A 96057-nucleotide genomic window follows, 5' to 3' on the forward strand; every position below is an offset into this window, starting at 1 on the left:
CCCCCCCGACGCCCCGAACGACCCCAAGCCCGGCGAGAAGCCGGAGAGCTCCACCAAACCCGAAGGCAAGCCAGAAGCGGACGGCAAGCCGGACGCGGGTGATAAGCCCGGTGGGAAGCCGGAGGCGGATGGCAAGCCGGAGGCGGGTGATAAGCCCGGTGGGAAGCCGGAGGCGGATGGCAAGCCGGAGGCCGGTGACAAGCCCAGCGGCAAGCCCGAGGCGGGGGACAAGCCTGAAGGGGACACCAAGCCCGAAGGTAAGCCGGAGGCGGACACCAAGCCGGACGCCGGTGACAAGCCCACTGGGAAGCCGGAGGCGGACGGCAAGCCGGAGGCCGGTGACAAGCCCGGTGGGAAGCCTGAGGCGGACGGCAAGCCGGACGGCAAGCCCGAAGGGGACACCAAGCCCGAAGGAAAGCCGGAGGCGGACGGCAAGCCGGACGCCGGTGACAAGCCGGACGGAAAGCCTGAGGGCGACGGGAAGCCTGAGGCTGAGGCGAAGGAAGAGCCGAAGGACGAGGACCGGGGCAGCAGGCGGGATCACGGCGCCGAACCCGACCGGGGAAGCGAGCGGGATCAGGACATCGCCGATACTCCGGGCAAGGACCATCCGGACGACCCCGATCCGAGCAGGCCGCAGGTCGTCGAGGTCGAAGGCGTCAAAGTGCTCCAGATCCCCCTCGACCCGCCGACGGCCACGGAGCTCGAAGGCATCCTGGACAATCTCGACCGCGCGCAGCCCGCGGAGATGCCCTCGGCGACCGACGACTCTCCCTCCACACAACCACCGCCCACCCAGGGCGCCTGCGACAACCAGCCGGGCGGCAACCCGTCAGGTGACGGTCAGCCGCGTGACGGGTCGTCCGGTGAGGCGGCCGTTCGTGACGCGGGGCAGAACGGCGTCGGGGACGCGCCCCAGGACGGTGGCCAAGGGTTCGTGGTGCCGCCGACTCCGCCGCCGGACAGTGCCGCCGGAGCCGACGCCCAGAGCGTCGCGGGCACCGGCGTGAACGGCGACGGCGGCGACGTGGTCTCGGCCGAGGCCCGCCCCATCGACCCCGAAGCGCTCAGGACGGTGATCGACAACGCCCGCGAGATCCGGCCCCACACCCTGCCCGGCATCGAGGGCGGCTACGGCGGCCCCGGCGCGCAGGGCGGCAGCGCTCCAGTGGCCGGCGCAAGCGTCCCCGACGGCGCCACGGGCGGCGTGGACGGCGGCCTCTCCAGCGGTGCCACCGGCACGTACACCGGCCCTGAGGCGCAGGCTGGAAGCCCTCCGATGGGGGCTGCCGGTGCCACCGGTGCCACCGGCGCCGTCGAGGGCGCGTACGGCGACTCGGGTGCACAGGGGGACGGGCAGGGTGAGGGACGGGGTGACGGACAAGGTGCCGGGCAGGGTGACGGCACGCCGCAGGAGCGCGCTGATGGAGAACGCGCGGGAGATCCAGCCGATGGACCTGCCCTCGGTCGAGGTGCCGCCGGGGGAGTGGGGGAGGGGCGCGTGGGCGCCTGAGCACATCGAGCCCGACGGGCCGGCCGGGTCGGTCGACCCGGGGGCGCCGGAGAGGAGTGCGTGATGTACGTCGATCCGCCCGCGCCCAGGCCGCGGCAGCCGGGGGAGATGCCGCCCAAGGCAGGCGGCGGGGGGCCGCTGGACGGCCAGCCGAGGGCGTGGGAGTTCAATCCCGAATACCAGCGCCTGGTCACCGCGTGGCAGAACGTGATGCCGCTGCTGGAGGGCATGTCGACGGCCCTGGACAAGGCCTACCAGCTCGCCAGGAGCCCCCAGACGTGGGACGCGCCCGTGGGCGGCCGGTACGTGGAGGACATGGGCCAGTGGCGTTCGAGGCTGGCCCTCTACCGGCAGGCGGTGCTGACGTCGATCAGTGACGAGGCGGCCGACACGCCGCGCTGGATCCCCAGCCCGATCGGCGCGCCACACGCCTTCTCCTGAGAAGTGGGAAAACCGGACACTCGGTCGTACAGTGGGAACGTGGGTGCATCACCCGACTACGGCCCCGACTTCGAGCGGCTCCGGGAGCAGGATCCCGAAGTCGCGCAGGTGCTGCTCGACGAGGTGGCGCGGGTGCGCGGCGGCCTGCAGCTGATCGCGAGCGAGAACTTCACCTCGCCCGCCGTCCTCGCCGCCCTCGGTTCGACGCTGAGCAACAAGTACGCCGAGGGATACCCGGGACGGCGCTACTACGGCGGCTGCGAGGTCGTGGACCGGGCCGAGCGGCTGGCGATCGACCGGGCGCGGGAGCTGTTCGGCGCGGAGCACGCCAACGTCCAGCCGCACTCCGGCGCGTCGGCGAACCTGGCGGCGTACGCGGCGCTGATGCAGCCGGGCGACACGATGCTGGCGATGGCGTTGCCGCACGGCGGCCACCTGACGCACGGTTCGCGGGTGAACTTCTCGGGCCGGTGGTTCGACGTGGCCTCGTACGGGGTGCGGCGCGACACCGAGCTCATCGACTACGACGAGGTGCGGGATCTGGCGCTGCGGCACCAGCCCAAGCTGATCGTGTGCGGGGCGACGGCGTACCCGAGGCTGATCGACTACGGGGTGTTCCGCGGCATCGCGGACGAGGTGGGCGCGTGGCTGCTGGCGGACGTGGCGCACCCGATCGGGCTGATGGCGGGCCGGGCGATCCCGTCGGCGGTGCCGTACGCGGACGTCGTCACCTTCACCACGCACAAGGCGCTGCGCGGGCCGCGCGGCGGCGGCATCCTGTGCACGGCGGAGCTGGCGGCGCGGATCGACCGGGCGGTGTTCCCGTTCATCCAGGGCGGGCCGCTGATGCACGCGGTGGCGGCCAAGGCGGTGGCGTTCGGGGAGGCGCTGCGGCCGGAGTTCGCCGACTACGCGCGGCGGGTGGTGGCCAACGCGCGGACGCTGTGCGACACGCTGGCGGCCGAGGGGATGCGGCCCGTGTCGGGCGGCACGGACACGCATCTGGCCCTGATCGACCTGCGTGAGCTGGGCGTTTCCGGCGCCGAGGCCGAACGCAGGTGCGCGGCCGCCGGCATCACGCTCAACCGCAACGCGATCCCGTACGATCCGGAGCCGGCCGCGGTGACGTCGGGGATCAGGGTCGGCACCCCGTGCGTGACCACGCAGGGGATGGGGCTCCAGGAATTGAAGGAGATCGGGTCGCTGGTCGCGCGTGTGGTGAGAGATCCTGGTGCGGTGGCGGACGTCCGGGAAAGGGTGTCTGCTCTGGCTGCCATACATCGGCCATATCTCAGCGAATATTAAGCTGGTCTGTGTCGTTTTCCGGTCACAGTCGGCCGGAGCATCCGGGAAACTAGGTCCGTGCGCGAATATCTGTTCATGGCACTCGTCGCGGCCGCGGTGACGTATCTGCTCGTCCCGCTGGTGCGGCGCTTCGCCGTCCGCATCGGTGCGGCGCCCGAGATTCGCGAACGTGACGTGCACACCACGCCGACGCCCAGGCTGGGCGGCCTGGCGATGTTCGGCGGGCTGGTCGCGGGCCTGCTGATCGCCAGTCAGCTGGACAACACCGGCGGGGCGCTGGCCGACGCCGACGGGGAGCCGGTGCTGGCCCTCATCGTGGCCGGCGGCCTCATCACCCTGACCGGCTTCCTGGACGACTGGTGGGGCATGGACCCCTTCATCAAGCTGGCCGGCCAGATCGCGGCGGCCGGCGTGCTGGTCCATTTCGAGCTCCGGCTGACCTACATCCCGCTGCCGAAGGACTGGGGCGGCTCCACCAGCCTCGACTACACGCTGAGCATGATCATCACCATCCTCGTGGTGGTGGTGGCGATCAACGCGGTCAACTTCGTCGACGGCCTCGACGGGCTGGCGGCCGGGATCGTGTGCATCGCGGGCATGGCCACCTGGGCCTATTCGATCTTCCTGGCGCAGAGCATCACCGGTGACCGGATCACCACGACCGCGGCCATCGCCGCCGTTCTCATCGGCACCTGCCTGGGGTTCCTGCCGCACAACTTCCATCCGGCCAAGATCTTCATGGGCGACACCGGGGCGATGCTCATCGGGCTGGTGCTCGCGTCCTCCATCGTCACCATCACGCCGGTCGACCCGTCGGTCATCGAGGGCATCTCGGTCAACCGGTTCGGCGTGCTGCTGCCGCTGCTGGTCCCGGCCGCGGTGCTGGTCCTGCCGCTGATCGACCTGATCACCGCCGTCGTGCGGCGCACCTCCCACGGCATGTCGCCGTTCGCGCCCGACCGCGGCCACCTGCACCACCGGCTGATGGACATCGGCCACTCGCACCGGCGCGCGGTCCTGATCATGTACGCGTGGGCGTTCGTCTTCGCGTTCGGCATCGTGGCGATGGCCACGATGGGTGTGCCGCTGCTGCTGTTCCCGGTCGTGATCGTGATCGCGCTGGCCGTGCTGGTGCTGCTGATGGTGGCGCCCCGGTGGCGCGGCCGGGGCGGCGCGCACGCGGCCGACGGCAAGCAGTCGGACGACGACGGCCCGCCCACCGGGCCGATGCCGCCGATCGTGCCCGAGACCGAGGTCAGGCGCCGGATGCCGCCGGACGTCGGCCCGCCGCAGCAGGATCGGGCGAGCGCGGAGCGTAACCCGGTCATTCCGGTCTATCCGGGCCGTCCATGATCCTGAACTAGAAACGGCAGGTAAAAGCGGTCTTCCGTGAGCTTGTGATATCTTTCACGAGCAGGAACCCCCAAACGCACATGTTCTGGGGGTAGCAAACGCTCGCTTGATAACTCGCTGATGGAGCACCGATGCAGGCCAACGACGTGCGCGTACTCAAAAGCGCCGCGATTCCCACCCTCGGGGTCGGGGCGGTCGCCGTGGTCGTCAGCCTTCTGGTGGCGGGTGGCGGAGGCGCCCTCGGCGCGGCGCTCGGCGTCCTTCTCGTCGCCGTCTTCTTCAGCATCAGCGTGGTGGCCGTCTCCTACGCCGCCCGTGTCTCCCCGCAGATGATGGCCATCGCCGCGATGGTCAGCTACCTCGTCAAGGTCGTCGTCATCATGGCGATGCTGGTCGCCTTCCGTGACACCACCCTGTGGAACACCCAGGCGTTCGCCTGGAGCGTGGTGGCCGGCACCCTCGTCTGGACGGCCTTCGAAGTCCGCGCCTTCATGAAGACGAAGATGCTGTACGTCGACCCCGACGCCAAGGTCCCCGGACAGGGCGACTGATGAGCCTGGTAAAAGACGGGGTCCGATATGACTAGTCCTCTGCTCGCCTGCTATCGTCAGGGCCGCGATGAGCCAACAGGAACGCCGACCGGAAACAGACGGTCGGGACTTCTCCGACGCCATGTGGTCGGTCCCCAGCTACCTCCTCGCCGGGATGGCAGTCTACGGCGGACTCGGGTGGCTGCTGGACCGCTGGCTCGACATGTCCGCGTTCTTCCCCATAGGCATCGTCCTGGGGGTCATGCTCGCCGGCTACGCGGTCTACCGGAGACACGGTCGCTGACCCCTCGTCTCGACCGCTTCACCGAGGAAACTTCTGTGATCCACTACGACGTTGAAGGGAACGCCGCGTGAGTGCGCTGACGGTCCTAGCACCACCGGGTGAGTTCGGGGCGCCTACGCCTGACGAGCTGTTCAATCTCCCGCCGATCATTGCCGGGGTCGAATGGTTCACCAAGCCGGTGCTGGTCGCCCTCCTGAGCTCTGTCCTGGTCATCGGCGTCTGCTGGGCGGCTTTCGCCAGCCCTAAGCTGGTGCCCCGGGGTGTGCAGAACGTGGTCGAGCTCGGCTACATGTTCGTCCGCGACCAGGTCGCCCGGCCCTTCCTGGGCAAGGACGCCGACCGGTGGATGGGCCTGCTGGTCTCGATCTTCTTCCTGGTGCTGGTCTGGAACGTCATGGGTGTCATCCCGGTGATCCAGTTCCCGGTCGCCTCGCACATCGCCTTCCCGATCGTGCTGGCGGTGACGATCTACATCCTGAAGATCTACCTCGGCATCAAGCACCAGGGTGGCCTCGGCTACTTCAAGAACATGATGTTCCCCCCGGGGCTGCCGAAGCCGATCTACTTCCTGCTCGCCCCCATCGAGTTCCTCTCGAACATGATCATCGCGCCGTTCACGCACGCGGTGCGACTGTTCGCCAACATGTTCGCGGGCCACATGCTGCTGGCCTTCTTCAGCATGGTGGGCTTCTGGTTCCTGTTCGAGAAGCTGACCCCGCTCGGCGCGCCCATCGGCATCGTCGGCGTGGTGATGACCATCCTGCTCACGGGCCTGGAGATGTTCATCCAGTACCTGCAGGCGTTCCTCTTCGCGATGCTGGCCGCGATGTACATCGGCGGCTCGCTGCACCCGGATCACTGAGAACCAAGACCGGAATTGTCCAGACCGGTGATACTCCGCTTCACCGGCCGTCCAGTAAAGGAAAACAGCAATGAGCGTTCTCGCTGAGGTCTCCGGCAACGTCACCGCCATCGGTTACGGTCTCGCCGCCATCGGCCCCGGCATCGGCGTCGGCATCATCTTCGGTCAGGGCGTGCAGGCCATCGCGCGTCAGCCCGAGGCCTACGGCCTGATCCGCCAGAACATGCTCCTCGGCTTCGTCCTCACCGAGGCCCTCGCCCTGATCGGTCTGGTCGCCCCGTTCATCTTCCAGGGCATCGCCTGATCATCCCCTCTGACGAAAGGCTGCACCCATGATCACAGCAGCTAAGCTCCTCGCGGAGGAGGGGGCCGCCAACCCTCTCTTCCCGCACACTTACGAGCTCGTCGTCGGTATCTTCTCGTTCTTCGTCGTCGTCCTGGTCGTCGGCCGCATCCTCGTCCCGCGTATCCAGAAGACGCTGGCCGAGCGCACCGACGCGATCGAAGGCGGCATCAAGAGGGCGGAAGAGGCCCAGGAGCAGGCCAAGGTCCTCCAGAAGCAGTATGCCGAGCAGCTCGAAGAGGCCAGGCGTGACGCGGCCCGGCTGCGCGAGGAAGCTCGCGAGCAGGCCGCGCAGATCAAGGCGGAGCTCCGCGAGGAGGCGCAGGCCGAGGCCCGTCGTCTCGTCGAGGCTGCGCACACCCAGATCGAGGCGGACCGCCAGGCGGCGTTCGCCCAGCTCCGCAACGAGGTCGGTCGCCTGTCGACCGAGCTCGCCGGCCGCATCGTCGGCGAGTCCCTGGAGGACGAGACGCGGCAGAGCCGCATCGTCGACCGGTTCCTCGACGAGCTGGAGAGCTCCAACGCGCAGGCGGTGCGTTAATGAGGGGCCTGAGCAGGACTTCGCTGGCAGAGGTCGAGGAGCGCTTCAACGCGGTCGCCGGTAGCGCCGACCTCGGCACGCTCTCCGACGAGCTGTTCGCTGTCGCGGATCTGCTCGACCGCGAGCACGGCCTGCGCCGCGCCCTGTCCGACCAGGCCCGGGCCGGCGAGCAGAAGGCCCGCACGGCCCGCGCGCTGCTCGAAGGCAAGGTCAGCGAGGCCGCGGTCGCCACGACCGAGGCCGCCGTCTCGGCCAGGTGGTCGCGCGCCGGCGACCTGGCCGACGCGCTGGAGCGCCTGGGCGTGATCGCCGCCGCCGCCGAGGCGGAGGGTCAGCGCAAGCTGGACGAGGTGGAGGACGAGCTCTTCCGCTTCGGCCGCATCGTCGCCGCCAACCCGGACCTGCGCCGGGCACTCGCCGACACGGCCGCCCCCGAGGCGGGCAAGCGCGAGCTGCTCACGGGTCTGCTCGGCGGCAAGGCAGCATCGACCACCCAGCGCCTGGTCGCGCAGGTGGCAGTGCATCCGCGAGGACGTAGCCTGGAGACGGGGCTGGAGGAGTTCGGCCGCTTGGTGGCCGAGCAGCGCCAGCGTCTCGTGGCGGTCGTGCGCAGTGCCGTCGAGCTGACCGAGGCGCAGAAGCAGCGGCTCGCCGCCTGGCTTCGCTCCTCCTACGGCCGAGACGTGCACCTGAATGTCGAGGTGGACAAGCGAGTGCTCGGTGGGTTCTCGGTCCGCATCGGCGACGAGATCATCGACACCACAATCGTGGGACGAATCGAAGAAGTCCGCCGCCGGTTGGCCGGCTAGGCGAAGAGGGAGACAGAGTAGAGATGGCGGAGCTTACGATCCGGCCGGACGAGATCCGGGACGCGCTTGAGCGCTTCGTCCAGGCGTACGAACCGGAAGGCGCCGCGCGCGAGGAGATCGGGACCGTCGTCGACGCCGGCGACGGCATCGCCCATGTCTCCGGCCTTCCCTCGGCGATGGCGAACGAGCTGCTCGAGTTCGAGAACGGCACGCGCGGCCTGGCACTTAACCTCGACACCCGCGAGATCGGTGCCGTGGTCCTGGGCGAGTTCAGCGGCATCGAAGAGGGCCAGACGGTCCGCCGGACGGGCGAGGTCCTGTCCGTGCCCGTCGGCGACGCCTTCCTCGGCCGCGTGGTCGACCCCCTGGGCAACCCCCTGGACGGCAAGGGCGCCATCGAGTCCGAGGGCCTGCGCGCCCTTGAGCTCCAGGCCCCGTCGGTCGTCCAGCGGCAGCCGGTGAAGCAGCCGCTGCAGACCGGCATCAAGGCGATCGACGCCATGACGCCGATCGGCCGCGGCCAGCGCCAGCTGATCATCGGTGACCGTGGCACCGGCAAGACCGCGATCGCCGTGGACACCATCCTCAACCAGCGCGAGGGCTGGCTGTCGGGCGACCCGGAGAAGCAGGTCCGCTGCGTCTACGTCGCCGTCGGCCAGAAGGGCTCGACGATCGCGCAGGTCAAGGCGCGTCTGGAGGAGGCCGGCGCACTCGAGTACACGACCATCGTCGCCGCGCCCGCCTCCGACCCGGCCGGCTACAAGTACCTTGCCCCCTACACCGGCTCGGCCATCGGCCAGCACTGGATGTACCAGGGCAAGCACGTTCTCATCGTCTTCGACGACCTCACCAAGCAGGCCGACGCCTACCGCGCCGTGTCCCTGCTGCTGCGTCGCCCGCCGGGCCGTGAGGCCTTCCCCGGCGACGTGTTCTACCTCCACTCCCGGCTGCTGGAGCGCTGCGCGAAGCTCTCCAGCGACATGGGCGGCGGTTCGATGACCGGTCTGCCGATCATCGAGACGAAGGGCAACGACGTCTCGGCGTTCATCCCGACCAACGTCATCTCCATCACCGACGGCCAGTGCTTCCTGGAGACCGACCTGTTCAACGCGGGTGTCCGGCCCGCGATCAACGTCGGTATCTCCGTCTCCCGAGTCGGCGGTTCGGCCCAGGTCAAGGCCATGCGCAAGGTGGCCGGCACGCTCAAGCTCTCCCTGTCGCAGTACCGCGACCTGGAGGCCTTCGCGGCCTTCGCCTCCGACCTGGACGCGGCTTCCCGCGCCCAGCTCGACCGAGGCCAGCGCCTGGTCGAGCTGCTCAAGCAGCCCCAGTACTCGCCGTTCCCCGTCGAGAAGCAGGTCGTGTCGGTGTGGGCCGGCACCACCGGTGAGCTCGACGAGGTGCCGGTCGAGGACGTGCGCCGCTTCGAGACGGAGTTCCTCGACTACCTCAGCTCCTCGCAGAAGGGTGTCTTCGACGGCATCCGCGAGACCAACGAGCTGCCGGACGACGCGGTGACGGTTCTGAAGGACGCCATCACGGAGTTCAAGAAGGGCTTCACCACCTCCTCGGGTGAGCTGCTGGTCAAGGACGAACCGGTGGCGCCGCTCGGTGCCGACGAGGTCGGCCAGGAGAAGATCAAGAAGGTCGTCCGTCCGGCGGCGGAGAAGTAGGACATGGGTGCCCAGCTAAGGCTGCTGCGGCGGCGGATCAACTCGGTCAAGTCGACCGCGAAGATCACGCGCGCCCAGGAGCTCATCGCCTCTTCGCGGATCGTGAAGGCGCAGATGCGGATGCAGGCGGCGCTGCCGTACGAGCGTGAGATCACTCGCGCCGTCACCGGCGTCGTCAGCAACGCGGCGAGCGTCGACCATCCGCTGACCGTGGCGAAGGAGAACCCCGCCAAGGCGGGCGTCCTCATCGTCACCAGCGACAGCGGGTTCTGTGGCGGCTTCAACGCGAACGTCCTGCGCGAGGCCGAGGCCCTGCGCGGGCTGCTGGAGAGCCGCGGCCTGAGCGTCGTCCCGTTCGTCACCGGGCGCAAGGGTGTCACCTGGCACTCCTTCCGCCAGCGGGAGATGGGCGGGCAGTGGGTCGGTTTCTCCAGGAACCCGTCCTACGCCGACGCCAAGGAGATCGCGAACACGCTGATCGACTCCTTCAAGGACGACAACGGGATCGACGAGATCCACATCGTCTCGACCGAGTTCGTCTCGATGCTGACGCAGAACGTCGTGGTCAGGCGGGTGCTGCCGCTGGAGGTCGAGGAGACCGAGGCGACGGAGTCCACCACGATCCCGCCGTACTTCGAGTTCGAGCCCACGGCGGGCGACGTGCTGGAGACGCTGCTTCCGCGTTACGTGGAGTCGCGCATCTTCACCGCGCTGCTGCAGTCCGCGGCCTCCGAGGAGGCCGCGCGACGGCGCGCGATGAAGTCCGCGACCGACAACGCCAACGAGCTGATGCGGATGCTGACCCAGCAGATGAACCAGGCTCGCCAGGCCGAGATCACCCAGGAAATCAGCGAGATCGTCGGTGGCGCCAACGCGCTCGCTGACGCCGCAGCGGGGAAAGAGTGAAATGACTGCAGAGGCTGTTGAAACTGTAGAAACCCCCGCGGCCGGCACTGGCCGCGTGGCCCGCGTCACCGGCGCCGTCGTTGACGTGGAGTTCCCCGTCGAGGGGATGCCCGAGATCTACAACGCGCTCAAGGTCGAGGTCACCCTCGGCGGCGAGACCAAGACCCTGACCCTCGAGGTCGCCCAGCACCTGGGTGACAACCTCGTCCGGGCCATCTCGATGCAGCCCACCGACGGCATGGTCCGCGGCCAGGCGGTGCTCGACACGGGCAACCCGATCTCGGTGCCGGTCGGCGACGTCGTCAAGGGCCACGTGTGGAACGCGCTGGGCGAGACGCTCGACGTGCCGACCTCGTCGCTCAAGATCGAGGAGCGGTGGGGAATCCACCGTCCGTCGCCTGCCTTCGACCAGCTCGAGTCCCGCACGGAGCTGCTGGTCACCGGCATCAAGGTCATCGACCTGCTCACCCCGTACGTGCAGGGTGGGAAGATCGGTCTGTTCGGCGGCGCGGGCGTCGGCAAGACCGTTCTGATCCAGGAGATGATCCGCCGCGTCGCCCGTAACTTCGGTGGCACCTCGTGCTTCGCCGGTGTGGGCGAGCGCACCCGTGAGGGCAACGACCTCTGGCTGGAGATGGAGGAGGCGGACGTCCTCAAGGACACCGCGCTCGTCTTCGGCCAGATGGACGAGCCCCCGGGCACCCGTCTGCGGGTCGCGCTGTCGGCGCTGACGATGGCGGAGTACTTCCGCGACGTGCAGGGGCAGGACGTGCTCCTGTTCATCGACAACATCTTCCGCTTCACGCAGGCCGGTTCCGAGGTCTCCACCCTGCTCGGCCGTATGCCGTCCGCGGTGGGTTACCAGCCGACGCTGGCCGACGAGATGGGTGTGCTCCAGGAGCGCATCACCTCGACGCGTGGTCACTCGATCACCTCCATGCAGGCGATCTACGTGCCGGCGGACGACATCACCGACCCGGCCCCGCACAACGCGTTCGCGCACCTCGACGCGCAGACCGTGCTTTCGCGGCCGATCTCGGAGAAGGGCATCTACCCCGCGGTGGACCCGCTCGACTCCTCCTCCCGGATCCTCGACCCGCAGATCGTCGGCGAGGAGCACTACCGGGTGGCCCAGGAGACCAAGCGGATCCTGCAGAAGTACCGCGAGCTCCAGGACATCATCGCCATCCTCGGTATCGACGAGCTCTCCGAGGAGGACAAGGTCACCGTCCAGCGGGCCCGCCGCATCGAGCGCTTCCTGTCGCACCCGATGTACGCGGCCGAGGCCTTCACCGGCCAGCCGGGCGAGACCGTTCCGCTGGACGAGACCATCGCCTCCTTCAAGGGCCTCTGCGCGGGTGAGTACGACCACCTGCCCGAGCAGGCGTTCTTCATGGTCGGCGGCATCGAGCAGGCCGTTGCCAAGGCCAAGGAACTCGAGCGTCGCTAAGCCGCCCTACCGGTGGTGGCGCGGTTTCCGCCGGGCCACCACCTGATCGGAAAGGAACCTACACAAGTGGCGAAGCTACGCGTAGGGGTTGTCTCACCCGAGCGTGAGATCTGGTCGGGCGAGGCCGACATGGTGATTGCCAAGACCGTGGACGGCGAGATCGGTATTATGCCGCAACACGCACCGGTGCTCGGCGTCCTCGTCGAGGGCGGCGTGCTGAAGGTGAAGCGGGAGGGCCAGGACGACCTGGTCGCCGCGGTCCACGGCGGTTTCATCTCCGTGGCCGACGACGAGGTGTCCGTGCTCGCCGAGGTGGCCGAGCTCGGTTCCGAGGTCGACGTCGCGGCTGCCCGTGACGCTCTCGACCGGGCTCAGGCCTCGATCGAGGCCAACCAGGAGGACGCTGACGCGGCCATCGAGGCGAAGCGGGCCAGGGCCCGGCTGCGCGCGGCGGGCGAAGAGGTCTGATATCACGAGTGCTAGGGGGCGGCAGGCATGGTCGAGACTTTGGTGATCTGTGCGCTGCTTGCCGCCGCTCTGGCGGTCGTACGTTACTTCATGCTCGCCCGCCGGGGGAGCGTACCCTGCCGGCTGCGTGTCGGGCAGGAGCCCTGGCGCAGCGGCGTAGCCCGCTACGCCGACGGGGAGCTCCACTGGATTCCGCTCATGGGTGTGCGACTGAGGCCGCGCCACGCGATCGCGAGGCGCGGCCTCGTCGTTTCCCAGCGCAGGGAGGTCGACGGCGGGCTGTACGCGGTCGACTGCTCCGGTTCGACGCGTGACCTGTCGCTGGCCATGAGCGCCGACGCGCTGACCGGCTTTCTCGCCTGGCTGGAGTCGGCGCCGCCCAGCGCCTATCTCGACGTCGCCTAGCGGGTGCCGCCGGGCTTCCACAGGATCTCGCTGCCCGCATGGGCGATCCGGCACAGGATGAACAGCAGGTCCGACAGCCGGTTGAGGTAGGTGGCGCTCAGCGGGTTCATGTCGTCGTGGGCGTGCAGGGCCGCCCACGTGGTCCGCTCGGCCCGCCGTACGGTGACCCGGGCCACGTGCAGGGTCGCGGTGGCGGGGTCGCCGCCGGGCAGGATGAAGCTGCGCAGCGGCTTGAGCCTGGCGTTGAAGTGGTCGCACTGCTCTTCCAGCCGGTCGATGTAGGACTGCTCGACGCGCAGCGGCGGGAACTCGGGATTCGCCGTGACCGGGGTGGCGAGGTCGGCGCCGAGGTCGAACAGCTCGTTCTGGACGCGTATCAGCACCTCCACGAGGTCGGCGGGCAGCGTGCCGTGCGCCAGGGCCAGCCCGAGGTGGGCGTTGGCCTCCTCCACGTCCGCGTAGGCGGCCAGCCGCGGATCGGTCTTCGACGTGCGGCTCATGTCGCTCAGCGCCGTCGTGCCGTCGTCTCCGGTGCGGGTGTAGATGCGGGAGAGGACGACCGGCTTGTCCTTGTCTGCACGCGTCATGGGCCCAGCGTAATGACAAATGTCATCCGGATCGGACGCGCAGCGCATGCCAGGTCCCTGATTTCAGCAACTACCAGGGCGAACGCCGGATACGGGACCATCTACTCATGACGAAGGAGAGGACCTGATGCTCGAGATCAGCGAACTGCGCAAGCGCTTCGCCGCCGCCCCCGGCTCGCCTGAGGGCAAGCTCGCCCTGGACGGCATCGGCTTTGCCGTCCGGCCGGGCGAGATGTTCGGGTTCGTCGGCGCGAACGGCGCCGGCAAGACGACGACGATGCGGATCGTCATGGGGGTTCTCAAGGCCGACGCCGGCTCGGTGAACTGGCAGGGCAAGCCGCTGGGCTACGCCGAGCGGCAGCGGTTCGGCTACATGCCGGAGGAGCGCGGGCTCTACCAGAAGATGCGCGCGGGCGAGCAGATCGAGTACTTCGGCCAGTTGCACGGCCTGAGCGCGGCGGCGGCCAAGAAGGCCACCGACGAGCTGCTGGAGCGGCTCGGCCTGACCGAGCGCAGGAACGACTCGGTGGAGTCGCTGTCGCTGGGCAACCAGCAGCGTGTGCAGCTCGCCGTCGCCCTGGTGCACGAGCCCGAGGTGCTGATCCTGGACGAGCCGTTCTCCGGGCTCGACCCGATCGCGGTCGAGGCGCTGGCCACCGCGCTGCAGGAGCGCTGCCGCGGCGGCGTCCCGGTCATTTTCTCCAGCCACCAGCTCGAACTGGTGGAGCGGCTGTGCGACTCGGTCGGCATCGTGTCGGCGGGCCGGATGGTGGCCAGCGGCACGGTCGGCGACCTGCGCGCCGCCGAGGGCCGCACGCTGCGGGTCGTGGTCCGCGGCGCGACGCCCGGCTGGGCCGACGGCCTGCCGGGCGAGCTCAGCCTGGCCGGCGACCGGCAGGTCCTGCTCGTCACCGGCGGCGACGACCAGGAGATCCTGCGCCGCGCCATCAAGGCCGGGCACGTGGAGCACTTCGGCGTCGAGCAGCCGTCCCTCACCGAGATCTTCAAGGAGGCCGTGGCGTGAACGGCATGATGCTGGTGGCCAGGCGCGAGATCGGCACCCAGATCAGGACGCGGGCGTTCAAGATCGGCCTGCTGATCACGGCGGTGCTGGTCGGTGCGCTGGCCTTCGCCCCCAAGCTGCTCGACCGCCCCGACACGTACACGGTCGGCACCGTCAACTCCCAGCAGCTCCCGCTGGCGCAGGCGGCCCCCGACGCGAAGTTCGAGTGGCGCTCGTTCCCCGACGAGGCGAAGGCCAAGGAGGCGGTGCTCGCCGGCGACGTGGACGCGGTGCTCGTCGACGGCGTCAAGGTCATCACCGACGGGGAGATCGAATCCGAGCTCGGCGTGCTCATGCAGAGCACCAACCGCGAGGTCAAGCTGGGCGCGGCCGGGGTGTCGATCCCGCCGCTGCAGATGGAGTCGGTCGGCGCCGACACCCGCTACGAGGCCGCGCGCACCGGCATCGCCGTGGTGCTCGTGCTGGTGCTGTTCATGCTCATCATCGGGCAGACCATGATGGTCGCCATGGGCGTGGTCGAGGAGAAGGGCAGCCGGATCGTGGAGATCCTGCTCAGCTCGATCCGGCCGTGGCAGCTGCTCGGCGGCAAGATCATCGGGTTGGGCGTGCTCGGTCTGATCAACCTGGGCACGATCCTGGTGGTCGGCCTCGGCGCCTCGATGGCCTCCGGCTTCGCCGCCGAATTCCCGCCGGGCATGGCGGGCATCGTGGCGGGAGTGCTGATCTGGTTCATGCTCGGCTACGCCTTCTTCGCCACGCTCGCGGCCGCGCTGGCCTCGCTGGTCTCCCGGCAGGAGGAGGTCGGCAACGTGATGTCGCCGCTGACCATGCTCATCATGGCGGCCTACTTCGTGGCCTTCTACGCCACCAGCGACCCGACCGGCACCGTGGCCACGATCGTGTCGTTCGTGCCGCCGTTCTCCTCCATGGTGATGCCGGTGCGGATGGCCGCCACCGAGGTGCCGCTGTGGGAGGTCGCGGCGTCCGGCGCGCTGATGATCCTGGCCGTGCTCGCCACGCTGTCCTTCGGGGCCAAGGTGTACGAGCGGGCCGTGCTGCGGACCGGCGCCCGGGTCAAGCTCGGTGAAGTACTGCGCGCCAAGTGATGGATCCGATCGGGCGGGCACGACGCCACACGCGCCACATGATGGCCTCCATCGTGGTGATGCTGTGGCTGTTCCTCCTTACGCGGCTGGCCCTGCACGACGGGGGCGAGCAGGTGTGGCGTGTCGTGCCCGGGCTGATCGCGGCGGCGGCGTTCACCTGGTTCTACCAGCGCTCCGCCGCCGCCGTGCTGCGGAGCCACTACGCCCGGCGGGACGTGACGATCGCCGCCGCGCTGGCGGTGGTCGCCGCGGCCCTGGGCGGCGGCGATCCGATGAGCTGGGGGTTCTCGCTGGCGGCCTGGCTGTCGGTGGCGGCGCTTGGCGTACGGGCACGCACCGCCATGGTGATGGCGGCGGGCACGATGGTCACCGGACTGCTCCTGGGCTTCGGCAACTTCCTCGTGGACCCGGACATGCTGCTCGTCCGCGACGTCACACCGGGCTCGGCGGCGCTCTACCTGATCGGCGTCTACGGGTTGTTCTGCGTGGCGTTCCCGTGGACCAACCGTGTGTGGATGTGGATCTGGCAGCTCGCCGTGCAGGCTGAGGAGGGCAAGCAGGCGCACACGCGGCTGGCGCTCGCCGAGGAGCGGCTGCGTTTCTCCCGGGACCTGCACGACCTCGTCGGCCACCAGCTCTCGGCCATCGCCGTCAAGACCGAGCTCGCGGTGCGCCTGGCGGACGCCGACACCGGGGCGGCCAAGGCCGAGATGGCCGAGGTCAACGCGCTCACCAGGAAGGCGCTGAAGGAGCTGCGGCAGGCCGTGCGCGGCTACCGCGAGCTTGACTTGGGCGCGGAGCTGAATAGCGTGAAAGGGGTCCTGGAAGCGGCCGGGGTGCGCTGTGAGACGCGCCTGCCCCACCGCGAGCTGCCCGAGGGCGTGGCGGCGGTGTTCGCCTATGTGGTCCGCGAGGCGGTGACGAACGTGCTCAAGCACAGCACGGCCACCTCCTGCGACATCCTCATCCGGTTCACCGACGAGGAGGCGGAGCTGCGGGTGCGCAACGACGGCGTCGGCGGCCGGAGCGGCGACGAGCTGGGCAGCGGCCTGTCGGGGCTGGCCGAGCGCGTGGCGGCCGTGGGTGGCACGCTGTCGGCGGGGCCGGCGGGCGACGGACAGTTTCTGCTGCGAGCGGTCGTGTCGCTGCCGATTGCTGGGTAGTGGGGGAGTGTCGGGGTTCGCCCCCGGCTGATGTTTTCTGAGGAGGTGGCATGCGCGTCCGGGGCAATCCGAAGGCACAGGTGGTGCGGACCGGTCAGCGGCTCGACGCGGGGACCTCGGCGGGCGTGCGGTCGATGCTGCACGAGGCCGTCGAGTCCGGCGAGGGCGACCTGATCCTCGACCTCTCCAAGCTGGAGATGATCGACGCCACCGGTCTCGGAGTGCTCGTGGGCACGCATCGGCTCGCGCTGAGCGCGCAACGCCGCCTCGTCCTTCGGGGGGTGCCCCCGCGGATCATGCGGATCCTTGCGGTGACCCGGCTGAATCGGGTGCTCCACGTCGAGGTGACGCACGCCGCGGTGGCCTGAGCGTCACATATCGGAACGGGTGGCGATCAGCCGTCACCCGTTCTCTCAGGTCCGGGCACGCAGCCGGGCCAGCGTCCGCGGCGTCTGGGCGTCGAGCCAGTCGGCGAGCTGCTCGAACGACACGCAGCGCACCTCCGGCCGGGTGCAGACCCGATCCATGAGCCCGAGCAGCGCCCGCTGGTAGATGCCGCCGTTCCAGCTCGCGAAGTGGTGGCCGATGAACACCGGGGCCCGGTCGGTGCGCAGCGAGCGCTCGACGGCCCGTAGGTAGGCGTCGCCGGCCTGCCGCTCCCAGCGCGGCCGCAGCCGCCGGGGGCCGGGCCTGGCGCCGCTCTGGACCGCGTAGAGGTTGTAGTCCATGGCGAGCACCTGACGGCCGCCCACGCCGATGCCGGGCAGCGGGAACTGCCACAGGCCCGCCCGCTTGCGCGGCCACGCCACCGCCCCGGTGCCCGACGCGTCATAGCGCCACCCGTACGACCGGAAGGCCCGGAACATCGCCTGCCGGTCGCCTTCCAGGCAGGGGGTACGGCCGCCGCGCACCGCGTCGCGGACGCGGAAGGGCAGGTCGGGCAGGTGTGTCAGGCCGGAGTTGCGCCGCCAGTCGCGGACGAAGCGGTGGAACTGGCGGATCTCGCTGCGCCAGTCGGCGGCCGACCAGGAGCCGACGCCGCCGCTGCCGCAGAAGTGGCCGTTGAAGTGGGTGCCGATCTCGTGGCCGGCGTTCCAGGCCGCGGTCAGCTCGCGGGCCTGCAGCCGCATCCGCGACGGGCGCTGGAAGCCGATGTCGGAGCTGCCGCGCCGGTGGCCGGGCGGGCGGTAGAGGCGGCGGTGGTCGGACGGCAGCAGGTAGACGCCCGACAGGAAGAAGGTCAGGGTGGCCCGGTTGCGGGCCGCGGCCTCGCGAAAGGCGCGGAACCAGCCGTGGCCCACCCCGGCGCCGTCGAAGGAGATGACGACGAACTGGGGTGGCCGTTCGTCTTCGGCGAGAGGGCACCGCACGCTTTCGCACCAATCGCGCCGGATGACCGTCTCGGCCTTTTCCTGGGGCGGCTTGCTGGGTGTACTGATATGCCGGACCTGTCCCGCGCAGGAGGTGGTCGCCGCAATAACGAAAATGCCGATAATCCCGCGTATCACTCGGCCATGAAACCACGGTGCGTAATCAAATCATCACGACGCTCCGAGTGATCGGCTGAAGATGTGCACGGCCACGCCCACCAGTTCGTCGATCTGGGGCGGATCGTCTGCCAGCAGCCATTCGATGAGCAGCTCCTGCAGCGCGCCAATTACGCCGAGCGCCACCAGGCGCCGATTCGCTCCGGTGGACACCGGGAATTCGGCCGAGGCGTCCTCCACGAGACGGGCGAAGGAGTCGATGGCGCGCTGGCGTGACGCCGACAGGATGTCGCCCGTTCTGCGCACCTCCAGGTGCATGATGCGGGCCCGGCGCCAGTCGGCAGTAGCGAACTCGATATATGCCCGTATCCCCGCTTTGATCCGTCCATCGAGTGTGTTAGGGGCTTCCTGTAACGCTTTGGCCACGACCGCCAGGCTTTCCTCCACGCAACGCTCGTGGAGGACCTGAAGGAGTTCCTCCTGGCTGCTGAAACATTCATAGAAGGCGCGGTTGGAGATCCGCGCCTCCGAGCACAGCCTTTCGATCGTCGTGACCGTGAAACCTGGTTTCGCGTATAGCGTGTAGGCGGCTGTCATCAGCCGCTCGCGTCTGTCCGCCAGCCTTTGCTCAGCCGACATTCCCCGGTAAGACCGGTTCACATTCCACCCGTTCGCATGATCGTGGCCCCCGAGCACACAATTATGGATGGATGATCGCATTAGGGAAAGAGTATGAAGATTATCTCTTACGTCGGCCATGCAAGAACGTGACAAGTCTGATCAGCCGCTCAAGCTCTTGCTCGCCCCTGGTGAACGAGGTCAGGTTCATCCCGGGCAGCGCGAACCGCTGGCGGGAGACCGCCTTGGGCCGGGCGAACTCGCGCAGCCCGTCGGCGCCGTGGATGCGGCCGAACCCCGAGTCGCCCACCCCGCCGAACGGCAGCGCGGGCACGCCGGCGAAGGAGATGACCGAGTTGATCGCCGTCATCCCGGTCCGCATCGCGCGGGCCAGCTCCGTCGCCCTGCGCCTGTTGCGCGAGAACACCGTGCCCGCCAGCCCGTAGGCCGAGGCGTTGGCCAGCTCCAGCGCCTCCTGCGCGTCGCGGGTGCGCCGTACGGTGATCGTCGGCCCGAACGTCTCCTCGCGGACGGCGGGGGAGTCCTCCGGCACGTCCGCCACGATCACCGGGTCGACGAACGGCGCCCGCACCGAGTCGGGCCCGCCGGTGACGACCGTGCCCGACTTGGCGGCGTCGTCGATGTGCCGCCTGATGATGTCGAGCTGGCCCGGCATGGTGATCGGCCCGTAATGCTCGCCCGCCTTGACCGAGGCGGCCCGCTCCGACAGCTCGCGCATGAACGGCTCGTAGACCGCGTCGACCACGTACACCCGCTCGACGCCCACGCACGTCTGGCCGGCGTTGGACATCGCCCCCCACAGGCACGCGTCCGCGGCGGCCTTCAGGTCGGCGTCGGCGTCGACGATGAACGCGTCCTTGCCCCCGCACTCGGCCACCATCGGCGTCAGGTTCTCGGCGCAGGCGGCCATGACGCGCTTGGCCGTCGCCGTCGAGCCGGTGAACGCCACCTTCTTGACCCGGGGGTCGCGGGCCAGCGCCGCACCGGTCTCGCCCAGCCCGGTGACCGTCTGGAAGATCGGGTGCTCGGGCACCGACTCGGCGAACAGCCCGGCCATCCGCACGCCGACGCCCGGCGTGAGCTCGCTCGGCTTGAACACGACGGTGTTGCCGGCCGCCAGCGCGTAGGCGATCGAGCCCATCGGCGTGAAGACCGGGTAGTTCCACGGCCCGATCACGCCGACGACGCCGAGCGGCAGGTACTCCAGGCTGGCCGCCAGGTTGACGCCCAGCATCCCGGCCCCCACGCGCCGCCGGCGCAGCACCTTCTCGGCGTTGCGGGCCGCCCAGTCGAGGTGGGTGATGGCCAGCACGATCTCCAGCGTGGCGTCGCCGACCGGCTTGCCCGTCTCGTCGTGCACCAGCGCGGCCAGCTCCCGCAGATGGCGGGTGAGGACCGCCTTGCAGTCGAGCAGCCGCCGCCTGCGCTGGGCGTGGTCCAGCCCGCCCCACCACGCGGCGGCCGCCTCCGCCCGCCCCACGGCCGCGCTCACCGCCTCGGCGCTCTGGTTGGGGTGGCTGCCGACGACCGCGCCGGTGGCCGGGTTCAGGGAGTCGAACGTGAGCGTCGTCATGGCGTCACGATAGACCGGTAAATCAGTACTTACTAGAATCGGCACTCGCTAGAAGAGCGTCGGGTTCTCCGGCTCGATGCCGCGCAGGGCTTGGTAGTCGAGGGTGACGCAGTCGATGCCGCGGTCGGCCGCCAGCACCCGCGCCTGCGGCTTGATCTCCTGGGCGGCGAAGACGCCGCGCACCGGGGCCAGCAGCGGATCACGGTTGAGCAGCTCAAGGTAGCGGGTGAGCTGCTCGACCCCGTCGATCTCGCCGCGGCGCTTGATCTCGACCGCCACCGTGGCGCCGCCGCCGTCGCGGCACAGGATGTCGACCGGGCCGATGGCCGTCATGTACTCGCGCCGGATCAGCGAGTAGCCGTCGCCCAGCGTGGTGATGTGCTCGGCCAGCAGCTCCTGCAGGTGCGCCTCGACGCCGTCCTTGATGAGCCCGGGGTCGACGCCCAGCTCGTGGCTGGAGTCGTGCAGGATCTCCGCCATCGTCAGGACCAGCTTCTCGCCGGTCTTGCCGTGGGTGACGGTCCAGGTGCCGTCGTCCTCCTTGAGCTTGCACGGCGGATTCATCCAGTTGAGCGGCTTGAAGGCGCGGTCGTCGGCGTGGATGGACACGCTGCCGTCCGCCTTGATGAGAACGAGCCTCGGCGCCATCGGCAGATGTGCCGTGAGCCGTCCGATGTAATCCACGCTGCACCGCGCGATGACCAGCCGCATGACGGTCAACCCTATCGGCTCTGGAAAACTACAGGTATGGCGTTCGAAATGGTGGGAGTGGTCGGGCTCGGCACGATGGGGGCCGGGATCGCGGAGGTGTTCGCGCGGGCCGGGCTCCGGGTGATCGGCGTCGAGGCCGACGCCGACGCCCTGGCCAGGGGTCGCGGCCACCTGGAGAGATCGACGCAGCGGGCGGTCGACAGAGGCAGGCTGGACGGCGCGGGCCGGGACCGGATCCTGGGCCTGATCACGCTGACCACCTCGCGCGAGGACCTGCGCGACGCCGACCTGGTGGTGGAGGCGATCCCGGAGATCCTCGACCACAAGATCTCGCTCTTGCGGGACCTGGACCGGATCTGCAAGCCCGAGACCGTGCTGGCGACCAACACCTCCTCGCTGCCGGTCACCGCGCTGGCCGCCGCCACCGGCAGGCGGGGGCGGGTCGTGGGCATGCACTTCTTCAACCCGGCGCCGGTCATGAAGCTGGTCGAGGTCGTGGGCACGGTCGTGACCGACCCGGACGTCGTCCCCGCGATCGCCGAGCTGGCGGCGCGGCTGGGCAAGACCGCGGTGACCGTCGGCGACCGCGCCGGGTTCGTGGTCAACCGGCTGCTGCTGCCCTATCTCAACCATGCCGCGGTGCTGATGGAGCAGTGCGTGGCGGCGCGCGACGACATCGACGCGGCGATGACCCGGGGCGCGGGGCTGCCGATGGGGCCCTTCGAGCTGCTCGACCTGATCGGCCTCGACACCGCGTACGAGGTGATGGGGGTGCTGTTCGACGAGACCCGCGACCGGCGGCACGCGCCCGCGCCGCTGCTGCGCGAGCTGGTCGCCGCCCGGCTGCTCGGCCGCAAGACCGGGCGCGGCTTCCACGGCGAGGAGCCGATGCGCCGCGAGCCGGAGAAGTCGTCGGTGATCACCTTCGCCGTCGACGGGCCGGACCCGGGCGGGCTGGGCGAGCGGTTGCGCTCCGCCGGCTTCAAGTCCTCCGACGACCCCGAGGTGATCCTGCGGCACGCCGACCGGCCGGTGATCGAGCACGCGGTCCGGCTCCGGAACCCGGCCCGGCTGGTCGGCGTGCGCGTGGTCGGCGACCGGGTCGCCGAGCTGGCCGCGACGATCCTCACCTCGCCGGAGGCCGCCAGGTGCGCGCGCGACCTGATGAAGGTGATCGGGCTGACGCCCGTCGCGTGCCGCGACCGGGCCGGGTTCGTCACCGACGCGCTGCTCTACCCCTATCTCAACGACGCCGTGCGCATGTACGAGTCGGGCTACGCCTCGATCGCCGACATCGACACGGCCATGAAGCTGGGCTGCGGCTACCCGGCGGGGCCGTTCGAGACGCTGGAGTCGATCGGCCTGGCCGTGGTGCGCGACGGGCTGCGGGCTCTCTACGCTGAATACCGCGAGCCCGCCTACGCGCCCGCGCCGCTGCTCGACCAGCTCGTCACCGCCGGCGTGCGGTCCTTCCCGCGGCCATGAGCCCGCGCCGAGCCCGCCGCAAGGAGTCCACCCGGCCTGTCGCCTTCCCGAGCGCCACCGACCGGGTGGAGGAGTGGCCCGACGGGGAGTGGAAGGTACGCGCCCTCACCGGCGCCTCCTCCGGAAAGAACTACCGCTGTCCCGGCTGCGACCAGGAGATCCGCAGCGGCCAGCCGCACCTGGTGACCTGGCCCAACTGGACGGGCGGCGACGAGGAGCGCCGCCACTGGCATTCCGTGTGCTGGCGCAAGAGACGTGACCGCGGCCCCGGCCGCAGCCGCTACTGAGAGGAGCGACGTGGAGATTCGCGCGGCGAGCGTGCTGCCCGCCCGGCGGGAGCCGATCGAGTTGCACACCGGCGACGGCCTGACCCTGGTCGGCGAGCTGGCCCAGCCCGAGGACCGGCCACCCGTGGCCACGCTGGTGACCTTGCATCCGCTGCCCACGCACGGCGGCTTCATGGACAGCCACGTGTACAAGAAGGCGGCCAACCGGCTGCCCGCCCTGATCGGGCTGGCGGTGCTGCGCTTCAACACGCGCGGCACGTCCTCCGAGCGCGGCACCTCGCAGGGCGCCTTCGACGGCGGCGAGGGCGAGCGGTTCGACGTGGCCGCGGCGCTGGAGTACGCCGAGTATCACGACCTGCCCCGCGTGTGGGTGGTCGGCTGGTCGTTCGGCAGCGAGCTGGCGCTCAAGTGGGCGCACGACCCGCTCGTGGAGGGCGCGATCCTGCTCTCCCCGCCGCTGCACCGGGCCACCGACGCCGACCTGGACGCATGGGCGGCGTTCGGCCGTCCGCTGGTGGCGCTGGTGCCCGAGTTCGACGACTACCTGCGTCCGGAGGAGGCCAGGCGGCGCTTCGCCCGGGTGCCGCAGGCGGAGGTCGTCGGCGTCGACGGGGCCAAGCACCTGTGGGTGGGCGAGCCGTACGTGCGCATCGTCCTGGACGAGATCGTCCGGCGGGTCGCGCCCGAGGCCCACCCCCTGCCGACGGAGGTCTGATCGCGCTAGAATCTTGTTCGGTTCCGAGCGAGGAGGCACGATGGGCGCGTTTGCTCTCGATGGGAAGAAGGCCCTGGTAACCGGGGCGTCCAAGGGGATCGGCAAGGCCATCGCCCTCGCCTACGCCGAGGCCGGCGCGGACCTGGCACTGGTGTCCCGCAACGCCGAGTCGCTGGCCGAGGTGGCCAAGGAGGTCGAGGCGCTCGGCCGGCAGGCCGTCGTCATCCCCGCCGACCTGACCAGCAGGGAGGCGGCGAGCGCCGCCGTCGCCGGGGCCGTCGACGGGCTCGGCCACCTCGACGTCGTGGTCAACAACGCCGGCGGCTCCAACTTCCTCGTCGAGTTCAAGGATCTGCGGCTGTCCGGCTGGGACAAGATCATGCGGCTCAACCTCGACTCGGCCATGGCCGTCTGCCACGCCGTCGCGCCCCACCTGCTCGCGCGTGGCAGCGGGTCCGTCATCAACGTCGCCTCCGTCGCCGCGCTCGGCGCGCCGTTCCTGGCCCCGTACGCCGCCGCCAAGGCCGGGCTGGTCGCGCTGACCAAGACGCTCGCGCTCGAATGGGCGCAGGCCGGAGTGCGGGTCAACGCGCTGTGCCCGGGCTGGACCGCCACCGACCTCAACCGCAACCTGTGGGAGAACGAGGCCAGCAGCCAGGCGACGGTGGCGAGCGTGCCGATGCGGCGCTGGGGGAGCGTCGAGGAGATGGCCCAGCCTGCCGTGTTCCTGGCCGCTCCGGCCTCCGCCTACGTGACCGGACAGGTGCTGTTCGTGGACGGTGGCGCCACCGCCGTGTAAACCGGTCAGGTATATCCGGTATATCGGCCCATTGGGTGGAGTGATTGTCGCGGGGAACGAGGCTACCTTGTGTGAGTGCAGCTCTACACGAGATCAGCCGGGACCGGGCTCCCGGTCGTCCTGCTCCACGCGTTCCCGCTCTCGTCGGCCATGTGGCTGGCACAGCGGGAGGGGCTGGCGAGGTCGTGCCGGATCATCACGCCCGACCTGCGCGGCTTCGGCGGATCGAGGCTGGGCGACGACGAGCCGTCGGTCGAGGTGATGGCCGACGACGTCGCCCGGGTGCTCGACGCCGAGGGCATCGACCGGGCCGTGGTCGGCGGCCTCTCGATGGGCGGCTACGTGACGATGGCGTTCTGCCGCCGCCACCCCGACCGGCTGCTGGGCGTGATCCTGGCCAGCACCAAGGCCGGCCCCGACGCCGATCCGGCCCGCGACAACCGCGAGCGCATCGCCCGGGCGGTGCTGGAGACGGGCAGCGACGTGCTCGTCAGCGACGTGCTGCCCACGCTGATCGGCCCCACCACCCGGCAGCGCCGGGCGATGGTGTTCGGGCGGGTCAAGGGCCTGGTGCAGTCGGCGCCGCCCGCCGCCGTGGCCTGGGCTCAGCGGGCGATGGCCGCCCGGCCCGACTCCTTCGACACGCTCGGCGCGCTCAAGGTGCCGGCGCTGGTGCTGGTCGGCGAGGAGGACGAGCTCGCGCCGCTGCCCGAAGGCGAGGCCATGGCCAGGGCGGTGGCCGAAAGCAGGGTCGAGGTCATCCCCAAGGCCGGGCACCTGACCGCCGTCGAGCAGCCCGAGGCGTTCAACGCGGCGGTCGAGCGCTTCCTCAGCTCCGAGCTTGCCTCGGTATCACGACCTCGCGGATGATCAGCGCGATCGCCGCGGCCACCGGGATCGCCAGCAGCGCGCCCACGATACCCAGCAGCGCGCCGCCGAACAGCGCGGCGATCACCGTCACGGCCGGTGTCACGTTCACCGACTGCTTCATGATGCGCGGGTAGATCAGGTAGTTCTCCACCTGCTGGTAGATCAGGAAGAAGATCGCGCACGCGAGCCCGGCGGGCACCGAGCCGAGCAGCGCGACACCGGTCACCACGACGGCCCCGATCGTGGCGCCCACCAGCGGGATCAGGTCCGTCAGCGCGACGATCAGAGCGAGCGCGAGCGCGTACTCCACTCCTGCGATCGACAGGAAGACCCAGGTGATCACGCCCGCGATCACCGAGATGAGCACGTTGCCGGCCACGTAGCCGCCGATGCCGGCGAGGATCTGCTCGCTGATCGCGCCGGTGCGCTCGCGCCGGGAGGAGGGGACCAGCTGGAGCAGATACGCCTTGATCGTGTGCAGCGAGCCGAGGAAGTAGAGCATCAGCACCAGCAGCGTCACCGTGGTGAAGAGACCGTCGAGCACCACCAGCCCCGCGCCCACGACCCCGCTGGCCAGCGCCGGGCCCAGCGTGCTCGTGACGAACGAGGCGAGCTGCTGAAGGATCTGGTAGTCGGCCTCCAGCGCCCGCACCGTGGGATGCGCCCGCAGCTCGGCGACATAACCCGGCACCGCCTGGACGAAGTCGGCGAGCTGCTGGGTGACCGGCGGCACCACGGCCAGGCCGAACAGCGTGAACGCCACGATCACCGCGGCGAACACGATCGAGATCGCCCACCGCCTGGCCATCCCGCGCCCCTGCAGCGCCTCCACGGCCGGGTTGAGCCCCACCGCCAGGAACATCGCCACGACCACCAGGATGATCGTGCTCAGCGAGCTGACGATCATCTGGGCGAGGCCGATGGCGGTCAGCACCCCCAGCCCGCCCACCAGCCCGAACAGGAACGGCCCCCGGGCCAGCGGCTTGCCGGGCAGGCCGTACGGCGGCTGTGGTGGCGGTGGCGGGCCGTCGTCGGCGGCGGCCTTCGGGGACTCGACCTCGGTGGTCACAGGGCGGGCTCCTGCGGTGGCGGGGGTGTGAACAGAAAGAGAGCCTAGCGACCTTCGCGGTCACCAGGCTCTCTCCGGCTGCCAGATCAGCCCCCGTGCATGTCGCCCATGTCAGGCCGTCGCGGCTACTCCTGCCACCACTCCGAGTCGTCCTCGGACTTGGTCTCCGGCTTGGCCGCGGCCGCGGTGACCGGGCGGTCGTTGACCGGGGCGGGGGCCGGAGCTGCGATCGCGGGCTTCGGCGGGGCCGCGGTGACCGCGGGCTCCGGCTCCAGGCCCGGCAGGGCGGCGCCGCCGAGCAGCTGGCGCAGCTGGGCCAGGTGGCTCGTGATGCTGTCGCGCTGCCGGGTCAGCTCGTCGACCTGGCGCTGCATCGAGGTGCGGGTGCGCTCGGCCTCGTTCTTGGCCTCGGTGACGATCGTGTCGGCGCTGCTCTTGGCCTCGGCGACGATCTGCTCGGAGTTCTTGCGGGCGTTGGCGACGAGCTGCTTGGCGTGCAGATCGGCCTCGCGGCGGGTCTGGTCGGCCTGCTGGGTCGCCTTGGTGGCCCGGGACTCGGCGGTGGCCGCGCGCTGCTCGGCCTCGGCGACCAGCTTCTGGGTCGCGGCCTGCGTGCTGGCGTGGCGCTCCGCCTCCTGGCGCTCCGCCTCCTCACGCCGGGACGCCAGCTGGATCTCGAACTCCGCCTCGTCCTGCGCCCGCTTGGCCTCCGACTCCTCCAGCACGCGCTGTGCCTGCGCGCGCATCTCGTCGGCCTGACGCTTGGCGGTGGTCAGCACCTCGTCGCGCTCGCGCTTGGTCGAGGCGCGCAGCTGGGCGACCTCCCGCTCCGTGGTCGTGCGCAGCTTGGCGATCTCGCGCTCGGCGTCGGCCCGCTTCTCGGCCACCTCGTGGTCGGCGGTGGCGCGCAGCTTGGCGACCTCCCGCTCGGTGGTGGCGGTCAGCTCGTCGGCCTCCCGGCGGGCCGTCGAACGGATCTCCTCGGCGTCCCGCTCCGCGCTGGTGCGCATCTCCTCGCTCTCGCGAGTGGCCTGCGCGCGCTTGTCGGCGGCCTCCGCCTCGGCGGCGGCCCGCAGATCGGCGGCCTCGACCTTGGCCGCGGCCTTGATCTCGTTGGCCTCGGACCTGGCCGCCTGGACGAGCTCGGTGGCCTGCTCCTCGGCCAGCCGCAGGAGCTGCTCGATGCGGGCGCCCAGACCGGAGTAGGTGGGGCGCTCCTGCTCCTGGAGCTGGCGCTGGGAATCGGACAGGTCGCGCTGCAGGCCCGTGACCTGCTCGCGAGACTGGCGCAATTCGGCGTCTAGCTGCTTCAGGTGATCGTGCACCTGGTGCCGGTCGTAACCGCGGAGCACGACGTCGAACTCGCGGGCAGGGGCATCCTCGAAGAAGTTGTTGAGCTGGGCGTCGATGTCGGACTGCATGGAGGCTCGATCCTGGGTTGTCGAGACGGCTACACGGGCCGGACGGGGGGTTCGGGGCACCCGAGCCAGGAGCCTGTGCCTCGCGGCAGGCTCCTCGTCCGGTGGAAAGCCAGCGTACTCCGCACTTGCCGCGTGCGAAGCCCCGTCCAGGTTTCTGCGTGACTAGTTACAAATGAACGATTTTTGCGTTAGCTAGGGCCTAGCCGCCTGGACCAGCTCCGTGAGCATTCCTCCAACATCCTTGGGATGCAGAAACGCGATCTGCGAACCCATCGTGCCGTGCCGGGGACGCTCGTCGAGCAACCGGACGCCCTTGGCGCCGATCTTATCCATCGCGTCCGCGACGTCGGGGACCCCGAACGCCACGTGGTGCACTCCCTCACCCCGCTTGGCCAGGAATTTCCCGACCGGCGAGTCGGGCGAGAGCGGCTCCAGCAGCTGGATGTAGGAGCCGCCGCCGGCGCCGTCGGCCACCAGCAGCATGGCCTCCTTGACGCCCTGCTCCTCGTTGACCTCCCGCGCCACGACGGTCAGCTCGAACGTCTCGGCGAACAGCTTGATCTTCGCCTCCAGGTCATGACAGGCGATCCCGATGTGGTCGATACGCATGAACATGTGTGGCCAACCTCCATGGCGGTCATCGTGCTACCCGTGGGTATGGTGTCAAAGAACCGTTCCCCGTCAGTGGTCAGGAGGGGTCTTTGGGCCCGCGTCCCGATACTGCGCGCATCCCGGACGGTGGTGGGTGCGCCGGTAGCCCGCGCTCTCCGGGCGTGCCCCACCCGCCTGTTCCTGCCCCCGGCTTCTCGCCGCAAGCCATGGGGACGATTGTGGCGCGCCCGCTACGCCACCGCATCAGCCCTCGGGCTGACATCCCCTGGTCCGATCGACGCACCGGCAGCACCCCGACGGTGACCACCCGCGCACCGGTCGGCGACCCACGCGCCCTCACCCGCCGAACACCCATGTCGGCGGCGCGCGTCGTGCCCCCTGCCGCACACTCCCGTGCGGCGGAGCCACGACGCCGGACGGGCACCCATGGACACTCGAACCACCGCAGTTTCCAACCCTTGTGCGCCTAGGAGGCCCGCCATGTCTGGTTCCGTCATCGTCGCCGGAGCTCGTACCCCGATCGGCAAACTGCTGGGCGCCCTGTCCGGGCTGTCGGCCGTGGAGCTCGGCGGGATCGCCATCAAGGCCGCCCTGGACCGCGCCGGGGTGTCGCCCCAGGACGTGCAGTACGTGATCATGGGCCAGGTGCTCCAGGCCGGCGCCGGGCAGATCCCGTCCCGCCAGGCGGCGGTCAAGGCCGGCATCCCGATGACCGTGCCGTCCCTCACGATCAACAAGGTCTGCCTGTCCGGGCTCGACGCCATCGCGCTGGCCGACCAGCTCATCCGCGCGGGCGAGTTCGACATCGTCGTGGCCGGCGGCATGGAGTCGATGACCAACGCGCCGCACCTGCTGCCGGGCCTGCGCAAGGGCGTCAAGTACGGCGGCTCCGACGTCGTCGACTCGATGGCCCACGACGGCCTGTTCTGCGCCTTCGACCAGTGCGCCATGGGCGAGTCGACCGAGCGCTACAACGCCGGGCTCGGCATCGGCCGCGAGGAGCAGGACGCGGTCTCGGCCCGCTCCCACCAGCTCGCCGCCGCGGCGGCCAAGAACGGCGCCTTCGAGGCCGAGATCGTGCCCGTGGAGATCCCGCAGCGGCGCGGCGAGCCGATCGTGGTCAAGGACGACGAGGGCGTGCGCGGCGACACCACCGCCGAGACGCTCGCCCGGCTGCGGCCCGCGTTCGCCGCGGACGGCACCATCACCGCCGGGTCGGCGTCCCAGATCTCCGACGGGGCGTGCGCGGTGGTGGTCATGTCCAGGGCCAAGGCCGAGGAGCTCGGGCTGCCGTGGCTGGCGGAGATCGGCAGGCACGGCAACGTCGCCGGGCCCGACGCCTCGCTGCAGTCGCAGCCGGCCAACGCCATCAAGCAGGCACTCGCCAAGCAGGGCCGCACTCCCGGCGACCTGTCGCTCGTGGAGATCAACGAGGCGTTCGCCAGCGTGGTGATCCAGTCGGCCAAGGAGCTCGGCGTGCCGATGGACATCGTCAACGTCAACGGCGGCGGCATCGCGCTCGGCCACCCCATCGGCGCGTCGGGCGCCCGCATCGTCCTGACGCTGGCCCACGAGCTCAAGCGCCGCGGCGGCGGCCTCGGCGCGGCCGGCCTGTGCGGGGGCGGCGGCCAGGGCGACGCACTGATCATCAACGTGCCGGCATGAGGCTGATCGTCAACGGGCCCCGCATGAAAGTGCGCCCCGCTCTCCAACCCAGGAGAGCGGGGCGCGGGCTAAGGGGGATGATGCGCCCGGCCGCGAGGGAGGTTGCGGCCGGGCGTTCTTGCGATGGTCATGACGAGAGCAGCCTGGCGAAGACCGAGCGGTGGCGGCGCCCGCCCCGCTGCTCCTTCACCGCCTGGCGTACGCGCCGCTGCTCGGCGGCGGCCTCGCGCAGCTCTCGCGCGTGGTTCTGCATGACGACGTACTCGAACTCGGCGTTCATGGAGAGTGCTCCTTGGTTCTCGTTTCCCTGCACTCTCGAGAATGGTCCTAAGGCCCCGGGTGACACATCGGGCGGATGCCCTATCTGTGCCGGGTCCGGGCGCCAGGGGGTACCTAGACCGGGGCGGAGCACGTCCTAAGGCTCCCCGGTGTACTTGACGCTCACCTTGGTGAAGCCGAGGGACTTGAGCATCCCCTCCAGCATCGTGCGGGTGTTGGCGTCGGCGCGGTTGCGCAGGTCGCTCGCCACGGCCGCCTCGGCGATCTTCTTCTCCGCCAGCACGTACAGCTCCCGCTGGTCACCCGGGGAGGACGACAGGAAGTCCTGCACCCGGTCCAGCAGGCCGCGCTGCTGGGCGAAGACGTAGGAGCGGGAGTTGTCCAGGTTGGGCTTCTCCAACTGGGCGCGCGGCAGGCGGACGGTGGCCGTCTTGCGGTCCTCCGACACGATGATCGCGTCCTTGGCCAGGGCCGAGAAGTCGACGTAGGCGTCGACGCTGCCCGCGCCCACGAACAGCGTGCGGGTGCCCTTGACCGCGTCCGGCAGGAAGTTGGCGTCCTTCTCCAGGTCCACCACGACCTGGAAGGAGCCGGTCGCGGCCTCGTACCGGCTCATGTCCTTGATGGACTGCAGCAGGACCGGCCCGGTGCGGTCGACGGCACGCTCGCCGAGGGGGTTGAGCCAGGTCCAGGCCACGCGGCCGCCCACCACGAGCAGGACCGCCAGGACCAGGAGCCCGGCCAGATATCGCCACCTGCGGCGCCGCCGGGGGGTGAGCGCGGCGGGCGCCGTACGGGATGTCGTCATGCCTGCTTGACTACCCGAGGGACGATCATCAGTGCCACCCATGAGGTGACATCTTCGGTCCCCAGCCCGGCGAGGCGCTGGGGTCGGGGTAGACCGGGTAGACCTGAGGGCTGCTCTCGGAGTCGGGCTCGGTGGCGACCGGGGTGGCCACCTGGACCGACGTGCCCGCCGGGCCGCCGCCGAAGTGGGTGGTCGACAGCTTGCAGGTCTGGAAGTCGCTGAAGAACATCCGCAGCCACTCGCGGCGCTGGTGCTCGTTCAGCCCGGAGAACCAGGCGGCGGCGTACTCGTGCTCCAGCAGCGGGCCCCCGGGCAGCGGCTCGCCGCGCAGCCACGCCATCACGATCTCCCGGTAGCCGTCGGCGGGCCGGCCGTGGCAGCGCGCGGCCAGCGCGTCCAGGTATTCGCGGGCCGCCTCGTCGGCGAACCCCGCCGACAGGTCGGGCAGGTGGATCGGCGCCAGCCCCGACGACGGCGTGAGCGGGTCGTCCAGCGGCCGCTGCTCCACCCGGGTGAACGCGGCGGGCGTCTCGGCCAGGCGCGAGGCGATCTCGGTGAACGCGGCGCCGAGCTCGGTCAGCCCGGCGCGCATGCCGGGATGGACGCAGACGGTGATCGGCCACTCCTGGCAGCTGTAGGCGATCTCCTGCGCCGCGGCGGGCTTCGGCTCGGCCAGCACCCGGGCCACGCCGGTGCCCGCCAGCAGCACGGCCAGCAGGGCGAACGCCAGCACCAGCGCCTGCCGCGTGACCAGCGCCGCCCAGCCCAGCAGCAGCGCGCAGGTGACGCCCAGCAGCCAGATGATCTGGTTGAGGAAGATCGTCCCGCTCAACCCCTGGAACAGGTCGTACGGCTCGCCCGTGCCCGGCGCCAGCCGGTCGGCCCAGCCCTCGCCGTCGGCCAGCCAGGTGAACAGCCCGTAGCAGGCCAGGCCCGCCAGCGGCGGCGTCAGCGCGTACGGCAGCACCCAGCCGGCCACCCACCCGATCACCGAGTAGAGCGCCAGCCCGGCCATGCCCATGCCCAGGCCCGACAGGCTCAGCCGCCCCGACTGCTCGGTGAGCACCGTCTTGATGGCCAGCACCAGCACGGTCGCGGCGAACGAGCCCAGCACCACCACCACGATCGCCAGCGGCGCCCGCAGCGCCCGCCAGGTCGTCAGCTGCAGGCCGCGCGACGCCCGGCGCTTGCGCAGCGCCACCCAGGCGGCGAACGCGGCCGCCACGGGCCCGGTCAGCCGGAGTGAGCCGATGACCGCCGCCACGATGTTCTCCCAGGCGTCGACGCCAGGGATCAGGACGCTCCACGCCGCGACCAGGCCGAGAGCGAGAAGCACGGCCACCGTGACGGCCGCGCTCTGTCTCAGCTCCTCGCGTGAAACGCCCCCGTGCTCACGCACCCTTGTCCCCGTTGAAGTTCATCAAAGCACCCCCCGTGCCCCGTCGGCGCGGCGGAAGCGGTCAGGCCCGGCCGTCCCCACGGCTGATGGACTTGGCTTCCCCGTCACCATTCGATGCGAGAACCATAACTGAGCGTGATGATTGCCGCCCGGATTCTTGGCCAAGCGGAGAATCCGAACGCGCTCCGTAAGCAGACGAAACTGGACGAGCGGCGCGCTACCGTAGCGCTGTGTCGCAGCCCAAGCCCCTCAACCTGCCGTTCGATCCCATCGACCGTGCCGCGGAGTCCTGGCGCGCTCACTTCGGTCCCTCTTCCGCCATGGCCGCCGTCACGTCGATCATGAGAGCGCATCAGATCCTGCTGTCGCAACTTGACTCGCTCCTGAAGCCGTACGACTTGACCTTCGCCAGATACGAGGCTCTGGTCCTCTTGACCTTCAGCCGGACCGGGGCGCTGCCGCTTTGGAAAATCGGGGAGCGGCTGATGGTCCACCCGACCAGCGTCACGAACACGGTTGACAGGCTCGAGAAGTCCGGGCTGGTGCGCCGCATGCCCAATCCGCGGGACGGCCGTGGCGTGCTCGCCGAGATCACCGACGCCGGCCGCGACGTCGTGCGGCGCGCCACCGCCGAGCTGATGGCCGCCGACTTCGGCCTGGGCATGTACGGCGAGGCCGAACTGGGAGAGATGTTCGGGCAGTTGCGCACGCTGCGGGTGGCGGCGGGTGACTTCGCCGGCCCGGACATGCGGCAAGATGAGGAGCATGGCGGACTTCTCTAGGCCCGGATCGCTCTACGGAGCCATAGATCTGGGCGCGCGCAAGCAAGCCCTGGAGGCGCAGGCCCGACGGGAGGCCGGGGGTCCCCAGGGAGCCTCGCCGGCCTCGGTCGTCGACGTGACCGAGGAGACCTTCACCAGCGACGTCATCGACCGCTCGATGACCACGCCGGTCGTCCTCGACCTGTGGTCGCCCCGGGCGCCCGGCAGCGCCCAGCTCAGCCCCGTGCTGGAAAAGGTCGTCGGCGACGCCGGCGGCAAGGTGATCCTGGCCCGGGTCAACGTCGACGCCAGCCCGCAGATCGCGCAGGCGCTGCGCGTCCAGGCGGTCCCGACGGTGCTGGCCATCTTCCAGGGGCAGGCCGTCACCGGCTTCCAGCAGGTGCTGCCCGAGCAAGAGGTGCAGCGCTGGCTCGACGAGCTGATGGGCGCGGTCGAGCAGTTCTACCAGGCCAACCCCGGCGCCCGGCCGCCGGACGCCGAGCAGGGTGAGGAGGCGCCCCAGGGGCCTCCCGCGGACCCCGACCTGGTGGCCGCCGAGGAGGCCATCGACAAGGGCGACCTCGACGCGGCCGCGGCCGCCTACGAGCGGCTGCTGGCCCGCGCCCCGGGCAACGAGGACGCCAAGATGGGCCTGGCGGGCGTCAGCCTGATCAAGCGCACCGCCGACGCCGACCCGGCCGAGGTGCAGCGCAGGCTGCAGGACCCGGCCGACCTCGACGCCCAGCTCCTGGCCGCCGACCTGGAGATGCTGTCCGGCGCGGTCGACGAGGCCTTCGACCGGATCATCGCGGTGGTCAAGCGCACCTCCGGCGACGACCGCGACAAGGCCAGGCGCCACCTGCTGGGCCTGTTCGAGGCCTTGCCGGCCGAAGACCCCTCCTTGGCGAAAGCGCGTAGAGCTTTGTCGAGCGCGCTGTTCTAACCTGGAGGTATGCGGGTAGTCACGCTCTCCGCCACCTACGGCACGGCCGGCAGCCACATCGGCCCGGCCGTGGCCGAGCGGCTGGGCGTGCCCTTCGTCGACCGCGCGATCCCCGGCGCCGTCGCCCAGGAGCTGGGCTGCACGCTGGAGGAGGCGCTGGCCCATGACGACCGGGCCGAGCACGGCCTCGGCAGGCTGCTGTCGGGCGCGATGCGGCTGCCCACCGTCACCTTCGGCGGCGTCGACATGTACGTGCCCGGCGTGCTGCCGCACGCGCCGGAGGAGTTCGTCCGCCACACCGAGCGCGTGCTCATCGAGACCGCGCGCGAGCAGGGCGGCGTCTTCCTCGGCAGGGCCGGGGCCGTCGTGCTCGCCGACCACCCCGGCGCGCTGCACGTCCGGCTCGACGCCCCGGTCCAGCGCCGGGTCCGGCAGACCGCCACGCTCGGCGAGCTGACCGAGCGCGAGGCACGCAAGATCATCGAGGACAACGACCGGGCCCGCACCGCCTACGTCCGCCACTTCTATCGTGCCGATCCTGCCGACCCCCGGCTCTACCACCTGGTCGTGGACAGCGCCGCGATCCCCGTGGCGGTCTGTGTCGACCTGATCGTGACAGCTGCGGAGGCGCTCGCTTGACCAGTTGCCCCCTACCATGGGAGGACTTCTTGGTCAGGCGCGAAGGAGCGATTGACGTGGCGACCGTCCCAAGTGTGTCGTACTCCATCACCGTGCGGCTCGAGGTGCCGGCCGGCGGCAAGGCCGTCAGCCAGCTCACCCATGCCGTAGAGTCGGCCGGCGGCGTGGTCACCGCCCTCGACGTCACCAACGCGGGCCACGAAAAGCTCCGCATCGACGTCACCTGCGCGGCTCGTGACACCGACCACGCACAGGCCATCGTCGACCAGCTCGAAGCGGTCGAGGGCGTCGTCATCCACAAGGTCTCCGACCGCACCTTCCTCATGCACCTCGGCGGCAAGATCGAGATGAAGTCGAAGGTGCCGCTGCGCAACCGCGACGAGCTCTCCATGGCCTACACGCCCGGCGTGGCCCGGGTGTCCATGGCGATCGCCCGCAACAAGGAGGACGCCCGCCGGCTGACCATCAAGCGCAACACCGTCGCCGTCGTCACCGACGGGTCGGCCGTGCTCGGGCTCGGCAACATCGGGCCGGAGGCCGCGCTGCCCGTCATGGAGGGCAAAGCGGCGCTGTTCAAGCGGTTCGCCGGCATCGACGCCTGGCCGATCTGCCTCGACACCCAGGACGTCGACGAGATCGTCCGTGCGGTCCAGCTCATCGCGCCCGGCTTCGGCGGCATCAACCTCGAGGACATCGGCGCGCCGCGCTGCTTCGAGGTCGAGCGGCGGCTGCGCGACCTGCTCGACATCCCGGTCTTCCACGACGACCAGCACGGCACCGCGATCTGCGTGCTCGCCGCGATGACCAACGCGCTGCGGGTGGTCGACAAGCGGATCGAGGACGTGCGCATCACCATGGCGGGCGCGGGCGCGGCGGGCAACGCCGTGCTGCGGCTGCTGCTGGCCTCGGGCGCCCGCAACGTGATCGTCTGTGACTACCTCGGCGCCGTCCATCAGGTCCGCGACGACCTCGACGACTCGCTGCGGTGGATCGCCGACCACACCAACGCCGAGGGCTACTCCGGTGACCTGCGCGGCGCGGTCAAGGGCGCCGACGTGTTCGTCGGGGTGTCCGCGCCGGGGATCCTGACCGGCGACGACATCGCCACGATGGCGCCGGGGGCGGTCGTCTTCGCCCTCGCCAACCCCGAGCCGGAGGTCTCCCCGGACGACGCCCGCGAGCACGCCGCCGTCGTGGCCACCGGGCGGTCCGACTACCCCAACCAGATCAACAACGTGCTGGCGTTCCCCGGCGTCTTCCGGGGGCTGCTCGACGCGCAGGCCACCGAGGTGACCCCGGAGATGCTGCTGGCCGCCGCCGGGGCGCTGGCCGCCGTGGTCACGCCCGAGGAACTGGGGCCCAACTACATCATCCCCAGCGTCTTCCACCCCGATGTGGCGGGCGCCGTCGCCGCCGCAGTCCGCGAATCCGCCGGCGGCCGCGCCCGCGGTTTCACCGAGGCCTGACCGGGCCGCTCTCACACACCGGCGGCCCGATGCCCGTCCGGGGTGTCCCGCGTGAACGGGGGAGGGCGGCGTGCCGTCCGGCGACGAGGGCCGTCGCCGGGGGCGTCCGGCGCGGGCCGGGAGCATCCGCCCGAGGCAGGGGAGACGGCGCTCTCCGGCGGGCGCCACTTCCAGGCGAGCGGGTGGCACCCACCCCGGTGACGGGGGCGGTGTCCCGTCCGGGGCGGCGCGGGTCACCGAGCGCACGAGGGAGTGAACACCCGCCACCAGGCAGGTGGCGGTGTCCTGCCCAAGCTCAAGCCGGGCGCGTATCTCCGGGAACGGAGGGCGCGGCCTCGTCCGGTGAGGGTGGAAGCCGGGCTTCGCGGGGGAGGGGTGGAGGAAGTGCCCGTGCAGGGGAAGCCGCCGGTGCGGACCGGCCCGGACCCGGGGCCCCGGGCCGATCACCTGCGGCGTCACCACGTTCGGAACGGAGAGGTCGACGGCGAGCATGGACGGGGACCCCGGCAGCACCGGCCGGGAGCGCGTCCGCCGATCGAGTACGGTCATGTCATTCCCTTTAACGGGTCTTCAGTGCCATTAGAATGGCCATGAGGTCGGCGCATGAGGAGAATTAATGGAACAAGAGTCCCGTTTGGCGGGAACGGTCCGTCCTGGCGGCCGTACGGCGAAGGTGCGTGCGGCCGTGCTGCAGGCAACCCAGGACGAGCTGGTCGAACGCGGCTTCCACGGCCTCAACATGGAGCAGGTGGCCGCCAGGGCGGGCATCGGGAAGACCACCATCTACCGCCGCTGGGGCACCCCGGCCGGGCTGGTCACGGAGCTCATGACCGAACTGGCCGCCCAGTCCTCGCCGCCCCCCGACACGGGCAGCATCCAGGGCGATCTGGAGGCCAACGCGCTCAACGTGCTGGGCGCCATCAACGACCCTCATCTCGGCGCCACGTTCCAGGCCGTGATCGCGGCCGCCACCTGTGACGAGGGCGCCGCCAGGGCGCTGCGCGCCTTCTACGGCCGCCGCATCGCGGAGTGGGCGAAGGTGGCCGACCTGGCGGTCGCGCGCGGCGACCTCCCGGCGGGCACCGACGGCGAGGAGCTCATCAAGGCCGTCTCGGCCCCGCTCTACTATCGTCTGGTGGTCACCCGCGAGCCGGTCGACCACGAGACGGCCGTGCGCTCGGTGACCCGCGCCTTGATCGCGGCCAGGGCCGGCGCCTTCGTCACAGGCGACCCGGATCCCGCCGGCCCGACCGGCGTGGACGCCGAGGGCGAGGTCAGTACGGGTCCCGCCTCGAACGGGGCCACAGCGACCCGTACCACCAGACGATCCCGCCCGTGAGCACCAGTCCGCCGGCGGTGGCGAGCTTGCCCATCAGGTCCACCGGGGGCCCCGTGAAGGGCAGGTGACGCCGGCCGCCCGGGCAGTCGTTGCGCACCCGGGTGGAGTCGATCAGCGTGTCCGGGTGGGCCTCGCCGACCGAGTACGCCTCGATCTCGACGCTGCCGCCGTGCCGGATCCGTACGTGCCGGGTGATCGACTTGCGCGCGGGGATGGAGCCCGTCGCCACGGACGTGGAGTCGGCGCGCAGGTCGAAGCGGGCCAGCTGGCGGGTCTGGTTGCGCAGTGTCACCCGTACGGTGCCGGCCCGGCAGCCGACGCGGTCGACGCTCATGGTGAACGGGTCGCCGGTGTCGGGCTTCGGCCAGGCGGGCGCCGCCGGGGGCGGGAGGAGGACGAGGCCGAGGAACAGTCCCAGGCAGGCCAGGGCGAGACGGCGCATATGACCCTCCCGAGATTCGCGAACTTTGATACCTACCGTGCCCGTATGACTACGAAAAGTAACATCGTCGGACCGGGGGAGCGGGAAGGCCCGTTGACCCTTCATGATGGAGGTATGGCGGAAGCGATCTACGTCGGCGGGTTGTTGGTGGCGACGCCGCTTCTCGATGACCCCAACTTCCGGCGTAGCGTCGTGCTGATCCTCGAACACGACCTCGACGGCGGCACCCTCGGGGTGGTTCTCAACAGGCCGAGCGAGATCTCGGTGACGCAGGTCCTGCCGGTGTGGGATCCGCTGGTGACCGGCCCGCCGGTGCTCTTCGAGGGCGGCCCGGTGCAGACCGACAGCGCGCTGGCGCTGGCGGCGGTGCCGAGCGGCGAGGAGCCGCTCGGCTGGCGCCGGCTGCACGCGGGCACGCCGGCGGTGTCGCGGCTCGGCACGGTCGACCTCGACGCGCCGCCGGAGATCCTCCAGGGCGAGATCGCCCAGATGCGCATCTTCGCCGGCTACGCGGGCTGGACGTCGGGGCAGCTGGCGAGCGAGATCGCCGAGGGCGCGTGGTACGTCGTCGACTCCGAGGCCGGTGACACCTTCCACACCGACCCCGGCTCGCTCTGGCGGCACGTCCTGCGGCGGCAGCCCGGCGAGCTGGCCTTCGTGGCCACCTGTCCCGACGACCCGACGATGAACTAGCGCTCAGGCGTCCCAGCCGGGCCGCAGGGAGCGCTCCACGAACTGAAGGGTCTCCTCGATCCGGCGCACCATGACCTGGAGGTCGGGCCTGGTGGCCGCGCAGCCGATGTCGACGCGCATGGGCGCCATCGCGAACGCCACGACCAGGTGCGGGAGCGGCCCGGCGTCGGGGGCGAGGCCCGAGCGGCCGGCGATCGCCTCGGTCAGGCGGCGCTCGGTCTCCATGCCCCGGGCGATCGTGGAGGCGACGAGCTGCGGATTGGCGTCGAGGACGCGCCGCAGCTTGAGGAATCTCTCGGTGTCCTCGGACGTTGACTGCTCCATGTCGCGCAGCACGGCGCGGACGGCGTGGGTCATCGAGACGAACGGCGGCTCGCCGGGCGGCCGGTCCGCCAGGGTCTCCAGCATCGTCTCCTCGCCCTGGTCGTGATACCAGAGCACCAGGTGATCCTTGCTGGTGAAGTAGCGGAAGAAGGTGCGGGGGGAGACGTCGACCGCCCCCGCGATCTGGTCCACCGTGGTCGAGTCGTACCCTTGTTCGAGGAACAGGTCGAACGCGGCGTCGAGCAGCGCGAGCCGCGTCTTCTCCTTCTTGCGTTCCCGTAGACCCACCGGCGTCACTCCCTCGAAACCTTTCTGTCACACTATGCCAGAAGTCAGGATGCGACGAATAAAACCCATTTGTCATCTGGCAGGGTCTGACATAGATTACCCGGGCTTATGGGACGTACGCCTCGGTGTGGGGCGTGATGTGTTTAGGGGGACCTCATGGCACAGACGAAGGTGGCCGAAGCGCCGCCACCGGGGGAGAAGACGGCCAATCCGTGGCTCGTGCTGCTCGCGGTCAGCCTCGGCGTCATCATGGTGATGCTGGACGGCACCGTGGTCGGCATCGCCAACCCGGTGATCCAGCACGACCTGGGCGCCTCGCTCGCCGACCTGCAGTGGGTGACGAGCGGCTACCTGCTCGCGCTGGCGGTCTTCCTGATCACCGCGGGCAAGCTGGGTGACCTGTTCGGCCACAAGCGCGTGTTCCTCATCGGCGTCGCCGGCTTCGCGATTACGTCGGTGGGCATCGGCCTCAGCCAGCAGCTGGCGGACATCCTGCCGGGCGTCTCGCCGGTCGGCGCGCTGATCGGGCTGCGGGTGCTCCAGGGCCTGTTCGGCGCACTGCTGCAGCCCGCCGCGCTGGCGCTGCTGCGCAACGCCTTCCCCGGTGAGAAGCTCAACCAGGCCATGGGGGCGTGGGGCGCGATCATTGGCCTGTCCAGCGCCGCCGGCCCGATCGTGGGCGGCCTGCTGGTCGAGGACCAGGGCTGGGAGTCGGTCTTCTTCATCAACGCGCCGGTGGGCGTCATCGCCCTCGTCATGGGCATCTTCCTGATCAGGGAGAGCCCGGTCAAGGTGCTCAACCGCATCGACTGGGGCGGCGTGGTGCTGCTGTCGGGTGCGATGTTCGCGCTCGTCTGGACCATCATCAAGGCGCCCGAGTGGGGCTGGGGCGACTCCACGACGCTCGGCTTCATCGTCGCGTTCGTGGTGCTGATCGGCGCGTTCATCTTCTGGCAGAGCCGGGCCAGGCAGCCGCTGGTGCCGCTCTCGCTGTTCGCCAACGCCTCGATCTCCATCGGCACCGTGCTGATGATGATGGTCGCCTTCGCGATGTTCGGCGCGATGTTCTTCCTGGGCTTCTTCTTCCAGGGCGTGCACGGCCTGAGCCCGCTGGAGGCGGGTCTGCGCATGCTGCCGATGAGCGCGGGCATGATCGTGGCCTCGCCGCTGGCCGGCATGATGATCGGCAAGCTCGGGCCGAAGATCACCATGGCCTCGGGCCTCGTGGTGACCGCCGGCGCGATGTTCCTGATGTCCCAGCTCAGCATGGACGCCACGTTCATCGAGAGCGCGATCCCGTTCGTGGTGCTGGCCTTCGGCCTCTCGCCGGTCTTCGTCGGCGCCACCGAGGTCATCGTGGGCAACGCGCCCGTCGAGCTCAGCGGCGTCGCGGGCGGTCTGCAGCAGTCGGCCATGCAGGTCGGCGGCGCGCTCGGCACCGCGATCCTGGGCGCCGTCATGGCCGGTGAGATCGCCGACAAGCTGCCCGGCTACCTCGGCCCGGCGGCCCAGGCGATCCCGCCGGAGCAGCTCGGGCTGCTGGAGAAGGCGGCCGCGTTCGGCGGCCTGCCCGCGGGCACGCCCGCGCAGCTCGTGCAGGTGGTCGGCCCGGCCGTGAACAACGCGTTCATGGACGGGATGCACCTGGCCTTCCTGGTCAGCACCGGCGTCGCGATCCTCACCGCGATCCTGGCCCTGTTCGTCAAGGCCGGGCGCAAGACCGAGGGCGCGCCGGTCCACGTCGGCTGACGTCTCTCCGTCCGTACGGCTCCCTTCCCCGCGCGGGACGGGAGCCGTACTGCTGTCCGTGAGCGGGAGCGGTCGGCGGCGGGAATAGACTCGGTGGGGTGAGCACGAAGATCCTTCCAGAGCAGGAGACCCGTCCGCAGACGTCGCACGGCGACGGCGACCACGAACGGTTCGCCCACTACGCGGACAAGCACAAGATCACCGAGTCCATGGTGACGGGCACGCCGATCCGCGCGCTGTGCGGCAAGATCTGGGTGCCCAGCCGCGATCCCAAGAAATATCCGGTCTGCCCGGAGTGCAAGGAGATCTATGAGGGCCTGCCGCCCGGCGGCGGCGAGGGCGGCGACGACAAGCAGTGAGTGTTGCTGACGTGTGATCCACCCCGTGGGGGCTACGGTTCGTATCCGGACCACCCCCTACCGTAACGGGAGATCGCATGACCCGGCGCGCCGCCGTTCTGTTCGCCTGCGTGCTCGCGGCCGGGATCACGCCGCCGACTTCGCCGGCGGTGGCTTCGAGCTGCCCTCGGGCGGCGGCTCATCCGCGTTCGCCCGAGCCCCGCGCGCCCAAGCCGGGTGACGTGGCGGCGGTGACCGCCGAGCTCGCCGAGCGCCTGCGCGGGGTCAAGCTGCCCGCCAGGATCACGGTGCCGACGTGGGTGCACGTCATCACCGACGGCACCAGCCGGGCCACCACGAAGGCGGTCAAGGCGCAGATCGCCACGCTCAACGACGCCTACGCGGGCCGCCTGGGCGGGGCCGACACCGGCGTCCGCTTCCGCCTCGACGGCATCGTGGTCACCCGCGACGCCGCCTGGTTCAGCGCGCCGATCGCGCACGAGAGCGCCATGAAGACGGCGCTGCGCAAGGGCGGGCCCGAGACGCTCAACCTCTACCTCGCCCAGCCCGGTGACCTGGTGCTCGGCTTCTCCTCCTACCCCTACTGGTACGCCTCGCAGCCGCGGCTCGACGGCGTGGTGATCGACTGGCGCGGCCTGCCCGGCGGCACGCTGAACGGCTACGACCAGGGCTACACCGGCGTGCACGAGATCGGCCACTGGCTGGGCCTGTTCCACACCTTCGAGAACGGCTGCGCCGACCCCGGCGACGGCGTGGCCGACACCCCGGCGCAGGCCGGGCCGACCGAGGGCTGCCCGGCGGTCCAGGACACCTGCGCGCAGCCGGGGCACGACGGCGTGCACAACTTCATGGACTACGCCCAGGACCGGTGCATGCGCGAGTTCACGGCCGGCCAGGGGCATCGGATGCGCCAGATGTGGGCCGCTTACCGGGTGCGTCCTACGATGTCCAGGTGACAGCACCAAACGCACTAGATGCCCCTCACGAAATCCCGCGCATCTTCGGCCATCCGTACCGGGTGGCCACTGTGGGCATCCTCCTGGTGGTCACCTTGATCGCTTTCGAGGGCATGTCGGTCGGCGTCGTCATGCCACAGGTCGCCACGGACCTCGACGCCCAGGAGATCTACGGGGTCAGTTTCTCGGCGTTCCTCATCGCCAGCCTGTTCGCCAACGTGGTCGCGGGGCTGTGGTCGGACCGGCGGGGCTACGCGCTGCCGTTCCTCGCCGGCGTGGTGCTGTTCGTGATCGGCATGGGCATGGCCGGGGCCGCCGTGAACGAGACGCTGTTCCTGGTGTCGCGCGCCGTGCAGGGACTGGGCGCCGGGGCCTCGATCGTGGCCCTCTACGTGATGATCGCCCGGGTCTACCCGGCCGTGATGCGGCCCCGGGTGTTCGCCGCCCTGTCGGCCGCCTGGGTGGTGCCCGCCATGGTCGGCCCGGCGGTCGCCGGCTTCGTGGGCGACACCTGGGGATGGCGCTGGGTGTTCTACGGCATCATCCCGCTCGTGCTGCCCGCCCTGGTCATGCTCGTCCCGGCGCTCAGGCGGCGGCCCACCGACGACGAGACGCCCGCCGGACAGGGACCGCGCTCGCGCCCGGCCGCCATGACCACCGCCGCCGGCGCGGCCGCCGTGGGCGCGGGCGTGCTGCTGTACGGCGTCGACGCCCTGCACAACCAGCCGCTGCGCGGCGGGATCGCGTGCGCCGCGGGCCTGGCCCTGCTGCTGTACGGGCTCGTCAGGCTGCTGCCCCGGGGCGCGCTGCGGTTCGGGCGCGGGCTGCCGACCACCGTGATGATGCGCGGGCTGTTCTCGGCCGCCTTCTTCGGGGTGAACGGCTTCATCCCGCTGGTCCTGCACGACGTGAAGGGGTTCGAGACCGGCGCCGCGGGCATCGCGCTCACCACCGGCGCGCTCGGCTGGTCGGTCGGGTCGTACCTGCAGAGCAGGCGCACCGCCGAGCCGCACCGGCGGATCCGGCTCGGCGCGGCCTGCGTGACGGCGGGCATCGTGCTGTCGGTCCTGGCCGTGCTGCCCGGCGTCACCGGCTGGGTCGCGGTGCCCGCCTGGGTGGTGGCCGGATTCGGCATGGGGCTCGGCATGACCACGGTGAACGTCACCGCGCTCAGGCAGTCGCCGGTCAGCGAGCAGGGCGCCAACAGCGCGGCCCTGTCGGTCACCGACATGCTCGGCTCCGCGCTCACCCTGGGCATCGGCGGCGCGCTGGTCAACCTCATCGGGCACGCCCCGGCCGACCTCGTGTGGGGATTCGTGGTGATCTGCGCACTCATGGCGGTGATCGCGCTGGCGGCCGTGCTGCTGTCCGCGCGGATCGCGGCAAGGTGATTCTGCCCCTTCAGCCACAGCGATCACGGTTCGCCTGATCCTCGCGCCCGGCGGTGATACGACTGCGGCACGAGGAGGTGCCATGGAGGGTGATCACCGCAGACGGCCCTACGGCGGGCGCGAGGGCGAGCCGGACGAGCTGTGGGACCCGGCCGCCCGCAACGCCAGCAGCAGCGCCGCCCGCCGTGGCCTCGAACCCGCGGATCCGGCCGGCCCCGTGTGGGACTCCCTGCCGCCCTCCGCCCGCCTCTACGGCGCGCCCGCCGATCCGGGTCCCCGGGTACGGCGCCGCGTGTGGCGACGGTGGGGCGGGGCGCTGCTCGGCGTGCTGATGGCCGTGGGCCTGGTGGCCGGGCTGGTCGCGGTGGCGCTGCGGGTCGCCGCCCCGGGCGGGGAGCAGGCTCAGCTCACCGACTCCATCGCCGGGGTGCTCCTGACGCTGCCCGAGGGGTGGCAGGAGGGCAAGGTGCCGCCCGTGACCGGGTTCACCTCGGTCGCCAGGGCTCCGGGGGGAGCCGCGCTCGTCATGGCCAGGCCGGTGCCCGGTGAGGCGGCCGACCCGGCGAAGGCGGCCAAGGAGGCGGCCGAGCGCTACTCGGACCTGCTGCTGAAGGGCGACCGGGTGACCGTCGTGGCCGACGAGCCGCTGGCCCGGGGGCACACCAGGGCGCTGCGGGCCGAGTACGACGACGTGGTGAACCGGCCCGCCTATCTGCGGGTGACACTGGTCACCGAGAACGGCCGGACGGCGCTGCTCGTCGGCCTGCTCCAGCCCGAGGACGAAGCGGGCAGGCAGGCCGTGGACACGGTGCTCGCCAGTGTGCGATATGCCGCGACCCGCCCATACCACTCCTGGGGCGGCTTGGCCAGAATCCCCGATGCACGGCACGTCTTGTCGGTGGGCCCGATTACTCTTGGGTCACTGTGAGAGAGCGAAGCACACGAACCCCAGAGGTGATGCGGTGAGCACGTTCGCCGCATCCCACCTGTCGCCTTCCTATCCGGACCGGGCCGCGTGGGGCACCGCCCCCAAGCTCCGGGCCTGGCAGCAGCAGGCGTTCGACCTGTATTTCAGGCGCGAGCCGCGTGACTTCCTCACCGTGGCCACCCCCGGAGCGGGCAAGACCACCTACGCGTTGCGCATCGCCAGCGAGCTGATCGCCAACGGGGTGATCCGGGCGATCACCATCGTCACGCCCACCGAGCACCTCAAGCGCCAGTGGGCCGACGCCGCGGGCAAGGTCGGCATCAGCATCGATCCCGAGTTCAAGAACAGCCAGGGCACCACCAGCAGCGACTACGTCGGCGTCGCGGTCACCTACGCGCAGGTCGCCATGCACCCCGCGCTGCACCGGGCACGCACCGAGGCGCGCAAGACCCTGGTCATCTTCGACGAGATCCACCACGCGGGCGACGCCAAGTCGTGGGGCGACGGCGTGCGCGAGGCGTTCGAGCCCGCCACCCGCAGGCTGCAGCTGACCGGCACCCCGTTCCGCTCCGACGACAACCCGATCCCGTTCGTCGGCTACGAGGAAGACGCCGAGGGCGTCAAGCGCAGCGTCTCCGACTACTCCTACGGCTACGGCCCGGCGCTCGACGACGGCGTCGTGCGGCCGGTCATCTTCCTGGCCTACTCCGGCGAGATGAAGTGGCGCACCAGGGCCGGCGACGAGCTGGCCGCCACGCTCGGCACCCCGCTCACCAAGGATCAGCTCTCCCAGGCGTGGCGGGCCGCGCTCGACCCGAAGGGCGACTGGATCCGCCAGGTCATGCAGGCCGCCGACCGGCGCCTCACCGAGGTGCGGCGCGGCGTGGGCGGCGGCGGCGGGCTGGTCATCGCCACCGACCACGAGGCGGCCCGCGCCTACGCCCGTCACCTGCGCGCGATCAGCGGCGAGGGCGCCACGGTGGTGCTCTCCGACGACCCGGGCGCGTCCAAGAAGATCAAGCAGTTCGCCGCGTCCGGCGACCGCTGGCTGGTCGCGGTCCGCATGGTGTCGGAGGGCGTCGACATCCCGCGCCTGTGCGTGGGCGTCTACGCCACCTCGACCTCGACCCCGCTGTTCTTCGCCCAGGCCGTGGGCCGGTTCGTGCGGGCCCGCAAGCGTGGCGAGATGGCCTCGGTGTTCCTGCCGTCGGTGCCGACGCTCATGGGGCTGGCCAACGAGATGGAGGTCGAGCGCGACCACGTGCTCAACCGCAGGCCGCCCGAGGACGGCCTGGACGACAGCCTCCTGGAGCAGGCCAACCGCAAGAAGGACAACCCCGACGTCCTGGGCGACGAGCTGCCGTTCGAGACCATGGAGACGTCGGCCACGTTCGACCGGGTGCTGTTCGACGGCGGCGAGTTCGGCACCGGCGCGGAGGTCGGCTCGGCCGAGGAGGAAGACTTCATCGGCCTGCCCGGCCTGCTGGAGCCCGACCAGGTGGCGACGCTGCTGCGCAAGCGGCAGTCCGACCAGCAGGCCGCCAAGCGCAACCAGCCCGCCGAGCGGGCCCCCGCGCTGGCCCCGCACGAGCAGATGGCCGAGCTCAGGCGCGAGCTCAACGGCCTCGTCGGCGCCTGGAACCATCGCACCGGCCAGCCGCACGGCGTCATCCACTCCGAGCTGCGACGGGCCTGCGGCGGCCCGCCCATCGCGCAGGCGACGGCCGAGCAGATCCAGGAGCGCATCGACAAGATCCGTCAGTGGGCCACCCAGCGCCGCTGAGCGTCCCGCGGGTTCAGATGACGATCCGGCCCGTGGCCAGGGCGGCGACGCCGATCACCGCCCCGGCCACGGCCACCGCGAGCAGCACCAGCTCGCCGGGCCCGAACAGGCGCCTGCCGTGCTCGCGCCGCGTGATGACGAACAGCACGACGCCGGGCGCGTACACGATGCACGACAGCAGCAGGAACTGCGGCCCGGCGGCGAAGATCAGGAACGCCGTGTAGGCGGTGGCGAGGGCCGCGATCGTGAGCTCGCCGCGCCCGCCCTCGCCCCGGCCGGCGATCATCAGCGCGTAGCCGGCGGCGAGCAGGTAGGGCACCAGCGACAGCGAGCTGCACAGCTTGAGCGTGAAGGTGAACGCGTCGTCGGAGAAGAGCGTGGTCAGCAGCACGAGCGTGGTCAGCGACGCGGTCATCACCAGGGCCGTGACGGGGGCGCCCCGGCGGTTCTCGCGTCTGAGGAAGGCCGGCATGTCGTCGTCCTTGGCGGCCACGAACAGCACCTCGGCCGCCATGAGCGTCCAGGCCAGGTAGGCGCCCAGGACCGAGACGATCAGCCCCACGCCGATGAAGGCCGCGCCCCACGGCCCCACCACGGCCTCCAGCACGCCCGCCATCGACGGCTGCCGCATGCCGCCGATCTCCGCCCGGGGCAGCACGCCGTACGACAGGAGGGTGACCGAGGCGAACAGCGCGAGCACGCCGAGGAAGCCGAGCACCGTCGCGCGGCCCACGTCCCGGCGGCGGCGCGCGTACCGGGAGTAGACGCTGGCCCCCTCCACGCCGAGGAACACGAACACGGTCACCAGCATCGTGGCTCTGACCTGCTCGAACAGCGGCCCGTCGCCCCACAGGTTGGCGGTGAACACGCCGGCCTTCAGCGTGACGGCGAGGATCACCACGAACAGCAGCAGCGGCACCAGCTTGGCCACGGTCACGATCCGGTTGATCGAGGCCGCCTCCCGCACCCCGCTGATGATCAGCAGGTGGAACGCCCACACGCCCGCCACCGAGATCACCACCGCCGGGACGGTGTTGCCCTCGCCGAACGCCGGCACCAGCCCGCCGAGCGTCGACTTGATCAGCACCCAGTACGTGACGTTGCCCACGCAGGCGCTGGCCCAGTAGCCGAACGCGGAGAAGAACCCGGGGAACTCGCCGAACCCCGCCTTGGCGTAGGCGTACACGCCCGCGTCGAGGCGTGGCCGGCGGACCGCCAGCGTCTGGAACACCAGCGCGAGCATGAGCATGCCGGCCCCGGCCACCATCCACGCGATCAGCGCCCCGAACACGCCGGTGGCCTGCGCGAAGTTGCTCGGGAGCGAGAACACCCCGGCGCCGACCATGGAGCCGACGACCATGGCCGTCAGCATCGTCAGAGGCAGTTGCCCGGCCGCCCGGGAATCGGTGGAAGTCATCGCCGCCGGATGTCATTCCGTCCGGGCTCGCGGGGGAATCGTGAGGTGCCGGTTCCTTTGCCGAAGATTGTCACGCTCTGCGAGTCTGTTCGTTTGGCGACAGAGTCGTGACCTTCCGTTAGAGCGCGGGCGGATGAGGCAACACTGACCTTGGCTGCCCTGGGAGATGAGAAGGACGTTGCCGATGTCGTCGGAGGCCACCGGAAAGTCGATGCTGAGCGTCTCTTCCGGCCTCTCCCGCAACGCCGTCATCGTCCGCCTCGACGGCGAGGTCGACGGCGAGGCGGTGCCCGTTCTGCGGGAGCATCTGGAGCGCGTCTGGGAGATCGCGCCCACCCCCTACCTCATCATCGACCTGGCCGGCGTCGCCTTCTGCGACTCGATAGGGCTGAACGAGCTCGTCGACGTCATGCACCGGTGCGAGGCCCGCGGCACCCGGCTGCTGCTCGGCGGGGTGCAGGGCGTCATGGCCCGGGTGCTCTACATCACCGGGCTGCGCAACGCCTTCGAGGTCTTCGACACCTACGACGGGGCGCTGCGGCACGCCAATCTGTGAGAACCAGCTTTCCCGGTTCGGGTGATAGCAGGTGACGACACCCGACGAAAGGGGGCGAGCTTGATCACGGACACGGAACGTGTGTCCACCGACGCCGAGGTGATCCAACGCTCCAGGCAGGAACCGGCGGCCTTCTCCACGCTGTTCGACCGGCACGCTCCGGCCCTGCACCGCTACGTCACCCGGCGTCTGGGCGACTCGCTCGCCGACGACGTCGTCGCCGAGGCGTTCCTGGCGGCCTTCCGGCGGCGCGACCGCTACGACCTGAGCCACGCCGACGCGCGGCCCTGGCTGTACGGCATCGCCGCCAACCTCATCGGCAAGCACCGCCGTACCGAGGTCAGGACCTATCAGGCGCTCGCCAGGACCGGCGTCGACGACGTGGTGGAGAGCTACGCCGACCGCGTCGAGTCACGGGTGTCGGCGTCCGCCGCGCACCGCGACCTCGCCCGCGCGCTCGCCGCGCTCACCCCGGACGAGCGGGACGTGCTGCTCATGATCGCCTGGGCCGACCTCGGCTACGAGGAGGTGGCCGTGGCGCTCGGCATCCCGGTGGGGACCGTGCGGTCCCGCCTGCACCGGGCCAGGAAGAAGACCCGCGCCGCATTGGGCGGGACAGACCCGACCCAGATCGCCGAGGAGGCAGAAGATGGATGACCTGCGTTCGCTCCAGGAAATGCGCGCCGACGCGCCCGAGCCCGGCACCGAGCGCCTGGCCCGGATGCGGGCCACGGTCATGGAGGGCGCCACCGCCCAGCCGTACGAGCCGCTGACGGCCGGTGCCGACGGCTCGGCACGCGCCAGCCTGGCGCGGCGCACGCCCCGCCGCCGCCTGCGCCGGGTGGGCGCCGCGCTGGCGGGGGCCGCGGCGGCCGCCGTCGCCGCGGTCACCCTGTACGGGACCACGGCGGCTCCGGCGTTCGCCGTGGACAAGCGGGCGGACGGGACCGTCGAGGTGTGGATCAAGGAGTTCCGCGATCCCGGCGACCTGGAGGCCGAGCTCGCGGCCGCCGGAGTCAAGGCGGTCGTGGACTACCTGCCCGCGGGACAGACCTGCAAGGAGCCCCGGGGCACGCACCCCGCACCGGGCGGGCGCACCGAGACGAAGATCGGCAGGAGCCGGGACGGGATCTCCTTCTCGATCACCGGAGGCCAGGTCAAGGACGGGCAGACGCTCGTTCTCACGGCCGGTGTCGACCGGAGCGATCCCGGCAAGCCGCCCACCTCGCTGTCGCTCGGCGTCGTGGCGGGCGAGGTCGCGCCCTGCGAGCCCGTCAGCCTGCCGAAGCCCACCGGGCCGGCCCTTTCGGGTGAGCGGGGTGTGCGCACCGGGACCGGCGAAGGCGACGGGCCTGCCCTGAACAGGGTGACGGAGTAACACCCTCGCTCCGGCGCCCTGACGGCCGGCGGCCCCCGCGCGGGGCCGCCGGCTCCCGTTGGGCTGCGCCGCATGTCTCCTGTCGACGGACCCGTGGGAGCCGATGCCGGTGGCCGGGGTCGCCCGGCTGTTCGCGGACCTGTCCGCGCCGTGGTGCATCGGCGGCGGCCACGCCGTCGAGCTCGCCGCCGGACGGGCCTTCCGCGAGCACGGGGACGTGGACGTCGGCGTGCTGCTGCGCCCCCGGCCCGTGAGGGAGACCCTGCCCGGCAGGGTGCACGACATCTGGGTCCGCGAGACGTCCGGCGGGCCGTGGCGGCCCCTGCTGGCCGGTGAGCAGCGGGCATGGCTCGCCGCGGCGCTCGTGGCGGAGCCGGGGAGTCATCCCTGGCTGGAGCAACTGGTAGAACCCCCGTGATCGGCACGTGGGTGGCCGGTTGTCAGCGCGGCTCGTAGCCGGCCGTCCCGAAGGGCCAGTGCGTGGACAGCCAGGCCGTCACGGCTTCGTACAGGGGCGCGTCCAGTTCGGCCCGGTCGGCCCGGACCCAGGAGGACACGTGGGCGTCGTGGTCGCCGTCACCGGGATAGATGTAGACGCATCCGATCACGTCGTCGCCGGCCGCATCGAGGACGGTGTAGGTGAATCCGCGGCGCAGGGCGAAGTCGTTCGCGTGGCGCTCCAGGTCGGCCAGGTTCGCCTCCAAGGTCATGCCGCCCACGGGAGGCCAGTTCCCGTCCGGGTAACCCGGGGTCGCGCGGATGTGCTCGATGCTGCTGGTCCAGGCGGCGTGGTCGGCGGCGTTGTGCCGGGGGCCCAGGGGTTCGAGGCGGAACCGCGAGGTGGCCAGGTGGGCCGGGACGGCGAAGTCCTCGGGGACGAATGCACGGTTGTCCATGGGACCCAGGCTAGGGGTCCCATGGGCGCCGGCTAACGGACGATCGGGGCGCCCTTGAGGGTCGCGCCGGCGGAGTCGAGCTCCGCGAGTGCGGCCTGGGTGGTGCCCCGGGCCACGCCCGCCGTCAGGTCCAGCAGGACGCGGACCGCGAGGCCGTGCTTGACGGCGTCGAGGGCCGTGGCGCGGACGCAGTGGTCGGTGGCGATGCCGACCACGTCGACGTCGTGCACGCCGTGCTCGCGCAGCCAGTCGGCGAGCGTGACGCCGTCGCCGGAGGTGCCTTCGAAGCCGCTGTAGGCCGCCGCGTGGGCGCCCTTGCTGAAGACCTCCTCCACGCCCGCGACGTCGAAGGCCGGGTGGAAGTCGGCGCCGGGAGTGCCGGCGACGCAGTGCGCGGGCCAGGAGTCGACGAAGTCAGGGGCGGCGGAGAAGTGCGCGCCGGGGTCGACGTGGTAGTCGCGGGTGGCCACGACGTGGTCGTAGCCGTGCTCGGCCACGTGCCTGGTGATCGCGGCGGCGACCTCCGAGCCGCCCGCCACGGGCAGGCTGCCTCCCTCGCAGAAGTCGTTCTGCACGTCCACGATGATGAGCGCGGTTCCCATACTGAGCACGATACGTCAGGCGAATTCCGTGGGGATGGCCGCGTACCCCCTGCCCAGGTGGAGCGCGTCCTGAGGCAGGTGGGTGATGGCGTCGGCGTGCCTGGCGCGGGCGTCGGCCAGCGGTTCGCGGCCGACGACCTCGCCCTCGCGCGCCAGCTCGTGCAGCAGCGGGACGCCGTCCTTCGGCACCAGGCCGGAGGTGGTGACGAGCTCGGTCTCGTAGTGGCCGGACTCGTTCAGCAGCCGGTAGGCCTCCTTGCGGCCGCCACGCGAGGGCTTGCCGACCGAGCGCTTGGCCACCGGCTCCAGCTTGCCGTTGGCCGTCTCGCGGGCCACGAGCTTGTAGACCAGGGCGGCGGTGGGCACCCCCGAGCCGGTCACCAGGGAGGTGCCGACGCCGTAGCCGTCGACGGGGGCGGCGGCCAGCGCGGCGATGGCGTACTCGTCCAGGTCGGAGGTGACCAGGATGCGCGTCTCGAAGGCGCCCAGCGCGTCGAGCTGCTCGCGTACCTCCTGCGCGGCGGCGGCCAGGTCGCCGGAGTCGATGCGGACCGCGCCCAGCTTCGAGCCGGCCAGCTCGACGGCCGTGCGCACCGCCCGGGCCACGTCGTAGGTGTCGACCAGCAGCGTGGTCTCGGGCCCGAGCGAGGCGATCTGGGTCTCGAACGCCTGCCGTTCGGAGTCGTGCAGCAGCGTGAACGCGTGCGCGGCCGTGCCCGCCGTCGGGACCCCGTACAGGTGCCCGGCCATGAGGTTGGAGGTGGAGGCGAAACCGGCGAGGTAGGCGGCGCGGGCGGCGGCGACGGCGGCGCTCTCGTGGGTGCGGCGCGAGCCCATCTCGATGAGCGGCCGTTTGCCGGCGGCGACGGTCATGCGGGACGCGGCGGAGGCGATGGCGCAGTCGTGGTTCAGGATGGACAGCGTCACCGTCTCGAGGAGCACGGCCTCGGCGAACGTGCCCTGGACGACCATGATGGGCGAGGCGGGGAAGTACAGGTCGCCCTCGCGGTAGCCGTAGACGTCGCCGGAGAAGCGGTAGTCGGCGAGGAAGTCGAGCGTCATCTCGTCGACCACCTGGTTCTCGCGCAGGAAGGTGAGCTCCTCCTCACCGAAGCGGAAGTTCTCAAGGGCGTCGAGGACACGTCCCGTGCCGGCCACAACCCCGTAGCGCCGCCCGCCCGGCAGATGCCGGGCGAACACCTCGAAAACCGCCCGCCGATGCGCGGCCCCGCTCCGCAAGGCCGCCTGCAGCATTGTCAGCTCATAGTGATCGGTCAGCAACGCGGTGCTCATGGTCATCCTCACGAGTCGAAGACTACGGCTCAGATAGGGCAGACTCATGGATGTGGGTAGCACCTCTCCAATCACCGTCGAGCGTCCGGCAACGGACGTCCGGCCCGATCTGCCATGGGTGACGATCGTCTGGAACGACCCCGTCAATCTGATGTCCTACGTGACGTACGTCTTCCAGACCGTCTTCGGTTACCCCAAGGCCAAGGCCGAGAAGCTGATGATGGACGTCCACCACAAGGGCAAGGCCGTGGTGTCCAGCGGCACCCGCGAGGAGATGGAACGCGACGTGCAGATCCTGCACTCCTATGGCCTGTGGGCCACCGTCCAGCCGGACTCGGTCAAGTGAGCTCCGGGTTCTCCGCCGGCAAGGGCGGCGGCGTGGTCACCACGTTCGAGGCGGGCGAGGTCTCGCTGCTGCGCTCGCTGGTCTCCATGGTGCTGGGGATCGTGGCGCCGGGCGAGACGAGCGACGACCCGCTGGAGCGGGCGCTGGGCATCGGCGGGGGAGTGGCGCCGTCGGATCCGGTGCTCGCCCGGCTGTTCCCGGCGGCGTACGAGGACGCGCAGGAGGCCTCGGAGTTCCGCCGCTACACCGAGGCGACGCTGCGCGACGGCAAGCGGGCCGACGCGCGGACGCTGCTGGAGACCGCCGAGCCCGGCCGTGGCGAGCTCACCTCCGAGCAGGCGCAGGCGTGGCTGCGGGCGCTCAACGACGTGCGGCTGACGCTCGGCACCAAGCTCGGCGTGACCGAGGAGATCCACGAGGAGATCGAGAAGATGCCGGAGGACGATCCCCGCTACCCGGCCTTCGTCACCTACGACTGGCTGACCTACCTCCAGGACAGCCTCGTGCGCGCGCTCTGGTAACTTCCGCAGCATGCTGACGATCTCGCAGGAACTGGTTGACAAGATCGTTGCCCACGCCAGGGCCGACCACCCGGACGAGGCGTGCGGCGTGATCGCGGGGCGCGACGACGTGCCGGAGCGGTTCATCCCGATGGCGAACGCCGAGCGTTCGCCCACCTTCTACCGCTTCGACTCGATGGAGCAGTTCCACGTGTGGCGGGAGATGGACGACCGCGACGAGGTGCCGGTCGTCATCTACCACTCGCACACCGCGACCGAGGCCTACCCGTCACGCACCGACGTCTCCTACGCCTCCGAGCCGGACGCCCACTACGTCCTGGTCTCCACCCGGGACGCGAACGAGGTGGAGTTCCGCTCGTACCGGATCCTCGACGGAGAGATTTCCGAGGAAGAGGTAAGGTTCATCCCATGATGGTCAGGCCGGTGCAGAGTTTCCTCTTCGCGCACACCCCTGCCGTTGTCGTCTACGACTGTCGCTGAGCCGGAATTCGCCAGCCAGCCTTCGGCGTTGCCGCCGATGGGACGACCCTGATCCGAGGAGACTGACAGCGATGGCCATCGAGGTTCGCATTCCGACCATCCTGCGTACTTACACCGACGGCGCCAAGGCCGTCGACGCCGAGGGCGCCACCCTCGACGACCTGATCACCAACCTGGAATCCCGCCACCCCGGCATCAAGGACCGCCTGGTGGACGAGGCCGGCCTGCGCCGGTTCGTCAACGTCTACCTCAACGACGAGGACGTGCGCTTCCTCGGCGGTCTCGGCACCCCGGTGTCCGACGGCGACACGGTGACCGTGCTGCCCGCCGTCGCCGGCGGGTGACATGCGATTCGAATCGCTGATCGACTCGGTGGGCCGCACCCCGCTGGTCGGCCTGCCCCGGCTGTCGCCCAGCGCCGACGTGCGGGTCTGGGCCAAGCTGGAGGACCGCAACCCGACCGGTTCGATCAAGGACCGGCCGGCGCTGTGGATGGTGCAGGAGGCGGAGAAGGACGGCCTGCTCACCCCGGGCTGCACGATCCTGGAGCCCACCAGCGGCAACACCGGCATCTCGCTGGCCATGGCCGCCAAGCTCAAGGGCTACAAGCTGATCTGCGTCATGCCCGAGAACACCTCCGACGAGCGCCGCCAGCTCCTGCGCATGTGGGGGGCGGAGATCATCTCCTCGCCCGCGGCGGGCGGCTCCAACGAGGCGGTGCGGGTGGCCAAGGGCCTGGCGGCGGAGCATCCCGACTGGGTGATGCTCTACCAGTACGGCAACCCGGCCAACTGGCGCTCCCACTACGAGACGACCGGTCCGGAGATCCTGGCGGACCTGCCCACCGTGACCCACTTCGTGGCCGGGCTCGGCACGACCGGCACCCTCATGGGCGTCGGCCGCTTCCTGCGCGAGCGCGTGCCGGACGTGCGGATCGTGGCCGCCGAGCCGCGCTACGGCGAGCTGGTGTACGGCCTGCGCAACGTCGACGAGGGCTTCATCCCGGAGCTGTACGACGAGTCCGTGCTGACCACGCGCTTCTCCGTGGGATCGGCCGACGCGTTGCGCCGCACCCGGGAGCTGCTGGCGTCGGAGGGCGTCTTCGCCGGCGTGTCCACCGGGGCCGCCCTGCACGCGGCGCTGGGCATGGCGCGCAAGGCCGTCAAGGAGGGCGAGCGGGCCGACATCGTGTTCGTGGTCGCCGACGGCGGCTGGAAGTACCTGTCCACGGGCGCGTACGAGGGCACCTTGGACGAGGCCGAGCAGCGGCTCGAAGGCCAGCTCTGGGCCTGAGACGGCGAAGAGGGGCGGCCCGGCCGGGCCGCCCCTCTCGTCATGCCGTCAGTTGAACAGGACCCGCAGCGAGAACGACACGTCCGTGTCGGTCTGGTGGCCGCTGAGTCCCACGGCGCGCAGCATCTGCAGGTTGGCCTTCTCCTCGCCCTGAAGGTTGTTCAGGTAGAGGCTCTCGACCTTGTCCAGGTCGACGAACAGGCCGTACGTGGCCGAGTCCGCCTCCGGGACGGCGGTCTGGAAGGTCTCGTTGTCGCCCAGCGCGCCGTCCTCGGCGAGCTTCTTGGCGTAGGCGTCGTCGGTCGCGACCGTGAAGACGCCGTCGCCGGCGACCTTGGCGACCTGCGCCTGCTGACCCTGCGCGGCGAGCGCCTTCTGGACCTTGTCCACGATGGCCTGCGCCGCGGCGGCGTCGGTGGCGATCCGGACCCCGGCCTTGAACTGCTGCGACTCCAGGCCCTCGCTGTCCAGGGCGATGGTGAGGTTCTGGCCCAGCACGGTCGCCAGGTCGCCGGGCAGGTTGAGCCCGAGCTGCGTCTTGGCCTGCTGGACGAACTGCTGGAACTGGGCGCCGCTCGACGTCTTCGCGGCCGACTTCTCGATCTCGCTCCACTTGTTCGTGATGAGCTTGTCGAGGCCGGACATCGAGAAGGCGCCCACGGTGCTGTCGGGCAGCGCGGCCAGGGAGGTGCCCGGCAGGTCCTCGCCGTTGGTGAGGTTCTGGCCGCCGCGCACCGCGCCGGCCAGCTCGACGTAGGAGCCGTCGAACCGCAGCGCGCCCGCGAACCGGGCGGTCTTGATCTGCTCCATCAGCACGGCCTGGTCCGGCGTGAGCGTGTCCTTCGAGAGCTCGGCCAGCTTGCCCAGGTGGCCCCAGAACGACAGGACACCCTGCTCGCCGATGGCGTCGAGGTCGCTGCCGAAGTCGGGGTTGTCGGCGAGGCTGCCTTCCTCCGCGCCGTACTTGTCGGCGAGCTTCTGGTTGGCCGTGAGCAGCGCGTACTCGCCGCGGAAGGCGATGCCGTACTCGGACTTGCCCATCATCTTGGCGATGCCGGCCTTGGCGGCCTCCTCGTCCTTGACCTGGACGGCCACGGCGAAGTCGGGCTCCTCGCCGCCGGAGGGCAGGATGCCGACGCCGGCGCGGCTGCCGAGCCACGGGTCGACGTCCTTGGCCCAGTCGACGTCCTTCAGGCCCTCGGGGCTGTCCATCTTCAGCGCGTCGAACAGCGCCTTGCGCGGGTCCTCGCCCTGGAAGGCGTCCTTGGTGACGGTGAACTTCCTGGCGATCTCGAACAGCGCCAGTTTCTGGTTCGCCGCCGGGTCCATGTCGATGCGGACGTAGGCGATCGAGGCGGCCGGCAGCACGTCGGCCGGCTGCGTCCCGCCGCCGCCGATCGCGCCCACGGCCCACACGGCGCCGCCGCCGAGCAGGATCACGGCCAGCGCGGCCGCGATGGCGATGAACAGGTTCTTGCGGCCCTTCGCGGGCGGCTCTCCGGCGCCGTGGCCGAGCATCTCCGGGCCCTGGCCCTGCCAGCCGCCGCCGCCCTGACCGGGCTGCTCCTGCCGGCCGTACGGGGCGCCGTAGCCGGGCTGCTGGCCGTACGGCGGCTGCTGTTGCCCGTAGCCCTGCTGCTGGCCGTAACCGGGCTGCTGGCCATAGCCCTGCTGCTGCTGGCCGTAGGGCTGCTGCTGCCCGTAGGCGGGCTGCTGGCCGTAAGTCCCCTGCTGGCCGTAGCCCTGCTGGGCGTACGGGTCCTGCGGCTGGCCGTACTGCGGCTGTTGCTGGTAGGGCTGCTGCGGCGGATACGGCTGGCCGTGCCCCTGGGGGGCCTCGGGCGGCTGCTCGTTCCATCGGTACGCCGTGGTCCGGTCAGGATCCTGGCCAGGTGGGGGATTATTCGCAGACATCACTCAACTCACAGTGTGGACTTATGACCACGTAGAAGTTAGCTGATGTTGCTAGACGGCCGCTTGCAATGTGCTGAAGTGGGGGTTATGCCCTGTTCAGCTGCTGGCGGAGCGCACTGATGTGGACCTCGCCGTCGCCGTAGTCTTGAACGTTGGCCCAGGGGACGAACGTGCAACCGGCGTAGACGACGCGGCCCAGGGTGCGCGACAGCCAGGACTGCCGGCCGTGCCGGTCGCGCGTGAGGCGGAGCAGCACCGGCCCCCGGCGGGCCGAGACCATGAGCCCGTAGACGGTGCTCGCCTGCTGCAACTCTCCCCGGTTGCGCACCACGCGGATGTCCACGACGTGACCGACCCACACCCCATTGGCGTCCCAGACGGACTGACCGATGAGTTCGGTGACATTTGCCATGATCGAACTTTCTCAGCCGTGTCACGTTTTCGCAGGTAGGCGCGCGGATGGACGGATGCCGTAGAGTATGGCCTACTAGAATATAGTTCCATTTTGAGGGCAGGGGCTGATGACCAAGTTCGACGAGGCCACGCAGGCGATCCGGATCGACGAGACCACCTACGACGTCTGCCTCGACCCCGGTTACTCCATCGGCGGGCCGCTCAACGGCGGCTACCTCATGGCCGTGGTGCTGCGCGCGGTGGTGGACGACTCGCCGTTCGAGCACCCGGTGAGCACGACCTCGCAGTTCCTCAAGTCGCCGGTGCCGGGGCCCGCCCAGGTCCGGGTCGAGCGGCTGAAAGCCGGCCGGACCGCCGCGTTCACCCGGGCCACGCTCGTCCAGGACGGCGTGTCACAGATCGAGAGCCTGGTCACCACCGCGACGCTGACCGGCGCCGAGCCGCTCTACAGCGACAAACCCGCGCACGTCATGCCGCCGCCGGAGGAGTGCGTCAAGCTCCCCAACCCCAAGCCCGAGTCGAACATGACGCTCAACGCCCAGATGGAGCTGCGCTTCGACCCGCCCACCATCGCCTGGCTGAGCGGCGGGCCCACCGGCCGGCCCGAGTCGCGGGCCTACTTCCGGATGACCGAGCCGCAGGACGCCGACCCGTTCGTGCTCGCGCTGGCCGTCGACGCGCTGCCCCCCGTGGTGTTCAGCGCCGGGCTGCGCGGCTGGGCGCCCACCGTGGACCTCACCTGGCACCTGCGCGCGCTGCCCGCCCCCGGGCTGCTCACGCTGATCGGCGGCGGCCGCCTCATCTCCGACGGCTGGTTCGACGAGGAGGTCGAGGTGTGGGACTCGGCCGGCCGCCTGGTCGCCCAGTCGCGCCAGCTCGCCCGCGTGGGGCGCGGGTGACACACGCGGTGTGAGCATTCTTACGCGGTGAAGACGCCGCAGGTCGCCTACCCTCTGAAGCGTGCCGGACGCGAGTATTGGGATCTTCGACAGCGGGGTCGGCGGCCTGACGGTCGCCCGCGCGATCATCGACCAGCTGCCTCACGAGTCCATCACCTACGTGGCCGACACGGCCCGCCAGCCGTACGGGCCCAAGCCGCTGGCCGAGGTGCGCGCGTACGCGCTGGAGGTGATGGACCACCTCGTCGAGCATGACGTCAAGATGCTCGTCATCGCCTGCAACAGCGCCAGCGCCGCGGTGCTGCGCGACGCCCGCGAACGCTACGACGTGCCCGTCGTCGAGGTGATCCAGCCCGCCACCCGGCGCGCGGTGCGCGCCACGCGCACCGGCAGGGTCGGGGTGATCGCCACCAGGGCCACCATCGACTCGATGGCCTACCACGACGCCTTCACCGCGGCGCCCGACGTGCTTCTCACCGGCGTGGCCGCCCCACGCCTGGTCGAGTACGTCGAGCGGGGCGAGACGATGAGCCAGGAGCTCATCGACGTCGTGCGCGGCTACCTGGAGCCCATCCAGGCGGCCGGGTGCGACACGCTCATCCTCGGCTGCACCCACTACCCGCTGCTCACCGGCGCCATCTCCTACGTCGCCGGCGACGGGGTCACGCTGGTGTCCAGCGCCGACGAGACGGCCAAGGACGTCTACCGCATCCTGCACGACCGCGGCCTGGCGGCCGGGAGCGAGGCCACCCCCCGGCACCGCTTCCGCGCGACCGGCGACTCGCTGCTCTTCGCCCGGCTCGGGCGCCGCTTCCTGGGCCCGGAGATCGATGCGGTCGAAGTCGCTCCAGTGGGGGGTACCACCTACGAGGGAGGCCCACATGAAAGTGACCATAGTCGGCTGCTCGGGAAGCTTTCCCGGCCCTGACAGCCCCGCGTCCTGCTACCTCGTGGAGGACGAGGGGTTCAGGTTGCTGCTCGACTTCGGCAGCGGGGCGCTCGGGGCGCTGCAGCGCCACATCGGCCTGTACGACGTGGACGCGATCTGCCTGACGCACCTGCATGCCGACCACTGCCTGGACCTGTGCCCCTACCACGTGGTGCGCACCTACGGCCCGGCCGCGCCGTACCCCAGGGTGCCCGTGCACGCGCCGGCCGACGCGCCCCGCCGGCTGGCCGCCGCCTACGGCATGCCGGACGAGCCCGGCCTCGAATCCAGCTACGACTTCACGCCGCTGGCGCCCGGCAGCTTCGAGGTGGGCCCGTTCAGGGTGACCGCCGCCCGCGTCGCGCACCCCGTCGAGGCGTACGGGTTCCGCGTGGAGGGCGGGGGCGGCAGCGTCGCCTACTCCGGCGACACCGGCGAGTGCGACGAGGTCGTCAAGCTGGCCGCGGACGCCGACCTGATGCTGTGCGAGGCGTCCCTGCTCGACGCCCCCGACCTGCCGGAGGGCCTGCACATGTCCGGCCGCCAGGCCGCCGAGCCCGCCGCCAGGGCCGGCGCCGGGCGGCTCGTCCTGACCCACCTGGTGCCCTGGAACGACCAGGCCACCGTGCTCGACGACGCCACCCGGGGCGGCTACGCCGGTCCCGTCGAGCTGGCCCGCAGCGGAGCCTCCTACGACCTGAGCTGAGGCTGCGAGAAGTCGCGCATCCGCACCAGCGGCGAGAACACCAGCGGCAGGAACGACACCAGCCTGCCCGCCATGAACACCCACAACGCCTCGCGCACGCCGATCTGCTGCGCCACGATGCCGCCGAGCAGCGCGCCGAGCGGCATGGTGCCCCACACGACGAACCGGACCGTCGCGTTGACCCGGCCCAGCATGTGCTCGGGCGCCACGGTCTGGCGGTAGGTGAGCTCGCCCACGTTGTAGAGGATCGCGCCCAGCGACAGCGCGATCGAGGTGATCGCGAAGAACGAGGCCCGCCAGTCGGCCTGCGTCATGGGCAGCAGCAGGCCGAACGGCGAGGTGAGGGCCAGGGCCAGCCACGTCACCCGGGCGGTGCCGTACCGCCTGAACAGCGGGCCGCCGATGAGCCCGCCGATCAGCCCGCCCACGGCGCCCGACATGAGCAGCGCGCCGACCACGCCGGGCGGCAGCATGACCACGTCCGCCAGGAACAGCACCGACAGGCCGAGCACCGCGCTCAGGCACAGGTTCGTCAGCGCGGTGGTCGTCATGAACGTGCGCAGCAGCCGGTCACGCCAGGCGAACGCGAACCCCTCGCGGATCTGGGACAGCATGCCGGTGTCCCGTGCGCGGGCCGGAGCCTGGTCGGGTGTCTTGATCGTGCCCAGGAAGAGCACCGAGGCGAGCGAGGCCAGCGCCGTGGCGAGCAGCGTGATCGGCGCGCCGATCACCTGCACCAGCACGCCGCCCAGGCCGGGACCGGCCAGCGCGCCGCTGGAGCGGACCACTTCAAGCTTGGCGTTGCCGTCGGCCAGCCGCTCCTTCGTCACCAGGTCGGGCAGGTAGGTCTGGTCGGCGACGTCGTTGAACACCCCGGCCGCGCTGACCAGCAGCGCCACCACGCACAGCATCGCGATCGAGAGCACGCCCAGCGCGTTCGCCGCCGGGATGCTGGCCAGCAGCAGGCATCTGGCCAGGTCGGCGGCCATCATGACGCGGCGCTTCCGCATCCGGTCGACCCACACCCCCGCGGGCAGGCCGATCAGCAGGAAGGCCACGCTCTGTAACGCCGACAGGACCCCCAGCGAGAACGGGGATGCGTGCAACGTCAGCACGGCGACGAGTGGGAGCGCCACACGCGAGATGTTGGCGCCCATTTCGTTGGCAACGTGCGAGCTCAAGAACCGGAGAAAGTCAGGGCTACGCAACACCCCCGTTGTCATTGCGTCAGGATCCCTGTGTCGGACACATTCGGTCAAGGGCGTTGTGGCTCGGAGATAGGGTGATCTGCATGTCTCGACAGGATGGCCGCAATTCTGACCAGCTCCGTTCCATCAACATCACAAGACGGTGGCTTTCTCACGCCGAGGGTTCGGTGCTGGTGGAGTTCGGCGGCACCCGGGTCCTCTGCGCCGCCTCGGTGCAGGACAGCGTGCCGCGCTGGCGCCGGGGCAGCGGGCAGGGGTGGGTGACCGCCGAATACGCGATGCTGCCGCGCGCGACCAACACCCGTAACGACCGCGAATCGGTGCGCGGGAAAATCGGCGGGCGCACGCACGAGATCTCCCGGCTCATCGGGCGCTCGCTGCGCGCGTGCGTCGATTACAAGGCGCTCGGCGAAAACTCCGTCCTGATCGACTGCGATGTCCTCCAGGCCGACGGCGGCACCCGCACCGCCGCCATCACGGGCGCGTACGTGGCGCTCGCCGACGCCGTCGCGTGGATGCGCGAGCGCAAGATGTGCCCCGGCGACCCGCTGATCGGCTCCGTCTCCGCCGTCTCCGTCGGCGTGGTCGGCTCGGTGCCGATGCTCGACCTCTGCTACGTCGAGGACGTCGCCGCCGAGACCGACATGAACGTCGTCATGACCGGCGACGGCAGCTTCGTCGAGGTGCAGGGCACCGCCGAGGGCGCGCCGTTCGACCGGGCCGTGCTCGACCAGCTCCTCGACCTGGCCGTGGCCGGCTGCGAGGAGCTGACGCTGATCCAGCAGGAGGCGCTGAGCTCATGAAGATCGTGCTCGCCACCCGCAACCAGGGGAAGATCGCCGAGCTGCGCCGCATCCTGGCCGGCTTCGAGATCGTCGGGCTGGAGGAGTTCCCCTCGATCGGCGAGGTCGCCGAGACCGGCGTCACCTTCGAGGAGAACGCCCTGCTCAAGGCGCACGCCGTGGCCCAGGGATCCGGGCTGCCCGCCGTCGCCGACGACTCCGGCCTCTGCGTCGACGTGCTCAACGGCATGCCCGGCGTCTTCTCCGCCCGCTGGGCGGGGCGCCACGGCGACGACGAGGCCAATCTGCGGCTGCTGCTCGCCCAGGTGTCCGACGTGCCCGCCGGGCTGCTCACCGCCCACTTCGCCTGCACGGCCGCGCTCGCGCTGCCGTCGGGGGAGTGGCGGGTCGCCGAGGGCACGCTGCCCGGGCGCCTCGTCACCACGCCCCGGGGCGCCAACGGGTTCGGGTACGACCCGATCCTCGTGCCCGACGGCGAGACGCGCACCACGGCCGAGCTGTCACCCGAGGAGAAGGACGCCATCAGCCACCGGGGCCGCGCCTTCCGCGCCCTCGCGCCGATCGTCCGCGAACTGCTCTCGGCGTAACCACCGCGTAAGAACCCCCAGCCGCCGGGCGGCGTAACGTCGGTGACGTGCAGAGCAATCAGGTCATACCCGCCTGGGCGGGCGCGCTGGCGGGCATCGTGGCAGGGGGCGTGGCGCTCGGCGTCGCCCAGCTCGCGGCGGGGGTGGTCGGCGACGACGCCTTCCCCGTGGTGGCGGTGGGCGACGCCGTGGTGGACCTCTCGCCGGCGCCGCTCAAGGAGTTCGCCATCGCCACCTTCGGCGAGAACGACAAGGCGGTCCTGGTCGGGGGCGTGTTCGTGGTGCTGGCCCTGGTGGCGGCCGGGCTCGGGGTGCTCGCCACCCGCAGGCTCCGGTACGGCCAGGCGGGGCTGGCCGGGTTCGCCGTCGTGGGGCTGGCCGCGGTACTCACCCGGCCGGGAGCCCAGCTGATCGACGCGCTGCCCACCGTGGTGGGCGTCGCGGTGGGCGTGTGGGCGCTGTCCTGGCTGATCGGCCGCGCCGCTTCCCCGGCCGTCGCCCCCGCCGCTTTCCCAGCCGTCGCCCCCGCCGGCGAGACGCCGCTTCCCGCCGTCATGCGGGCCGGTGGGGAGCCGTACGTGTTCGACCGGCGGCGGCTGCTGACCGGGGCCGCAGGGGGCGTGGTGGTCGCGGGCGCCGGGACGCTGCTGGGGCGCGGGCTCGGGAGCCGCCGGACCGTGGACGCCGCCCGGGTGAGCCTGGCCCTGCCCGCTCCGGCCACCCCCGCCCCGCCGCTGCCGCCGGGGACCGACTTCAAGCTCAACGGCCTGACACCCTTCATCACGAAAAATGCGGACTTCTACAGGGTCGACACCGCGCTGATCGTCACCCAGGTGGACCCGGACACCTGGACCCTGCGCATCCACGGCCTCGTCGACCGGCCGATCGAGATCACGTACCAGGAACTGCTGAAGAGGCCGCTGACCGAGGCCGACATCACCCTCACCTGCGTCTCCAACGAGGTCGGCGGCCCGTACGCCGGCAACGCCCGCTGGCTCGGCGCGCGCATGGCCGACCTGCTGCGCGAGGCCGGCCTCCGCTCGGACGCCGACATGCTGCTGTCCACCTCCGCCGACGGCTTCACCTGCGGCACCCCGCTCGACGTGGTCATGGGCGGGCGCGACGCGCTGTTCGCCGTCGCCATGAACGGTGAGGCGCTCCCCGTCGACCACGGCTTCCCGGTGCGCCAGGTGGTGCCCGGCCTGTACGGCTACGTGTCGGCCACCAAGTGGGTGGTGGACCTCAAGGTGACCAGGTTCGACACCGACGAGGCGTACTGGACGCCGCGCGGCTGGGCGGCCAAGGGGCCCATCAAGACCCAATCGCGCATCGACCTGCCCAAGCCGGGCGCCACGGTGACCGCCGGCCGCACCACGATCGCGGGCGTCGCCTGGGCTCAGCACACCGGCGTCGACGCCGTCGAGGTCCGCGTCGACCGGGGCGCGTGGCAGCAGGCCAGGCTCGCCGCCGTGCCCGGCCCGGACACCTGGCGGCAATGGGCGCTCGACTGGGACGCCACCCCCGGCGACCACACCATCGAAGTACGCGCCACCGACGCCTCCGGGCGCACCCAGACCGGGGAACGCCGGCCCATCACGCCCGACGGCGCCACCGGCTGGCACACCGTGACCGTCCAGGCGGCCTGACGCTTCGTCGTATTCCGTCCGCGTTTGCGCAGGTCGCCTGGGCAGTCATGGCCGACAATCTTCCTGACTTTGGCCCATCAGCCGTGGCACCCCGCCCTACGATCGGCTGTCGAGCATGACAGGAGGCAGGACGTGTTCCGCGACCGCAAGTCCGGCGTCCGGTGGGTCCTTCCCGAGGGGCAGTACAACCCCGTGGTCGCTGACGGTGTCCGATGGCTCGAATACGAGCGCGCCGCCGGTACCGGTGGGCCCGACGCCGGTCGTTCCCACGCCGGTGGATCCGACCCTGGCCGGCCCAGTACCGGTGGCCCCTACGCCGTCCGGTCCGATTCCGGCGGGTCCAGCTCCGGTGGCGCCGGTACCGGTGGGCCCGACGCCGGTCGTTCCCACACTGGTGGATCCAGTGCCGGTGGCCTCTACGCCGGTCGGTCCGACTCCGGTGGGCCGGACGCCGGTCGTGCCGATGCCGGCAGGCGCCATCCTGGCCGGCACGACTCCGTCCCCCCTGATGCGAGCCGGCCGGATGCCGTCCGGTCCGGTGAGGGCCGGTCCGATGGCGCGCCCGCCCGGTTCAGACATGGCACGCCACCCGGCTTCCTGCGGCAGCGGCCGACTTCCGCCAAGGGGCCGCGGAACGGCTCACCCCCGCCGAGCGGAGCGTCACCCGCATCCGGGGGTGTGCCACCCGCGCCCGGAGGTGTGTCATCCGCGCCCGAGAGCGCGTCGCCCTCTTATGGAGGCGCGTCGCCCGGGGCCGGTGATGCGGGGCAGGCGTTCGGTGGCGGATCATCCGCGTCCGTCAGCACCGGGCCCATGTCCGGCGCAACTCCGCAGGGCGCAGGGCCGCTGACCGGAGAACCGCGCACCTCGGGACCGCCCATCCAGGCATCCCAGTCGAACGGCGCACACCAGCCCCTGTGGACCCCGGACTCTCCCCAGGGCCGCCCCCCTGAACCCCAGGACGCCCCGCCTGCGGGCGCCCACCACGCCCAGCCTCCCAGGACCACCACCCCGCTCGGCACCGTGATGCCGGGCTCGCCCAACGGCGCCGCGAACTGGCTGGCAGGGCCGCCGTACAGAGCGGCTCCGGAGCCACCCAACGGCCCGCCGGCGAGCGCAACGCCGGGTTCGCCGAACGGGACGGCGGCAGGTACGACGCCGACCTCTCCGAACGGCTCGGCGACGGGTAGGACACCGGGATCGCCGTACGGGAGGGCGCGGTCGTCCAACGGGACGGCGGGCACGACGCCGCCGGCACCGAACGGGGCGGCGGCGGGTGCGATGCCCGGCTGCTCGGCGTGGGCGGGCACGTCCGCCCCGGCGAACGGCCAGGCCGCGCCGCAAGCCGGACGAGCCACCCCGAACGGCCCCGCACCGACCTCGAAGCGAGCCGCCCGGCCGGCACCGGAGCCGGGCGAGCCGCCCGAGCCGTCGTCGCAGCCGGTCGCGTCGCCCGAGGAGGCGTCGGCGAGACCGATCCCCTGGCCCGAGGAGGTGTCCGCGAGACCGATCCCCTGGCCAGGGGAGACGCCGGCGCGACCCGTCACCTGGCTGAGGGAGTCTCGCCAGGCAGCGGGGACGTCCCCGGGGTGGGGCGAGGCGGTCACGGGACCCGTGGCCGGTCGGGCGCAGGTGGCCGGCGACGGGCGCTGGGCGAGAGGGCGCGGGACGGCGGACTACGACTGGTTCGACTGGCCGCATCGGCCGCCGAAGCTGGCCGACAGCAGGCCGTACGGGATGCCGGGCGGGCTGGTGCCGCCGGACCCGCAGGTGGAGAGGGACCTGGTGGCGGCCGTGACGCCGGGGACGCGCTTCCCCGATCCGCGCGGCACGTGGGTGCGGCTGGTCAACGGCGGCGGCCCGGCGGACGACCCGTTCCGGGTGTCCAACGCCGCCGACTGCGCGCTGGCCGTCCTGTCCACGTGGCACGGCGAGCCGGCGGCGTCGGCGCCGAGGATGCCCGAGTACGACCGGGTGGGGCGGCCGCTGCTCACCGGTGAGTCCGGGAGCACGGCGCGGATGGAACGCTGGATAGGGCAGCGCTTCCAGCACGCGGGGCAGGGGCGGCACGCGTACCCGATGGTGGCGCGGCGGCTGCTGGAGGCGGGGCACGGCGCGTCGGCGGTCATCGTGGTGCGCTGGCCGGGCGGCGGGACGCACGCCTGGAACGCGGTGAACTATCACGGTGAGGTGATCTGGATCGACGCGCAGCGCGGGCACATGGCGGTCGAGCCGCCGTACCTGACCGTGACCGGGGTGTTCTGCGTGATCCTCGACCGGCAGGGGCAGCCGCGATGAACATGGATCAGGCCAGGGCGATGGCGGAGGAGTACTTCAACGGGGTGCGCCCGGCCGGGGAGGCGCTGTCGGTGGGGATCCACGCGTTCGCCGAGGGGTACGTGGCGTGGGTGCGTGAGCTGGAGCCTGACGATCCGGCGCGGCTGCCCGACGGGGTGGGGGGCGGTTGCGTGGTGATCGACAGGGCCACGGGCGAGGTGGTGGCGCGGCCGCTGCTCGACCCGGAGTCGGTGGCCGAGCTGTGGCCGGGGCACCGGCCCCGGTGACGCATCGGTGAGGTCGGGCGCCGCCCCCGAAAGACGCCCGACCCACTATCCCCTCTATCCGTATTTCGCGGCCTTTATCCGCATTTATCCAATTTTCATCACGTCGCCAGCGAGCCGACGATCGACGCGCGGGCGGCGCGACGGGCCGGCAGGACCGCGGCGACCGCCCCCGCCAGCCCCGACAACACGACGAACAGCGCGATCTGCCACGGCGACGCCGAGAAGACCGCCCCCGTCAGCATCGCCCGCACCGCCGCCCAGCCGAACACCACTCCCAGCACCACGCCCACCAGCGCGCCGATCAGCCCGAGCACCAGCGCCTCCACCGAGAGCATCCGCCGCAACTGCGGCCTGGTGAGCCCGAGCGCCCTGAGCAACGCCGATTCCCTGGTCCGCTCGTACACCGACAGCGACAGGGTGTTGGCGATGCCGAGCAGCGAGATGAGGATCGCCAGCCCGAGCAGACCCGTGATGATCATGAGAACCATGTCGAGCGTCTGGTCGAACTCCCCGCGGATCTCGGTCGAGCTCATCACCTGGACGGTCGGATGGCCGGCCGTGGCGGCGTCCACCACGGCGCGCGCCTGATCGGCGGGCACGCCGTCGCGGATGTTCAGCACCACGTTGCTGTCGGGCACCGCCCCGAACACCTCGTCGAACTGCGGCGCGGCCAGCGTGATCGTCGGCAGCGGCGACTCGCCCCCGGCGAAGACGGCGACCACCTCCAGCTTGACGTCCCCGGCCCGCTCGGCGGTGACCGACAGGGTGTCGCCGACCTTGACGCCCAGGTCGGCGGCGGCATGGTCGGCGATCGCGGCCTTGCCGGGCGCGAGCGCGGTCATCGAGCCGGACGACACCTCCGGCTTCAGGGGACCCTGGTAGGCGCCCACCTGGACCTTGACCCCGCCCGACGTGCTCATCGTGTCGCGGATCTGCACCACGCCCGACAGCTCCGGCGCGGCCCGCAGCTTCTCGGCGACGGACCGCGGGATGCTGGAGTCACGCGACTGGGTGGTGAGCTGGTAGTCGACGGGGAACTGGTTGTCGAGCTTGACCGTCACCGAGGCCCGGGTGGACGCCGTGATGACCGAGATGAGCGTCATCAGCGTCACGCCGACGGTCAGCGCCACGGTCGTGGTCGCGGCCCGCCTGGGGTTGCGCCCGGAGTTGTCCACCGCCAGCCTGCCCGGCACCCCGAACAGCTTGGCCGGGATCCAGCCCACCACCGCGCTCAGCGGCCTGACCAGCACCGGGCCCAGGATCAGCACGCCGAGGAAGGTCAGCACGCCGCCCGCCATCACCACGAGCAGCGAGATCTCCTCGCCGGGGTTCATCGCCAGCGCCCCCACACCGGCCGCGCCGATGCCCGCCAGCAGGAACAGCGCGGCGAACCCGGCACGCAGCGCGCCGGTGCGGAACGTCTGCTCCTCCACCTGCGTGCGCAGCGCCGCGATCGGCGCGACCCGGGTGGCGGTACGGGCGGGCAGCACCGCCGCGCCGACCGTGACCGCGAGGCCGACGGCCAGACCGATGCCGATCGTGCCCGGCGCGAGCCGCATCGCCGCCTCGGTGGGCAGCGGAGCCTCCAGCGCCCGCAGGACGGCCAGCGTGACCGCGCTCAGCCCGTACCCGGCGGCCAGGCCCAGCACCGACGCGACCAGCCCGACCACCGCCGACTCGATGAGCACCGAGCCGAACACCTGGCCGCGCGTCGCCCCGATGCACCGCAGCAGCGCCATCTCCCTGGTGCGCTGCGCGACGAGGATGTTGAAGGTGTTGTAGATGACCAGCGTCGCCACCAGCATCGCCACCAGGCCGAACATCAGCAGCCCGAGAGTGAGCATCTCGATCTCCAGCCCGGCCGCCCTGGCCAGGTCGGCGGCCAACTCGTCGCCGGTCTTGACGACGTGCCCGGCGCCCGCCGCCGCCGCGACGGCCCGCTCCAGCGCGACCGGGTCGGCGCCCGCGACGTCGATCTCGGCGAACTCCCGCTCGCCCGTCATCCGCTGCGCCGTCGCCGTGGTGAACCCCACCGCCCCGGTGAACGCCAGTTCCTGGTCCACGCCGGGATCGAAGAGCCCCACCAGCTTGAACGGGTGCTCGCGCTGCTTGGCGTCGAGCACCGTGATCGTGTCGCCGACCTGGAAGCCCTCGGCCTCGGCGGTGTTCTCGTCGAGCACGGCCGCCTGGTCGTCGCTGCCCGGCCCGGTGCCGCTCACGATCGTGGTGCGGGCCAGCACGCCCGGCACCACGGAGATCGCCGTCGTCGGCATGCTGCCCACGGCCTTGCCGTCCTTGCCCAGCAGCGGCGCGCTGCCGCGCACCAGCCCCTGCGCGTCCTCGACGCCCGGCACGGCGCGCACCCGCCCGAGCGTCTCCGGCGCGATGCCGTCACTGCCCTCACCGGGCAGTACGGCCACCGCGACCTTCCCGGCGTCGGCCGTGACACGCTCGGCGAACCCGTCCTGGACCGTGTCGTTCAGCACGAACGTGCCCGTGATGAACGCCACCCCCAGCATGATCGCGAGCGAGGTGAGCAGCAGCCGGAGCTTGTGCGCGCGCAGCCCCGCCCTGGCGGTCCTCAGCACCTCACGCCTCCAGCTTCATCAGCGTGTCGAGCACCGACTGCGGCGTCGGCGAGGTGATCTCGGTGACCAGCGAGCCGTCCCGCAGGAACACCACCCGGTCGGCGTACGAGGCCGCCGTCGGGTCGTGCGTGACCATGACGATGGTCTGGCCTAGCTCACGCACCGAGGTACGCAGGAACGACAGCACCTCCGCGCCGCTGCGCGAGTCGAGGTTGCCCGTCGGCTCGTCGGCGAAGATCACCTGCGGCTTGCTGATCAGCGCCCTGGCCACGGCCACGCGCTGCTGCTGCCCGCCGGACAGCTCGTTCGGCCGGTGGCTCAGGCGATCCTTCAGCCCGACCGTCTCGATGACCCGGTCGAACAGCACCCGGTCCGGCTGCCGGGCGGAGATCTCCAGAGGCAGCCGGATGTTCTCCTCGGCGGTCAGCGTCGGCAGCAGGTTGAACGCCTGGAAGATGAAGCCGATCCGCTCCCGGCGCAGCAACGTCAGCTGCTTGTCGCCGAGCCCGGTCAGCTCCACGTCACCGATGTGCACGGTGCCGGTCGTCGCGGTGTCGAGCCCGGCCAGGCAGTGCATCAGCGTCGACTTGCCCGAGCCGGACGGGCCCATGATCGCGGTGAAGGCGCCGGTGGCGAAGGCCACGTCCACCTCGCGCAGGGCATGCACCCGGGCGTCGCCCTGGCCGTACACCTTGGACAGGCCCCTGGCCACCACTGCCGGCGGGGCCTGGCGCGGGGTATCGGTGAGAGTCACGTTCACTCCTCGTCGTACGAAAAGAACGTGACTCACGCTAGGGCTGGAAAAATCGCAGTTCGTGGGCCTTGAGGAGGGACTTCGTGTAGGACCCTGGATGACCCGGGTCAGCCGTTCGGCCGATGCGACGGCACCACCAGCCCGGCCTCGTAGGCGTAGACCACCACCTGCGCCCGGTCCCGCAGCCCCAGCTTGGCCAGCACCCGGCCCAGATGCGTCTTCACCGTCGCCTCCGCCACCTCCAGCTCGGCGGCGATCTCCAGGTTGGAACGGCCTCGCGCCACCATGAGCAGCACCTCCCGCTCACGCGGCGTCAGCTCCGTCGCCGCCGCCGGCTCCTCCGTCGGCAGGAACGTGGCGAACCTGTCGAGCATCCGCTTCAGCGTCGTCGGCGCCACCACGGCCTCGCCCGCGTGCACCGACCGGATCGCCGTCACCAGCTCGGCCGTCGGCACGTCCTTCAGCAGGAACCCCGACGCGCCCGCCCTGATCGCCGCGAACGCGTACTCGTCCAGGTCGAACGTGGTCAGGACCAGCACCTTCGGCCCGGTGATGTGCTTGATCGCCTCGACGCCGTCCATCCGCGGCATCCGCACGTCCATGAGGACGACGTCCACCTCGGCCGTGCGCAGCACCTCGATCGCCTCCTGGCCGTCGCCCGCCTCGGCCACCACCTCGATGCCGGGCTGGGCGCCCAGCACCATGCGGAACCCCGCCCGCAGCAACTGCTGATCGTCGACCAGCATCACCCGAATCATCCGCCGCTCCCCCTAAGCCGCTCTGGACTCGGCCGTCGGCAGCCGCGCCAGCACCTCGAACCCGCCACCCGCCCGGGGCCCGGCCGTGACCGCGCCCCCGTACATCGTCACCCTCTCCCGCATGCCCACCAGGCCGTGCCCGCCCGTCTCGACCGGCGCCGCCGCGCCCCGGCCGTCGTCGGTCACCCGCACGACCAGCTCCGGGCCGCTGTAGCGCAGTTCGACCTGTGCCCGGACGCCCGGCCCGCCGTGCTTGAGCGCGTTCGTCAGCGCCTCCTGCACGATCCGGTAGACGGCCAGTTGCTTGCCCTCGGTCAGCTCGGCCCGCCGGCCCGTGACCCGCAGCCGCGCGGGCACGCCCGACGCCCGCACCAGCTCGTCGAGCTGCGCCAGCCCGGGCTGCGGCGTGTAGTCGGTGCCGCCGCCGTCCTGCCGCAGCACCCCGACCAGCCGCCGCATCTCGGCCAGCGCCTCCCGGCCCGTCTTGGAGATGGTCCGCACGGCCAGCCGCGCCTGCTCCGGGTCGCCGTCGATCGCGTAGCCCGCGCCGTCGGCCTGCACCACCATCACGCTCACGTTGTGCGCCACCACGTCGTGCAGCTCCCTGGCGATCCTGGCTCGCTCGGCGGCGGCCGCCATCCGGGCCTGGTGGTCACGTTCGCGCTCGGCCCGCTCGGCCCGCTCCTCCAGGCCCTCCAGATAGCGGCGGCGCGTGCTCGCGTACAGGCCCGTCAGCCAGAGCGACATGACGAAGATCGTGCTGGTGGTGAACATGCCCAGCGTCGGCGTGTCCCACTGCTCCAGCGCCAGGAACACGCCCAGCTCCGCCACCGCCAGCGCCGCGAGCGCCCACCGGAACGCGCACTGGTAGACCACCGCCCACAGCGCCACCAGCACCGACAGGTTGGCGGGCACCACCTCGACCTGAGCCGCCCACTGCGCGAAACTGACCAGCGAAACGACGGCGAAGGCCGTCAGCGGCCGGTGCCGCCACAGCAGCGGCAGCAGCAGCGCCAGCGTCAGCACCGTGTAGACGGGCGCGTCGAGCGGGGGCAGCGACCCTTCCGGCGCGTACGTCAGGTAAGGCACGATGGGCACCAGGCACAGCAGCGCCAAAGGAGCCACCCGCAGGGCGTCCATGAGTTTCGCATGGCGCCTCGACCACGCCCGTACCCTGCCGAACACATCATCACGATACGTACGGCAGAGGGTGGGTTGGGTCAGTCTTTAGGGTGAAGTACGCGTACGACCCTGGTCTTACACGGGTCTTACGGGGGAGCGGGCAAGGTAGTCCATGGGAGCGCCCTCCGGGGCGAGTAAAGGGAGATCGTGATGGCGGATCATGATCGCGATGCCGGGTCGCGCGGCGACGAGGAAGCTCCGCGCGACCCGAACCGCCCGGAAGGCCACGCCGAGACGCTGCGCAACGCGGCAGAGGACACACAGGTCTTACCCGACCCCTCGCCCGACCCTGCGCACGCCATCGGCCCGGCGGCTCCCGCCGCCCCGTCCGGCCACCCGGTGTCCCCGCCCGTCCGGCCGGTCCCGCCACCACCCCAGCCCGGCACCTTCCGGGACTTCGTACGCCAGAAGCCGGCCCAGATCATCGGCGCCGGACTGCTCGGCCTCCTGGCCGGCGTGCTGATCGGCGCCCTCGCCGTCGTCATGCTCACCGCCTGGGCCGACCACCGCGCCGGCAGCCGGGACCACTCAGGCTGGGACCACCCCCGCTGGGGCGACAGCCGCGTGCATCCCGGCTATCCCGGTTATCCCGGCTTTCACGAGTGCCGCCCCGTCCCCGGCGGCATGTTCTGCGGACCGGCCGGTCGCCCGGGCCTGGCGCCCTCGCCGACCATGCCGCCGCCCAAACCGGTTCCCTCGGTCACGGTCACCGCCATCCCCACGCGCACGGGCTAGAGTTTCCCCGCCCGAAAGAGTCGAGACCGGGGACCGGCATGCAAGCGCACCACACCCATCCGCAGGACGTCGTCGTCCTCGTGCCCGACGAGCGTGGCCTGGCGGCCCTGTCAGCCGTCGCCGGCCTGCGACCGCTCCGCTACGACGTACGCGCCCCGCTGCCTCCCGGCGCCGCCGAGGCCCGCGCCATGGTCGTCCCCTCCCGCCCGGTCGACCGCGTCCTGGCCCTGATCGCCGACCTGCCGGAGCTCCGCCTCGTCCAGACGCTCAGCGCCGGCACCGACCAGTGGCAGGGCCGCCTGCCCGCCGGCGTCGCCCTCTCCAACGCCCGCGGCGCCCACGGCGCGGCCGTCGCCGAGTGGGCGGCCGCCGCCCTCCTGGCCCTCTACAGGGGCCTGCCCGGCTTCGCCGCCGACCAGGCCGCGGCCCGCTGGCGCCCCCGTATGACCGAGTCGCTGTCGGGCAAGCGGGTGCTCATCCTCGGCGCCGGCGACCTCGGCGGCCGGCTCCGCGCCTGCCTGGAACCGTTCGGCGCCCGCGTCACCATGGTCGCCCGCCACGCCCGCGACGGCATCCACCCCATGGCCGACCTCCCGCGCCTGCTGCCCGACCACGACGTGGTGGCCCTGATGCTGCCGCACACCCCGGCCACGCACCACCTGGCGGACAAGGAGTTCCTCGGCCGGATGCGCGACGGCGCCATCCTCCTCAACGCCGCCCGCGGCCCCATCGTCGACACCGACGCCCTGCTCGACGAGACCCGCTCGGGCCGCCTGCGCGCCATCCTCGACGTCACCGACCCCGAACCGCTCCCGGACGACCACCCGCTGTGGCACTCCCCGGGCGTCCTCATCACCCCGCACGTCGCGGGCACCATCCCGGAAGCCGACGAACGCTCCTGGCAGGTCGCGGCTACCCAGCTCGGCCAATTCGCCCGAGGCGAACAACCAGCAAACCTGGTCGTCTGACACGCGACCGCGTGGGTGAAAAGTAGGGCCGGTGGGATTCGAACCCACACGAACAGCCACCTAAAGACTGCGCCTCTGCCATTGGGCTACGACCCCTTAACCTTTCCCTTACCGGCGAAGTTCGCGGTTTGGGAGTGGTAATTCGGGCAGAGAAAGCGCAGATTCCCCATGCGATTGTCAAGCCAATCGCCGTTCATATGGTCTACATGGAGCGTTAGCGGCTTGCCCTGCCACGTCCCGCCAATCTTACAGCCTGCGCACGTGTAGGGAAGCCCGGCTTCTTGCAGGGCCCGACGGAGCGCGGGTGCCTTCTCGTGGATGGAGCCGGGTGGGCGGAGAACGAGGATCTCCAGGTAGGGGCGGAGCGCGGGAGAGCTCTTGCCCTTTCCGTGAGCACGCCCTACGAAGTGTGACGTGTCGATGCCGAAGTGCTTGAGGCGGCGGCTGATGTGGGCATGGCTCCCGCCGGTCCATCTGATGCCCAGGTGGCGGAGCACGTCGGCGACGCTGAGCGACTTCGCCGCCGCCTCCGCGAGCAACTCCCGCGTGTATTTCTGGTGAGCAGCCATGCCACGACATTAGAAAACGGGGCCGACATTTTTACTGCTCCACCGGAATGCGAATATGGGCTATTTCTGCAATGGGGGGAAATGTCGCGGGCCCCGGTGGGGGCCCGCGGTGGGTCAGGCGAGGCCGAGCTTCTTCTTCAGGCTCGCCACGTGACCGGTGGCCTTCACGTTGTAGAGGGCCTGCTCGATCTTGCCGTCGGCGTCGATGACGAACGTGGAGCGGATGACGCCCACGACTTCCTTGCCGTAGAGCTTCTTGGTGCCGTACGCGCCGTACGCCTTGTGGATTTCCAGGCCGGGGTCCGACAGGAGGGGGAAGGTCAGCGCGTCGCGTTCGGCGAACTTGGCGAGCTTTTCCGGCTTGTCCTTCGACACGCCGAGGACGACGAAGCCGTCGGCGGTGAGCTGGGCGAGACTGTCGCGGAAGTCGCAGGCCTGCTTGGTGCAGCCGGGAGTCATCGCGGCGGGGTAGAAATAGAGGATCACCCGCTTGCCGCGGTAGGCGTCGAGGGAGATCTCGTCGCCGCCGGCGGTGGGCAGCGCGAACTCGGGGGCGGCGTCGCCGGGGGCGAGCCTGGTCTCGGTCATGGGTCCTCCAGGAGTTTCTCCAGGAAAACCTACCTGGCCGCCCGCCGTGCCGTACGGCGTGCGGACCTGACAGACTGATCAGGACAGGTATGGGCACGGGCAGGAGCGCGGCCGAGAGGAGAGTCATGGCTGACACCGATCCCGACGAGCTGGAGCGGCGCATCGCGCGGACGCGGGCGGAGCTGGCGCAGACGGTCGACGCGATCGCCGACCGGGTGAGCCCGAAGCGTGTGGCCGAGCGCACGGTGGCGGACGTGAAGTCCCGGGCGGGGAGTCTCGCGGCTTCGGTCACCGATGCGCTGGGGATGTCGCAGCGGTCGGTGGAGTTCGGCGACGACCCGGACCGGTTGTGGGACGACGAGGCGCCCAGTCTGGCGCCGGTGCTGATCGGGGTGGGCGCGGTGCTGGTGATCGGCGCGGCCGTGGTCCTGTGGCGGCGCCGCCGCCGCTGACCGGCGCCCGGCGCGATCACCGGTCAACCGATCCCGGCCGACCGGCCCGGCCGAAGCGACGGGGCCGGACGGGACGACTGGGCCTCAGGGGGGTTACAGGAACGTGTGGCCCTCGCCTCTGTAGGTGGCGGCGGTCTCGGTGATCGTGTCGCCGTCGACGAGGTGGAGGGCGTCGAAGCGCTCGCACAGCTCGCCCGCCTTGGCGTGCCTGAACCAGACGCGGTCGCCGATGCGCAGGTCCTCGGCGGGCGCGCCGATGAGCGGGGTCTGCACCTCGCCCGCGCCCTCGTCGGGCGCGTAGCGCAGGCCGGCGGGCAGGTACGGCTGCGGCAGGCGGCTGGGCCCGGCGGAGCCGGAGGCGGGATAGCCGCCGCCGAGCACGGTGACGGTGTCGCGCGCCGGGCGGCGCACCACGGGGAGCGCGAACAGGGCGGCCGGGTGGCCGCTGAAGCGGCTGTAGAAGTCGAACAGCCTGGGGTGGAAGAGGCCGGATCCGGCGGCGACCTCGGTGACGGCCTTCTCGCGTACGGTGCGTTCGATGGAGCCGGTGCCGCCGCCGTTGACGAACTCCAGGTCGGCGATCTGGCGGACGGCGTTCACGATGCGGCCGCGGCGCAGCACGAGCTCGCGGGCCGACAGGGTCTGCATGGCCCTGACGAGGCGGGCGTAGGCGGCTCTGGCTTGGGGGGCGTCGCCGACCCCGGCGATCTGGGCCTCGTACGCGAGCAGTCCGGCCAGGCGGTAGCCGGGGCGTTTGGCGATGGTGGCGGCCAGGTCGGCGGCGTGGTCGAGCTCGCGGACGGGGGAGCGAAGCACCCCCGCCCGAAATTTCCCACCAAAGGCCAAAAATCCGGCGTCGATGTCCATGCATATCCGGATCTCGTGGCGCGGGTGTACGCCCGCTACCGCATGGTCCATGAACGCCAGGTGCTCCGCCGAGTCCACGGTCAGCGTGATCGCCTCCGCGGCCTCCGGGGAGCCCGCCAGCGCGGCCAGCGCCCGGCGGTCGGCCGTCGGGTACGCCACCAGGATGTCGGTGAACCCCTGCTCCACCAGCCAGAGCGCCTCGGGCAGGGTGAAGGCCATCAGCCCGCGGAACCCGTCCATGGCCAGCACCCGCTCCAGCACCGCCCGGGACCGCACCGACTTGGTGGCCACCCGGATCGGCTTGCCGGCGGCCCGGCGTACCAGGCTGCGGGCATTGGCGCGCATCGCCTCCAGGTCGAGGATCGCGAACGGCGGATCGAGAGCGGCCGTGGCCCTGTCGTAGCGCTGGCGGTCATCCATACCGGCAGCGTAAACCAGGTAAATCGGACATGGCAGGCTTGACGGCCAGCCGGTGGGGAGAGTGGGCCGGCGTGCCCAGCCTGGCGGTTCGCGGAACACCGGGGCAAGCGATCCCGGGGGCGTCGGCCCGCGAACATACCCGGCGCATACCGGCGGCACGCAACCACGGCATATCCGCCCATTGATCGCCCGGCCCGTAATGATCCTGCAAACGGGCGGCGGGGGCGCGGTCGAGCCGGTGGGGGAGCCGTGTACCTCTGGTCGTTGTGATGACCACGCTCCAGCAGATACTGCCCGGTGCGGCCGTCGCCGCTCAGGACACCCCGCTCCGCAGGTCCAACCGGGTGCTCAGACCCGCCCGCACGCCCGCCGCGGTGCTGGTGGCCCTGCTGCTGACCGCCGCGCTCGGGCTGACCTGCGCCGAGGTGGTGGCTTCGCTGCTGGGCGCGCCGCTCCGCTGGGTGCCGGTCAACCGGGCCGCCGAGCTGGCGTCCGCGTCCACCTGGGCCCAGCTGGACGCCGTCGCCGTCGCGTTCTGCGGCGCGGGCGCGGTGCTGCTGCTGCTCGCGCTGCTGCCCGGCCGCTCCCGGCTGGTGCCGGTGGAGACCGGCGACCCGCTGATCGTCATCGGCATCACCCGCTCGGGACTGCGCCGTACGCTCCGGGCCGTCGCCCAGGACGTGGACGGCGTGCGCCGGGCTCAGGTACGGCTGCGCAGGCGGCGCATCGAGGTCACCGTCGTGACCGGGGCGGAGAGCTCGGGCACCATGCTCAGGCAGGTCGGCAACGCGGTGGGCGACCGCCTGGCGGGCGTGGGCACGCTGGCCGCGGGCGAGGTCGTGGTGCGGCTGCGCAGGAGGGGCCTGTGATGCGGCAGTACGCGGGCAACCGGATCGGCCTGGCCGTCGTCGGCGCGGTGCTGCTGGCGGCCGGGGGTTACGCCTGGCTGCGCGGCCACGACAAGCTGGCGGGCCTGTCGCCGAAGGCCAGGGTGCTGCCGGAGCGCACCGCGCGGGAGGCCGCCGAGCAGCCGTGGGCGCTCTGGGTGGTGGCGCTGGTGCTGCTGGTGCTCGCCCTGCTCACGCTGCGCTGGCTGCTGCTGAGCCTCGGCTGGGGCCGCTACGGCGCACGTTCGGGCACCGGGACCGCGATGCTCTGCGTCGGGCTCAAGGACGTCGAGGGGCTGGCCAGGGCCGGGGTGCGGGTCGTCGGTGCGGGCGCCAGGCTGCGCATCGGCCTGACCTGCCCGGCGGCCACGGACGTCGGCGCCGTCGTGGCCAAGCTGGACCGCGAGATCGTCGGCCGGATCCGCCGGGAGGTCCGCGACGACGAGCTCGGCGCCGTGGTCCGCATCCACGTCCGCCGATGACCTCGCGGTGACCGGCGGACGCGTTCAGCACTCGATGACGTTGACCGCGAGGCCGCCGCGGGAGGTCTCCTTGTACTTGTCTAGCATGTCGCGGCCGGTGTCGCGCATGGTCTTGATGGCCTTGTCCAGCGACACGTGGTGCCGGCCGTCGCCGCGCAGCGCGATGCGGGCGGCGGTGATGGCCTTGATGGAGGCCACCGCGTTGCGTTCGATGCACGGGATCTGGACCAGGCCGCCGATGGGGTCGCAGGTCAGGCCCAGGTTGTGCTCGATGCCGATCTCGGCGGCGTTCTCCACCTGCTCGGGGGTGCCGCCGAGGACCTCGGTGAGGCCGGCCGAGGCCATCGAGCAGGCCGAGCCCACCTCGCCCTGGCAGCCGACCTCGGCGCCGGAGATGGAGGCGTTCTCCTTGAACAGCACGCCGATCGCGGCGGCCGTGAGGAGGAAGCGGACCACGCCGTCGTCGTCGGCGTTCGGGGTGAAGCGGGAGTAGTAGGTCAGGACGGCGGGGATGATGCCGGCCGCGCCGTTGGTGGGCGCGGTGACGATGCGGCCGCCCGCGGCGTTCTCCTCGTTGACCGCCAGCGCGAACAGGGAGACCCAGTCCATCGCCTGGAGCGGGTCGTGCTCGGCGGACTCGGTCTGGAGGCGGCGGTGCAGGCGGTTGGCGCGGCGCTTGACCTTGAGGCCGCCGGGCAGCACGCCCTCCTGCGCGATGCCGCGCCGGACGCACTCGGACATGACCTGCCACAGGTGCAGGATCCCGGCGCGGATCTCGGCCTCGGAGCGGCCGAACGCCTTCTCGTTCTCCATCATGAGGGCGGAGATCGACAGGCCGGTGTTGGAGCAGTGCTTGAGCAGTTCCTCGGCCGTGGTGAAGGGGTAGGGCAGCACGGTGTCGTCCGGTTTGATGCGGTCGGCGCCGGTGGCCTTCTCGTCCACGACGAAGCCGCCGCCGACCGAGAAGTAGACCTTCTCCCGGAGCGTGCCGCCCGACTCGTCGAACGCGGTGAAGCGCATGCCGTTCGGGTGCTCGGGCAGCGAGATCTTCCGCTCGAAGACCAGGTCCCGGCCCACGACGAAGGGGATCTCGCGGGTGCCGTACAGCATGACGGTGCCGGAGGCGCGCATGGCGGTCAGCCGGTCGTCGATGGAGTCGACGTCCACCAGCTCGGGCTTCTCGCCCGAAAGGCCCAGCAGGACGGCCTTGTCGCTGCCGTGGCCCTTGCCGGTGAGACCGAGTGAGCCGTACAGGATGGCCTCGACGCGCGTGGTGCGCTCCAGCAGGCCGTCCTCTTGCAGGCCGCGCGCGAACTTGTGCGCGGCGGCCATCGGGCCGCCCGTGTGGGAGCTTGACGGGCCGATGCCGACCTTGAAGAGGTCGAAGACGCTGATCGCCATTGACGCGCCTTTCAGGAGGGCCGGGGCCCGGTCACGGGCCCCGGCGGTCGTTTCAGGAGTCGCCCGAGGTGAGGGCGGAGTATTCCTCGGGCGTCAGCAGGTCCTGCGGGTCGCCGTCCACGCGCACCCGGAACATCCAGCCGTCGCCGTAGGGGTCGGTGTTGGCCAGCGACGGGTCGTCCACCACGGCCTGGTTGATCTCGACGACCTCACCGCCGACCGGGGTGTAGATCTCGCTCACGGACTTGGTCGACTCGACCTCGCCCACCGAGTCGCCCGCCTCGATGACCGCGCCGGCCTCGGGGAGCTGCACGAAGACGACGTCACCCAGGGCCTCGGCGGCGAACGCCGTGATGCCGATGGTCACGGTGATCCCGTCGTCGAGCCCGGCAACCCACTCGTGCTCCTTGGTGTAGCTCAGCTCGTCAGGGATGTTGCTCACTTGTTCCTCCTGTAGAAGGGCAGCTCGACCAAGTCCATGGGTTCTTGGCTGCCCCGGATGTCCACGGCCAGACCTTCGCTGGCCCCGGTGTCGACGTAGGCCATCGCGATGGGCTTGCCCAGGGTCTGGGAAGGCGCCCCGCTGGTGACCTCGCCGACGACGGCACCGTCCTTGGTGACCGGGTAGCCGTGGCGCGGCACCCGGCGGCCCCGGGCGACCAGGCCGACGAGCCGCCGCCCGGGGGCGGTGTCCTTGACCGCCTCCAGCGCCGTCCTGCCGACGAAGTCGCCCGGCTTGTCGAATTTCACCACCCTGCCCAGCCCCGCGTCGAACGGGGTCAGCTCCGCGCTCAACTCGTTGCCGTAGAGCGGCATGCCCGCCTCCAGGCGGAGCGTGTCGCGGCTGGACAGCCCCGCGGGCTTGATCCCGTACGGCTCGCCGGCCGCCATCAGGGCGTGCCAGAGCGGCACGGCGTCCTGGTCGGCCACGAACAGCTCGAAGCCGTCCTCGCCGGTGTAGCCGGTGCGGGCGATGAGCGCCTGCCGCCCGTCGACGACGCCGGGCAGGCCCGCGTAGTACTTGAGCCCGGCCAGGTCGGCGTCGGTGAGCGTGGCGAGGATCTCCTGCGCGCGCGGGCCCTGCACCGCGATCAGCGCGTACTGCTCGGAACGATCGTCGACCACCGCGTCGTACGACTTCGCGCGATTTTTCAGCTCTGCATCGACCATTTCGTAGTTCGACGCGTTGGCCACGACCATGAACTCCTCGTCACCGAGCCGGTAGACGATGAGGTCGTCGAGCACCCCGCCGCGCTCGTCCACGATCATGGTGTAGCGCGCCCGGCCGGTCGCCAGCGCGGACAGGTGGCCCACCAGCGCGTAGTCGAGCGCCTCGGCGGCCTGCCTGCCGGTCACGAAGATCTCGCCCATGTGCGAGAGGTCGAACAGCCCGGCCGCCTGCCGGACCGCGTTGTGCTCGGCGGACTCGCTGCCGTAGCGCAGCGGCATCAGCCAGCCGGCGAAGTCGGTGAGCGTGGCGCCCAGGCTCTCGTGGACGTCTCGCAGCGGTGTCGGTCGGGACATGGGGCGCACCTCAGGGCAGAGTCGGATGCCAGCATCCTCCCCCTCTGTCATCGATGCCTGAGAGCTTCGCCCGGGTTTTGCCGGACTTTCACCTTCGGCGAGGCCAGCAGGCCTGCTTTCCAGAGGTCACCTCGTCCGCGCGGTCCTTTGCCTTGAGAGGTTCGCGGGGAGGGCTTGCTCCTTCAGGGGCCCTGACCGGCTGTCAGGACGCTCTCCCGCACGGTTTCGTCGGTGATGTCCGCAAGCCTAGTGGGGTCACGGCGCTGTTGTCGCGCCCTGAACCGCAGGGCGGCCGGACCCGTCCTAGAGGTATGAGACGGATGACCCCGTTCCTCGCCCTGGCGGTGGGCCTGGCGGCCTGCGGCACCCAGAGTGGCGCCGCCACCGCGCCCCCGCGCTACACGGCGACGGTGACCGTGCTGGAGGACAAGACGCACGGCCCGCAGATGTGCATGTTGGTCCAGACGTCGATGCCGCCGCAGTGCGCCGGCCCCGACGTGATGGGCTGGGACTGGAGCAAGGTGCGCCACGAGTCCGAGGGCGGCACCCGCTGGGGCCTGTACGCGCTCACCGGCACCTGGGACGGCGACCGGCTCACGCTCACCGAGCCGCCGCGCGAGCCGGAGCCGCGTCAAGAGCCCCGGGAGCCGGCCAAGCTCGAAACCCCGTGTCCCGCGCCCGAAGGCGGATGGCGGCCGGTCAACCTGGCGAGGACGACGCTGGAGGCCATGCAGAAGGCGTCGGAGCGGGCAAGCACGGCGGAGGATTTCGCGGGCTCCTGGCTGGACCACCTCATCGAGAAGCAGCCGAAGGACGGCGAGGACCACTCCCGCGACGTCGTCCTGAACGTGGCCTTCACCGGCGACCTGGCAGGCCGGGAGGAGTGGATCCGCGAGGTGTGGGGCGGCGCGCTCTGCGTCAGCCGCGCCGCCTACAGCGAGAAGGAGCTCGCCCGCGTCCAGGAGCAGGTCATGAAGGAGAAGGGCGTGGTGTCCGCCGGGCACCGCGGCAACCGGGTGGAGCTGATCATGTGGCTGGCCACCCCCGAGCAGCGGGAGCGCCTGGCCGCCAGGTACGGCGGCGCCCTCGTGGTGGAGGACGTCCTGCAGCCGGTCCGATAGTTGATGGCCGCGTGCGGGCCGGTCATGGCAGAGGCGGCCCGCACGCGGGGTCAGCGAGGGATCAGACGCGCGCCCACAGCGCGGGCACGTTGGCCGGCTCCCAGCCGGGCAGGCTGGTGTGCGCCTGGAGGCACCGGTAGCCGGCGCCCTGGTAGGTGACCACGTCACCGGCGGCGTACGCGGTCCAGGCGGCCCAGGCGTCGCCGCCCGTGTCGCCGCCCACGGTCAGCGAGAACGACGCCGACCGGTCGGCGCTCGCCCCGTCGCCGTTGAGACTGATCGGATGCGTGCCCGCCGCCGCCCCCGCGGTGGTGGCGATGGTCACGGTCGACGACTGGCCCGCCGTGACCGTCTGCGGGCTGAAGGTCACGCCGACCCCGGCCGGCACGCCGCCCGCCGACAGCGTGACGCTCTGCGCCTGCCCGGAGGTCACCCTGGTGCTGACGGTCGCGGTGACCGAGCCGCCCGGCTCGACCGACGCGGACGCCGGGCTCACCGAGATCGCGTAGTCGTCGGCGGGCGGGTTCTCCGAGCCGACCGCGAGCTTCCACAGCGCGTACGCGATGGCGTCGGTGTTGCGGTCCAGCGCGGCGGTGTTGACGTTGGCCGGGTAGGTGTCGCAGGCGCTGTGGTAGCAGCGGTCGAACGGCGCGTTCGCGGTGCCGCCCCACTTGGCCGCCTGCGCCTGCGTCTTGTACGCGCCCGCGCCGGTGGCCAGGCCGCCGACCCGGACCCCGGCGTTCTTGAACGAGGCGTGGTCGCTGCGCCCGTCACCCTCCCGGTCGGGGTCGGGCTGCACCCCGATCGAGGTGAAGTACTCGGTGAACGCCTGCCGCAGCGTCGCGTCGTCGTCGTAGACGAAGTAGCCCGCGTTCGTGGAGGAGATCATGTCGAAGTTCAGGTACGCCTCCACGCCCTGGGCGCCGCCGTTCTGCACGTAGTAGCGGGAGCCGATCAGGCCCTGCTCCTCCGCGCCCCACCAGCCGAAGCGCACGTGCTTGGTGAGCGCCGGGTTCCTGGCGGCCAGGGTGAGCGCGACCTCCAGCAGCGCGCCGGAGCCCGAGCCGTTGTCGTTGATGCCCGGCCCGGACGTGACGCCGTCGAGGTGCGCGCCGAGCATGATGACCGGGCCGGCCGGACCGCCTCGCCAGTCGGCGATCAGATTGCTGCCGCCGCTGAAGCTCTGCACCCGGGTGGTGTACCCGGCCGCGTCGAGCTTGCCCCTGATGTAGTTCAGCGAGGCGGTGAAGCCCGGCCGGCCCGAGGCCCGGTTTCCTCCGTTGGCGTTGGCGATCTGCTGGAACTGAGCCAGATGCGCCGTCACGGCGGCGACCGGGATGTCCGGGGCGGTTTCCGCGGCGGCATGGCCCGCCTGCGGTTGTAAGAAGGTCAGCGCCAGCGCGAGCGTCGCGACAGCGCCCATGGTGAGTTTCACGGTGTTCCGCCTGTCTGAGGAAAAGGGGGCGGCCACCCCGGCGTGACCGCCCGGTCAAGAGGGTCAGATCCGCTGCCAGAGGGCCGGCACGAGGTTCGGCTCCCAGCCGGGCAGGCTGGTGTGCGCCTGCAGGCACCGGTAACTGGCGCCCTGGTGGGTGACGACGTCCCCGGTCGCGTACGGGGTCCACGGCGCCCAGGCGTCACCCTGGTCACCGCCCACCGTCAGGCTGAACGTGGCCGAGCGGTCGACGCTCGCCCCGTCGGCGTCGAGGCCGATCTGATAGGTGCCCGGCGCGACGCCGGCGGTGGTGGCGATCGTGACCGCGGACGACTGGCCCGAGGTGATCGCCGGCGGGCTGAAGGTCACGGTGACCCCGGCGGGCGCGCCGCTCGCCGCCAGCGTGACGCTCTGCGCGTCTCCGGAGGTGACCTGGGTGCCCAGCGTGGCCGTGGCGGAGCCGCCCGGCTGCACCGACGCCGACGACGGGTTCACGGTGACCGAGAAGTCGTCGGCGACCTCGCCGAGTTGCAGGTTGTAGGTCGCGGTCCGGTCCATGTCGGCGCCGTCGGCCGTCACCGTGATCGAGTGAGCGCCCTGCGGGCTGGAGGCGGACGTGGTGAGCGTGAGCGTGGAGCTCTGGCCGGCCTGGATCGTGGCCGGGCTGAACGACGCGGTCACGCCCGAGGGCAGGCCGCTCGCCCGCAGCGTGATCGACTGCGCGGAGCCGCCGGTCACGGTGGTGCGGACGGTCGTGGTGGCCGTGCCGCCCGGCTGCGCGCCGCCGGAGGCGGGGTCCAGCGTCATGGAGAACTCGTTGCCCTGGTTGCAGGGCTGCTCGCCGGTCTGCGGGCGGACGTTCACGCCGTCCCAGGCGGCCTTGACCACGTTGTACTCGGCGCAGCCGGTGTAGAGGGTCCTGGCGGCGTTGAGCGTGGCGACGCGGGCCTTGGCGTGCGTCCACGGCTGCGTCTTGGTGTTGAGCGCGGTCATGAAGATCTCGCCGGCCTTGCGGATGCCGATGCCGGTGATCGCGCCGCCGCTGTCGCAGCGGGTGCTGGCGGGCTTGCCGGCCGGGTTGGTGCCCTCGGCCAGCAGGTAGAACCAGTGGTTCTGCGGTCCGGCCGCCGCGTGCACCTCGGTGTTCGGGATCGAGGCGCTGTAGCAGTTGGGGTGGTTGAGAGCCTGCGGGTTGTACATGTTCCTGATCGGCCCGCTGCCGGCCGGGTTGACCTTCTCGCCCACCAGGTAGTCGGGGGCGTCGTTCGGATTCTGGGCGTACGCCTCGGTCAGGGCGCCGAAGATGTCACCCGTCGACTCGTTCAGGCCGCCGGCCTCGTTGCCGCTGCCCGCGCCGCCGCCGCCGGAGAACTGGAAGACGCCGTGCCCGAACTCGTGGGCGACCACGTCGATCGAGGTGAGCTGGGCGCTGCCGGCCTGGTTGCGGCCGAAGTTGGCGTAGGAGCCGTACCAGTAGGCGTTGACCGCCGACAGGCCGACGCGGGACGGGTAGCCGCCGCCCTGGCCGTTGACGCCGCTGCGGCCGAGCCAGTCGCGCAGCATGTCCCACTGCTCCTGGGCCGCGTACAGGGCGTCGACGCAGGCGGTCTCCAGGTTCGTGCCGCTGCCGTTGCCCCAGGTGTCGGTGGACTTGGTGTACGGCTGGCCGTTCTGGCCGCCGCACTGGACACCGGGGCGGTTCGGGTCGCGCATCGTGTAGGACGGCGTGGTGTCGATGGAGACGTTGCCGACGTGGTGGCCGTTGCCGGTGCCCGCCCTGACCTCGTCCCACGCGTCGACGACCTTGCCGGTGCGCGCGTCCACGTACACGTGCAGGATGCTCGGGCGGTCGGCGGCGCTGACGACGACCTCCCACGTCAGCCGGGGCGTCTCGGTGGCGGCGTGCACGACGAGCTTCGGCGTGGCCACGCTGGCCACCTCGGTCCCGGCCCGCTTCCTGGCGGTGACGGCCGCGGCGGCGGCGGTGATCCTCGCCCTGACGTCCACGTCGATGGTGGCGCGCTGGCCGGTGGTGACGGTGTTGACGACCGCGCCCGACTCGTCGGTGGCCACGACGACGTCGCCGCCGTAGACGGGCAGGCCCCGGTGGGTGCGGGCGTAGGTGAGGAACTGCAGGCCGCGCACGCCGGCGACGGCGGACGACAGCGCGAACTCGTCCTCGGCGGCGGCCTTGAGCACCGCCGGTTCGGCGAGCAGGACGCTGCTCGCGGTGGTGAGCGCGTTGCGGCGTTCGTCCGGAGTGGGGGGATCGGTCACCCGCATCGCCTGGGCGCTCGTGGCGCCCGCGAGCGAGCTGGTGATCAGGGCTAACGCGAGCGTGGCGGCAGCCCCCAACCTGAGTCTGGGGTTCACTCTCTGGCTCCTACGGGGGGTGTGGAGTGGAAGAGCCCCGGCCGGCTGGGGTCACTCAAACCATGCCATCGCGAGTACGAAAACTGGTACCCAACATTTTCCTATAACGTCACGCTATGGCCATGATCGAGGGGCCCGTGGCGCTTCAGCCATGCCCGGTAGACCGGCGCCCGCATGGACTCTGACCAGTACGTCTTGGTCACCGTGTGGACCAGGTCGGCGGCGTGCGCGGCGAGCGGGCCGCGGGCCGACCAGCCCACCAGGTGCCGGAAGCGCAGCGGGGTCCCGGACAGCGGGCGCAGCGTCACCCGGCCCCGGGCGGGCGCGGTCGCCTGGAAGAGTCCGATGCAGCGGCCCTCGGAGATCAGGTCGAGCGCCACGTCGAGATTCACGCCGTAGGACATGCGGGGCTCGAAGCCGCGCTCGGCGCAGGCGGCCCAGAAGTGCTCGCGCGGGCCGGCCTCGATCACCGGCGGCAGCGCCCAGTCGGCGTCCGCCAGGTCGGCCAGCTCCACCTCGTCCTGCCCGGCCAGCGGGTGGTCGTGCGCCAGGCCCACGAACAGCGGCTCGGTCGCGATCACCCCGTACACCGCGCCCCGAGGCGGCGACAGCTCGTGCCCGGGGTAGTCGTCCAGCGTGGCGAGCTCGATCCGCTCGGCGGCCAGCAGGCCGGGCAGCGGGTCCAGCGACTGCTCGGTGCGCAGGCTGACGTCGGCGTCGGGGAGCAGCGTGCGCAGGCTCTTGGCCACGTAGATCGCCAGCCGGGTGGGCGCGCAGCCGACCCGGATGCGGGCGTGGCCGGCGGCCTCGGCGCGCCTCAGGGTGTCGCGCTCCAGTTCCTCGAAGGCGGGCAGCAGCGACCGCGACCTGACCAGCAGCCACGCGCCGAGCGGGGTGGCCGTGACGCCGTCGGGCCCGCGCTCGAACAGGGGGCCGCCGATGCGCCGCTCGATCCGCTGGAGCTGCGCGGCCAGGGCGGGCTGGGACATCCCCAGGGCCGCCGCGGCCCGGGAGATGCTCCCGCTGTCGGCGATCGCGCACAGCACCCGGAGGTGTCGCACCTCGAGTTCCACGCTACGAGCTTAAAAGTAAAGAAGCTTTCCAGTAAGGCCCAATCACGGACAGGCCGAAACCAGCGCCTCGAACAGCTCGCACCCTTCGGCAGCCTCCGGATGCCACTGGACCGCCACGGCGAAAGGATGGGAGTCCAGCTCCACGGCCTCGACCGTGCCGTCGTCCGCCGTCGCCGTCACGCTCAGCCCGGGGGCCAGGCGGTCGACGGCCTGGTGATGGTAGTGCGGGACGGTCACCGGAAGGTCGCCGAGCGCCTTGGCCACCCGGCTGCCCGCGACCGGCCGGATCGGCAGATGGCCGAACGTGCCGGGGGCGGGGGAGTGGCCGTCGTGCCCGGCGACGTCCGGCAGGTGCTGGTGGAGGGTGCCGCCGAGGGCGACGTTGAGCACCTGCAGACCCCGGCAGACGCCGAGGAAGGGCAGCCCGGCCTCCAGCGCCGCCGACAGCAGGGCGAACTCGGCGTCGTCGCGGAACTCCCTGACATAGCCGGTCCGCCCGCCCGGCCGCTCGCCGTAGCGCCCGGGGGCGATGTCGCCCCCGCCGGCGATGACGAGGCCGTCCAGCCGAGGGACCAGCCCGGCGGGCGCCCCGGCGGGCGGCAGCACGACCGGCTGCCCGGCGGCCCGCACGACCTGCTCCACGTACGAGTACGGCAGGAGCGCGGCGGTCGTCTCCCACACCGTGAACCGGGCGGGCTCGACGTAGCAGGTGACGCCGATGACCGGACGGCTCACAGCGGCGTCACGTACGCGCCGGAGATGCCGCCGTCGACCAGGAACTGCGAGGCGGTGATGAACGACGCGTCGTCGCTGGCCAGGAAGGCGACGGCGGCCGCGATCTCGGACGCCTCGGCGAACCGCCCGATCGGCACGTGCACCAGGCGGCGCTGGGCACGCTCGGGATCCTTGGCGAACAGCTCCTGGAGCAGCGGCGTGTTGACCGGGCCCGGGCACAGGGCGTTCACCCGGATGCCCTCGCGGGCGAACTGGACGCCGAGTTCGCGCGACATCGACAGCACGCCGCCCTTGGAGGCCGTGTAGGAGATCTGCGACGTGGCCGAGCCCATCACCGCGACGAACGACGCGGTGTTGATGATCGAGCCCTTGCCCTGGCGGCGCATGTACTCCAGGGCGTGCTTGCAGCACAGGTAGACGCTGGTCAGGTTGACCTCCTGGACGCGGCGCCAGGCGTCCAGGCCGGTCTCCAGGATGGAGTCGTCGTCCGGCGGCGAGATGCCCGCGTTGTTGAACGCGACGTCGACGCTGCCGTAGGTCTCGAACGCCGTGCGGAACAGCCGCTCGACGTCCTCCTCGCTGGTCACGTCCGCCTTGACGAACAGGCCGCCGACCTCGGCCGCGACCTTGGTGCCCGCCTCCTCGTCGATGTCGGCGCACACCACCCGGGCGCCCTCCTGGGCGAACCGGTGCGCGGTGGCCAGGCCGATGCCGCTGCCCGCCCCGGTGATGACGGCGACGCGGTCACGCAAACGCTGCATGGGCTACTCCGTGGATATGAAGACGTTCTTGGTCTCGGTGAACGCCGACAGGGCGTCCGGGCCCAGCTCGCGGCCCAGCCCCGACTGCTTGAAGCCGCCGAACGGGGTCCAGTGGCGTACGGAGGAGTTGGAGTTCACCGACAGCGTGCCCGCCTCGACGGCTCGGGCCACCCGCAGCGCCCGGCCGACGTCGCGGGTCCAGATGGAGCCGCTCAGGCCGTAGCGGGTGTCGTTGGCGACGCGCACCGCCTCGGCCTCGTCGGCGAACGGCACGACCGACACCACCGGACCGAAGATCTCCTCGGTGAACGCCCGGTCCGTGACCGCCGGCGTCAGCACCGTCGGCGGGAACCAGAAGCCCTTGCCCTGCGGGCAGCCGCCTTGCAGGTACGGCTCCGCCTCGACGAAGCCGCGGACGCGGTCGAGGTGCTCGGCGCTGATCAGCGGCCCCATCTCGGTGGCCGGGTCGAGCGGGTCGCCCACGCGGACGGCGAGGACGGCCCGCGACAGGCGCTCCAGGAACTCGTCGTAGACCTCGGCCTGGACGAGGACGCGGGACCGGGCGCAACAGTCCTGCCCGGAGTTGTCGAAGACGGCATACGGTGCGCTGTTGGCCGCTTTTTCCAAGTCTGAGTCCGCAAAGATGATATTTGCGGACTTGCCGCCTAGCTCCAGTGTGAGGCGTTTGATGTGGTTCGCCGCCTTGGCGGCGATCTCCTTGCCCACCTCGGTCGAGCCGGTGAACACGATCTTGGCCACGTCCGGGTGCTCGACCAGCCGGGCGCCCGCGACCTCGCCCGCCCCGGGCAGCACCTGGAGCACCCCCTCGGGGAGCCCCGCCACCAGGGCCAGCTCGGCCAGCCTCAGCGCGGTCAGCGGGGTCCACTCGGCGGGCTTGACGATCACCGTGTTGCCCGCCGCCAGCGCCGGGGCGACACCCCAGCTCATGATCAGCATCGGGAAGTTCCACGGCACGATCACGCCCACCACGCCCAGCGGCTCCTGGAACGTCACGTCCACGCCGCCCGCCACCGGGATCTGCTTGCCGTGGTTGCGCTCCGGCGCGGCGGCGTAGAAGTGCAGCACGTCGCGCACGGCCCCCGCCTCCCAGCGGGCGTTGCCGATCGGGTGCCCGGAGTTGGCCACCTCCAGCAGCGCCAGCTCCTCGGCGTGCTCGCCCACCAGGTCGGCGAACGCGCGCAGCAGCCGCGCCCGGTCCCCGGGCGCCACCTCGCGCCAGGCCGCCTGCGCCTTCCTGGCACGCTCCACCGCCAGGTCGACCTCGGCCGCGTCCGCGAACTCGACGTCGGCGACGACCTCCTCGGTCGCCGGATTGATGATCCGCATGCTCACATCCGCTCGAACCCTCGAAACAGCTCCCAGTCCGTCACCGCCGCGTCGAAGGCGGCCAGCTCCACCCGGGCGTTGTTGGCGTAGTGCGCCACCACGTCCTCGCCGAACGCCTCCCTGGCCGGCTTCGACCCCTCGAACAGCGCCAGCGCGTCACGCAGCGTGTGCGGCACGGTCGCGGCGCCCGAGGCGTAGGCGTTGCCCTCGAACGCCTCCTCCAGCTCCAGCGCGCCGTCGATCCCGTGCAGCCCCGCCGCCACCATCGCCGCCACCGCCAGGTAGGGGTTCACGTCGCCGCCCGGCACCCGGTTCTCGATCCGCAGCGACGGCCCGTGGCCCACCAGGCGCAGCGCGCAGGTCCGGTTGTCGACGCCCCACTTGACGGCCGTGGGCGCGAAGCTGCCGGGCACGAAGCGCTTGTAGGAGTTGATGTTGGGTGCGTACATCAGGGTGAGCTCGCGCAGGCAGGCGAGCTGACCGGCGACGAACGCGCGGCCGAGCGCCGAGAGCCCGTGCGGGCCCTCGCCCGCCATGACGAGCTCGCCGTCGAGGCCGCGCAGCGAGAGGTGGATGTGGCAGGAGTTGCCCTCGCGCTGGTTCGGCTTGGCCATGAAGGTGATCGACCGGCCCTCCTGGGCGGCGATCTCCTTGGCGCCGTTCTTGTAGACGGCGTGGTTGTCGCAGGTGACGAGCGCCTCGGCGTAGCGGAAGGCGATCTCGTGCTGGCCCAGGTTGCACTCGCCCTTGGCCGACTCGACGTAGAGGCCGGCGCCCTCCATGCCCTGCCTGATCCGGCGCAGCAGCGGCTCGACGCGGGCGGTGCCCAGCAGGGAGTAGTCGACGTTGTAGAGGTTGGCGGGCGTCAGATCGCGGTAGGCGCGCCGCCACGCCTGCTCGTAGGTGTCGTCGTAGACGACGAACTCCAGCTCGGTGCCGACCTGGGCGCACAGGCCGCGCTCGGCCAGGCGGGCCAGCTGGGCACGCAGGATCTGGCGCGGCGAGGCGCTCACGTCCGCGCCGCCCTCCCAGGCCAGGTCCGCCATCAGCATGGCGGTGCCCTCCTGCCAGGGGACGCGCCGGAGCGTCGACAGGTCCGGCTTCATCACGAAGTCCCCGTACCCGCGATCCCACGACGACATCGCGTAGCCCTCGACGGTGTTCATGTCGACGTCCACGGCGAGCAGGTAGTTGCAGCCTTCGGAGCCGTGGTGCAGCACCTCGTCCAGGAAGTAGCGGGCCGACAGCCGCTTGCCCTGGAGCCTGCCCTGCATGTCGGCGACGGCGAGCAGGACCGTGTCGATCCGCCCCGCGGCCACCTCGTCCCGCAGCTCGCCGACGGCGAGGAACCCGGCTCGCTCGTTCACGCCCATCCCGCTTTCCCGTTGATTGGGCTAGTCTCAGACCATTGATGTGTATGGCGGGATCGCTTGTCAAGACCTGAGGACATGTTGGACGAGTCGGCGCGTTTGATGACGGTGCTGCGCCCGGTGCGGGCCGGCAACGCCTTCGAGGAGACCGTGGAACGGCTCCTGCAGGCGATCAAACTCGGCGTGGTCCCGCCCGGCGAGAAGCTGCCGCCCGAGCGCGAGCTGGCGGTCCGGCTCGGCATCAGCCGCGTCACGCTGCGCGAGGCCATCCGCGCCCTCCAGGAGGCCGGCTACCTCGACGTGCGGCGCGGACGCTACGGCGGCGCGTTCGTCACCTACGTGCCGCCCCGGCCCGGCGACGGCGACCTGCGCCGGGTCGTCACCGACATGGGCACCGCCGACCTGACCGACGCGCTCACCTTCCGCATGGCCGTCGAGTGCGGCGCCGCCCAGGTGCTCGCCTGCGCCGCGCTCACCGCCGGCCAGCGCGCCGTCCTGGAACGGCGGCTGGCGGACCTGAACGCGGCCTCGCTGGAGGACTACCGCCGTCTCGACACCGCATTCCACCTGTCGATCGCCGAGCTGACCGGCTCCCCGCTGCTGGCCGCCGCCTGCGCCGACGCCCGGCTGCGCGTCTCCGACCTGCTCAACGCCATCCCGATGCTCCAGGTCAACCTCGACCACGCCGCCACGCAGCACCGCGCCATCGTGGCCGCCATCGTCTCCGGCGACCCGGACGCGGCCCGCCGGGCGGTCGCCGAACACCTGGAAGGCACCGCCGCACTTCTGCGGGCATTCCTCTCCTGACGGACACCCCACTACAAGACAGCTCGTAGAGTCTGTTCCAAGGTCATGGCGAACTGGTTCGAGCACAGCATCATCGCGACGGGACGGCTGCCGCTGTTCTGTTTCTTCGTCGCGCTCATCGTCACGTTCATCGCCACCCGCATCAACGTGCGGCTGATCAGGGCCAAGATCGGCTGGTTCCGCAACGTCAACGTGGGCGAGATGCACATCCACCACGTGGTGTTCGGCGTCGTGCTCATGCTGGTGGGCGGGGTCGCCGGGCTCATCGTCTCCGGCGGCTCCCAGACCGGCTACGCGGTGGCGGCGTCCGTCTTCGGCATCGGCTCGGCGCTGGTGCTGGACGAGTTCGCGCTGATCCTGCACCTGCACGACGTCTACTGGGAGGAGGAGGGCCGCACCTCGGTCGACGCGGTCTTCATCGCCATCGCGATCACCGGCCTGCTGCTCACCGGCCTGCGCCCCCTCGTCTGGGACTACGACCTGCCGATCAACCCGGCCCCGCTGATCGCCGCCCATCTGGCGATGGTCGTCGTCACGCTGCTCAAGGGCAAGATCTGGACCGGGATGGTGGGCATGTTCGTGCCCGTCCTGCTGGCCGTGGGCGCCGTCCGGCTGGCCCGGCCCGGCTCCCCGTGGGCGCACTGGTTCTTCGCCGGGCGCTCGCCGCGCAAGCTGGCCCGGGCCGTCCGCCGCGAGGAACGCTGGCGGCGTCCCGCCATCCGGGCCAAGATCGCCTTCCAGGAGTTCCTCTCGGGCCGCCACGACCTCCCGTCCACCCGCCGCTCCCGCCGCCGTACGTGAGCCGCGACGGCGCGGGGGAGCTGGTGCTGATGCTGCACGACCGCGGGCTGCCCGGCGACGTGGCGGCCGCGGCGGCGCTCGGCGGGCGCTGGTCCTTCCGCGAGCTCGAAGGGCTGGCGCGGGCGTGCGACGCCGGGTTCTCGCTGGACGAGCTGGTCATGCGGCTGGAGTACGCCGAGTTCATCGCCGACGACGAATACGCGGCGCACGGGGACGGCCCGGAGATCCGGCGGTTCGCGGCGGCGTGGGTGGCGGAGGTGAAGCTGCGGCGGGCCGACGACGGGGATGCCGAGTACGACGTGCCCGACACCCCCGGCGTCGACTAGGGCATCGGCGGTGGGTGCACTTCCAGGCGTGAGTTGCCGTTCAGAATGAGGACGTGGCGGCTCTCTGCGTGCATGCGCGTTCGCCGCTGGTGCAGGTTGCAGGTTGCAGGTTGCAGGTGCTGGCGCTCCAGCCCCCGTACGCGGGGACTCCGGGCATCCGAGTGCTACACCTGCGGGGACCCTGGTGACGCCGTCGTCACCACCTACGACCCCGACCTCAGCCCAGCGACCAAGCTGCTTGGGATCCGATGCAACCACGCCCGCTGCGCGCCGTCCCAGCTGCTCCGGGTGAACCAGAGAGACGTCTCGCGCGCCTGCTCATACAACGATGTGTCTGGGCGACAGGTCTCTGTCGGAAGGCACGTTCGCCATCACTCCCCGGCCGGTCATGCTGCCGCCCGATTTCGCCTCGACCCGCGAGGCGCCCCAGAACCGGCCCTGTTCATCACCGTCGAGGTGACCGAGGATCGCGGTCGTGGTGCGGCACCGTGGCTGTCGGAGCTGGAGCGAGTTCTCTGGCTCCCCGCCGGATTCGGCGAACACTTCACGGAGGCAACCGTCAACCCCGGCCACCTCTACCTGGGCGCGCTCGATCTCCCTGCGGCTTGGGCTGGCGCCCTGAACTGTGAGGTCCCGCTCGTTTCGGCGGACTTCGAACCGGGCCAACTCGGAGAACTGTTGGAAGATGGGGCGTTCTTGGGGGCCTACCTGCCCTTCATCCACGATCAGGTCGGCACCCAGAGGGCGCCGCTCACGGGCGCCTCCAGTTACGTCCACGGGCCGGACGGGCCGAAACGGGGGTGAGCTTGGCACCTGGCGCCGCCACCCAGGAGAGGGTGAGTCAGCGATGGTGGGGTAGCGCTGTGAGCTGCGATAATCCTGGAGGCCGGCGTTTGAGCAGCGGGTATGCAACCGGTTGTCGCTGAAAGTGAGAAACCGATACCTTCGCGTCATGGACGTTGCCCACGGAGATGAGGACCGGGAAGAGCCTGCACGGGCCAGGCGCCGCGGGCCCCGGCCCGACGGGGCTCCGACCATCAGCCGGGTCGCGGAGGCGGCCGGGGTGTCGCGGGCGACCGTGTCCAGGGTGATGAACGGCTCGGCCACGGTCGCGCCCGAGCTGGCCGCGCGGGTCAGGGCGGCGGCCGAGGCGCTGGACTACCAGCCCAGCGTGGTCGCGCGCAGCCTCGCGCTGGGCCGCACCGGGACCGTCTCGCTCATCGTCCCGGACCTGGGCAACCCGATGTTCCAGGGGGTGCTGCGCGGGCTCAGCCAGGCCGTCTCCGCCGATGGGTGCCGGCTGCTCGTCTCGGAGTCCGCCGAGAACGTCGAGGAGGAGGTCGTCCTCGCGATCGAGGCGCGCCGCCGCACCGACGGCCTCGTCCTGGCCTCCCCCCGGATGGCCGACGACCGGCTGCTCGCGCTGGCCGACAAGCTCGCGCCGTTCGTGCTGCTCCACCGCGAGCTGCCCGGGTGCGCCATGCCATCGCTGTCGGTGGACAACACGGCCGGCATGGAGGCGATCGTCGCCCACCTGATCGGGCACGGCCACCGCCACCTGGCCTATCTCGCCGGGCCCGCGGCCAGCACGTCCAACCGGGAACGGCTGGCCGCGCTGCGCGCCTCCGGCCTGACACTCACCGAGCTGGCCTGCGGGCCCCGGTTCGACGACGGGCACGCCGCCGCCCCCCGGGTGGCCGGCTCCGGCGCCACCGCCGTGGTCGCCTTCAACGACATGGTGGCCTTCGGCCTGCTGAGCGGGCTGCACGAGCTCGGCCTGCGGGTGCCCGAGGACGTCTCCGTCACCGGGTTCGACGACATCCCCTTCGCCCGCTTCACCAACCCGCCGCTGACCACCGCCTCGATCCCCAAGAACGAGCTGGGCAGGCAGGCGTGGACGCGGCTGCGGGCGCTCATCGGCGGCGAGCCCGGCGGCTACAACGTCCGCTACCAGCCACGGCTGCTCGTACGGGAGAGCACCGGCCCAGCCAGGAGGACCGCATGAAATGGATCAGTGCCAGCGGCGACCGGCTCAACATGGAGAACTTCATCACCGGCTACCCCGCCACCGAGTCGCTCCAGCGGGCCGCAGGGGCTCACCCACGCCCGCCCCGACAGCCCGTACGTCCGGCGGATCGCATCCTCCTCGCCGAACCGCTCGTCGACGACTTCAGGCGCCGCTTCGAGGGCGTCACCCCGGACGAGGCGGAGGTCCTGGCCGGCAGCTTCACCCTCGACCGCTGCGCCCGCCGTGGCCCCCTCGCCGACGTTCTGCGTGAGCACCTGATCTAGAGGGTGATCAACGAGCGCAGCGCCAGCCCCGCGCCCAGGAGCACCACCATTGTCGCGGTCCCCATCGGCGCCAGCCCCGACAGCCGCGCAGCCAGCCGCCCGGCGCGCCTCTCCAGCCGGTCGACCAGCTTGACCAGGAGCAGGCCCATCACGGTGAGCGTGGCCGCCATCCCCACCCCGTAGGCGGCCACCAGCGCCACCCCGAACCAGGCACGGCCCAGCGCGATCGCCCCCAGCAGCACGACCAGCGCCGACGGACTCGGCACCAGCCCGCCCCGAGCACCACCGCCAGCCCGAGCGCGAGCAGCCCCAGCGGCACGGTGAGGG

The 96057-nt window shown here is 71.3% G+C and carries 104 protein-coding genes, 1 tRNA gene, 1 pseudogene and 2 riboswitches; of the genes and pseudogenes, 66 read left to right on the top strand and 40 right to left on the bottom strand.

What is annotated here, in order from left to right; genetic code table 11:
* The 15 genes and pseudogenes from ADY59_RS51235 to ADY59_RS11125 all read left to right on the top strand — a co-directional run.
* Nucleotides 1–1513: pseudogene (locus ADY59_RS51235) on the top strand (hypothetical protein); the annotation flags it as partial.
* Between the two features lie 63 nt (nt 1514–1576).
* Nucleotides 1577–1954 (top strand): hypothetical protein, encoded by a 378-nt coding sequence (locus tag ADY59_RS11060; protein ID WP_049561033.1) that lies wholly within the window; start codon nt 1577–1579, stop codon nt 1952–1954.
* A 39-nt stretch (nt 1955–1993) separates the two neighbouring features.
* Nucleotides 1994–3259 carry a serine hydroxymethyltransferase gene (glyA, locus tag ADY59_RS11065; RefSeq protein WP_049561036.1) on the top strand — a complete coding sequence of 422 codons (1266 nt, stop codon included), beginning with the start codon at nt 1994–1996 and terminating at the stop codon, nt 3257–3259.
* 57 nt (nt 3260–3316) lie between these two features.
* Nucleotides 3317–4612: a glycosyltransferase family 4 protein gene (locus ADY59_RS11070; RefSeq protein ID WP_082310025.1), complete on the top strand. Its 1296-nt coding sequence runs from the start codon at nt 3317–3319 to the stop codon at nt 4610–4612.
* 131 nt (nt 4613–4743) lie between these two features.
* A complete protein-coding gene (locus tag ADY59_RS11075) occupies nt 4744–5163 on the top strand; it encodes a hypothetical protein (protein WP_049561038.1) in 420 nt (139 codons plus the stop codon).
* Between the two features lie 121 nt (nt 5164–5284).
* Nucleotides 5285–5446 (top strand): AtpZ/AtpI family protein, encoded by a 162-nt coding sequence (locus ADY59_RS11080; protein ID WP_082310026.1) that lies wholly within the window; start codon nt 5285–5287, stop codon nt 5444–5446.
* Between the two features lie 67 nt (nt 5447–5513).
* The gene (atpB, locus tag ADY59_RS11085; protein ID WP_049561042.1) at nt 5514–6308 is read left to right on the top strand and encodes a F0F1 ATP synthase subunit A; all 795 of its coding nucleotides are present in this window, start codon (nt 5514–5516) and stop codon (nt 6306–6308) included.
* Nucleotides 6309–6378: 70 nt separating this feature from the next.
* Nucleotides 6379–6612: an ATP synthase F0 subunit C gene (atpE, locus tag ADY59_RS11090; protein ID WP_049561045.1), complete on the top strand. Its 234-nt coding sequence runs from the start codon at nt 6379–6381 to the stop codon at nt 6610–6612.
* Between the two features lie 28 nt (nt 6613–6640).
* Nucleotides 6641–7192 (top strand): F0F1 ATP synthase subunit B, encoded by a 552-nt coding sequence (locus ADY59_RS11095; RefSeq protein ID WP_049561047.1) that lies wholly within the window; start codon nt 6641–6643, stop codon nt 7190–7192.
* A complete protein-coding gene (locus tag ADY59_RS11100; RefSeq protein WP_049561050.1) occupies nt 7192–8001 on the top strand; it encodes a F0F1 ATP synthase subunit delta in 810 nt (269 codons plus the stop codon). Before ADY59_RS11095 ends, ADY59_RS11100 begins: the two co-directional genes overlap by 1 nt.
* Before the next feature lie 23 nt (nt 8002–8024).
* Nucleotides 8025–9674, top strand: coding sequence for a F0F1 ATP synthase subunit alpha (atpA, locus tag ADY59_RS11105; RefSeq protein WP_049561051.1), 1650 nt, complete (start codon nt 8025–8027; stop codon nt 9672–9674).
* 3 nt (nt 9675–9677) lie between these two features.
* Nucleotides 9678–10580: a F0F1 ATP synthase subunit gamma gene (locus tag ADY59_RS11110; protein WP_049561053.1), complete on the top strand. Its 903-nt coding sequence runs from the start codon at nt 9678–9680 to the stop codon at nt 10578–10580.
* 1 nt (nt 10581) lies between these two features.
* Nucleotides 10582–12030: a F0F1 ATP synthase subunit beta gene (gene atpD / locus ADY59_RS11115; RefSeq protein WP_049561056.1), complete on the top strand. Its 1449-nt coding sequence runs from the start codon at nt 10582–10584 to the stop codon at nt 12028–12030.
* Between the two features lie 66 nt (nt 12031–12096).
* A complete protein-coding gene (locus ADY59_RS11120) occupies nt 12097–12498 on the top strand; it encodes a F0F1 ATP synthase subunit epsilon (protein ID WP_049561059.1) in 402 nt (133 codons plus the stop codon).
* A gap of 27 nt (nt 12499–12525) precedes the next feature.
* Nucleotides 12526–12903 carry a DUF2550 domain-containing protein gene (locus tag ADY59_RS11125; protein WP_049561061.1) on the top strand — a complete coding sequence of 126 codons (378 nt, stop codon included), beginning with the start codon at nt 12526–12528 and terminating at the stop codon, nt 12901–12903.
* On the opposite strand, the gene ADY59_RS11130 is transcribed toward ADY59_RS11125, so the two are convergent.
* Entirely contained in the window at nt 12900–13490 is a 591-nt protein-coding gene (locus ADY59_RS11130; RefSeq protein WP_049561064.1) for a cob(I)yrinic acid a,c-diamide adenosyltransferase, read from the bottom strand. The genes ADY59_RS11125 and ADY59_RS11130 overlap by 4 nt on opposite strands.
* A 127-nt stretch (nt 13491–13617) precedes the next feature.
* On the opposite strand from ADY59_RS11130, the gene ADY59_RS11135 reads away from it, so the two are divergent.
* Genes ADY59_RS11135 through ADY59_RS11150 form a run of 4 tightly spaced genes read left to right on the top strand, consistent with a single transcriptional unit; the run spans nt 13618 to nt 17151 of the window.
* Nucleotides 13618–14514, top strand: coding sequence for an ABC transporter ATP-binding protein (locus ADY59_RS11135; protein WP_049561066.1), 897 nt, complete (start codon nt 13618–13620; stop codon nt 14512–14514).
* Nucleotides 14515–14519: 5 nt separating this feature from the next.
* On the top strand, nt 14520–15620 hold the full coding sequence (locus tag ADY59_RS11140) for an ABC transporter permease (RefSeq protein WP_231618665.1): 1101 nt from the start codon (nt 14520–14522) through the stop codon (nt 15618–15620).
* Between the two features lie 38 nt (nt 15621–15658).
* Nucleotides 15659–16783 carry a sensor histidine kinase gene (locus ADY59_RS47470; RefSeq protein ID WP_053174633.1) on the top strand — a complete coding sequence of 375 codons (1125 nt, stop codon included), beginning with the start codon at nt 15659–15661 and terminating at the stop codon, nt 16781–16783.
* 50 nt (nt 16784–16833) lie between these two features.
* On the top strand, nt 16834–17151 hold the full coding sequence (locus ADY59_RS11150) for an STAS domain-containing protein (RefSeq protein WP_049561071.1): 318 nt from the start codon (nt 16834–16836) through the stop codon (nt 17149–17151).
* 45 nt (nt 17152–17196) lie between these two features.
* On the opposite strand, the gene ADY59_RS11155 is transcribed toward ADY59_RS11150, so the two are convergent.
* The 4 genes from ADY59_RS11155 to nucS all read right to left on the bottom strand — a co-directional run bounded on the left by ADY59_RS11155 (nt 17197) and on the right by nucS (nt 21193).
* On the bottom strand, nt 17197–18153 hold the full coding sequence (locus tag ADY59_RS11155) for a hypothetical protein (protein WP_053174636.1): 957 nt from the start codon (nt 18151–18153) through the stop codon (nt 17197–17199).
* A 171-nt stretch (nt 18154–18324) separates the two neighbouring features.
* Nucleotides 18325–18867: a TetR/AcrR family transcriptional regulator gene (locus ADY59_RS11160; RefSeq protein WP_231618659.1), complete on the bottom strand. Its 543-nt coding sequence runs from the start codon at nt 18865–18867 to the stop codon at nt 18325–18327.
* A gap of 142 nt (nt 18868–19009) precedes the next feature.
* Nucleotides 19010–20482 (bottom strand): aldehyde dehydrogenase family protein, encoded by a 1473-nt coding sequence (locus ADY59_RS11165; RefSeq protein WP_049561076.1) that lies wholly within the window; start codon nt 20480–20482, stop codon nt 19010–19012.
* Between the two features lie 48 nt (nt 20483–20530).
* The gene (gene nucS, locus ADY59_RS11170; protein ID WP_049561077.1) at nt 20531–21193 is read right to left on the bottom strand and encodes an endonuclease NucS; all 663 of its coding nucleotides are present in this window, start codon (nt 21191–21193) and stop codon (nt 20531–20533) included.
* 36 nt (nt 21194–21229) lie between these two features.
* Between nucS and ADY59_RS11175 the strand changes: the two genes are divergently transcribed.
* From ADY59_RS11175 to ADY59_RS11195, 5 genes are all read left to right on the top strand, one after another.
* The gene (locus ADY59_RS11175) at nt 21230–22678 is read left to right on the top strand and encodes a 3-hydroxyacyl-CoA dehydrogenase (protein WP_049561079.1); all 1449 of its coding nucleotides are present in this window, start codon (nt 21230–21232) and stop codon (nt 22676–22678) included.
* Entirely contained in the window at nt 22675–22965 is a 291-nt protein-coding gene (locus tag ADY59_RS11180) for an ATP/GTP-binding protein (RefSeq protein WP_082310027.1), read from the top strand. The genes ADY59_RS11175 and ADY59_RS11180 overlap by 4 nt, the downstream gene beginning before the upstream one ends.
* 10 nt (nt 22966–22975) lie before the next feature.
* Nucleotides 22976–23680, top strand: coding sequence for an alpha/beta hydrolase (locus ADY59_RS11185; RefSeq protein WP_049561084.1), 705 nt, complete (start codon nt 22976–22978; stop codon nt 23678–23680).
* Between the two features lie 40 nt (nt 23681–23720).
* Complete coding sequence (locus ADY59_RS11190) at nt 23721–24479, top strand: SDR family NAD(P)-dependent oxidoreductase (RefSeq protein WP_049561087.1); 759 nt, start codon at nt 23721–23723, stop codon at nt 24477–24479.
* A 75-nt stretch (nt 24480–24554) separates the two neighbouring features.
* Complete coding sequence (locus ADY59_RS11195) at nt 24555–25349, top strand: alpha/beta fold hydrolase (RefSeq protein ID WP_049561090.1); 795 nt, start codon at nt 24555–24557, stop codon at nt 25347–25349.
* On the opposite strand, the gene ADY59_RS11200 is transcribed toward ADY59_RS11195, so the two are convergent.
* The 3 genes from ADY59_RS11200 to mce all read right to left on the bottom strand — a co-directional run bounded on the left by ADY59_RS11200 (nt 25309) and on the right by mce (nt 28454).
* Complete coding sequence (locus ADY59_RS11200) at nt 25309–26418, bottom strand: AI-2E family transporter (protein WP_049561092.1); 1110 nt, start codon at nt 26416–26418, stop codon at nt 25309–25311. The genes ADY59_RS11195 and ADY59_RS11200 overlap by 41 nt on opposite strands.
* 125 nt (nt 26419–26543) lie before the next feature.
* On the bottom strand, nt 26544–27839 hold the full coding sequence (locus ADY59_RS11205; RefSeq protein ID WP_049561094.1) for a DivIVA domain-containing protein: 1296 nt from the start codon (nt 27837–27839) through the stop codon (nt 26544–26546).
* 192 nt (nt 27840–28031) lie between these two features.
* Nucleotides 28032–28454: a methylmalonyl-CoA epimerase gene (gene mce, locus ADY59_RS11210; protein WP_049561096.1), complete on the bottom strand. Its 423-nt coding sequence runs from the start codon at nt 28452–28454 to the stop codon at nt 28032–28034.
* A gap of 477 nt (nt 28455–28931) precedes the next feature.
* Between mce and ADY59_RS11215 the strand changes: the two genes are divergently transcribed.
* Entirely contained in the window at nt 28932–30116 is a 1185-nt protein-coding gene (locus ADY59_RS11215; protein ID WP_049561098.1) for an acetyl-CoA C-acetyltransferase, read from the top strand.
* Between the two features lie 127 nt (nt 30117–30243).
* Here the strand turns inward: ADY59_RS11215 and ADY59_RS51240 are convergent, their stop codons facing one another.
* The 3 genes from ADY59_RS51240 to ADY59_RS11225 form a co-directional block, all read right to left on the bottom strand.
* On the bottom strand, nt 30244–30396 hold the full coding sequence (locus ADY59_RS51240; RefSeq protein WP_197093549.1) for a hypothetical protein: 153 nt from the start codon (nt 30394–30396) through the stop codon (nt 30244–30246).
* A gap of 135 nt (nt 30397–30531) precedes the next feature.
* The gene (locus ADY59_RS11220; protein WP_049561100.1) at nt 30532–31203 is read right to left on the bottom strand and encodes a DUF4230 domain-containing protein; all 672 of its coding nucleotides are present in this window, start codon (nt 31201–31203) and stop codon (nt 30532–30534) included.
* Nucleotides 31204–31231: 28 nt separating this feature from the next.
* A complete protein-coding gene (locus tag ADY59_RS11225) occupies nt 31232–32602 on the bottom strand; it encodes a hypothetical protein (protein WP_053174640.1) in 1371 nt (456 codons plus the stop codon).
* A 230-nt stretch (nt 32603–32832) separates the two neighbouring features.
* Here ADY59_RS11225 and ADY59_RS11230 point away from each other — a divergent pair, with 230 nt between their 5' ends.
* The 5 genes from ADY59_RS11230 (at nt 32833) to ADY59_RS11250 (ending at nt 37750) form a co-directional block, all read left to right on the top strand.
* Nucleotides 32833–33384, top strand: a complete 552-nt coding sequence (locus ADY59_RS11230; protein ID WP_049561102.1) for a MarR family winged helix-turn-helix transcriptional regulator — start codon at nt 32833–32835, stop codon at nt 33382–33384.
* Nucleotides 33368–34306: a tetratricopeptide repeat protein gene (locus ADY59_RS11235; protein ID WP_049561104.1), complete on the top strand. Its 939-nt coding sequence runs from the start codon at nt 33368–33370 to the stop codon at nt 34304–34306. Before ADY59_RS11230 ends, ADY59_RS11235 begins: the two co-directional genes overlap by 17 nt.
* A 9-nt stretch (nt 34307–34315) precedes the next feature.
* Nucleotides 34316–34945, top strand: coding sequence for a cytidylate kinase-like family protein (locus tag ADY59_RS11240; protein ID WP_049561107.1), 630 nt, complete (start codon nt 34316–34318; stop codon nt 34943–34945).
* A gap of 56 nt (nt 34946–35001) precedes the next feature.
* Complete coding sequence (locus ADY59_RS11245; RefSeq protein WP_049561110.1) at nt 35002–36411, top strand: NAD-dependent malic enzyme; 1410 nt, start codon at nt 35002–35004, stop codon at nt 36409–36411.
* Nucleotides 36412–37096: 685 nt separating this feature from the next.
* On the top strand, nt 37097–37750 hold the full coding sequence (locus ADY59_RS11250; protein WP_331459481.1) for a TetR/AcrR family transcriptional regulator: 654 nt from the start codon (nt 37097–37099) through the stop codon (nt 37748–37750).
* On the opposite strand, the gene ADY59_RS11255 is transcribed toward ADY59_RS11250, so the two are convergent.
* Nucleotides 37686–38192 carry a hypothetical protein gene (locus ADY59_RS11255; protein ID WP_049561111.1) on the bottom strand — a complete coding sequence of 169 codons (507 nt, stop codon included), beginning with the start codon at nt 38190–38192 and terminating at the stop codon, nt 37686–37688. The two genes, ADY59_RS11250 and ADY59_RS11255, sit on opposite strands and share 65 nt — an antisense overlap.
* Before the next feature lie 114 nt (nt 38193–38306).
* Here ADY59_RS11255 and ADY59_RS11260 point away from each other — a divergent pair, with 114 nt between their 5' ends.
* On the top strand, nt 38307–38885 hold the full coding sequence (locus tag ADY59_RS11260; RefSeq protein ID WP_049561114.1) for a YqgE/AlgH family protein: 579 nt from the start codon (nt 38307–38309) through the stop codon (nt 38883–38885).
* 3 nt (nt 38886–38888) lie between these two features.
* Here ADY59_RS11260 and ADY59_RS11265 read toward each other — a convergent pair whose 3' ends face one another.
* Nucleotides 38889–39497 (bottom strand): TetR family transcriptional regulator, encoded by a 609-nt coding sequence (locus ADY59_RS11265; RefSeq protein WP_049561116.1) that lies wholly within the window; start codon nt 39495–39497, stop codon nt 38889–38891.
* Between the two features lie 156 nt (nt 39498–39653).
* On the opposite strand from ADY59_RS11265, the gene ADY59_RS11270 reads away from it, so the two are divergent.
* The 6 genes from ADY59_RS11270 to ADY59_RS11295 all read left to right on the top strand — a co-directional run bounded on the left by ADY59_RS11270 (nt 39654) and on the right by ADY59_RS11295 (nt 46663).
* On the top strand, nt 39654–41246 hold the full coding sequence (locus ADY59_RS11270; RefSeq protein ID WP_049561119.1) for a DHA2 family efflux MFS transporter permease subunit: 1593 nt from the start codon (nt 39654–39656) through the stop codon (nt 41244–41246).
* A gap of 98 nt (nt 41247–41344) precedes the next feature.
* Nucleotides 41345–41605, top strand: coding sequence for a DUF3039 domain-containing protein (locus ADY59_RS11275; protein WP_049561122.1), 261 nt, complete (start codon nt 41345–41347; stop codon nt 41603–41605).
* A gap of 77 nt (nt 41606–41682) precedes the next feature.
* Entirely contained in the window at nt 41683–42561 is an 879-nt protein-coding gene (locus ADY59_RS11280; protein ID WP_053174643.1) for a zinc metalloprotease, read from the top strand.
* A 71-nt stretch (nt 42562–42632) separates the two neighbouring features.
* Nucleotides 42633–43952 (top strand): MFS transporter, encoded by a 1320-nt coding sequence (locus ADY59_RS11285; RefSeq protein ID WP_231618660.1) that lies wholly within the window; start codon nt 42633–42635, stop codon nt 43950–43952.
* Nucleotides 43953–44034: 82 nt separating this feature from the next.
* Nucleotides 44035–44880 (top strand): hypothetical protein, encoded by an 846-nt coding sequence (locus ADY59_RS11290; RefSeq protein ID WP_049561126.1) that lies wholly within the window; start codon nt 44035–44037, stop codon nt 44878–44880.
* Between the two features lie 34 nt (nt 44881–44914).
* Nucleotides 44915–46663, top strand: coding sequence for a DEAD/DEAH box helicase (locus ADY59_RS11295; protein ID WP_197093550.1), 1749 nt, complete (start codon nt 44915–44917; stop codon nt 46661–46663).
* Nucleotides 46664–46676: 13 nt separating this feature from the next.
* Here the strand turns inward: ADY59_RS11295 and ADY59_RS11300 are convergent, their stop codons facing one another.
* Nucleotides 46677–48080, bottom strand: a complete 1404-nt coding sequence (locus ADY59_RS11300) for a basic amino acid/polyamine antiporter (protein WP_049561127.1) — start codon at nt 48078–48080, stop codon at nt 46677–46679.
* Nucleotides 48081–48246: 166 nt separating this feature from the next.
* On the opposite strand from ADY59_RS11300, the gene ADY59_RS11305 reads away from it, so the two are divergent.
* The 4 genes from ADY59_RS11305 (at nt 48247) to ADY59_RS11320 (ending at nt 50432) form a co-directional block, all read left to right on the top strand.
* A complete protein-coding gene (locus ADY59_RS11305; protein ID WP_231618661.1) occupies nt 48247–48636 on the top strand; it encodes an anti-sigma factor antagonist in 390 nt (129 codons plus the stop codon).
* A gap of 60 nt (nt 48637–48696) precedes the next feature.
* The gene (locus ADY59_RS11310) at nt 48697–49293 is read left to right on the top strand and encodes an RNA polymerase sigma factor (RefSeq protein WP_197093551.1); all 597 of its coding nucleotides are present in this window, start codon (nt 48697–48699) and stop codon (nt 49291–49293) included.
* On the top strand, nt 49286–50014 hold the full coding sequence (locus ADY59_RS47475) for a hypothetical protein (RefSeq protein ID WP_053174646.1): 729 nt from the start codon (nt 49286–49288) through the stop codon (nt 50012–50014). Before ADY59_RS11310 ends, ADY59_RS47475 begins: the two co-directional genes overlap by 8 nt.
* Before the next feature lie 103 nt (nt 50015–50117).
* Nucleotides 50118–50432, top strand: coding sequence for a nucleotidyltransferase domain-containing protein (locus tag ADY59_RS11320; RefSeq protein WP_053174651.1), 315 nt, complete (start codon nt 50118–50120; stop codon nt 50430–50432).
* 22 nt (nt 50433–50454) lie between these two features.
* Here the strand turns inward: ADY59_RS11320 and ADY59_RS11325 are convergent, their stop codons facing one another.
* Genes ADY59_RS11325 through ADY59_RS11335 form a run of 3 tightly spaced genes read right to left on the bottom strand, consistent with a single transcriptional unit; the run spans nt 50455 to nt 52811 of the window.
* Nucleotides 50455–50910, bottom strand: a complete 456-nt coding sequence (locus tag ADY59_RS11325) for a GNAT family N-acetyltransferase (protein ID WP_049561132.1) — start codon at nt 50908–50910, stop codon at nt 50455–50457.
* Between the two features lie 32 nt (nt 50911–50942).
* Nucleotides 50943–51512, bottom strand: coding sequence for a nicotinamidase (locus ADY59_RS11330; RefSeq protein WP_049561133.1), 570 nt, complete (start codon nt 51510–51512; stop codon nt 50943–50945).
* A gap of 15 nt (nt 51513–51527) precedes the next feature.
* Nucleotides 51528–52811, bottom strand: coding sequence for a nicotinate phosphoribosyltransferase (locus tag ADY59_RS11335; protein WP_049561251.1), 1284 nt, complete (start codon nt 52809–52811; stop codon nt 51528–51530).
* A 40-nt stretch (nt 52812–52851) separates the two neighbouring features.
* Between ADY59_RS11335 and clpS the strand changes: the two genes are divergently transcribed.
* From clpS to ADY59_RS11360, 5 genes are all read left to right on the top strand, one after another.
* On the top strand, nt 52852–53151 hold the full coding sequence (gene clpS / locus ADY59_RS11340) for an ATP-dependent Clp protease adapter ClpS (protein ID WP_197093552.1): 300 nt from the start codon (nt 52852–52854) through the stop codon (nt 53149–53151).
* Entirely contained in the window at nt 53148–53672 is a 525-nt protein-coding gene (locus tag ADY59_RS11345; RefSeq protein WP_049561135.1) for a DUF2017 domain-containing protein, read from the top strand. Before clpS ends, ADY59_RS11345 begins: the two co-directional genes overlap by 4 nt.
* 10 nt (nt 53673–53682) lie before the next feature.
* The gene (locus tag ADY59_RS11350; RefSeq protein WP_049561136.1) at nt 53683–54084 is read left to right on the top strand and encodes a Mov34/MPN/PAD-1 family protein; all 402 of its coding nucleotides are present in this window, start codon (nt 53683–53685) and stop codon (nt 54082–54084) included.
* Between the two features lie 139 nt (nt 54085–54223).
* Complete coding sequence (locus ADY59_RS11355; protein WP_049561139.1) at nt 54224–54496, top strand: MoaD/ThiS family protein; 273 nt, start codon at nt 54224–54226, stop codon at nt 54494–54496.
* Between the two features lies 1 nt (nt 54497).
* The gene (locus ADY59_RS11360) at nt 54498–55445 is read left to right on the top strand and encodes a PLP-dependent cysteine synthase family protein (RefSeq protein ID WP_049561141.1); all 948 of its coding nucleotides are present in this window, start codon (nt 54498–54500) and stop codon (nt 55443–55445) included.
* Nucleotides 55446–55493: 48 nt separating this feature from the next.
* Here the strand turns inward: ADY59_RS11360 and ADY59_RS11365 are convergent, their stop codons facing one another.
* Entirely contained in the window at nt 55494–57359 is a 1866-nt protein-coding gene (locus ADY59_RS11365; protein WP_049561144.1) for a DUF3352 domain-containing protein, read from the bottom strand.
* A gap of 85 nt (nt 57360–57444) precedes the next feature.
* Nucleotides 57445–57771, bottom strand: coding sequence for a hypothetical protein (locus ADY59_RS11370; protein ID WP_049561146.1), 327 nt, complete (start codon nt 57769–57771; stop codon nt 57445–57447).
* Nucleotides 57772–57880: 109 nt separating this feature from the next.
* On the opposite strand from ADY59_RS11370, the gene ADY59_RS11375 reads away from it, so the two are divergent.
* The 3 genes from ADY59_RS11375 to ADY59_RS11385 all read left to right on the top strand — a co-directional run bounded on the left by ADY59_RS11375 (nt 57881) and on the right by ADY59_RS11385 (nt 60306).
* Nucleotides 57881–58672: a thioesterase family protein gene (locus ADY59_RS11375; RefSeq protein WP_049561148.1), complete on the top strand. Its 792-nt coding sequence runs from the start codon at nt 57881–57883 to the stop codon at nt 58670–58672.
* Between the two features lie 61 nt (nt 58673–58733).
* On the top strand, nt 58734–59600 hold the full coding sequence (gene murI, locus ADY59_RS11380; protein ID WP_082310029.1) for a glutamate racemase: 867 nt from the start codon (nt 58734–58736) through the stop codon (nt 59598–59600).
* Nucleotides 59554–60306, top strand: coding sequence for an MBL fold metallo-hydrolase (locus ADY59_RS11385; RefSeq protein WP_049561151.1), 753 nt, complete (start codon nt 59554–59556; stop codon nt 60304–60306). The genes murI and ADY59_RS11385 overlap by 47 nt, the downstream gene beginning before the upstream one ends.
* On the opposite strand, the gene ADY59_RS11390 is transcribed toward ADY59_RS11385, so the two are convergent.
* Nucleotides 60291–61529, bottom strand: coding sequence for an MFS transporter (locus tag ADY59_RS11390; protein ID WP_063780631.1), 1239 nt, complete (start codon nt 61527–61529; stop codon nt 60291–60293). The two genes, ADY59_RS11385 and ADY59_RS11390, sit on opposite strands and share 16 nt — an antisense overlap.
* Before the next feature lie 68 nt (nt 61530–61597).
* Here ADY59_RS11390 and rph point away from each other — a divergent pair, with 68 nt between their 5' ends.
* From rph to ADY59_RS11405, 3 genes are read left to right on the top strand one after another with little or no spacing between them, the layout of a single operon-like run.
* Nucleotides 61598–62317 (top strand): ribonuclease PH, encoded by a 720-nt coding sequence (gene rph / locus ADY59_RS11395; protein ID WP_049561154.1) that lies wholly within the window; start codon nt 61598–61600, stop codon nt 62315–62317.
* Nucleotides 62314–62904: an RdgB/HAM1 family non-canonical purine NTP pyrophosphatase gene (gene rdgB, locus ADY59_RS11400; protein ID WP_049561157.1), complete on the top strand. Its 591-nt coding sequence runs from the start codon at nt 62314–62316 to the stop codon at nt 62902–62904. The genes rph and rdgB overlap by 4 nt, the downstream gene beginning before the upstream one ends.
* Nucleotides 62905–62951: 47 nt before the next feature.
* Entirely contained in the window at nt 62952–64550 is a 1599-nt protein-coding gene (locus ADY59_RS11405) for a molybdopterin-dependent oxidoreductase (protein WP_049561160.1), read from the top strand.
* Between the two features lie 731 nt (nt 64551–65281).
* On the opposite strand, the gene ADY59_RS11410 is transcribed toward ADY59_RS11405, so the two are convergent.
* Nucleotides 65282–66097 carry a hypothetical protein gene (locus ADY59_RS11410; RefSeq protein WP_049561161.1) on the bottom strand — a complete coding sequence of 272 codons (816 nt, stop codon included), beginning with the start codon at nt 66095–66097 and terminating at the stop codon, nt 65282–65284.
* A 67-nt stretch (nt 66098–66164) separates the two neighbouring features.
* Between ADY59_RS11410 and ADY59_RS11415 the strand changes: the two genes are divergently transcribed.
* Complete coding sequence (locus ADY59_RS11415; RefSeq protein WP_231618663.1) at nt 66165–66848, top strand: toxin glutamine deamidase domain-containing protein; 684 nt, start codon at nt 66165–66167, stop codon at nt 66846–66848.
* Nucleotides 66845–67114 carry a hypothetical protein gene (locus tag ADY59_RS11420; protein WP_049561164.1) on the top strand — a complete coding sequence of 90 codons (270 nt, stop codon included), beginning with the start codon at nt 66845–66847 and terminating at the stop codon, nt 67112–67114. Before ADY59_RS11415 ends, ADY59_RS11420 begins: the two co-directional genes overlap by 4 nt.
* A 98-nt stretch (nt 67115–67212) precedes the next feature.
* Here the strand turns inward: ADY59_RS11420 and ADY59_RS11425 are convergent, their stop codons facing one another.
* The 4 genes from ADY59_RS11425 to ADY59_RS11440 all read right to left on the bottom strand — a co-directional run bounded on the left by ADY59_RS11425 (nt 67213) and on the right by ADY59_RS11440 (nt 72399).
* Nucleotides 67213–69702: an ABC transporter permease gene (locus ADY59_RS11425; protein ID WP_049561165.1), complete on the bottom strand. Its 2490-nt coding sequence runs from the start codon at nt 69700–69702 to the stop codon at nt 67213–67215.
* A 1-nt stretch (nt 69703) separates the two neighbouring features.
* Nucleotides 69704–70456, bottom strand: a complete 753-nt coding sequence (locus ADY59_RS11430) for an ABC transporter ATP-binding protein (RefSeq protein WP_049561167.1) — start codon at nt 70454–70456, stop codon at nt 69704–69706.
* 107 nt (nt 70457–70563) lie between these two features.
* On the bottom strand, nt 70564–71214 hold the full coding sequence (locus ADY59_RS11435) for a response regulator transcription factor (protein ID WP_049561170.1): 651 nt from the start codon (nt 71212–71214) through the stop codon (nt 70564–70566).
* Nucleotides 71215–71226: 12 nt separating this feature from the next.
* Complete coding sequence (locus tag ADY59_RS11440; RefSeq protein WP_082310031.1) at nt 71227–72399, bottom strand: histidine kinase; 1173 nt, start codon at nt 72397–72399, stop codon at nt 71227–71229.
* 147 nt (nt 72400–72546) lie between these two features.
* On the opposite strand from ADY59_RS11440, the gene ADY59_RS11445 reads away from it, so the two are divergent.
* Together ADY59_RS11445 and ADY59_RS11450 are read left to right on the top strand one after the other, a co-directional pair.
* A complete protein-coding gene (locus tag ADY59_RS11445; protein ID WP_049561174.1) occupies nt 72547–73131 on the top strand; it encodes a hypothetical protein in 585 nt (194 codons plus the stop codon).
* Between the two features lie 38 nt (nt 73132–73169).
* Entirely contained in the window at nt 73170–74099 is a 930-nt protein-coding gene (locus tag ADY59_RS11450; RefSeq protein ID WP_049561176.1) for a 2-hydroxyacid dehydrogenase, read from the top strand.
* 23 nt (nt 74100–74122) lie between these two features.
* Here ADY59_RS11450 and ADY59_RS11455 read toward each other — a convergent pair.
* From ADY59_RS11455 to bcp, 3 genes are all read right to left on the bottom strand, one after another.
* A tRNA-Leu gene (locus ADY59_RS11455) sits at nt 74123–74195 on the bottom strand.
* On the bottom strand, nt 74186–74668 hold the full coding sequence (locus tag ADY59_RS11460; protein ID WP_049561262.1) for an HNH endonuclease: 483 nt from the start codon (nt 74666–74668) through the stop codon (nt 74186–74188). Before ADY59_RS11460 ends, ADY59_RS11455 begins: the two co-directional genes overlap by 10 nt.
* A 114-nt stretch (nt 74669–74782) precedes the next feature.
* On the bottom strand, nt 74783–75256 hold the full coding sequence (bcp, locus tag ADY59_RS11465; RefSeq protein WP_049561179.1) for a thioredoxin-dependent thiol peroxidase: 474 nt from the start codon (nt 75254–75256) through the stop codon (nt 74783–74785).
* 125 nt (nt 75257–75381) lie between these two features.
* On the opposite strand from bcp, the gene ADY59_RS11470 reads away from it, so the two are divergent.
* Complete coding sequence (locus ADY59_RS11470; RefSeq protein ID WP_049561181.1) at nt 75382–75708, top strand: DUF3618 domain-containing protein; 327 nt, start codon at nt 75382–75384, stop codon at nt 75706–75708.
* 93 nt (nt 75709–75801) lie between these two features.
* On the opposite strand, the gene ADY59_RS11475 is transcribed toward ADY59_RS11470, so the two are convergent.
* Nucleotides 75802–76995 (bottom strand): amino acid deaminase/aldolase, encoded by a 1194-nt coding sequence (locus tag ADY59_RS11475; protein WP_049561185.1) that lies wholly within the window; start codon nt 76993–76995, stop codon nt 75802–75804.
* Between the two features lie 269 nt (nt 76996–77264).
* Between ADY59_RS11475 and ADY59_RS11480 the strand changes: the two genes are divergently transcribed.
* Entirely contained in the window at nt 77265–77864 is a 600-nt protein-coding gene (locus ADY59_RS11480; RefSeq protein ID WP_049561189.1) for a DUF6286 domain-containing protein, read from the top strand.
* Nucleotides 77861–78364 (top strand): hypothetical protein, encoded by a 504-nt coding sequence (locus ADY59_RS49810; RefSeq protein ID WP_156325422.1) that lies wholly within the window; start codon nt 77861–77863, stop codon nt 78362–78364. The genes ADY59_RS11480 and ADY59_RS49810 overlap by 4 nt, the downstream gene beginning before the upstream one ends.
* Before the next feature lie 24 nt (nt 78365–78388).
* Here the strand turns inward: ADY59_RS49810 and ADY59_RS11490 are convergent, their stop codons facing one another.
* The 3 genes from ADY59_RS11490 to gcvT are packed head-to-tail and all read right to left on the bottom strand — an operon-like array spanning nt 78389 to nt 81289.
* Complete coding sequence (locus ADY59_RS11490) at nt 78389–79765, bottom strand: L-serine ammonia-lyase (RefSeq protein WP_049561194.1); 1377 nt, start codon at nt 79763–79765, stop codon at nt 78389–78391.
* Between the two features lie 52 nt (nt 79766–79817).
* Entirely contained in the window at nt 79818–80207 is a 390-nt protein-coding gene (gcvH, locus tag ADY59_RS11495) for a glycine cleavage system protein GcvH (RefSeq protein ID WP_049561195.1), read from the bottom strand.
* On the bottom strand, nt 80204–81289 hold the full coding sequence (gene gcvT / locus ADY59_RS11500; protein WP_049561197.1) for a glycine cleavage system aminomethyltransferase GcvT: 1086 nt from the start codon (nt 81287–81289) through the stop codon (nt 80204–80206). Before gcvT ends, gcvH begins: the two co-directional genes overlap by 4 nt.
* 34 nt (nt 81290–81323) lie before the next feature.
* A riboswitch (glycine riboswitch) is annotated at nt 81324–81419 on the bottom strand.
* Nucleotides 81420–81517, bottom strand: a riboswitch (glycine riboswitch).
* 83 nt (nt 81518–81600) lie between these two features.
* Here gcvT and ADY59_RS11505 point away from each other — a divergent pair.
* Nucleotides 81601–82410: a hypothetical protein gene (locus tag ADY59_RS11505; protein WP_156325423.1), complete on the top strand. Its 810-nt coding sequence runs from the start codon at nt 81601–81603 to the stop codon at nt 82408–82410.
* 61 nt (nt 82411–82471) lie between these two features.
* Here the strand turns inward: ADY59_RS11505 and ADY59_RS11510 are convergent, their stop codons facing one another.
* The 7 genes from ADY59_RS11510 to ADY59_RS11540 form a co-directional block, all read right to left on the bottom strand.
* Nucleotides 82472–83833 carry a M28 family peptidase gene (locus tag ADY59_RS11510; RefSeq protein WP_053174658.1) on the bottom strand — a complete coding sequence of 454 codons (1362 nt, stop codon included), beginning with the start codon at nt 83831–83833 and terminating at the stop codon, nt 82472–82474.
* A 75-nt stretch (nt 83834–83908) separates the two neighbouring features.
* Nucleotides 83909–86218, bottom strand: a complete 2310-nt coding sequence (locus tag ADY59_RS11515) for a M4 family metallopeptidase (RefSeq protein ID WP_063780632.1) — start codon at nt 86216–86218, stop codon at nt 83909–83911.
* Between the two features lie 101 nt (nt 86219–86319).
* Nucleotides 86320–87291 carry a LysR family transcriptional regulator gene (locus tag ADY59_RS11520; protein ID WP_049561201.1) on the bottom strand — a complete coding sequence of 324 codons (972 nt, stop codon included), beginning with the start codon at nt 87289–87291 and terminating at the stop codon, nt 86320–86322.
* Between the two features lie 42 nt (nt 87292–87333).
* The gene (locus ADY59_RS11525; protein ID WP_049561204.1) at nt 87334–88026 is read right to left on the bottom strand and encodes a gamma-glutamyl-gamma-aminobutyrate hydrolase family protein; all 693 of its coding nucleotides are present in this window, start codon (nt 88024–88026) and stop codon (nt 87334–87336) included.
* The gene (locus ADY59_RS11530; protein ID WP_049561207.1) at nt 88023–88787 is read right to left on the bottom strand and encodes a 3-oxoacyl-ACP reductase; all 765 of its coding nucleotides are present in this window, start codon (nt 88785–88787) and stop codon (nt 88023–88025) included. Before ADY59_RS11530 ends, ADY59_RS11525 begins: the two co-directional genes overlap by 4 nt.
* Nucleotides 88788–88790: 3 nt before the next feature.
* Nucleotides 88791–90134, bottom strand: coding sequence for an aldehyde dehydrogenase family protein (locus ADY59_RS11535; protein WP_049561209.1), 1344 nt, complete (start codon nt 90132–90134; stop codon nt 88791–88793).
* Between the two features lie 2 nt (nt 90135–90136).
* Nucleotides 90137–91501, bottom strand: a complete 1365-nt coding sequence (locus ADY59_RS11540; protein ID WP_231618664.1) for a glutamine synthetase family protein — start codon at nt 91499–91501, stop codon at nt 90137–90139.
* Nucleotides 91502–91582: 81 nt separating this feature from the next.
* Here ADY59_RS11540 and ADY59_RS11545 point away from each other — a divergent pair, with 81 nt between their 5' ends.
* The 6 genes from ADY59_RS11545 (at nt 91583) to ADY59_RS11570 (ending at nt 95730) form a co-directional block, all read left to right on the top strand.
* Nucleotides 91583–92311, top strand: a complete 729-nt coding sequence (locus tag ADY59_RS11545; RefSeq protein WP_049561214.1) for a FadR/GntR family transcriptional regulator — start codon at nt 91583–91585, stop codon at nt 92309–92311.
* Between the two features lie 45 nt (nt 92312–92356).
* Nucleotides 92357–93112: a hypothetical protein gene (locus ADY59_RS11550; RefSeq protein ID WP_049561215.1), complete on the top strand. Its 756-nt coding sequence runs from the start codon at nt 92357–92359 to the stop codon at nt 93110–93112.
* The gene (locus ADY59_RS11555) at nt 93109–93438 is read left to right on the top strand and encodes a hypothetical protein (protein ID WP_053174667.1); all 330 of its coding nucleotides are present in this window, start codon (nt 93109–93111) and stop codon (nt 93436–93438) included. Before ADY59_RS11550 ends, ADY59_RS11555 begins: the two co-directional genes overlap by 4 nt.
* A 456-nt stretch (nt 93439–93894) precedes the next feature.
* Nucleotides 93895–94242: a hypothetical protein gene (locus tag ADY59_RS11560; protein WP_049561219.1), complete on the top strand. Its 348-nt coding sequence runs from the start codon at nt 93895–93897 to the stop codon at nt 94240–94242.
* A gap of 148 nt (nt 94243–94390) precedes the next feature.
* Nucleotides 94391–95443, top strand: a complete 1053-nt coding sequence (locus ADY59_RS11565) for a LacI family DNA-binding transcriptional regulator (protein ID WP_082310033.1) — start codon at nt 94391–94393, stop codon at nt 95441–95443.
* The gene (locus ADY59_RS11570; RefSeq protein WP_049561221.1) at nt 95440–95730 is read left to right on the top strand and encodes a hypothetical protein; all 291 of its coding nucleotides are present in this window, start codon (nt 95440–95442) and stop codon (nt 95728–95730) included. Before ADY59_RS11565 ends, ADY59_RS11570 begins: the two co-directional genes overlap by 4 nt.
* Here ADY59_RS11570 and ADY59_RS11575 read toward each other — a convergent pair.
* On the bottom strand, nt 95727–95996 hold the full coding sequence (locus tag ADY59_RS11575; protein ID WP_049561223.1) for a hypothetical protein: 270 nt from the start codon (nt 95994–95996) through the stop codon (nt 95727–95729). The genes ADY59_RS11570 and ADY59_RS11575 overlap by 4 nt on opposite strands.
* Nucleotides 95997–96057 lie beyond the last annotated feature (61 nt).

The sequence above is a fragment of the Nonomuraea sp. SBT364 genome (genome assembly GCF_001083785.1).
In the GTDB taxonomy this organism is placed as follows: Bacteria; Actinomycetota; Actinomycetes; order Streptosporangiales; family Streptosporangiaceae; genus Nonomuraea.

What these genes read in the sequence shown, in the direction of transcription:
- ADY59_RS11060 (WP_049561033.1), top strand. Translation starts at nt 1,577, where the DNA reads ATGTACGTCGATCCGCCCGCGCCCAGGCCGCGGCAGCCGGGGGAGATG.
- ADY59_RS11075 (WP_049561038.1), top strand. Translation starts at nt 4,744, where the DNA reads ATGCAGGCCAACGACGTGCGCGTACTCAAAAGCGCCGCGATTCCCACC.
- ADY59_RS11080 (WP_082310026.1), top strand. Translation starts at nt 5,285, where the DNA reads ATGTGGTCGGTCCCCAGCTACCTCCTCGCCGGGATGGCAGTCTACGGC.
- atpE (WP_049561045.1), top strand. Translation starts at nt 6,379, where the DNA reads ATGAGCGTTCTCGCTGAGGTCTCCGGCAACGTCACCGCCATCGGTTAC.
- ADY59_RS11095 (WP_049561047.1), top strand. Translation starts at nt 6,641, where the DNA reads ATGATCACAGCAGCTAAGCTCCTCGCGGAGGAGGGGGCCGCCAACCCT.
- ADY59_RS11100 (WP_049561050.1), top strand. Translation starts at nt 7,192, where the DNA reads ATGAGGGGCCTGAGCAGGACTTCGCTGGCAGAGGTCGAGGAGCGCTTC.
- atpA (WP_049561051.1), top strand. Translation starts at nt 8,025, where the DNA reads ATGGCGGAGCTTACGATCCGGCCGGACGAGATCCGGGACGCGCTTGAG.
- ADY59_RS11110 (WP_049561053.1), top strand. Translation starts at nt 9,678, where the DNA reads ATGGGTGCCCAGCTAAGGCTGCTGCGGCGGCGGATCAACTCGGTCAAG.
- atpD (WP_049561056.1), top strand. Translation starts at nt 10,582, where the DNA reads ATGACTGCAGAGGCTGTTGAAACTGTAGAAACCCCCGCGGCCGGCACT.
- ADY59_RS11125 (WP_049561061.1), top strand. Translation starts at nt 12,526, where the DNA reads ATGGTCGAGACTTTGGTGATCTGTGCGCTGCTTGCCGCCGCTCTGGCG.
- ADY59_RS11130 (WP_049561064.1), bottom strand. Translation starts at nt 13,490, where the DNA reads ATGACGCGTGCAGACAAGGACAAGCCGGTCGTCCTCTCCCGCATCTAC.
- ADY59_RS11135 (WP_049561066.1), top strand. Translation starts at nt 13,618, where the DNA reads ATGCTCGAGATCAGCGAACTGCGCAAGCGCTTCGCCGCCGCCCCCGGC.
- ADY59_RS11140 (WP_231618665.1), top strand. Translation starts at nt 14,520, where the DNA reads ATGATGCTGGTGGCCAGGCGCGAGATCGGCACCCAGATCAGGACGCGG.
- ADY59_RS47470 (WP_053174633.1), top strand. Translation starts at nt 15,659, where the DNA reads ATGATGGCCTCCATCGTGGTGATGCTGTGGCTGTTCCTCCTTACGCGG.
- ADY59_RS11150 (WP_049561071.1), top strand. Translation starts at nt 16,834, where the DNA reads ATGCGCGTCCGGGGCAATCCGAAGGCACAGGTGGTGCGGACCGGTCAG.
- ADY59_RS11160 (WP_231618659.1), bottom strand. Translation starts at nt 18,867, where the DNA reads ATGACAGCCGCCTACACGCTATACGCGAAACCAGGTTTCACGGTCACG.
- ADY59_RS11165 (WP_049561076.1), bottom strand. Translation starts at nt 20,482, where the DNA reads ATGACGACGCTCACGTTCGACTCCCTGAACCCGGCCACCGGCGCGGTC.
- nucS (WP_049561077.1), bottom strand. Translation starts at nt 21,193, where the DNA reads ATGCGGCTGGTCATCGCGCGGTGCAGCGTGGATTACATCGGACGGCTC.
- ADY59_RS11175 (WP_049561079.1), top strand. Translation starts at nt 21,230, where the DNA reads ATGGCGTTCGAAATGGTGGGAGTGGTCGGGCTCGGCACGATGGGGGCC.
- ADY59_RS11180 (WP_082310027.1), top strand. Translation starts at nt 22,675, where the DNA reads ATGAGCCCGCGCCGAGCCCGCCGCAAGGAGTCCACCCGGCCTGTCGCC.
- ADY59_RS11190 (WP_049561087.1), top strand. Translation starts at nt 23,721, where the DNA reads ATGGGCGCGTTTGCTCTCGATGGGAAGAAGGCCCTGGTAACCGGGGCG.
- ADY59_RS11205 (WP_049561094.1), bottom strand. Translation starts at nt 27,839, where the DNA reads ATGCAGTCCGACATCGACGCCCAGCTCAACAACTTCTTCGAGGATGCC.
- mce (WP_049561096.1), bottom strand. Translation starts at nt 28,454, where the DNA reads ATGTTCATGCGTATCGACCACATCGGGATCGCCTGTCATGACCTGGAG.
- ADY59_RS11215 (WP_049561098.1), top strand. Translation starts at nt 28,932, where the DNA reads ATGTCTGGTTCCGTCATCGTCGCCGGAGCTCGTACCCCGATCGGCAAA.
- ADY59_RS51240 (WP_197093549.1), bottom strand. Translation starts at nt 30,396, where the DNA reads ATGAACGCCGAGTTCGAGTACGTCGTCATGCAGAACCACGCGCGAGAG.
- ADY59_RS11220 (WP_049561100.1), bottom strand. Translation starts at nt 31,203, where the DNA reads ATGACGACATCCCGTACGGCGCCCGCCGCGCTCACCCCCCGGCGGCGC.
- ADY59_RS11235 (WP_049561104.1), top strand. Translation starts at nt 33,368, where the DNA reads ATGGCGGACTTCTCTAGGCCCGGATCGCTCTACGGAGCCATAGATCTG.
- ADY59_RS11240 (WP_049561107.1), top strand. Translation starts at nt 34,316, where the DNA reads ATGCGGGTAGTCACGCTCTCCGCCACCTACGGCACGGCCGGCAGCCAC.
- ADY59_RS11255 (WP_049561111.1), bottom strand. Translation starts at nt 38,192, where the DNA reads ATGCGCCGTCTCGCCCTGGCCTGCCTGGGACTGTTCCTCGGCCTCGTC.
- ADY59_RS11260 (WP_049561114.1), top strand. Translation starts at nt 38,307, where the DNA reads ATGGCGGAAGCGATCTACGTCGGCGGGTTGTTGGTGGCGACGCCGCTT.
- ADY59_RS11270 (WP_049561119.1), top strand. Translation starts at nt 39,654, where the DNA reads ATGGCACAGACGAAGGTGGCCGAAGCGCCGCCACCGGGGGAGAAGACG.
- ADY59_RS11280 (WP_053174643.1), top strand. Translation starts at nt 41,683, where the DNA reads ATGACCCGGCGCGCCGCCGTTCTGTTCGCCTGCGTGCTCGCGGCCGGG.
- ADY59_RS11290 (WP_049561126.1), top strand. Translation starts at nt 44,035, where the DNA reads ATGGAGGGTGATCACCGCAGACGGCCCTACGGCGGGCGCGAGGGCGAG.
- ADY59_RS11300 (WP_049561127.1), bottom strand. Translation starts at nt 48,080, where the DNA reads ATGACTTCCACCGATTCCCGGGCGGCCGGGCAACTGCCTCTGACGATG.
- ADY59_RS11305 (WP_231618661.1), top strand. Translation starts at nt 48,247, where the DNA reads ATGAGAAGGACGTTGCCGATGTCGTCGGAGGCCACCGGAAAGTCGATG.
- ADY59_RS47475 (WP_053174646.1), top strand. Translation starts at nt 49,286, where the DNA reads ATGGATGACCTGCGTTCGCTCCAGGAAATGCGCGCCGACGCGCCCGAG.
- ADY59_RS11320 (WP_053174651.1), top strand. Translation starts at nt 50,118, where the DNA reads ATGCCGGTGGCCGGGGTCGCCCGGCTGTTCGCGGACCTGTCCGCGCCG.
- ADY59_RS11325 (WP_049561132.1), bottom strand. Translation starts at nt 50,910, where the DNA reads ATGGACAACCGTGCATTCGTCCCCGAGGACTTCGCCGTCCCGGCCCAC.
- ADY59_RS11330 (WP_049561133.1), bottom strand. Translation starts at nt 51,512, where the DNA reads ATGGGAACCGCGCTCATCATCGTGGACGTGCAGAACGACTTCTGCGAG.
- ADY59_RS11335 (WP_049561251.1), bottom strand. Translation starts at nt 52,811, where the DNA reads ATGACCATGAGCACCGCGTTGCTGACCGATCACTATGAGCTGACAATG.
- clpS (WP_197093552.1), top strand. Translation starts at nt 52,852, where the DNA reads ATGGATGTGGGTAGCACCTCTCCAATCACCGTCGAGCGTCCGGCAACG.
- ADY59_RS11350 (WP_049561136.1), top strand. Translation starts at nt 53,683, where the DNA reads ATGCTGACGATCTCGCAGGAACTGGTTGACAAGATCGTTGCCCACGCC.
- ADY59_RS11355 (WP_049561139.1), top strand. Translation starts at nt 54,224, where the DNA reads ATGGCCATCGAGGTTCGCATTCCGACCATCCTGCGTACTTACACCGAC.
- ADY59_RS11360 (WP_049561141.1), top strand. Translation starts at nt 54,498, where the DNA reads ATGCGATTCGAATCGCTGATCGACTCGGTGGGCCGCACCCCGCTGGTC.
- ADY59_RS11365 (WP_049561144.1), bottom strand. Translation starts at nt 57,359, where the DNA reads ATGTCTGCGAATAATCCCCCACCTGGCCAGGATCCTGACCGGACCACG.
- ADY59_RS11370 (WP_049561146.1), bottom strand. Translation starts at nt 57,771, where the DNA reads ATGGCAAATGTCACCGAACTCATCGGTCAGTCCGTCTGGGACGCCAAT.
- ADY59_RS11375 (WP_049561148.1), top strand. Translation starts at nt 57,881, where the DNA reads ATGACCAAGTTCGACGAGGCCACGCAGGCGATCCGGATCGACGAGACC.
- ADY59_RS11385 (WP_049561151.1), top strand. Translation starts at nt 59,554, where the DNA reads ATGAAAGTGACCATAGTCGGCTGCTCGGGAAGCTTTCCCGGCCCTGAC.
- ADY59_RS11390 (WP_063780631.1), bottom strand. Translation starts at nt 61,529, where the DNA reads ATGACAACGGGGGTGTTGCGTAGCCCTGACTTTCTCCGGTTCTTGAGC.
- rph (WP_049561154.1), top strand. Translation starts at nt 61,598, where the DNA reads ATGTCTCGACAGGATGGCCGCAATTCTGACCAGCTCCGTTCCATCAAC.
- rdgB (WP_049561157.1), top strand. Translation starts at nt 62,314, where the DNA reads ATGAAGATCGTGCTCGCCACCCGCAACCAGGGGAAGATCGCCGAGCTG.
- ADY59_RS11420 (WP_049561164.1), top strand. Translation starts at nt 66,845, where the DNA reads ATGAACATGGATCAGGCCAGGGCGATGGCGGAGGAGTACTTCAACGGG.
- ADY59_RS11435 (WP_049561170.1), bottom strand. Translation starts at nt 71,214, where the DNA reads ATGATTCGGGTGATGCTGGTCGACGATCAGCAGTTGCTGCGGGCGGGG.
- ADY59_RS11445 (WP_049561174.1), top strand. Translation starts at nt 72,547, where the DNA reads ATGGCGGATCATGATCGCGATGCCGGGTCGCGCGGCGACGAGGAAGCT.
- ADY59_RS11450 (WP_049561176.1), top strand. Translation starts at nt 73,170, where the DNA reads ATGCAAGCGCACCACACCCATCCGCAGGACGTCGTCGTCCTCGTGCCC.
- ADY59_RS11460 (WP_049561262.1), bottom strand. Translation starts at nt 74,668, where the DNA reads ATGGCTGCTCACCAGAAATACACGCGGGAGTTGCTCGCGGAGGCGGCG.
- bcp (WP_049561179.1), bottom strand. Translation starts at nt 75,256, where the DNA reads ATGACCGAGACCAGGCTCGCCCCCGGCGACGCCGCCCCCGAGTTCGCG.
- ADY59_RS11470 (WP_049561181.1), top strand. Translation starts at nt 75,382, where the DNA reads ATGGCTGACACCGATCCCGACGAGCTGGAGCGGCGCATCGCGCGGACG.
- ADY59_RS11475 (WP_049561185.1), bottom strand. Translation starts at nt 76,995, where the DNA reads ATGGATGACCGCCAGCGCTACGACAGGGCCACGGCCGCTCTCGATCCG.
- ADY59_RS11480 (WP_049561189.1), top strand. Translation starts at nt 77,265, where the DNA reads ATGACCACGCTCCAGCAGATACTGCCCGGTGCGGCCGTCGCCGCTCAG.
- ADY59_RS11490 (WP_049561194.1), bottom strand. Translation starts at nt 79,765, where the DNA reads ATGGCGATCAGCGTCTTCGACCTCTTCAAGGTCGGCATCGGCCCGTCA.
- gcvT (WP_049561197.1), bottom strand. Translation starts at nt 81,289, where the DNA reads ATGTCCCGACCGACACCGCTGCGAGACGTCCACGAGAGCCTGGGCGCC.
- ADY59_RS11505 (WP_156325423.1), top strand. Translation starts at nt 81,601, where the DNA reads ATGAGACGGATGACCCCGTTCCTCGCCCTGGCGGTGGGCCTGGCGGCC.
- ADY59_RS11510 (WP_053174658.1), bottom strand. Translation starts at nt 83,833, where the DNA reads ATGGGCGCTGTCGCGACGCTCGCGCTGGCGCTGACCTTCTTACAACCG.
- ADY59_RS11530 (WP_049561207.1), bottom strand. Translation starts at nt 88,787, where the DNA reads ATGCAGCGTTTGCGTGACCGCGTCGCCGTCATCACCGGGGCGGGCAGC.
- ADY59_RS11535 (WP_049561209.1), bottom strand. Translation starts at nt 90,134, where the DNA reads ATGCGGATCATCAATCCGGCGACCGAGGAGGTCGTCGCCGACGTCGAG.
- ADY59_RS11545 (WP_049561214.1), top strand. Translation starts at nt 91,583, where the DNA reads ATGTTGGACGAGTCGGCGCGTTTGATGACGGTGCTGCGCCCGGTGCGG.
- ADY59_RS11550 (WP_049561215.1), top strand. Translation starts at nt 92,357, where the DNA reads ATGGCGAACTGGTTCGAGCACAGCATCATCGCGACGGGACGGCTGCCG.
- ADY59_RS11565 (WP_082310033.1), top strand. Translation starts at nt 94,391, where the DNA reads ATGGACGTTGCCCACGGAGATGAGGACCGGGAAGAGCCTGCACGGGCC.
- ADY59_RS11570 (WP_049561221.1), top strand. Translation starts at nt 95,440, where the DNA reads ATGAAATGGATCAGTGCCAGCGGCGACCGGCTCAACATGGAGAACTTC.